Origin of the sequence: Candidatus Kinetoplastibacterium oncopeltii TCC290E (genome assembly GCF_000340865.1) — a bacterium.
Taxonomy (GTDB): Bacteria; Pseudomonadota; Gammaproteobacteria; order Burkholderiales; family Burkholderiaceae_B; genus Kinetoplastidibacterium; species Kinetoplastidibacterium stringomonadis.
The window spans coordinates 461373-576715 of record NC_020299.1 but is presented as its reverse complement, the minus strand read 5'-3'; the positions used below and the strand labels follow the sequence as shown (position 1 = coordinate 576715).

The window sequence follows — 115343 nt, the reverse complement described above, 5'->3', positions numbered from 1 at the left end:
CTAGCCTAGCATCTTGGTATCTGCCTATTAGAGCAATTATTGGGAAATTCATATATTATTTTTCGTTAATTTCAAATATTACTTAAAGTCATACTACATCTTTAAATATAATTTATATGTAAATATCTTAGTAAGTATTACAAATCATATATTCTATTTTAGCATTTTTTAAAATAGTGCTAACTTATATATAGATATATGTGATTTTGTTTTCTTATTTTTTTAAATTATCAATAAATAATTGCCTATTGTCATTTATTTATGTTGCTATGGATATTACTTTTTAATTAACACAATAATAAGTACCGTTTAACCAATTAAATATAATTATTAGCAATGGAGAATTTTATGATTTTTAATTTTTTTTCTAATACGAAAGCTAATAGTGAAAAAATATTAATAAGTAGTAGTAATTCGAAATTAAAAAATATAGATAATAAAAATAATATAGGTATTTTATTAATAAATTTAGGCACTCCTAAGACATTCTCTATATCTGATATTCGCCGTTATCTGAGAGAATTTCTATCTGATAACAGGGTTATTGAAATATCCAAGTATTTTTGGATCCCTGTTTTATACTGTTTTATATCATTATTAAGACCATTCAAGTTGAGAAAGCTTTATAAAAATATATGGACTAAAGATGGGTCGCCAATGCTTGTTAATAGTCATAATCAGGTTATAACTCTTAAAGAAATCATGAGAAAAAGTGGCTTTCATGTTGAAATTGAACTTGGCATGAGATACGGTGATCCTTCCATAAAAAATGCTATTAACTCACTAGTTTGTAATAAAAATTGTTCAAGAATATTAATAATTCCTTTATACCCACAGTACTCTTCTAGTACCACAGGTAGTTCTATAAGCTTTGTTACTAATCACTTAACAAAATTTAGAGATATACCTGAGTTTCGTTTTTTAAAAAGATTTAATATTGATGATTTTTATATAGATTCTTTAGTTGATAGTATTAATAATTTTTGGAATAAAAATGGTAAGCCAGAAAAATTAATTGTTAGTTTTCATGGAATACCTTTTAGTTCCATAGAGCTTGGAGATCCTTACTATCAAGACTGTTTAGAAACATATTTAAAGTTAAAGAAAACTTTGAATATTGATGAAGGTCAAATAGAGATGGCTTTCCAGAGCCGTTTTGGTTATTTAAGATGGCTTAGTCCTTATACCTCAGATAGATTACATAGCTTAGCTAAAGAAGGATTTCTAAGGGTTGATGTTATATGTCCAGGTTTTATTGTTGATTGTTTAGAAACTCTTGAGGAGGTTGATTATGATTATCGACGATTATTTATAGATTCTGGCGGCAAAGAATTTAATATGATTCCTTCTCTAAATGATAATCCATTTTGGATAAACAAATTATCAGATATGATAAAGTTAAGTTTGCAGAATTGGTAATAGTTTATTTATATGACTATTTGTTTATATAATATGCTTTATTTTAATTATTTTTAAATAAGATTATTAAGGAGTTTACAATGACAGATATAAAGATTCCTGAGGAAATAATTTCCGAAGAAACTAAGGAGATTCAATCAGAAGATAATTTGTTGTCAGAAAACACGCTTAACGATTTCAAAGATCTTAGTAAAAAGTTAGAAGATGCTAATATCACGATAAAAGAACAAAACGAGAAAATATTACGTATTTATGCCGAAATTGAAAATATTAAAAGGCGCTCTAATGATGATATTGCTAAGGTAAGAAAATTTGGAATTGAATCATTTGCTGAAGGACTAGTACCAGTAAAGGATAGTTTAGAGGCTGCATTATTGCAGTCAACTCAGACTATAGAATCATTGACAGAAGGGGTAAAAATAACTTTAAAGCAACTTGATGCTGTTTTTGAGAGGAATTTTCTAAAAGAGATTAATCCATTAGAAGGCGACAAGTTCGATCCTAAGATACACCAAGCTATATCATCTATCAAATCTGAAAAACAAGCCAACACTATAGTTGAATTGTTACAGAAAGGATATGTTATTTCAGATAGGGTTTTAAGGCCAGCTTTAGTTGTTGTGTCTGCAGGCAACGCAGATATTGAATAATATAAACATTTTCAACATATAATTTATTTATTTAATAATTCAATGTTTGTTATTGGTCTTGAAAAGTATATGTTAGACCCCAATATCATGTTAAAGAGACATTATTTATATTATATAATTTATTAAGGCAAATATATTATGGGAAAGACTATTGGTATCGATCTTGGTACTACAAATAGCTGTGTTGCTGTTATGGATGGTAGCCAGATCAGAATTATAGAAAATTCTGAAGGGGCTCGGACAACCCCTTCTATAGTAGCATATATGGAAGATGGAGAAGTTCTAGTTGGTACTTCTGCAAAAAGACAAGCCGTTACTAATTCTAAAAATACTATTTATGCTAGTAAGCGTCTAATTGGTCGTAAATTTTCTGAAAAAGAGGTACAGAAAGATATAGATCTTATGCCTTACTCTATAGTTAAGGCTGATAATGACGATGCTTGGATAGATGTCAGAGGTAACAAAATAGCTCCTCCGCAAGTATCTGCTGAAATATTGCGCAAAATGAAAAAAACAGCAGAAGATTATTTAGGTGAAGAGGTAACAGATGCTGTTATAACAGTACCAGCATATTTCAACGATAGTCAAAGACAGGCAACAAAAGATGCAGGAAGGATAGCTGGACTTAATGTTAAGAGAATTATAAATGAACCAACTGCAGCAGCATTGGCTTTTGGTTTAGATAAATCAGAAAAATCTGATAGAAAAATAGTGGTATATGATCTTGGTGGTGGTACTTTTGATGTTTCTGTTATTGAGATAGCTGAGATAGATGGTGATAAACAGTTCGAAGTTCTATCTACTAACGGAGATACCTTTTTAGGTGGTGAAGATTTTGATCAACGAATCATACAATACATAATAAGCGAATTCAAAAAAGATCAAGGTTTAGATTTATCAAAAGATGTTCTTGCTTTACAGAGGTTGAAAGAAGCTGCCGAAAAATGCAAAATAGAGTTGTCTTCATCACAACAGACAGAGATCAATTTACCTTATATAACTGCAGATTCCTCTGGTCCTAAGCATTTAAATATGAAAGTTTCTCGTTCAAAGTTAGAGTCCTTAGTGGAGGATTTGATAATCAGAACAATAGAACCTTGTAAAACAGCGATTAAGGATGCTGGCATATCAACATCAGATATAGATGATGTGATCTTGGTGGGTGGTATGACACGCATGCCTAAGGTTCAAGATAAAGTTAAGGAATTTTTTGGTAAAGATCCTAGAAAAGATGTTAATCCTGATGAAGCAGTTGCTGCTGGAGCTGCTATACAAGGAGCTGTACTATCTGGAGAACGCAAAGATGTTCTGTTACTCGATGTCACGCCATTATCTCTTGGCATAGAGACTCTTGGCGGAGTCATGACAAAAATGATACAGAAGAATACAACAATTCCAACAAGATTTTCTCAGGTTTTTTCCACGGCTGAAGATAATCAACCTTCTGTTACGATAAAAGTTTATCAAGGAGAGAGAGAAATAGCATCTGGTAATAAAGCTCTAGGTGAATTCAATTTGGAAGGTATTCCTCCATCCTCAAGAGGAATACCACAAATAGAAGTAACTTTTGATATTGACGCTAACGGTATTTTGCATGTTTCTGCAAAAGACAAGGGTACTGGCAAAGAAAATAAAATCACAATAAAAGCTAATTCTGGATTATCTGAGCAAGAAATTCAAAAAATGATCAAAGAGGCAGAGATAAATGCAGAGGAAGATCATCGTATTGCTGAATTAGCCCTAGTGAGAAATCAGGCTGACAGCTTAATACACTCCACCAGAAAAGCATTAGATGAGCATAGTGATAAATTGGATTCTTCAGATAAAGATAATATAAATAATGCTATTAAAGAGTTAGAATCTGCTTTAAATGATTCTGACAAAGCTATTATTGATTCTAAAATATCTGCTCTGGCAACAGCTTCTCAAAAACTTAGCGAAAAAATGTATTCTAGTATGCAAAATGAAACTCAAAATAAGACGTCTTCAGACGATAATGATAAATCACCTAACAATGAAGATGTTGTTGACGCAGATTTTAAAGAAGTAAAACGAGATCAATAGTATTTTGTGAATGACTTCGGCCGCCCGATAGTTAATTTTTGATTGTCGGGCTTTTTATTTTTTAATTAATTTCTAAATATTTCTTATATGAGAGATATTATAAATATATATGGCAAAAAAAGATTTTTATGATGTTTTAGGTGTGACAAGAGACGCATCTGACCAGGATATAAAAAAGGCGTACAGAAAGTTAGCCATGAAATATCATCCTGACCGCAACCCAAATAATAAAGAAGCTGAAGAGAACTTTAAGGAACTTAAAGAGGCATATGAAGTTTTAGAAGATAAAGAAAAACGTGCTGCTTATGATCGTTTTGGTCACTCATGGTCAGAACAGCAAAATATGAATCATGCTTATAGCAACAGTGGTGGATTTGCTGATGCATTTGGTGATATTTTTGGTGATATTTTTGGTTCCTCTGGAATGAGAGGCAACGATGGCAGTAGAAATAGAGGAGCAGACCTTAAATACAAGCTTGATATTACTTTAGAACAAGCATCTGCAGGATTTAATACAGATATTAATATTCCAAGTTGGGATGTCTGTGGAAAATGTAACGGAAAACGTGTCAAAGAAGGCTCTAGCATTAAGAAATGTAGAACATGCAATGGTAATGGCTCTATACGTATGCAGCAAGGTTTTTTTAGCGTGCAGCAGACATGTAATGTTTGTCATGGTAGCGGTGAGGAAATTAAAGATCCTTGCTCTATTTGTAGAGGTGTAGGCAGGGTAAGATGTAACAAAACTTTGCAAGTTTCGATTCCTGTTGGGATTGATGATGGAATGAGGATACGTCTTTCTGGAAATGGTGACATTGGAATTAATGGTGGGGAGTCTGGTGATTTATATGTTGAAATACATATAAAGCCGCACAAGATCTTTAAAAGAGATGGCGATGACCTACATTGTGAATTGACAATACCTTTCACTTGTGCTGCTTTAGGTGGAACAATACAAGTTCCAACTTTAAACGGTAAAGCAGAAATCTCAATACCTGATGGCACTCAATCTGGCAAGACTTTCAGACTAAAAGGAAAAGGAATACGTAATGTCCGTTCCTCCCATTATGGTGATTTATATTGCCATGTTGCTGTAGAGATTCCTGTTAAACTAAAAGATGAACAGAAAAATATTCTTCGTCAATTTGAGCAATCTCTAAGAGATGAGGGAGGGCATCATTCTCCGCAAAGCAAATCTTGGACCGACAGAGTAAAAGAATTCTTTAGTTAGCATATAACTATGATTTTGATACCATTTCTTTAATTCGCATTAAATATTTGTTTGAATCTAGTTTTATCCCATAATTCTGGCTATCTTTTATCGTCAATTTTAGGCATTTTATTATTTTATGAGCTGCAGTATGTGGATTGTTACTAATAACTAATTTGTTATAAGCTGCTTTTATACCACAAGGTTGATCTATAAGTAATTGTTCTGATACTGCTAAGTGCATTGATAAATGAAGAAATGGATTTGACTCTAAGCAACTGGAATTATAAATATTTTTTATAGATTCTTTGTTGCTGAGGTCAGCATGAAATTGCGGGTGTTCTAAAATCCATGTTGCTGTTGCTTCCTCTATTGGAGTCATGATTTTTGATAATTTTTGTTTATTCCATACTTCTATGAAAAAAGACCTAGCTTGCTCTAACGATGGATTGAACATAATTTCATTAATATTTTTAATAGTTTATAGAGAAGATATTCTATTTAATAAAAATTTGTTAAAACTGGTATTTTAAGTTCTTAAATGGTATACACTTCTGTAAATTGTTACAAATTATTTTTATAATATAAATTTTATATTATAAAAATAATCCAATAATATACAATATTATTACAATAGGATTAATTATCAAAATTGTATATTATAAGTTTGATGATTAATAATATTGTTATACGCGGAGTGTTTATATGAGTAATTCCAATACCCAGAAACTTTCTGTCATGACCTTAACCGCTATGGTAGTTGGTTCTATGATTGGTGCTGGTATTTTTTCTTTGCCTCAAAACTTTGCTCAAGTTACTGGTGTGTTTGGTGCTTTGATAGCCTGGACTATTTCAGGGCTTGGGATGTTGATGTTAGCGTTTGTATTTCAGTCTTTATCTTGCAGAAAACCAAATATAGACTCTGGTGTTCATGCTTATGCTCAGGCTGGATTTGGTGATTATTTGGGATTTTCTTCCGCGTTAGGATATTGGGCTGGTACTTGCTTGGGCAATGTGACCTATTTATTAATAATAAATTCAACAATAGGTTCTGTTTTTTCTATTTTTGGAGATGGTACTACGTTAGCAGCTGTTATCCTGTCTTCTAGTATACTATGGTCATTCCATTTTTTAGTGTTAAGAGGAATAAAAGAAGCTGATTTTATTAACAATATAGTTACTATATCTAAACTTATTCCAATAGTTATATTTATCGTTTTAGTATGTTTTGGTTTTAAATCGGAAATTTTTATTAATAATATGTGGGGTGGAGGGACCTTTAGTTTGAGCGGTGTTTTTGAACAGGTCCGTGGTACAATGTTAATAACTGTGTTTGTATTCCTAGGTATAGAAGGAGCAAGTGTATATTCTCGCTATGCTAAAAACAGAAAAGATGTCGGTGTAGCTACTTTATTAGGTTTTCTTGGTGTTTTGTTGTTACTAGTGTTAATAACCATATTATCATATGGAGTTATGGATAGGTCAGAGCTAGCCTCATTACGTAATCCATCAATGGCTGGTGTATTACAAGCTGTTGTCGGAGAATGGGGAGCTATTCTTATAGGAATAGGTCTCTTGGTCGCTGTTTTAGGTGCTTATCTTTCCTGGTCTCTTCTTGCAGCTGAAGTTTTATATACAGCTGCAGTATCAGGAACCATGCCTTCTTTTTTGAAGAAAGAAAATGAAAATAGTGTCCCATCAGCATCACTATGGATGACAAATATAACTATACAGGTTTTTTTGATAGTTACGATGCTTGCAAGAGAAGCTTTTACTTTAGCTATAGAATTAACAAGTTCTATGAATCTAATACCATATTTATTAGTAGCTGCTTACGGTCTTAAACTAGCAACTACGGGAGAGTCATATAGTATTTCAGAAAAAAAACAGAGAACATTCGACTTATTTTGTGGTTTTATGGCTACTGTCTTCGCTACATGGTTGCTATATGCAGGTGGTCTAAAGTATTTACTATTATCTTCTGTTTTGTATGGTCCAGGAACGGCTTTATTTGTAATGACAAAATCAGAACAATCTAAAATAGTTTTTAGCAAATCAGAATGGCTAATTTTCCTTATAGCTATGATTGGTGCTATTGTAGCCATATACTATTTAATCACCGGTTATATCGTTATATAGACCAACCATAAAAGCTAAGGTTAATAAAATTTTTCTAATTTTCTATATTAACCTTAGAGAATACATTCATTATTACCACTCCTAATACAATTAAAACTATCCCAGCTATAGCTGGAGTGTCTAATGTTTGTTTAAAGAAAAATACACCTATTAACGATACAAGTATAATTCCAACACCGCACCAAATAGCGTAAGCTATGCCTACAGGTATTTCTTCTAATGTCAATGATAGGAAATATGTGGATACTATGTAGAAAAAACATGTGAATAATGATGGCCATAGTCGAGTAAAACCAATGGAATTCTTTAAAGCTACTGTTGCAAATAGTTCAGTTATTATTGCTATAGTTAGGTATGTGAATTTCATTATATTAGCTTTCATTTTTGATTTTACGTAAAAGCACAATCAAAGCTCCAGATCCGCCATTACGTTCTGCTGCTTCAGAAAATGCTCGAATTTCTGTTGTCTGTACTAACCAAGAGCGCACTTTACCCTTTAATATCGGTCCATTTTCTGGGGAAGATCCATACCCTTTGCCATGAATAATACAGATACATCTAACATTGTTTTCTATACAGCGCCCAATAAAATTTATAAAAGCCGATCTAGCACTTTCTATGCATAGACTATGCAAATCAAGACTTGCTTCTATTCTCCACTTCCCGAACTTTAAGAATTTTACTATATTTGGATTCAAATTAGGTCTGACGTAAGCTCTACCACTATCAAACAAAAGATGATCTACAGACAACTCATCAGATAATTCGCCGTTAATTATATCATAATTATAAATACAAGTATTTTTATGATTATATTGCAATTGATTATTATTTTTGATCTTAAATTCGTCTTGTATTTTTGTTTCTATAAATACATTATGTTTTCTTGTTTTAGTTGCTTCAATAACATCCAATTTTTTATGAAATTTATAATAATTTTGAGCAATAGATAGTTTTATATATTTAGCCTTCATTTTTCTCAAGCCATCTTTGAGCATCTAGAGCAGCCATACATCCAGTCCCAGAGCTAGTGATTGCTTGCCTATATATGCTATCTTGCACATCTCCTGCTGCAAATATTCCTTCAATTGATGTCATTGTTTGAAAGTTTTTGTCATTCTTTTGAGTAATTATGTAACCTTCTTCTGTTTTCATTAAATTATTAAATATATTTGTATTAGGGTTATATCCTATAGCAATGAATACTCCATCTGTTTCGATATTTTCTAATGAGTTATTTTTAGAGCCAGACAGTACTACATTTGTAACTTTATCCTTATTTCCCTCTATTTTGCTAATAGTATAAAATGTTTTAACTGAAATCATATTCTTAGAAACTTTGTCCTTAATTCGATCAAGTAGTATGGGCTCAGCTCTGAATTTATCATGTCTATGTACTAGTGTTACACTACTGCATATATTAGATAAAAATAATGCATCTTCTATAGCTGTGTTTCCACCTCCAACAATAACTACATTTTTACCTTTATAGAACATCCCATCACAAGTTGCACAATAAGATATTCCCTTTCCTAAAAATTCTTCCTCAGATTTAAGGCCTAATTTTTTTGGAGATGATCCGGTAGCTATAATAACTGATTCGCATATGTAATCAGTACCACTATCTCCATTTAGTAAAAATGGTCTTTTTGATAGATCAGCATTTATAATATTGTCTGGAATTATTTCTGTATTGAATTTCTCTACATTATTTAAAAAAAGACCCATAAGATCAGATCCACTGATATTATTATATTCTGTTGGCCAATTTTCTATTTCTGTGGTGCTCATTAATTGACCACCTTGATTTAGTCCTGTAATAATGATAGGGTCAAGATTAGCTCGAGCTGCATACAATGCAGCTGTGTATCCAGCAGGTCCAGACCCAATTATTAATATTTTGGTTTTTTTAGTTTTGCTCATAAAATATCCCTTTATGCTAATCCAACATATATCAAATTAATTTTATCAACATGTTTCGTATATTTAATTTTATCTCTAAGAAAATACGTATTCTAAATAATATTAGATTACCATTTTTTATAAAAAATTCTGCATTATTTTGTGAAGCGGCATTAATATTTCTTGTATTTTCATTATCATGGTTAATGCTAAGCTTATTCTCTTGGGATTCTAATGATAATTTTGTTCTTCATGGTCAGGTTTTACACAATTCAATAAATAATAACGGTGGTTTTGTTGGTGCTTATGTGTCAGAGATATTTTTTCATCTGTTTGGCTTCTCATCTTTCTGGTTTGTTTATTTATTGTTCGGATGGATACTTGTTATTTATTCTAGACTTTCTAGTTATTTTAGAAACAATGATCAATTATCTAGTTTTTTCGAAATTTGTTTTTATTTTGAAAGCATAATAGGCTTTTTATTATTGCTTTCAGGAACATTAGGAATGGAGTCAATATTTTCTAATTTTATAGAGAATAATATTGATCAAAGATTTTCGGAAATCTGTAGATCTGGCTGTATTATAGGTAACTATTTATCCGACTACTTAGTATTTTTAATAGGAATGGCTGGATCTATTCTTCTTTTAACAGTTATGATTCTAACTGGTTTTAGTTTATTTTTTTGTTTTTCCTGGTTATTATTTTTTGAAAAAGTTGGTTTTTTTATTGAAGATTTCATCAAAAAATCTAAATATATATCTATATATATATTTAGGTATACAAGCAAAATTATTCAACAATATATCAATTATTTATATGAATTTTTTCATAAAAAAAGAAGTGTAAATAAGAATGAAACAAGATTAAACAGCGATAAAAATATTTCAAATAAAATAATCAATAAAAATGATATTGTCATGCACGACAAGTTTGTCAATATTGCAAAAATTGAAATTAAGGATCAAGAAAACAAAGTACAGGATCAAGAAAACAAAGTACAGGATCAAGAAAACAAAGTACAGGATCAAGAAAACAAATTGCCATCATTAACGTTATTAAATTCATTGAAACATAAGGATATAAATGTTTCATCTGAGGATATAAGTTTAGTATCTAAATTAATAGAAGGAAAATTAGCAGATTTTGGTGTAACTGTAAGAGTAGTGTCAGCAAAAGCTGGTCCTGTTATTACTAGATACGAAATCGAACCGGCAATTGGAGTCAAAGGAAGTCAGATAGTTGGTTTGGCTAGAGATTTAGCGAGAGCACTAAGTGTTGCTAGTATCAGAGTTGTTGAAACTATACCTGGTAAAAATCTGATGGGATTAGAATTGCCTAACATAAATCGTCAATCTGTATATTTGTCAGAAATAATTAGTTCTTCTGTATATAATTTAGCAAGATCTACTTTAACTATGGCTTTGGGTAAAGATATTGCTGGAAATCCAGTAACAGCTGATTTAGCTAGAATGCCTCATCTTTTAGTTGCAGGCACTACTGGATCAGGTAAATCAGTTGGTATAAATGCCATGTTGATATCTTTACTATATAAATATGATTCTTCTATTATTAGATTAATTTTAATAGATCCTAAAATGTTGGAAATGAGTGTTTATGAAGGTATACCACATCTTTTGACTAATGTTGTTACTGACATGAAAAAAGCAGCAAACGCCTTGCGTTGGTGTGTTAACGAGATGGATAAAAGATATTGTTTAATGAGTAAAATGGGTGTTCGCAATATTTCTGGTTATAACGAAAAAATAAAAGAAGCTTCTTTATCTAATGAATTTATTTATAATCCTTTATCAATTAATAAGGATGATCCAGAGCCACTGCAGCTAATGCCTTCTATAATTGTTGTTATAGATGAGTTAGCTGATCTTATGATGACGTCTGGAAAAAAAATAGAAGAGTTAATAGCAAGACTTGCTCAGAAGGCAAGAGCAGCTGGTATACATTTAATTTTAGCCACACAGCGTCCTAGTGTCGATGTTATTACTGGCCTGATAAAAGCTAATATACCAACACGGATAGCATTCCAAGTTTCATCAAAAATAGATTCGCGTACAATTTTAGACCAAGCCGGCGCAGAAAATTTATTAGGTCAAGGTGACATGTTGTACCTGCCTCCAGGAGTCGGTTTTCCAGTACGTATACATGGAGCATTTGTAAGTGATGATGAAGTGCATAGGGTAGTTGAATCATTGAAGTCTAACGGAGAGGCTAATTATATAGAAGAGATTTTAGATTATGGAGAATCATCAACAAATTCTGATGGAATAAATTCTGTAACAGGGATAGAAGGATTCGAAAACGATCCTATGTATGACAAAGCTTGTGATATAGTATTGAAAAATCGTAGAGCATCTATTTCTTTGGTGCAACGTCATTTAAGAATTGGTTATAATAGAGCTGCGCGCTTATTAGAGCAAATGGAAAAAGCTGGAATTGTTTCTTCTATGCATTCTAATGGTAATCGTGAGATTTTAGTAAACTTGTCAGATCAGAGAAATGAATAATTTAATTAAACTTTTATATGTTTTTGCTATAGTTTTCTGTTGTCAAGCAAGATCTGAAAATACTGATAATAGATTAGATTTTCTAAAAGAAGTAAGAAGTTTTTCATGTGAATTTAAGCAGTCTATAGTTGATCCTAAAGGTATTGTAAAGTCTTATAATAATGGTTTTTTAAGATTCAAAAAACCAGGTAAATTTCGGTGGGAAATTGTAAATAATAGTAGGCAGTTAGTTGTATCAGATGGTAAAAATATATATCAATATGACTCTGATTTATGTCAGGCAATATCAAAAAATATCTATGAAACATCATTAGCTTTTTTTATGGACATGTTATCTTCTGACAATTTAGATAAGTTTGTTGATATTAAATATTCTTATAATCGTGATGATATGTATTGGCTATCAGTTACAACTAATGATTTGAGTAGTGGCTTTAGAGTAATAGATTTTGGATTTGATGATAGATTTATATCTAAGATTCATTTGCTTGATGTTTTTGATCAAAAGTTTGTAATTGAATTATCAAATATTTTAATTAATAATGAATTGCCGGAAGATTTGTTCGAATTTATTCTCCCTTCAAATGTTGATTTAGTTGAAATGTAAATTATCTTTATAAATCTTAAAATGATTAGTTTTAACAATTAGCATAATAATTGTATTTTTGATTAAAAATTCTAGATTATGTTATTAGTTAATGATTTTTTACGAATAAATAAAACAATAAGAGTTGATATAAATATTAATAAATTACATTATATGATTTTTAATATTTAATATGGTATATGCAAGATTATTAATCTATTATATTTATATATAAAATACATAATTTGATAGTTTTCATCAAAATTTATTTCTTAAAAATTTGAAAAATTCTGTATTAATCATAATAGTAGCTTCTACTAATAATACTTTTTTAAGATTAACCACGCTTTAACAATTTATGTTTTAAATAAATTTAGTAACAATAATTTATTTCTATTGTTCAAAATTTTTTTAAAGATTTGATAAAGAACGTATTCAAGGTAGGTAAGATATAGATGCTGCTTTGCATTGATTAACTATTTCATCTTCAGTATCATATCTTTCTAGGTATTTAACTAACATTGCTAAAGCAGATACTAAAGCAATTTACTTTATTGTAGTAAATTGCATAAATTATATCAATAATCACGGAAGTGATAATTTGCATTAGCAAATGATTTTGTTTATATGTCTTTTGGTATCATATCGAATTCTGTATATAATGATTTTAGTTTAGCGTGTAAATATGTTTAGACTGATTCTGAGAGCTGTATAAACATGCTTACGAAATTCTTCAAAAAACTATAGATTTATATAGATAGTATAATTATGCACAAGAATGTTCGAATGCTTATGTTCCTTCAGAACAAAACTATCATAGATAGGATCAAGGAGCAATTTTATTTCCCAAATAGCTATGTTTAGAGCAAAAGATAAAAAAATATCTTTCTTTAAGGTTTTAAACATAGGAAATGATAGCAAAAAAATGTTGCTAGGATTGTTTTTTTAATTTTTTTATATTTATAGAGCAAAATGTTAGATACTAGTCTTTTACGTAAAGAATTAGAGCGGATAGCAGGTTTATTAAAAACACGTGGATTCTCTCTAGATATTAAAAAGTTTGAATATTTAGATAATTGTCGTAAAAATATTCAACAAGAAACTGAAATGTTGCAATCCAAAAGAAATTATTTAGCAAAACAGGTTGGTCGGTTAAAAGCTAAGGGACTAGACGTTGAGGATCTAATATCTGAGTCTCAGGCTATACCAGCTGCCCTTAAAAATCTTGAACATAAACTATCGTCGTTGAGTGATGATATAAATGATTTTTTATATGCTATACCTAATATTCCTCATTCCAGTGTTCCTATTGGATTAGATTCTACAAACAATATAGAGATACGTAGATGGTTTCCTGAAGGAATGTCTATAAATAGTGAACCAAAACCTTTTGATTTCGTTCCTAAAGACCATGTTACTTTAGGAGAGTCAATTGGTTTAGATCTTGACCTGGCTTCTCGTATGTCTGGTTCTCGTTTTTTATTCATGAAAGGCAAGATAGCTCTGTTGCATAGAGCGCTATCACAGTTTATGTTGGATTTGCATACTAAGAATCATGGCTATGAGGAATGTTATACTCCATATATAGTAAATGCTTCCACTCTTTTTGGAACTGGTCAATTGCCAAAATTTAAAGAAGATATGTTTGCAGTGAAGCAAGGTGGTTTAAAACATATCGAGCCATTAGAAAATGATAAATTTAATGAAGAACAACAATATCTTATATCAACATCAGAGATAACATTAGTTAGCTCGGTTTCTGGATCTATAGTATCTGTAGATAGTCTTCCTATTAAGTTAACTGCGCATACTCCATGTTTTAGATCTGAAGCTGGTAGTGGTGGACGCGATGTTAGAGGATTAATTCGTCAACATCAATTCGATAAAGTTGAATTGGTGCAAATAGTACATCCAGATTCTTCATACGAAGCTCTGGAGATAGTATTAAGTCATGCAGAGAGAACTTTGCAGCTTTTAAGTATACCATATAGAGTAATGTCTCTTTGTTCTGGAGACATAGGTTTTTGCTCCGCAAAAACTTATGATTTAGAAGTTTGGCTGCCTTCACAAAACAATTGGAGAGAAATTTCTTCTGTCTCAAATTGTGAAGCTTTTCAAGCAAGAAGAATGAAAGCTCGTTTTCGTGACAAAAATGGAAATATCAACTATCTTCACACTATAAACGGATCTGGTTTAGCCATTGGAAGAGCTTTAGTTGCCGTACTGGAAAATAATCAACAATCAGATGGTAGTATAGTAATACCAATTGTCCTACGACCATATATGGACGGGATGGAAGTTATTATTCCATCATAATATTAATATAACTGGCGGAGAGAGTGGGATTTGAACCCACGGTACACAAACAGTATACTCCTGATTTCGAGTCAGGTGCATTAGGCCACTCTGCCACCTCTCCAGAATTATTATATAAAAACTGTTCTATAGCTCTAATGTTTAGTTTACTCGATGATACTAATACGTTGTTTATATATAGTCAATCAGGTTTTTTTACAATTTTTGTCTTAAATCGCAAAATGTTATTTTTTATTTGTAATTATTTTATAGTAAAGATTAAATATTGTTTTTACTTTCTCTTTGTTTAGTCGAGATTACATCTGAGACAAAGAAAATTGCAAAATCATTTTTTTAAAAGAAATTTTTTTAGAGTTGAAATAATTAATTGAAAAATTATTGCTTGAATTATCTATTATTTTAAAAATAAATGTAAATTTAGCTTCGGTTATTTTTGATTATTATTATGCGAATTTTGATAAACTTTCAAAGCTTCCTGTATTGTTTATTTTTAATGGTAAAGTTTATATGTTATTCGATATATAATTTTGCTTAGTATGGCAATATAATTTATTTATAAAAATTGAGATTTTCATTATATATTAAATTTTATATTGTAAAAACTTATTTATAACCTGGAATAATTTTTTATTAAATTTGTCATGCAACAGTGCATACTTTAATGTTATAGATTTAAGTAAATTTAATGTGCAATTAGTGAATTACATGTTTCAAGAATACAAAATTGATAGGTGGAAAGTTATAAGCTTAAATGGAAAAATATTGAAATATTTAATTTCTAAGTATGTCATAGATAACATACCAGAGAATATCAATGCTTTAAAAAGCTCTTATAAATTCTATAAATATGATAGTAATATTTCTAACAATTAATATTTATTTTTTAGAAAAATCATCATAAGTAATAGTTTTTTGATAAATTATCTTATTCATTTTTTAGGAAATAGTTTATAATCTAGCCTGATGCAACGAATAGTTGCTGGTTTTTCATATATTCCTGTTTTTTATCATAAAACAGTGATTTGATTTATGGAATTTTGTATATCATTACAATAGTTGCTTTTGTTTATGTCATAAGCATTTGCCGAAGCTTTCATTTCGATCTTGTACGTCATTGACGGTTGTTCGGTGTTCCAAGATAAACTGATTTTTGTTTGTTATCCAGAAGTTGTTTAATGATCTTACGATTTTCATGAAAACATTCGGTATTTTAAGAAACAATTCCTATTTGGTTATCTTCGTTTAGAGGTATAAAAAATCTTTTGGAACAGAACTTGTATTGAAGGGAAAATAAATAATGGAAATGAATGGCGCTGATGTACTTGTACATTGTTTGGCCGAGCATGGAGTTGAACATGTTTTTGGTTATCCAGGTGGAGCAGTTTTGTATATTTACGATGCAATTTTTAAGCAAGATAAATTTCAGCATATTCTTGTAAGGCATGAGCAAGCTGCAGTGCATGCTGCTGATGCTTATTCTAGATCATCACAAAAAATTGGTGTCTGTATTGTTACTAGTGGCCCTGGAGCTACTAATGCTATCACAGGTATAGCAACAGCATATATGGATTCTATACCAATGATCATTATCAGTGGTCAAGTTTCTAGCGATGTAATCGGAGAAGATGCCTTTCAGGAGTGTGATACCATAGGAATTACACGTCCTTGCGTTAAACATAATTTCTTAGTTAGAGATGTAAAAAATCTTGCTGATACTGTGCGACGTGCTTTTTATATAGCAACAACTGGTAGACCAGGACCAGTTTTAATAGATATCCCTAAGAATGTTACTGCTGCTAAATGTAAGTATACAAATGCTAAAGAAGCAGTTGTAATGAGATCTTACGCTCCTGTGATCAAGGGACATCAAGGTCAAGTAAAAAAAGCTGCCCAGCTTCTTCTTTCAGCAGAACGTCCTATAGTATATGTTGGTGGAGGAGTTATTTTATCCGATGCTTCTAGTGAATTAAGGGACTTGTTAGTAAAGCTAGGAGCTCCTTGTGTCAATACTTTGATGGGTCTAGGATCTGTAGCTTTTGATGATCCACAATGCCTTGGCATGCCTGGCATGCACGGTTCTTATGAGGCTAATTTTGCTTTGCAGTATAGTGATGTCGTTCTTGCTGTTGGTACACGTTTTGATGATAGAGTTGTTAGTAATGTAAAACACTTCAACCAAACATCTAGGAAAATAATTCATATAGATATAGATCCATCTTCTATTTCTAAACGCGTTAAGGTCGACGTTCCTATAGTTGGTGATGTTAAGGATGTTTTAGTTGATATTAGCGAACAAATTGATTATTTAAGATCTGTTGATATTAAGCAAGCATCGACAAAAAAATGGTGGGATCAAATTAACGAATGGCGCAGCAAAAATAGCAAGCATTACTCCAACTCTGATAATGTTATTAAGCCACAATTTGTAATAGAGAAGTTATGGGAAGTAACTAATGGTAATGCCATTGTAACATCTGATGTTGGTCAACATCAGATGTGGACTGCTCAGTATTATGGTTTTCGCAACCCTAGACGATGGATAAACTCTGGAGGATTGGGAACTATGGGCGTAGGTCTTCCATATGCTATGGGTGTTCAAAAGGCTAATCCTAATGTCGATATAGCTGTTGTGACTGGAGAGGCATCTATTCAAATGAATATACAAGAGTTATCTACTTGCTTACAGTATAATTTAACTCCAAAAATAATTTGTCTTAATAATCGTTTTCTCGGGATGGTTCGCCAGTGGCAAGAAATTGATTATGGATCTAGGTATTCTCAATCTTATATGGAGTCTTTGCCAGATTTTGTTAAGCTTGCTGAATCTTACGGTCATGTAGGTGTTCGTATTGAAAAACCATCTGATATTGAGCCTGTATTGAGAGAAGCTTTTACTAAGCATAAAGATCGTTTAGTATTTATGGATTTTATTACTGATCGCACAGAAAATGTTTGGCCTATGGTAAAAGCTGGACGTGGGTTAACTGAAATGCTGCTTGGTCCTGAAGATTTATAGAGGATGATTGTATATGAAACATGTTATTTCTGTACTTATGGAAAATGAGCCAGGTGCATTATCCCGTGTAGTTGGTTTGTTTTCTGCTCGTGGTTACAATATTGAATCACTTACTGTTGCTCCTACTGAGGATTCTACACTATCACGTTTGACTGTTGTTACCATTGGTTCTGATGATATCATCGAGCAGATAACTAAACACTTGAACAGATTGGTAGATGTTGTTAAGGTAGTTGATTTTAAGGATGGAGCTCATATTGAAAGGGAGTTGCTTCTCATAAAAGTGCGTGCAGTTGGTAAAGAGCGTGAAGAAATAAAAAGAATGATTGATATTTTTCGTGGTCACATTATCGATGTCACTTACAAATCATATACAATTGAGCTAACTGGCACACAGGGTAAAATACAAGCTTTTATAGATAGTTTAGATCGTAGTGCTATTTTAGAGACGGTGCGTACTGGTCTATCTGGAATAGGTCGTGGGGAAAGAATCCTAAAAGTATAGCTTTTTAAGTAATATTTGATGGATTTATTATTAAAATGACGGAGTGTTTTTTTATGAAAGTTTTTTATGATAAAGATTGTGATCTATCATTGTTGAAAGGTAAGAATGTAGCCATATTGGGCTATGGTTCTCAAGGGCATGCACATGCCTTAAATCTACATGATTCAGGTATTAATGTAGTTGTTGGTTTACGTAAAAATGGTTCTTCTTGGAATAAAGCATTAAATGCTGGTTTACAGGTTAAAGAAATAGTTGATGCTGTGAGATCAGCAGATATAGTTATGATGTTGCTTCCAGATGAAAATATAGCTTCTGTTTATAATGATGTTGTACATGCTAATATTAAGAACGGTGCTGTATTAGCTTTTGCTCATGGTTTTAATGTTCATTATGGTCAAGTTATCCCTCGTAATGATATAGATGTTATAATGGTTGCTCCTAAAGCACCTGGACATACTGTTCGTGGAACTTATAGAAATGGTGGTGGAGTCCCTCATTTAATTGCTGTTTACCAAGACAAGTCAGGTGTTGCTCGCGATATGGCATTAGCTTATGCAAGTGCTAATGGCGGTGGAAGAGCCGGTATAATAGAAACAACATTCCGTGAAGAGACAGAGACTGATTTATTTGGTGAGCAAGCTGTTCTATGTGGTGGCACAGTAGAGTTAATAAAAGCTGGGTTTAGCACATTAGTAGAAGCTGGATATGCTCCAGAAATGGCCTATTTTGAATGCCTCCATGAGCTCAAGCTCATTGTAGATTTGATTTATGAAGGTGGCATAGCTAACATGAATTATTCTGTTTCTAACAATGCGGAATTTGGTGAATATGAGATTGGTCCTAAGGTAGTCACTGATGATACACGCGAAGCTATGCGTCAATGCTTAATTGATATACAAACAGGAGAATATGCTAAAAAATTCATTCTGGAAAATCAAGCTGGTGCACCAACATTGATATCACGTCGTCGTATTAATTCAGAGTCTCAAATTGAACAAGTTGGTGCAAAATTGAGATCAATGATGCCTTGGATTACAGCTAATAAGTTAGTTGACAAGACTAAGAACTAGAATTCAATTCTGTTTTTCGTTTTTTCGGCACATGTCCCGCATTCCGGATATGTGCCGTTTTATTTTAAATAGTATTAATTTTTGTAGTTTTTCTAGCTATAATAGTAATTGTAATAATTTTTATAGTTTTGCTAATTTTATTTCTTATTTTTTAAATTATTTAAACTTACTGTTATAAATCTTTATAATAAATCATAGATTTCAGATTATTTTATAGTTTGTTGTTTGATAAATTGTATATAATGAAAAACTAGTATTATTTTTATTTCAATCACTTTAAAACACCTCGGTTTTAAAGCAAGTTCATCGAAGAGGCATAAATGTCTGTATCAGATATAAAAAAGAGCGATATAGTAGCTCAATTCCAGCGCAGTAATGGTGATACTGGATCTCCAGAAGTTCAGGTTGCTCTGTTAACCGCTCGTATTAACGAGTTGACCCATCATTTCAAAAAACACATTAAAGATCATCATTCGCGCCGTGGTTTATTGAAAATGGTTAGTAGAAGAAGGAAACTGTTGGTTTATTTGAAAGATCGTAATCCTGATTCATACCGTTCATTAATAGACAAATTAGGTTTGCGTAAATAATTATTGATATTATAGTACTGTGGTTAGTTTTTCTAACCACATTTTTTTTAAGGAATATTTGTCATGTTTAATAAAGTGACTAAAACATTCCAATATGGACAACATAAAGTTACTATTGAGACTGGTGAGATAGCTCGACAAGCATCTGGATCTGTATTGGTTTCAATGGGTGAGACTGTAATTCTAGCTACGGTTGTTGCTAGTAGAGAAGTTAAGGATGGACAGAATTTTTTTCCATTAACTGTGGACTATATTGAAAAATCTTATGCTGCTGGAAAAATTCCAGGAGGTTTCTTTAAAAGAGAAGGAAAGCCATCAGAAAAGGAAATATTGATTTCAAGATTGATTGACAGACCGCTAAGACCTTTATTTCCTGATGGTTTTTATAATGATGTACACGTTGTTGTGCATGTTTTATCGGTAGACCCTGATATAGATCCAGATATTCCTTCTATAATAGGATCTTCTGCTGCCTTATGTATTTCCGGAGTTCCTTTCCACGGTCCTGTTGGAGCTGCTCGCGTAGGAATCATAGATGATGTTTATGTCTTAAATCCTACTAAGAGTCAGATAAAATCTTCTAAATTGGATCTAATAGTAGCTGGAACTGCAGATGCTGTTTTAATGGTAGAGTCAAGTGCAAATGAACTTTCAGAGGATTCTATTTTAGAAGCCATTATGTTTGGGCATAAAAATATGCAAATTGTTATTGATAACATTAATGATCTTGTTTCGATAGCAGGTAAAAATAATATAAAGTGGAAACAGACTGTAAAAGATAGCGATTTAATTAACTATATCTCAAAAATTTCTCTAGAAAAATTATCATTTGCTTATAGTCATCGTGAAAAACAAGAAAGACATTTAAAACTAGAAGAAATAAGGTCCTCGGTTAAGGACTCTGTTAAGAACGAATATGTTAACTCTAAGCGTATTGTTCCAAGCGATACAGAAATAAACGGATTGTTGTTTGATCTTGAATCAAAGATTGTGAGAGAAAAAATACTAAATGGTGAGCCAAGGATTGATGGTAGAGATACTCGCACTGTTCGTCCTATAGATATAAAATTAGGGATCTTACCTCGTGCTCATGGTAGTGCATTATTTACTAGGGGAGAAACACAAGCTCTTGTTGTTGTTGCATTAGGCACAAAACAAGATGAGCAGATAGTAGAATCTTTGAATGAAGAATATCGTGACAGATTTATATTTCACTATAACATGCCACCTTTTGCAACAGGAGAGATTGGTAGAATAGGTATTCCTAAAAGACGAGAAATAGGACACGGTTACTTAGCAAAGAGAGCTTTGTCCTCTTTGCTACCTGAGCCCAAAGAATTTCAGTACACAATAAGATTGGTTTCCGAAATAACAGAATCTAATGGATCCTCATCAATGGCTTCAGTATGCGGTGGATCTTTAGCCATGATGGATGCAGGAGTACCTTTCAGTAGTCATGTTGCTGGAGTGGCGATGGGTCTGATACTGGAAGATAGTAAGTTTGCTATATTAACCGATATACTTGGAGATGAAGATCATCTTGGTGATATGGATTTTAAAGTAGCAGGTACAGTAAATGGTATAACTGCTTTACAAATGGATATTAAAATTCATGGTATCACTAAGGATATTATGAAAATAGCTCTAGATCAGGCTAAGGATGGCAGACTTCATATTTTAAGTAAAATGAAAGATAGTATAAATGGTTCGCGTGATGAGCTTTCTTCTTTTTCTCCAAAAGTGTTAAATGTCCGTATTAATCCAGATAAAATCAGAGATGTAATAGGTAAGGGTGGAGCAACAATACGTTCTATAACTGAAGAAACTTCTACACAAATCGATATTTCTGATGAAGGATTAGTTACTATATCGGGTGCTAATGATCATGATGTTCAAGAAGCTCAAAAAAGAGTATCTGAGCTAACGACAGAAGTAGAAACAGGTGGTATTTACGAAGGTAAAGTTAATCGCATACTAGATTTTGGGGCTATAATACAATTATTCCCTGGACGAGATGGTCTTTTACATATTTCAGAAATAGCAAATCATCGCATTCAAAATATCAATGAAGTATTGTCTATTGGCCAAAAAATAAAAGTCAAAGTAATAGAGTCTGATGATAAAGGAAGACTTAGGCTATCAGCAAAATCATTAAACGACATTGATTAATGTTGGTGCACCCAGCCGGAGTCGAACCGGCATGCCTTGCGGCGAGGGATTTTAAGTCCCTTGCGTCTACCAATTTCGCCATGGGTGCAACGCAAAAACATATAAAACAATATTTTGTGTATTGTTATAAGTTTTTTAAATATATCACTGCTTTATAATATATCCAAGAAAATTTAATGCATATACAAAAAATATTGTTTTTTTTATATAAATAAGCTGTTATATAACAACATTACGTAATTATATTATATAATATAAACCTAGGAAGTTTGGCAGAGTGGTCGATTGCACTGGTCTTGAAAACCAGAGATCTGAGAGGATCCCAGGGTTCGAATCCCTGAGCTTCCGCCAATTAATGTTTCATTGTTGAATTATCTTCTGTTTTGGCGCTGATAATCCTCAGTGCTGTTCTTATAAGCTTATTTTTTCTAAAATGAAAGCAATAGAGATTACTAAATTTGGTGGACCTGAGGTTCTTTCTATAGTTGATCGTTCTATACCAGAAATTAAGAGTGGCGAGGTACTAATTAAAGTAGCTGCTGCTGGTATTAATAGACCAGATATCTTTCAGCGCCAAGGACTTTATAAACCTCCTTATGGGGCTTCTGATATTCCAGGACTTGAAGTTTCTGGTGAAATTGTAAGTGGCGATGCTAAACTTGCTGGTCTCTCTATCGGAGATAAAGTATGTGCTTTGATATCTGGTGGTGGTTATGCCCAGTATTGTGTTGCTAATGTCGAGCATTGTTTGCCTATCCCTATTAATGTTAGTTCAGAAGATTCTGCTGGTTTACCTGAAGCATTGTTTACTTCTTGGAGCAATTTAGTAGATAAAGGAAATATAAAAGAAGGTGAATCCTTGCTTATACATGGTGGATCTAGTGGTGTAGGTGTTATGGCAATACAATTAGCTAATTCATTAGGTTGTGATGTATATGCAACTGCTGGCAGTCCTAGAAAAGTTAGTTTTGTTGAGTCCATAGGCGCAATAAAATGTATCAATTACAGGTCAGAAGATTTCGTATCTGAGATAAATAAAATAACTGAAGGTAATGGTGTCAATATAATTCTGGACATGGTCTCTGGAAGCTATTTCGATCGTAATCTAAGCATCCTATCTAAAGGAGGTAGATTACTAATTATTGCATTACTAGGTGGGGTTTTTAGTACTATAAATTCTGGATATATTTTAAAGAAAAATCTTCTTATAACTGGTTCTATGTTAAGGACTGAATCTATTTTATTTAAACATATGATTGCTAGATCATTGCGTAAATTTGTCTGGCCTTTATTATCTAGTGGAGAAATAAAACCAATTACTTATTCATATATTCCATTTGAAGAAGTAATTGAGGCTCATAGATTAATGGAGTCTGGAGAGCATATCGGCAAGATAATTTTAGTTATGTAACATATTTCTGTTAACTCTATAGACTAATATTTTATTTATGACAATTAAAAAATCCAATCGTCTTGTTTTAGGTAACTGGAAAATGAATGGCAATATCTTAGATAATGCTATTTTACTTAATGGATTAAAAAATGTAGATTATTCACTACATTGTGATTTTGGTGTTCTAGTTCCTTTCCCTTATTTATCACAAACTCTCTCAATTTTACATGGCACTAAAATTTCTTGGGGAGCACAAAATCTCAGTATACATAGTTCTGGCGCGTATACTGGAGAAGTTTCTGCTACTATGTTAAAAGAGTTTGGATGTGATTTAGTATTAGTAGGTCATTCAGAGCGTAGGATTTTATATAAAGAGACTAATTCTGATATTGCAAAGAAAGCTTTTGCTGCTTTATCTGTAGGGATTACACCAGTGGTTTGTTTTGGAGAAACTCTTGATGAATTCAAGGCTAAACAAACGTTTAATATAATTGAAAATCAGGTTTCCAGCATACTTGAATTAGGTTGTGAAATAGTATCTAGAATGATATTTTCTTATGAGCCTGTTTGGGCTATTGGTTCAGGATCAGCAGCTAGCCCCGAATATGTACAAGATATACATTTCTTTATAAGGGGAATGCTAGATCAAATAGGAGCTAGTGGTATCAAAATATTGTATGGTGGTAGTGTCAAATCAAGTAATGCTGCAAGTTTTTTTGTTATGCCTGATATAGATGGAGCGTTAGTAGGTAATGCCTCCTTAATAATTGATGATTTTTTAAGTATTACAAAATTATAGTTTTTGAATCTGGAGTTATGGATGTCTTTTTTTTATTTGTTTATCATTCTTTTACAGATTTTATCTGCATTCGCCGTTGTATTGTTCATTTTACTTCAAAATGGAAACGGATCTGATATTGGCAGTTCATTTGGATCGGGTTCAGCATTTAGTGTTTTTGGCTCTTCTGGTTCAGCAAATTTTTTGTCCAAGAGTACTAAGTGGTTTGCAATAATATTTTTTGTTAGTACACTTAGCCTATCATATTTAAATAACAAGTCTTCTACCGATACTGTCAACTCTAGTGTAATGGAGAGCGTAGATAATAATGCTATATTAGAAAATATAGATGATTTTTTAGGGAAAATTGATTTAAAATAATCATATTAATAATGAAAATTTGATTATTGACTGCATTTGATTGTGATAGAATTCATAAAATCTATTTATTAAGCCGACGTGGTGGAATTGGTAGACACGCTATCTTGAGGGGGTAGTGGCGAAAGCCTTGCGAGTTCGATTCTCGCCGTCGGCACCAGAAATGATTGAATAACAATGTAAATACATCTTTTATTCAGTATATTATTTGTTGTTTTGTTGTTTTTTTGTAAAGAGTTTAGAATCTATAAATTTGTAATTTGCATTATTTCGTATAGACTGACTAAGGTTGGCTAGTTTTTAATTAACTTGGTCTGTACATTGTGAGTGAAAGTTTATAGTGTTTCATGATGTTGTGTTATTGCAACACACTTCGTGTTGCTCTTTGATTTTTGTGTTGCACATTTTGGCCAGTCTAGCTAAATTTTGATGCAATATCTCTGAATTCAACTATTGGATTTGAGATTTGTGTTGTGTGTAATTATGTGTCGCTCTCGTCACTCAAATTATTGGAGATTTTTTATATGAAAAAAACTCTGCTCGCTGCTGCTTTAGTCACTAGTTTTGCTAGTGTTGCTCAGGCAGAAACATCTGTGAACTTATACGGAACAGTTGATACAGGCATAAATGTAAATTCTGTTGAGGTCCGTGATTTTCGTGGAGTAAGGCATGAGATTAGTCGTGTAGGGCCTGTATCAGGAGCCCAAAGTGGATCTCATTGGGGTTTGAAAGGTTCTGAAGATTTATCATCTGGACTTCGTGCTGAATTTGTTTTGGAAGGTGGTTTTAATTCTGGAAATGGTGATGGTCTGCAAACACGTCGTGTATTCGGAAGACAAGCCACAGTTGGTTTAGCTAGTGATTCCTGGGGTCGAGTTGATTTAGGACGTCAGACAAATATATCTAGCAAATATTTTTCTAGCATAGATCCTTTCCATTCTGGATTTGAGCAAGCTAGTATGGGCATGGGTATAGGTCCTACGAATGCTCTTCGCTATGATAATATGTTTATGTATCAAACTCCTTCCTATAATGGGTTTGATTTTGGTGTTGGTTATTCTTTCTGTGTAGATACCAGAATTGCTGATACCAACTGTGTTACAGTTAACAATGCATTTTCTGCAGAAGAAGCTTCTAATTGGAGAACTGCGGAGAACGATAGAGCTATAACTGCTGGCGTACGTTATAGCAATGGTCCTTTGACTGCTGCTTTTTCCTATGATGGTGTAAATGGTTCTAAGAGACGTGTAGCTCGTGATACTTACTTCGATGTAAGTCCTCGCTCTTATGTACTAGGTGGATCATATGATTTTGAAGTTGCCAAAGTTTCTATGGCATATGCAAGAACTATAGATGGATGGATGGGTGCTCTTAATGTAGCTGGGTACCGTGATTTAATTGGATTAAGCCGTCTAGTTACAGAGTTTGCTAATGGTTTTTGTGCTAATTCATATATGATTGGATTGAGTGCTCCTATAGGTAGCTCTAGCAATGTATTCGGTTCTTGGCAGTGTGTAGCCGCTAATCCAAAACCAAACGGTGCAAGGTTAACTGGAGATAATGATACTATGAATGTATATAGTATTGGTTATACTTATGATCTTTCTAAACGTACCAATCTTTATGCTTATGGATCTTATGCTTCAGACTATGCATTTTTGTATAGTGCAAAAAGTAAAGTCGTAGGTGTAGGTTTGCGTCATCGTTTTTAGTTTGTATGAACTAATATTTGATTAAAACAAAGACCACCCAAAGGGTGGTCTTTGTTTTATAGTTATTTGATCTATAATTTTATCTTTTTGGAAAATATAAGATTGTAAATGTTACAATCTTAAGACTCAATGACTAAAAGTGATTTTTATGAACTTACAACAATATTTTTCGGTTTTGCTGTTCATTTTGGTATCTATAGTTATAGGTCTTGGTTTACTCTTTGTTGGTTATCTTTTAAGTCCTAAAAAATATACTGAGGAAAAATCATCTCCATATGAGTGTGGTTTTGAGAATTTCGGAGATGCAAGGATGCAATTTGATATACGATATTATTTGGTTGCTATTCTTTTCATTTTATTTGATCTGGAAATTGCTTTCCTATTTCCATGGGCTATAGTGCAGGATTTAATAGGAACTGAAGGATTTATAGCTGTAATGTTGTTTCTATTTATATTGTTTGTAGGTTTTTTTTATGAATGGAAAAAAGGTGCTATAGAGTGGGAATAATTTTAAAATAGTGCAATTGCTTAGAGATTATTATAGCTATGGAAGAAGGTATTTTAAAGAAAGGTTTTATAACTACTAGCGCAGATAAGGTGTTGAAATGGGCTAATACTAGTTCAATTTGGCCTATGACCTTTGGCTTGGCATGTTGTGCTGTTGAAATGATGCATGCTAGTGCTGCCCGTTATGATTTAGATCAGTTTGGTACATTTTATAGACCAAGTCCTCGTCAATCTGATTTGATGATAGTTGCTGGTACTCTATGTAATAAAATGGCTCCAGCTCTCAGAAAGGTCTATGATCAGATGCCTGAGCCGAAATGGGTTATTTCCATGGGATCATGCGCTAATGGTGGCGGTTATTATCATTATTCTTATTCTGTGGTTAGAGGATGTGATAGAATAGTCCCTGTTGATGTATACGTACCTGGATGTCCTCCGACTGCGGAGGCTTTGATTTATGGTATTTTGCAACTGCAAAATAAGATTAAATCAGGAAACAAGATTGATAGATAGCTTCCTAATTATATTTTAGGTCATTCTTAATTATTGAGAGTATGTTTGATAATATGAATAAAATGGATTCTCTTAAGAGCTCTTTGACAGAGATTTTTAATGATCGTATTAATTTAGTTTTTGAGAATGATGAATTAACTATGAATATCCTCGATGAGGATTGGTTATCTATTTGTAATATTCTGAAAAATGATGATAAATTCTGTTTTGATTCATGTATAGATTTATGTGGAATTGATTATCTTTCTTGGGGAAAATCTAATTTGAATGATACTTACAGTGTTATCCCTAGGGAAAGTAATAAACGATTTGCTGTGGTTGCTCATCTTTTATCTATAAAAAATAATTTACGTTTACGAATTAGAACTTGGGCTTCTAGTGATGAGTATCCTATTGTACAATCATTAGTTAGTTGTTGGCCAGGTTTTTTATGGTTTGAGCGCGAAGCGTTCGATTTGTTTGGCATTGTTTTTAATGGAAACCCTGATTTGCGTAGGATATTAACAGATTATGGTTTCATAGGTCATCCTTTTAGGAAAGATTTTCCATTATCAGGAAATGTCGAGATGCGTTATGACAATGATAAAAAGAAGATTATATATCAAGGGTTGACTATAGAATCAAGAGAGATAGTACCTAGGATTATTCGTGAAGACTCGTATTATAATGAGTGATATAAAAATATAATGGATATTAAAACTTATACATTGAACTTTGGTCCTCAGCATCCTGCTGCACATGGTGTTTTGCGTTTAATTCTAGAGTTAGATGGCGAGGTCGTATGCCGAGCTGATCCTCATATAGGATTATTGCATAGAGCGACTGAAAAACTAATAGAAAGCAAGACATATATTCAAGGCTTGCCTTATATGGATAGGCTTGATTACGTGTCTATGATGTGTAATGAGCATGCTTACGTTATGGCGATAGAGAAGATGTTGGGTATAGAGGTTCCTTTGAGAGCTAAGTACATTCGTGTAATGTTTGATGAAATTACTAGAGTTTTAAATCATTTAATGTCATTAGGTTCTCATGCACTTGATGTTGGAGCTATGGCTGTATTTCTTTATGCTTTCCGAGAAAGAGAGGATTTAATGGATTGTTACGAAGCTGTGTCAGGAGCAAGAATGCATGCAGCTTACTACAGACCTGGTGGAGTTTATAGAGATTTGCCTGATAATATGCCTAAATATAAAAAATCATCAAAAAAAGTGCGTAGCGATAAAGATTTTATTTATATGAATAAAAATAGAGAAGGATCTTTGCTTGATTTTATAGAAGATTTTACAGTTAGATTTCCTAAATGTATTGATGAATATGAGACTTTATTGACAGATAATCGCATATGGAAGCAGCGCCTTGTAGGTATAGGAGTTGTAAGTCCTGAGAGAGCTAAAGAATTAGGATTTTCAGGACCTATGTTGCGTGGATCGGGAGTTGAGTGGGACATAAGAAAAAATCAGCCGTACGAAGTATATTCTGATTTAGATTTTAATGTGCCTATAGGTATAAACGGTGACTGTTACGATCGTTATTTAGTAAGGGTTGCTGAAATGAGAGAGAGCAACAAGATTATAAGTCAGTGTGTTCAGTGGCTTAACAATAATCCAGGACCAGTAATAACAAGTAATTGTAAGTTTTCTCCACCTAAACGAGCGAGAATAAAAGCCGGAATGGAAGAATTAATTCATCATTTTAAATTCTTTAGTGAAGGTTTCCATTTGCCTGTCGGTGAAGTGTATTCAAGTGTAGAACACCCTAAAGGTGAGTTTGGAATATATATTCTATCAGATGGCGCTAACAAACCCTATAGAGTTAAAATTCGAGCTCCAGGATTCTCTCATTTACAATCGTTAGAAGAAATGTCCAGTGGTCACATGCTTGCTGATGTTGTTACTATTATTGGTACTCAGGATATTGTGTTTGGCGAAATAGATCGTTAATTCTAATATTTTTTATCTTTATTAAATAAATATACAGCTTATGTTGCTTTCAGAAGAATCCTATCAGAAAATTGACTTGGAATTATATAAATATCCAGAAAATAAACGTCAATCATCATTAATAGCAGCTCTAGCTATAGCTCAAGAAGAGACCTCTTATTTGTCTCCAGAAATTATAGAAGAAGTGGCAAAATACATAGGAATACCTCCTATTGTTGCTCAAGAGGTGGCTACTTTCTATAATATGTTTAACATAAAACATAAATGTAGAAACAAAATTTCAATCTGTACAAATTTACCATGTGCTCTTCGTGGTAGTGTATTAATAGCAAATTATTTAAAAAATAAGCTTGGTATAGACTTTCATGAAACTACTTCTGATCTAAATTTCACTTTATTAGAAAGTGAATGCGCAGGAGCTTGTGGTGATGCTCCTGTTATATTAATAAATAATAAGCATATGTGTATAAAAATGACAGAAGAGAAAGTTGATCTTCTTATAGATACTCTTAAAAAAGAATCTGGAGCGTAATTTTTATGATTGCATCTGATTTTCTAAAAAACTTTGATAATGGTTTGACTCCCTACTTAGGAAAGGATGCTTCAAGCTCTACCTGTTTACATGAAAGACATATTTCTCCTAAAATTTTTAATGGAATTAATGGAAAAAATTGGAGATTACATGACTATATGAATAGAGGTGGTTACAAAGCTCTCGAAAAAATTTTAAAAAACAAAATATCTCCGGTTGATGTTATAAGTGAAATAAAATCTTCTGGATTACGAGGTCGTGGTGGAGCTGGTTTCCCTACTGGCCTGAAATGGAGTTTCATGACTCCTAGTAATCATGATCAAAAATATCTAGTTTGTAATTCTGACGAGGGAGAACCTGGTACTTTTAAGGATCGTGATATATTGAGGTTTAATCCTCATATAGTCATAGAAGGCATGATAATAGCGGCTTATGCTATGAAAATAAGTGTTGGTTACAACTACATACACGGTGAGATTTTTGACGTATATAAGCGTTTTGAGATTGCTATCAATGAGGCTAGGGAAGCTGGTTTTCTTGGTGAAAATATATTAAATCAAGATTTCAGTTTTCAGTTATATGCTGCTCATGGTTATGGTGCTTATATATGTGGGGAAGAAACAGCTTTACTAGAATCTCTAGAGGGAAAGAAAGGTCAACCTCGTTTCAAACCTCCATTTCCTGCTAACAATGGTTTATATGGTAAACCTACTACTATAAATAATACAGAAACATTTGCAGCTGTTCCCTGGATAATATTAAATGGTAGTGATAAATATTTAGAAATAGGAAAACCAAATAATAATGGAACTAAGATATTCTCTATTAGTGGAGATGTTAAATTTCCTGGAAATTACGAAGTACCACTAGGCACACCTTTTTTAAAAATTTTAGAGTTAGCTGGTGGGGTTAGAAATGGCAATAGATTGAAAGCTGTTATTCCTGGCGGATCTAGTTCACCAGTACTTCCTGCTGATATTATAATGAATTTGGATATGGACTATGATTCTCTTTCTAAGGCTGGATCAATGTTAGGATCTGGTGCAATAATTGTATTAGATGATACACGCTGCATGGTCAAATCTTTACTAAGATTATCTTACTTTTATTATGAAGAAAGCTGTGGGCAGTGCACTCCTTGTAGGGAAGGCACAGGTTGGCTTTATAGAGTATTAAATCGTATAGAGAATAGCAAAGGTAATTTAGAAGATATAGAGTTACTTGATTCAATTGCTAATAATATAATGGGTCGCACTATTTGTGCTTTAGGTGATGCAGCTGCTATGCCTGTAATTAGTTTTTTAAAACATTTTAATCCTGAATTTAAGCATCATATTGAACATAAATCATGTTTGGTGTCAAAATATTTGTAGGTTATGGAAAAACAAATGGTTGATATAATTATTGATGGTAAAAAAGTAAGTGTTCCAAAAGGTAGTAAATTAATACAAGCTACACAAAGTGTAGGTTGTTATGTGCCGCATTTTTGCTATCACAAAAAATTATCAATTGCAGCTAATTGTCGTATGTGTTTGGTAGAAGTAGAAAAATCTCCTAAGGCTTTACCAGCATGTGCTACCGTTGTTTCCGATGGAATGGTTGTTCATACCAATTCGAAGAAAGTAAAGGAAGCACAAAAATCAGTTATGGAGTTTTTATTGATTAATCATCCCCTTGATTGTCCAGTATGTGACAAGGGTGGTGAATGTCAATTGCAAGATTTAGCAGTTGGTTATGGAGCCACACAATCAAGATATAATGAAGGGAAAAGGGTTGTTTTTCAAAAGAATCTAGGACCATTGATATCTGCTTCAGAAATGAGTAGATGTATACATTGTACAAGATGTATTCGTTTTGGAGAAGAAATTGCTGGTGTAGTTGAGCTTGGAATGATAAATCGTGGAGAAAAATCAGAAATAACATCTTTTCTCGGTCGCTCTGTAGAATCAGAATTGTCTGGAAATATGATAGATATTTGTCCTGTAGGCGCTTTAACATCTAAACCATTTAGATTTTCTGCAAGGAATTGGGAGTTAGCACGTCGTAAATCAATTAGTCCGCATGATAGTTTTGGAACTAATCTAATTATGCAGATAAAAAGAGATAAGGTTATACGTGTTGTTCCTTTTGAGGTTGAAAATATTAATGAATGCTGGATCAGTGATAGGGATCGTTTCTCATATGATGGTTTGAATAGCAAAGATAGATTGTCGGTTCCTATGGTCAAGGATGACAGTGGAAAATGGCAAGAGGTCTCTTGGCAAGATGCTATATACAAAGTATCTCGAGAATTGATCAGGATTAAGGAGTCTTATGGCCCTCATGAGATTGGTGCTATGACTTCTGAGTATTCTACATTAGAAGAATACTTCTTGTTTGGAAAAATGTTACGGGTTCTTGGTTCTAATAATACTGACTTTAGGCTCAGGCAAACAGACTCTAATTTCGATAATTATTTAGATGGAGTTCCTTGGCTTGGTTTGTCTTTGAAGGAAATAGAAGAATTAGATGTTGTGGTTGTAATAGGATCCTTTCTAAGGAAAGATCATCCTTTATTTGCTCAGAGGCTTCGTCAGATTTCTAAGAATGGGGCCAAGATTTTTATTATAGATAATTATGCCTCTGATCAATTAATGAATATCAGTGGCAGAATTAGTGTTAAGCCTTCTGCCTTGACAAAGACTATAGCAAAATTGTATGTAGCAATTTCCAAAATCCAAGGAAAAGAAATACCTAAAGAGTTTGTTAGCTTAAAAGATTCAAATATAGAGAATGAAATTGAAATTATAGCAAATAGTCTTTCTCATGGCGGTAAAAATGCTATATTTTTAGGTAATACCATTGTTTCTATGCCAGATGCTTCTACTGCATTTGCAAACTCATATGGGGTTTCAGTTTTAGCAGGAGCAAAATTGGGTTTTTTAACATATGGAGCCAATGTATTGGGTGGTTATCTTGCTGATTTTATACCTAAGGATGGTGGTAAAAACGTTTCACAGATGTTCCAAAGGCCTCTTAAATCATATTTAATAATGCATTTTGATCCATTGTTAGATACAGACAATGGAGCTTTATCCATAAAGTCTTTATCTGAAGCTGAGTTTAATGTAGCTTTTGTATCATACGCTTCTCAGGCAAAGGAATGGGCCAATGTAATGTTGCCAATATCTCCATTTACTGAGACATCAGGCTCATTCATTAATTCTCAAGGTATTCTTCAAAGTTTTAAAAGTGTTGTCTCCCCATTAGGGCTAACTAAGCCAGCATGGAAAGTGATTTGTTCATTATCAGCAGTTTTAGGTTTTCCAGGATTTAAATATGAAAGTTTTGATTCTTTAAGTAAATCTATATTGAATGAAAATTTCAGGGATAAATTATCAAATTCTACAAGTTCAAGCATGGGCCTAGGTAATATAAAACAAGGGTTTGAAAGAGTTGCTGATCTTCCTATTTATAGATCTGACTGTTTAGTTAGGCATTCAGTACCTTTGCAAGAAACATCTTCATCCAAGAAACCATTTCTTAGAATAAATAAAAAATCTATGAACTTGTTGCGTTTAAATGAAAATGAAGAAGTTGTTGTTTCGAGTGATTCTGGTAAATTAAAGATAAAAATATTAGTTGATGATTGTGTTCCAGACAATGTAATGCATGTTTCTACTGGGTTTGAGTATACTTCTCCATTAGGTAGTTCTTTTTGTACTCTTAATGTGGAGCGTTTGTAATGTCAAATCTATTATGGTTCTTGGAACATAAAAAAATTGAATTTTTTAGTGATAATTTATTTATGGTTTTAAGCATTCTTATCAAGATAATATGCATAGTTCTACCGCTTATTCTTTGCGTTGCATACCTCACATATTGGGAAAGGAAGATGATTGGTGCCATGCACGTGCGCTTAGGTCCTACACGTGTTGGTTTTAATGGTCTTTTGCAACCATTTGCTGACGTAATAAAGTTAATTACCAAAGAAATAGTTATACCTTCTCAATCTAACAAGGTTTTGTTTCTCATTTCTCCAATTATAACTTTGATGCCAGCTTTAGCTGCCTGGGCTGTTATTCCCTTTGGTCCGGAAATTGTTTTAGCAAATGTTAATGCTGGTCTTTTATATGTTATGGCTATTACTTCAATAGGTGTTTATGGTGTCGTAATAGCAGGGTGGGCTTCGAATTCTAAATATGCTTTGTTAGGCTCATTACGAGCATCGGCACAAATGATATCTTATGAGCTTGCTGTAAGTTTTATAATGGTTGTCATTTTAATGGTTTCTAAAAGCTTAAATATGAGCGATATAGTCCTCTCTCAGAATAAAGGTTGGTTTTTTGATAATGGATTTGCTTTTTTATCTTGGAACTGGTTACCTTTGTTCCCTTTATTCGTGATATATGTTATATCTGCTGTGGCTGAAACAAATAGACACCCATTTGATGTTGTTGAAGGTGAATCTGAGATTGTTGCCGGGCATATGGTAGAATATTCAGGCGTTGCTTTTGCAATATTTTTTCTTGCAGAATATGCAAATATGATTCTTTTATCTAGTCTTGCCTCCATAATGTTTTTAGGAGGATGGTTACCACCATTAAATTTTGTACCATTTACATTCATACCAGGATGGATTTGGTTATCTCTGAAAACCTTTTTTATTGTTTCTTTATTTATTTGGTTTAGATCTACTTTTCCTAGATATAGATATGATCAGATAATGAGGTTGGGTTGGAAGATATTTATACCAGTTACTGGTCTTTGGTTAGTTTTAGTTGCTGTATGGATGAGAACTCCTTGGAATATTTGGTATTAATTTATTATATTTTTAGAGTAATTATATGACATCTATAAAGAGATTTTTCAGTAGTTTTTTGCTGTATGAATTTTTAAAAGGTATGCTTCTCACAGGTAAATATTTTTTTAGGCGTAAGGTTACTTTAATATATCCTTATGAAAAAACTCCTATGTCTCCACGCTTTAGAGGACTGCATGCATTGAGACGTTATGACGATGGTGAAGAACGTTGTATAGCATGCAAATTGTGTGAGGCTGTTTGTCCTGCTATGGCCATTAATATAGAATCTGAGCAACGAGCTGATGGTTCACGTCGTACTACTAGATATGATATAGATTTAACAAAATGTATTTTTTGTGGTTTTTGTGAAGAAAGTTGCCCTGTAGACTCAATCGTTGAGACTCATATTCATGAGTATCATGGAGAAAAGCAAGGTGATTTATATTTCACAAAAGATATATTGTTGGCTATAGGCGATAAATACGAATCTGATATAGCTGCTAGAATAGCTAAAGATGCTCCTTATCGTTAATTTCTTTTGGATTTTAAGATGACTTTTACTACATTCCTTTTTTATTTGTTATCTTCTATAACGCTAATATCATCACTGTGTGTTATTTTTGCTAGTAACCCTGTGATTTCTGTACTGTATTTAATATTGGTTTTTGTAAATGTCGCAATGTTATGGATGATGTTGGGAGCAGAGTTTCTTTCTTTATTGCTCATACTAGTCTATGTTGGTGCTGTGATGGTTTTATTCTTATTCGTCGTTATGATGATAGATAGTAGTTTTAAAAATAGCCAGAAAGAAAATATATTTAAACCTTATGTTTCTTTTGGTATTTTTATAGGTCTTTTAACTATAGTTGAAATATCTGTAGTTTTTTATTGTAAATGGGGAAATTGTAATTCTGATATTTATCAAAGTATAGGCACTACTATGGATATAGGATTATCAATTTATAAAGATTATATTTTTGCAGTAGAAATGTGTGCTTTAATATTACTAGTAGGCATGATTTCTGCAATTGTCTTGAATTTAAGGAACAGAGAAGATAGAAAAGTGCAGAATAATACAAATGCAGCATTATTAGCTGACCATAGAAACCGATTGGTATTTGCTAATTTTTCTAAAAAAAATGATAATTCTTCATTCTATAAAACTGTTCTAAAAGATGGGGACGATAAGTGATAACAATATCTCATTATTTAATATTAAGCTCGTGTATTTTCTCAATTGGTCTTATTGGTATATTTATTAATAGGCACAACATAATTGTCATGTTAATGTCAATTGAGCTAATATTGTTGTCAGCTAATTTAAATTTTGTTGTTTTTTCAGAATGTAATCAAAATATCTCCGGTCAGGTTTTTGTTTTTTTTGTTATGACGGTTGCTGCTGCAGAATCAGCGATAGGTTTGGCTATTTTGGTTTTATTGTTTAGGAATTTAGACTCAATGAATGTTAATAAAATTAGTCAGTTAAAAGGATAGTGAAGATGAATAGTTATAATCCTTATAACTTATGTATGATAGTAGTTTTCTCTCCTCTCATTGGATCTTTGATATCAGGCTTATTTGGATCTAGTTTTTTATACAATAATCCTATTATTAGTCGCTCAGCAGCTAGTTTTGTTTCAATATTTTGCATATTGATTTCTTTTTTATCAGCAATATTTCTAATGTGTAATGTTATACACCATAAATGTTCTTATGATATTACTTTATATACCTGGAGTACAGTTGATACATTAAGTTTAGATATTGGGTTTTTAATAGATTTTCTTTCGTCTGTAATGATTTTGGTAGTAACATCTGTATCTTTAATGGTTCATATATATACAATAGGTTACATGTCTGATGATTCTGGATATCAAAGATTCTTTTCATATTTATCGCTATTTACTTTCGCAATGTTAATGTTGGTAATGTCGAATAACATGTTGCAATTATTTTTTGGATGGGAAGCTGTAGGTCTAGTTTCTTATTTATTAATAGGATTTTGGTATACTAAAGAAAGTGCAGTAACAGCAAACATGAAAGCTTTTATAGTCAACAGAGTCGGTGATTTTGGTTTTATACTGGGTATAGGTTTATTAGTTGTTAGTACTGGAAGTATAAGTTATCAAGATATTCTGAGTAATTTAGACTCTATTCAAGAACAACACGTACCAGGAGGTGGTGTTTTACAAAAACTAGATCTGATACCGATAGCTTGTTTATGTCTTTTTATTGGAGCGATGGGCAAATCAGCCCAGGTTCCATTACATGCATGGTTGCCAGATTCTATGGAAGGGCCAACTCCAATTTCTGCTCTTATACATGCCGCTACTATGGTTACTGCTGGTATATTTATGGTAGTAAGATTTTCTGGATTGTTTGAATTATCATCTTTTGTATTGTCATTTATTATAATTGTAGGTTCCATAGGAGCTTTATTTTTGGGTATTCTTGGAATTATTCAGACTGATATAAAGCGTGTAATAGCGTATTCTACACTTTCTCAGTTAGGTTATATGACGGTAGCTTTGGGAGTTTCAGCATACTCAGTAGCCATATTTCATTTAGTTACTCATGCTTTTTTTAAAGCATTACTTTTTTTAGGTGCTGGATCGGTTATTATTGGTACTCATCACAATCAAGATATAAGGATCATGGGTGGCATATATAAATACATGCCTATAACATGGATAACTTTTTTGTTGGCTACTCTTTCTTTAGTTGGGTTTCCTTTTTTCTCAGGTTTTTACTCTAAAGAATTGATAATAGACTCTGTAAAATATTCTACTATGTTTGGATCTGGATTTGCTTATTTTTCAGTTTTGACAGGTGTTTTTGTTACTTCATTATACTCCTTTCGTTTATATTTTTTAGTTTTTCACGGAAAAGAGAGATTCAGGGAAAGATCTGATTTTAATGGAAATCCGCATGATCCTGGTTATTCTATTTTACTTCCACTTGTTTTTTTAGCAGTTCCTTCAGTTTTATTAGGCTTATTAGTTGTTGATAATTTTGTTTTTGGTAAATTTTTCGATTCTATAATAACAGTTATGCCTATGCATGATACTTTTTACCATGTTTCAAAAGATTGGAGTGGATGGCTGCATTTTGCTCAACATTCATTCTACAGTGTTCCTTTTTTACTTGTCATATCTGGAGCTTTTGTCTCTTGGTACTGTTATATTATTAATGATAAAATAACAAATACTATTAAGTCTAAATTTTTGTTTATAGTCAATATTCTTGATAATAAATTTTATTTTGATGTTATATACTCTGTAATTGCTAAAACTTGTTTTAGATTTGGTTCTTTTTTATGGAAATATTGTGATCAAATATTAATTGATAAAATTTTAGTTAATGGTAGTGCTAACGTTGTAAATTTTATGTCTAGGATAAGCCAGAATTTTCAATCTGGTTTTATTTATCATTATGTCGTTTCTATGATTATAGGTATTATTTCCATGGTAACGATTTTTGTATTCATTTTTTAATATAATAATGTCTATCTATATATATAATTCTTGTCTTAGTCTAGCAGTATTCTTGCCTATATTATTTGGTTTTTTTATCTTGATTTTTGGCAACGATAGTAAAGCTTATTATGTTAAAGCTATTTCTTTGTTAATAGCTATAGTTTGCTTTTTACTAACCTGTTATATTTATAATTTTTTTGACCCGAGCGATATTAACACTCAGTTTGAAGAAAACCATAAATGGATAGGTAGTCTTGATATAAATTACCATATTGGGATAGATGGGATATCTCTACTGTTTTTACTTCTAACTTCTTTTATTACTGTTATTGTAGTATTAGCTGGCTGGGAATCTATAAGAAATAGAGTTTCCGAATATATGGCAGCTTTTTTGATATTATCTGGTTTAATGAATGGTGTTTTTGTTTCTTTAGATGCTATTCTGTTTTATGTTTTTTTTGAATCAACTCTTATCCCCATGTATATAATAATAGGTGTATGGGGTGGTTATAACCGTTTTTATGCTGCTTTTAAGTTTTTTCTTTATACGTTGTTAGGATCACTGTTGATGTTCATAGCTTTTATTTATTTGCATAAAATATCAGGCTCCTTTGATATTTTAATTTGGCAAAAGATAAAAATTAGTTATACAGAGCAGTTTTTAATATTTATAGCATTTATGGCTGCTTTCGCTGTTAAAATACCAATGTGGCCATTTCATACTTGGTTGCCAGATGCTCACGTAGAGGCACCTACAGGTGGATCCATCATTTTAGCTGCTATTATGCTAAAGTTAGGAGCTTATGGATTTTTACGACTATCTTTGCCAATCTTACCTGATGCTTCTATCAGTTTATCTGGATTAATGGTTACTTTATCTTTGATAGCTATCATATACATAGGATTTATTGCTATAGTTCAAGATGATATGAAAAAACTTGTAGCTTATTCCTCAATAGCTCATATGGGTTTCGTTACTTTGGGGATGTTTATTTTTAATATAGTAGGTCTTGAAGGTGCTATATTACAAATGATATCACATGGTTTTATATCAGCAGCTATGTTTTTTTCTATAGGAGTGTTGTATGACAGAGCACACTCTAGGGCTATTTCTGATTATAGTGGTTTGGTTAGCGTCATGCCACGTTTCATAGTATTTTTTGTTTTTTTCTCTATGGCTAATTGTGGATTACCAGCTACTAGTGGTTTTGTTGGTGAATTCTTAGTAATAATAGGTAGTGTGGAATATAGTTTTCCAGTTGCTATTTTAGCTGCAACATCTCTTATTCTGAGTGCTTCTTATTCTTTATGGATGCTTAAGCGTATTGCTTTTGGTAAACTTAGAGTTAATATCGATGTCAATAAAGATAATTCTATTGACATCGACAAAAGAGAGTTTTTCATTCTCGGTATACTTACTCTAGTAGTTTTATTTATGGGTATATATCCTAAGCCATTTACAGATGTTATTAATTTACCAGCTAAATGTTTGTTAGAACATTTAGCAATTACAAAACTTTAGATAGATGAAAATATATGCAAGATACTAATTTTTTCTTAATAGCTCCAGAAATAACATTGCTTTTTTTAAGTTTAGTTATTTTAGTTCTTGATATGTTTAGTGTTGATAAGAATAGATTTTTAACTTTCATTGCAAGTTTATTAACTCTTATTATCATAAGTACAATATCTATTGTTCAATTTAAACATAGTTCATCAGGAACAGTCTTTGGTACTTTATTGATAATAGATTGTTTTTCTCATTTTTTAAAAATTATATCGTCTTTCATTATATTCTTGATTCTTGTCTATAGTAAATCTTACTTGATAGAATTCAATATGATAAAAAATGGCGGTGAATTTTATGTGTTGTTGTTACTATCTCTTCTTGGTCAAATGGTAATGATTTCTTCTGGTAATTTTATATCTCTTTACCTTGGAATAGAACTGATGTCTTTACCACTATACGCTATGATAGCTATACGTAGAGATATAGTAATTAATATCGAAGCTTCAATTAAGTATTTTGTTTTAGGATCGGTTGCATCTGGAGTTTTTTTGTATGGGGTATCTATTATATACGGGGTCACAAACTCATTGGATTTTCCTGTTATAACATCTGTTAATTTAAACGACATTGTAAACATTAAGGTACTAATACTAGGTTTTATGCTTTTAGTATCCGGTTTAGTTTTTAAATTTGGTATAGTTCCATTTCACATGTGGCTTCCTGATGTTTATCAGGGTTCTCCTACAGTAGTTACATTATTTCTTGGAACTGTTCCCAAAATTGCTATTTTTGCTGTTCTATCTAGATTATTTGTAAATTCATTAGAATGTTTTGATTTTGTTGATTGGAATTCTTTATTAGTTTCTTTTTCTTTATTATCTTTATGTATAGGTAATATTACAGCTATTATGCAGAAAGACCTAAAGAGAATGTTAGCATACTCAGCAATATCCCATATGGGGTTTGTACTTTTAGGTTTAATCAGCAAAGATAATTGTTTCTCAAATAGCGTCACATACTCTTCATCAATGTACTATATTATAATATATGCTTTGAATACATTAGCTATTTTTGGCTCTATTCTGTTATTATCCAAAGGTAAAGAATGCATATATATCAATGATTTGATAGGGTTAAAAAAACACAATTCTTTGGTAGCTTTTGTAGTGTTGGTAACTATGCTTTCATTAGCTGGAATACCTCCATTTATAGGTTTTTATGCAAAATTATCTATATTCAATGTTTTAATAAATTCAGGTTATATTTTTGTATCATTGATAGCTATATTTTTTTCATTAATTGGTGCTTTTTATTACTTAAGAGTTATAAAAGTTTCTTATTTTGATAACTCTGAAATTAATTATAATTATTTAATCAAACCAGACAATAGTAGTAATAATAATGATTTCGCTTTATATTTTTTATTGCTTAATTTGTTATTAATAATTGTTCTAAGTATATTTCCAGATCTACTTTTAAATTTTTGTATAGATGTAGCAAACAAATCTTTTTAATAAAAAAATATTTTGAATTATTTATTGTTTTAAGCTTTTAATTATTTTTAATATTTCGTTTGTTCTATCTTTTATATTTGGTATACATAAATTTATAAATATTTTATTCTCTTGTTGAAATTTAAGAGCTTTTGAATTTTTGTATATTTCTATCAATTTAGTAGGATCAATATTTGATCTTTCATTAAATTTAATTATTATTTTTTTGTCAGACATATCAATTTCTATTATGCCAGAAGACTGAGCTGTTATTCTAATCCTATGTATTAGAATAAGATTTTCTGCTTGAACAGGTAGCTTTCCAAATCTATCTATCAATTCATTTTTAATAATTATTAAATCATCTATAGATGATGCATGAGATAAACGTTTATAAATTTCCAATCTCGATGGTATATCAGAACAATATTTATCTGGTAATAGTGCTGCCTCATGTATATTTACTTCACAGTAATGTGAATTTTTACTAGTAATTTCATAATTATAACCGTTCTTAATAGCATCGATAGAGCTTTTCAATATTTCATTATACATAGAATAACCAATTTCATGTATATGATTTCCAGATTGAGATTCTCCTAATATTTCTCCTGCTCCTCGTATCTCTAAGTCATGCATCGCTAAATAAAATCCTGAGCCTAAGTCTTCCATTGCTTGTATTGCTTCTAATCTTTTCTTTGCTTGGCTAGTTATTGATTCTTCATCTTGAATTAATAAATAAGCATAAGCTTGATGATAAGATCGGCCAACTCTACCTCTAAGTTGGTGTAGTTGAGCCAAACCAAAATTGTTTGCATGGTCAATGATTATAGTATTAGCATTTGGAATATCTATTCCTGTTTCTATAATTGTTGTACACAATAATATATCATAATGACTCTTATAGAATTCCTTCATTACACCTTCAAGATCTCTTTCATGCATTTGACCATGTGCGATTGCAATTTTTGCTTCAGGCATTATGTCTTTTATAGATTGCCTTTTATTTTCAATAGTACTTACTTCATTATGTAAAAAATATATCTGCCCACCACGCCTAAGCTCTCGTGTCATAGCTTCTTTTATGACATTTTTATTATATTTACGTACAAATGTTTTTATAGGTAATCTTTTTTTAGGAGCTGTCGATATTATAGAAAAATCTCTTATCCCCTCTAAAGACATTCCTAATGTTCTTGGTATAGGTGTCGCACTTAGTGTTAGTACATCAACATTCGGTTTTATTTTTCTTAATAATTCTTTTTGTCTTACACCAAAGCGGTGTTCTTCATCTATTATAACAAGCCCTAAATTTTTAAATTTTACATCTTTAGATAAAACTTTATGTGTTCCTATAACTATGTCAATATTGCCATTGTTTATATCGTAAATATTCTGTGAAATCTCTTTTTTTGTTTTAAATCTAGATAATTCTGCTATACGCACAGGCCAGTTCTCAAATCTATTTATAAATGTTTGAGTATGTTGCTCTGAAAGTAAAGTTGTCGGACATAGAATAGATACTTGCTTATTGTTTGATATTGCTATGAATGCGGCTCTTAATGCTATCTCTGTTTTACCAAAACCAACATCTCCACAGATTAATCTGTCCATCGATCTTTCAGAGATCATATCATTTATAACATCATTAATAGCATTTGTTTGATCTATAGTTTCTTCAAAACCAAATTCATCTGAAAATCTTATATATTCCTCCGAGGGCATTTTAAAACCAAATCCATGTTTATTAATATTACGTTGCGTATATAAATCCAGTAATTCTGTAGCTGTATCATAAATTTGTTTTGTAGCTTTTTTATATTTTTTCTCCCATTGATCAGATCCTAGTTGATGCAATGGTGCTGATTCTATATCAGTTCCTATATATTTAGAAATAACATGCATATGAGCAATTGGTACGTACAAAGAAGCTTTATTAGCATATTCTATTTGCAGAAGCTCCATATCTATTCCATTAGTCTGCATACGTATTAAGCCATTATATCTTCCTATACCATGTTGATTATGTACAATAGGATCTCCTATATTAATTTCTGAAATATCTTTAACTACTGTTTCTATATTCTGAGATTTTTGGTTATTTCTTTTTTTGGCATATTTATTATAGTTTTCGTTATGGAAGCTATTTTCGGCGATAATAAGCAAATTATCTGGTAGGAACTTGAAGCTTGTATTTATTTGTGCAAATATTAATCCACATTTTTCATCATTATTGATAAATTCCTGGACTGAAGATGGATAACTTGCTATAAAATTAGTATCTGAATTAATCCTATTTTTTAATAAATTTATTTTTTTTTCTGAATTTATAAATATAAGTATTTTCCATTTACTATTAAAATTCATAATTTCGATTATTTTATCTAACCAATTTACTTGTGAACTGAAATTATTTGTACTTTCTAAATTTTCAAAATGATTATTTTTTGATGTTTTTAGTGATAAATGTTTAAAATTTTTAGCTTCTTTATAAAATGATTCTTTATTTAAGAAAAGATTATCTGGAGAAATAACAGGTCTCTCTATATCATGTTTTAAAAAGTTATATCTTTCGTTTATGTCTAAATGATATTTAGTTATAATTAAATCTATATTATCTGGGGTTATGCAGATACAATCATCTGGTAGATATTCAAAAATAGTAGCAGTTTTTTCAAAAAAAAATGGAAGGTAGTATTCTACACCATGGAATGTGGATCCTTTCCCTATTTCTCTATATATTGAATATTTAGATGGATCTCCATCAAAATATTCCCTAAATTTATTTCTGAATAGTTTTATTGCTTGATCATCCAATGGAAATTCTTTTCCTGGTAATATTTCTATATTTTCAATCAAGCCAGTACTACATTGTGTTTCGGGATCGAATGATCTTATTGATTCTATAATATTATCATACAGATCTATTCTGTATGGTGTAGTAGAGCCCATAGGGAAAAGATCTATAATGCTACCTCTTATACAAAATTCTGCAAAATTTCTAACTTGCGTTACATGTTTATAATTTGCAATCTCTAATTGTTTTTTGAGATTTTGTTCATTTATTACATCATTTTTACTAAAATTAAAGCTATATGCAGCTATAAATTCTGGTGGAGAGATCTTGTGTATGGCCGTTGTAGTAGATATAGTTAACACATCTATATTTTTATTTAATAAGTCATACAGGATTTTCATCCTATCAGATATAATTCTATTATTTGGAGAAAATTCATCATAGGGTAATATTTCCCAATCTGGCATTGTAGCCACACGTAAATCTGGGGAAAATGATTTTATGTCAGATGATATTTGTTTTGCTTCTATAAAGTTACTTGTAAAGATTGTGGTTAATTTTTTACTGTTAATAGCTAAATTAGATATCAACATAGGTGTTCCAGAACCGAATGGTCTTTCATAATAATATTTGCTACCTTTCTTCAACATTTTTAATAAGTTTTCAGTTATGGTAGACAGATAAGATTTATCTAAAAAATTAATATGTTTTGACATCTTAGTTCTTAATATTATCAAGATATTTTAAAATAAAATGGAAAATTCTTTAATTGCTATAATTCCAGCAGCAGGAGCAGGAACTAGGGCATGTAAAAATTCGGCTCATGAGTTGCCTAAACAATACCGTAATATTGCTGGTAAGCCAATGCTAATTCACAGCATTATGTCTTTATTAGCTGATTCTAGAATTAGACAAATAATAGTATCTGTTTCTCCACAAGATACTTTGGCAGAAAAACTATTGTCAGGATTATCAAAAGTTACAGTAAGGAAATATGGCGGTTCTACTCGTTTTGAAACTGTGAGAAATACAGTTAATAGTATAGATGTTTTTAATAATGATTGGGTCATAATACATGATGCTGCACGTCCTGGTTTACCTATTTCATGTTTAAGTTCTCTCATAGATAAGTGTTTATCAACAAGTAATATTGTTGGAGGATTATTAGCTATACCAGTGTCTAATACTATAAAAAAAAGCATAGAAAATGTAGTTGATTTTACTGTAGAAAGACATAATTTATGGTTGGCTCAAACCCCACAGATGTTTAGAATTTCTTCTTTATGTAAGGCTTTAAACAAAATATCAGATAGTGGTTTATTTACAACGGATGAATCTTCTGCATTGGAATTTATAGGGTTGAAACCAATCATAGTTAGAGGATCTTTATATAACATGAAAGTTACTTGGCCAGAAGATTTTGATATAATGGAAAAAATAATATGAATTACCCGTTTTATGTAGGTCAGGGATTTGATATACACCAGTTAATTTTTGGTTATCAATTAAAAATAGGTGGTGTTAATATTCCTTATAGTCACGGACTGATCGGACATTCCGATGCAGATGTTTTAATACATGCAATAATAGATGCCCTTTTAGGGGCCGCTAGATTAGGTGATATAGGTAGCAATTTCCCTGATGATAATATTCAATATAAAGATATAGATAGCAGAATAATTTTAAGAGAAACTGCTAAAAAAATAAATTCCAATGGATTTAAAGTTGTGAATTTAGATACGACAATACATGCACAATCTCCTAGACTATCGAATTATATAAATTCTATGATAAATAACATATCACAAGATCTAGAAGTTGATGCTAGATATATAAATATTAAGGCAAAAACCAATGAGAATTTAGGACATATAGGGAGAAAAGAAGGTATATCAGCTAACGCTATTGTTCTTTTAGCTAATAATAATTTTAATAATGAAAATGCATAAATAAGATAAAACCGATGTTTATATATGTTTAGCATCAGTTTTATCTATTATTTTTAATAAAAGAAATATATCTATTAACAATTTTAATTATATGTAAATAGATATGAGAAATCTATAATGTTTCACCATCAATTTTACGGTTGCATGGACATAGTTCTCCGGTTTGGAAACTGTCCAATAATCTCAAAACTTCTTCTGGATTTCTACCAACACTAAGATTATTTACAGATACATGTTGTATAACATTATCTGGATCTACTATAAAAGTTGCTCTTAAAGCTACACCTGCATTTTCATCGCGCACTCCTAGTTGGTCAATTAAAGACCCAGATGTATCGCCAAACTGATAGTGTTTTAGTTTACTTAATCCAGGATGTTCTCTGCGCCAGGCAAGTTTAACGAACTCATTATCTACAGATCCACCCATAAGAATTGCATCTCTATCTTCAAACTCTTTTGATAGTTTATCGAAACCAATAATCTCTGTAGGACATACAAAAGTAAAATCCTTTGGATAAAAGTAAATTACTTTCCATTTTCCAGGAAAAGAACTCTCTGTAATCTCTTCAAATGCAGAAACTCCATTCTCTTCATGGTTATTGAATCCTGGTTTTACTCCTGTAATTCTAAAAGATTCTAACTTTTCACCAACTGTTTTCATATTAAATCCTTATTTGAAGTAACTATTTCAAAATTAAATACACTGCGTTAATAAGGCTAATGTATTTTTACATACTAACAATGTTCAATGAACGTAACAACAAGTATATTTTAAAGATTAATTACTTTATTATGTATAATTATTAGTACTAGGAATTTTTTGATTATCATAATCTGATTTCAGTAGTTAACTTGTGGTAGATTTTGTTATATGGATAAAAAAAGTATCAATTTATTAGCCTTTGAGACATCATCCTGTTACTCAGGAGTAGCTCTATTAATATTTAGCAGAACAGGTTCTGTTCTCGAGTATTCTTGTTTTGAATTTGAGGACTCAAAATTATATTCTGAGTTGCTTTTAATTAAATCTAGTTTTTTATTATCTAAATACCATCTTAGAACCTACGATTTAGATGTTGTAGCATTTGGATCAGGTCCAGGAAAATTTACTGGACTAAGAATTTCATGTAGCCAAGCTAAAGGCATAGGATTATCTTTGAATATACCAGTAATTCCAGTTGGGTCTTCGTATGCTTTAGCCAATAATTTAAGTTCTAATATCAGAAATAACAGAATAGTTGTAGTTGCTACAGATGCTCGTATGGGTGAGTTATATGTATCAGCATATTCATTCAAAAAACATCATTCTAATAACGACGAATGTATCTGTACAGTATTGCAATCACCTATATTGATATCTAATTCTAGCTTGTCTAATTGGATAAAACATAAATCTATTATATGGAAAGCTAATATTTATTCAGAAACAGATTATTTATTAGCAGGAGATGCATGGAAAGCATATTCTTTCTTAGAGATTCCAGATGGATGGATAAATTCTGAAACCTATTATCCTGGAGTAAAAGATGTTGCATATTTAGCAAGAAATGATTTTTTAAATAATAAAATTGTATCACCCGATATTGTTAGTCCTTTATATGTTAGAAATAAGATAGCATTTACTTCATTAGAAATATCACAAGGTATGGGTGGTGGTAACCCGAAGGTGGGAATTTTTGATTATCTAGAGCCATTAGACATGCTCATGAGTGATATTGATGAAGTCTCAAAATTAGAACAAAAGATACAGATATCACCTTGGACATTAGGTAATTTTAAAGATTCGATTGAATCTGGTTATAAGTCTTACCTTATTAGAAATAATGAAGGCATTATATTATGTTTTTGTGTAGCCATGGTAGCTCCAGATGCTGTTCATATATTAAGAATTGGAGTAGATAGTGATTTTCGTTGTAAGGGATTAGGGTCAAAATTATTAAATTTATGTTTTAAAATCTGTAACAATTACTCATTAAAAAATATTTTATTAGAGGTAGATGAATCAAATGCAATAGCAATTAATTTTTATAAGAAACACGGCTTTTATACTATAGGCAATCGCAAAGGTTATTATTTATCAAAAAATGGTAAAGTTAACAGTGCTTTAGTAATGAAAAAAAATATCTAAATATAGTAAACAATCTTATAGTATATGTCTTTAAATAAATTTCAATGTTTACTTTTAGAAGAGATGGGTATAGAAGAATCTATTTATTCTAAATTCACCGATAAAAAAACAAATATTAACAAAATATCTCTTTTGGACGATAACTATAAGAGCGAACATTTAAGTAATATTGTAGTTAATGAAATTGGTAAAAAGAATATTGATAATAGAAAAGATTTAATAGATAAGCCAGACTCATTTGCTAATATATTAAAATTAAAAATTAAAAATTGTAAAAAATGTGTTCTATGTAATAACAGGAAAAATGTTGTATTCGGAACAGGTGTTTTAATTAATGTTAATTGTATGGTAATAGGTGAAGCCCCTGGTGAATATGAAGATATTGAAGGTAAGCCTTTTGTAGGCAAATCGGGCAAATTACTGGATATGATGCTTGATTCTATCAATATAAGTCGACTTTCTAATGCATTTATTTCTAATATTGTAAAATGCCGTCCTCCAGGAAATCGAAATCCTAGGCCAGAAGAGATAGATTCTTGTCTTCCTTATTTAATGGATCAAATAGACATTATCAATCCTAAAACGATATTAGCTTTAGGTAAGTTTGCGGCTAATACACTTCTATGTAGCGATGAAAGCATAAAAAATATGAGAGGTAAGATTCATAACTTTCAATCTAGAAAATCTAATATACCAGTTGTTGTGAGCTACCATCCAGCTTATCTATTAAGGAAACCTGAAGAAAAACCGTTATCTTGGAATGACCTTAGGTTGATATCTTCTTTGATTGAAAAATAATAAATTCTAGTCTGTATTACATATTTCTATATGAAATGTTTCTATGATTCCAGTATGTAAATAAAGACATAGATATTATAACTAATAGACTATATATAACTATAATAGTATCTATTTTTACTTGCATCCAGGAGAGTAATGTATAAATACTAACCATTAATAATACATTTAATTGTTCGTTAAAATTTTGTACAGCAATGGAGTTTCCTGCTGATAAAAGTATCCTGCCTCTATGCTGTAGTATAGCATTTAGTGGAACAACAAAAAAACCAGATAGTGTACCAATTGCTAGAAGCAATATATAAGCATGTGATAATTTATTTATTAAAGGCATCAATAACATTATTAATCCTATAATTATACCTATTGGCAAAACATATAGTGCTTTTTTTAATATCACAATTTTAGCGACTATTATAGCTCCTATTATAGTTCCTATAGCTACTGTTCCTATTAAGGCATAAGTTTGATCTAAGGAGTATTCTAAATGTTGTTGACTCCATTCAATTACAATTATCTGCAAGCTAGCACTTACCCCCCAGAATATTGTAGTTACAGAAAGTGATATTTTTCCTATTTTATCTTTCCATAAAGTAGATACATTTTTATAAAAATTGATAGTTAGGTTATTAAAATTAATACTTGATTCCGGATATTTGATATTAGTTTTTGTAATTAATATATTAAATATTGCAGATAGCAAATATATTAATAATATAACTAAAATAGCTGCTTCTGATTTACTTGTAGCAAATTTAAATACAGAATGATTTAGTAATAAATAGTATGATATTTTAGATGATAAAAGATAACTTCCTAGACATGTACCTAGTATTATCGACAAAACTGTAAGACCTTCTATCCAACTATTACCTTTCACCAATGATTCTGGATCCAATATTTCAGTAACAATACCGTATTTTGCTGGTGAGTAGATAGCAGCACCAATACCAACTAACCCATATGAAATAATTATTATAAAACAATTTATAGAATTCAGATTACTCAAAAAGTTGCAAAAAAGCATTATAAAACAACCAGATAATTTGATAAAATTTGCAACTAGCATGACTTGACCTTTAGGGAATCTATCTGATAATGTTCCGGCAAATGGTGCAAGTACAACATAGGCAAGAGCGAAAAACCATTTCATAAATGGAATTGCCCACTCAGGTCCAGAATTTTCTAAAATCATTGATATGGCAGCAATAAACAGAGCATTATCTGCAAGTGATGATAATGCTTGTGCTGCCATTATAATGTAAAATTGATTTTTCAAAAATGGACTCCTTTAGCCATTACTTTAGAATTATTCATTAAATAATTATATCAATTTTATAATTGATATATAAGTTTGTAGAAATGCAAAGCTATAATAGCTTTTAGCTAGTTTATTTGTTAAAAGATACTTCATTTATGTGAAAATGCATATATATAATTCAGCATATTATATCGATTAATGGGTATTTTTTTTAAACACTATTGTTTAGTATTATTGAAAAATTCATATTACAAGATTAATTATTGCTACAATACATTATATCTTCCTTACTTTTTTAGTGATATATTTGATTTGTGAGCAATGAAAATATATTGTTTTATTAAATCAATACTATAAAATACAAAGATGAGAAATAATTTTTTAAAATATATTATCAATATAATAGGTAAAATAAAATCTATTATTTTTTATATTAAATCCAGATTGTATGCTGATAAAACTTCTTCTTTGTCATCAAAAAATTGCAAATTTAATACTTTAAATATTAGTGGTGATCATGATTTTCACGATCTTGACCCTTTCATAGAAGTAATGATTCTAGTAAATTTCAAACCAAGTGTTCAAGGTACGGAATTATCTTATCATTTAGAAGATTTTAAAAATATAGGTAGTAATTTCATAAGAATTATTTTTGAAGATAGCGTCGGGAAAAGAAGTGAGGTTTTACATGATAATAATAATTATGTATCCGCTAGTGTTTTTGTTACGTTAGCTAATCGTAGTGGTCCTATAGATTCTGAGCAGTGGCATAAAATAGTAAGTATTTCTAGGAAATTAGCTAATGATTTTAATGCTATGATAATAGTTCCTGATAAACAAATAGTGATAGATAAAGCAAAAAATTTAGATATTCTATGTGCATCTTTAGACGCACAAATAAAATTTGGAATATTAACTGATAGTTTTTTTTCAAAAGAAGAATTGACAGAAATTATCTGCAATTTTGACTTCTACAAATCCAATGATAAATACATATTAAAGTCTGATCGAATTCGAATATATTTATCAGATGATGCATTATATTCTAATGGTAAAAATAATGATTGTTGTAGATTAAGTATTGTAATGGATGTTCCATGTTCTATACAAGATGAGAATATTCTAGATATTTTTTTTGATTTATCAAATAAAATTGCAATAAAGCTAAATGCTAAATTAATTGATATTAATGGTTTCATTTTGAATCACGATTCAAAAGAACTTATCAGTAATCAGTTAAAAAGAATATTTAAAAGATTAGATGATTGTGGTTTTAAATCAGGAAGTTATAGGTCTAAAAGAGTTTTCAAATAATGTTTCAGGATATTGAGTTATTAAAATATAAAATAGAAAGTTTACGCAGGACTATAGAAGAACATAACGTACACTATTATTGCTACGACAGTCCTATAATTAGTGATTTAGAGTATGATAACTTAATGTGCGAGCTATTAAATCTTGAATCTACTTATCCAGATTTGATAACAAAATATTCCCCTACTCAGAGGGTGGGCTCTAGCCCTCTTGCATCGTTTGATAAAATTGAACATTCTGTTCCTATGTTATCACTTTCCAACGCATTTACATCAGAAGATGTTGATTTGTTCAATAAAAGAGTCATTTCTTTATTGAGAAAGAAAATTGAGATTAAAAATGATATTGAGTATTTTTGTGATCTAAAATTAGATGGCCTTGCTGTGAATATTAGATATGAAGATGGTGTTTTAGCTTATGGATCTACAAGAGGTGATGGTTATATTGGAGAGGATGTTACTTCCAATATACGTGCTATAAAATCTATCCCATTAAGACTGGTTGGAGATGTACCTAAAGTTTTGGATATAAGGGGAGAAGTCCTAATGTATAAAAAGGATTTCGAAAATCTTAATAATAATAATATAAAAAATGGAGAAAGGGTTTTTGTAAATCCTCGTAATGCTGCTGCTGGAAGTTTGAGAAATCTTGACTCAAAGATAAGTGCTATGCGCAAATTAAGATTTTTTGCTTATGGCTGGGGAAATATTACTGATAACAATCATCCTAATAAAATAATAAAATTAAATCATAAAACTCATGAATCAGTACTTGATTGGTTTGTTTCATTAGGATTGCCGGTAAATAAAAGATATCATAAGGTTGTATCAGGAATTGATGGCATATTAGATTACTATAAATCAATAGTTAAGAATCGTAATTTTTTACCTTATGGTATAGATGGCGTAGTTTATAAAGTGAATTCTTTGAATAAGCAAAATATTCTTGGATATTCTTCAAGAGCACCCAGATTTGCCCTAGCTCACAAATTTTTAGCAGAAGAGGCGGTAACTCAGCTTGTAGCTATAGATATTCAGGTTGGTAGAACCGGCGCTATAACTCCTGTCGCTCGTCTTAATCCTATTTTTGTAGGTGGAGTTACTGTTTCTAATGCAACGTTGCATAACGAAAATGAAATAAGACGTAAGGATATACGTATAGGAGATTTTGTTATAATTAGAAGAGCTGGCGATGTAATTCCAGAAGTCGTTTCTACTGTTGCAGAATTGAGGCCTAAAGATACTATACAATTTCATATGTTAGATCGTTGTCCTGTTTGTGATTCTGCGATTAAAAGAATCGAAAATGAAGTAACATATCGCTGTACAGGTGGTTTGTGTTGTCCTGCGCAGTTAAAACAAGGCTTGCATCATGCTCTAAGCCGTAAGGCTTTTAATATTATTGGTTTTGGAAAAAAATTAGTTGATAAGTTGGTTGATATAGGGTGTATAAGATCTTTGGTCGATGTTTTTAGATTGACTTTTTCTGATTTAATGAATGTAGAATTAGTAGCAGAAAAATCTGCTACTAATTTATTAAAATCTATTGATAGTGCACGTAAACCAAGTTTAAGTAGCTTTTTATTTGCAATGGGTATAAAGCATGTAGGAGAGGCAACTGCTGTTGATATATCTAAAAGATTTCGTACAATCGAGAATATTATATTTGCTAGTTTTGAGGATTTTTTATCAGTTAAAGATATAGGATATAAGACTGCTTACTCTATAAGACTATTCTTTTCTGAAAAACATAATCTTGACGTGATTAGCTCATTAAAATCTATAGATGTATATCCACTACCTGAAAAACAGACAAAATCTAATTGCAAACTAGAAGGGAAATTGTTTGCAATAACAGGTAAATTACCAAATATATCAAGAGAAGAAATGATAAAATACATAGAAAGCAACGGTGGAAAAGTAACAAATCATATATCTAAAAAAATTAATTATTTAATAGCAGGTGAAAGTTTCGGAAAGAAATTAGAATTTGCAGAAAATAATGGAATACAAGTAATAGATCAAGAAGCATTCATCAAGCTAATTGATCTATAGTTTTTAATTTTTTATGTATTGACCTTTGATTTATTTCTTAACTCTTTCTGATATTCTGATATAAGTTTTTGTTTTAAGATCTCTTCGATTTGTGGCTTAACCTGATCCAGATCAGGGAATTCTACTGTCCTTATATCATTAAGTTGTATTATGTGCCATCCAAATTGAGTTTTAACTGGTTTTTGAACAATCTCTCCAATACTGAGATCTTTAATTGAATCAGAGAAAGACTTCACATAGTTTTCTAATGATCCCCATCCTAGGTCTCCACCATTTATAGCACTAGCAGTATCTTTAGAGTTTTCTTTTGCTATATTTTTGAATTTATTAACATCTAATTTAATAATGCCAAGTAATTCATTAGCTCTGTTTTCTGTATCCACTAGTATGTGACTCAACTTAAATTCTCTTTTTATAGATTGTTCTTTTTTTAATCTATCATATTCATTTTTTACGCTAGATTCCGATATGGGATGTTTATTTATATATTCATTTAAAAAAGTTCTAACTATAATGCTATTTTTAGCTAAATCTATCTCAGCTTGCACATCTTTCCTTTTAGGAATATCTGATTTTTCTGCTTCTTTTATTAATATTTGTCTGTTTATCAATTCCTGTTTTACTTGTTCTCTAAGTTGATCAGATTCTTGGGCTCCTTGAGCAACCAATAATTCTATAAATTGATCTACGCTATTTTGAGTAATTGGTACTCCATCAACTGTTGCTATATTTTTAGAGAATGCGGAAGTTATTGACAACATAAATAACATTATTATTAACTTTTTCATTAGGATCCTTTTATATTTTATGGTTTAGTATTTATAGCAAGAGCATGAATAGGAAATGGTATTAAATCTTTTAAGCATTTATACACAAGCTTATGTTGTTCTATAGTAGATAAATTTATAAATTTATCTGACATTATTTTTATAGTGTAATGTCCAGCTGAATTATTATTATGGTTTTCATGTAGGCTAGAATCATCTCTTATATCAATATATGTTGGCTCTAAGTGAGATAACCTAACTTTTATTAGTTCTATAATTTTATCTGATTTGATATTATTCATCGTCATTATTTATATATTTTTTAAAAAATATGAATTGTATTGTAATAAGCACCGTAAATAATACAGGGAATCCTATTATTTTGAATACTACCCATTCCTTTTCACTAAAAAAACCGGAAAACGCTATAAATATGTTTATAAAACCCATTATGATAAAAAAACATATAAAAGATTTATTTATATAGCTCCATATTTTTTTAGGAAGTATAATTTTATTATTTAAAGTAGTGTATATAATATCTCTTTTTAAAATTAATCTATAAAATAGTATAATAAGCCCAATTATCCAGTAAACTATAGTTGGTTTAGCTTTTATAAAAACGTCATTCTCAAGAAAAATAGTAGTACTGCCAAGTATTATGATTATTAAATTGCTTATTACCTTTATTTTATTCGTTTTTATTTGGAAAAATTTTATATAAGCCAGTTGAAATATGCATGACAGTACAATTACCTTTGTAGATATGTATATATCATTTGTATACATGTAGGTAGAGAAAAATAGAGCTATTGGTAATATATCAGATGTAATTCTTTTCATTTAGTTTTGTTTCTAGTTTGATATTTCATCAGGACATTAATTAAATATTTTTATAATATTCACATAAATCATTTATTGGACAATGACTGCATTTAGGGTTACGTTTTACACATATATATCTCCCGAATAGGACTAGCATATGATGGGCTTTGTGTAAATACCTGTTAGGTATGTTTCTAATAAGTTTATTTTCAACATCAATAAGTTTTTTGCCTTTTGCTATACCAGTTCTATTTGATACTCTAAAAACGTGTGTATCAACAGCTATGGTTGGTTGATTAAATGCAACATTTAAAACGACATTAGCAGTTTTTCTTCCGACACCTGGTAAGGATTCTAATCCTTCTCTAGTATTTGGTACTTTGTTACAAAATTTATTAATTATTAAATCGCAAGTTTTTAAAATATTATGAGCTTTAATATGATACAGTCCTACGTTTCTTATGAGATTTTCCATTTTTAGTATTCCAAGACTTAGCATTAACTCTGGAGTCCCATAATCAGAAAATAATATTCTTGTAGAATAATTAACAGATTCATCCTTAGATTGTGCAGAAAGAATCACAGCTATTAATAGTTGGAAATCTGTGTAATATTTAAGTTCAGTCTTGGGTGTAGGATTGATTCGTTCTAAACGATCAAAAATTTTTTCACATGCATCATTATTATTCATAAAATAATTATAATTTTATTCAGTTCTCATATTTCTTGCTTTATTTAATATTCTTTCAATCAACAATTTCTTTTTATCTAATTCATGAAAATCAATATCATTTTCTTTAGTGTTTCTATAATTATCACTCATTAAACTATGTTTATTAATTGATTTATCGTATGTCCTTTTCTTTGTGTCTTCATAGCGTTCGCGTGCTATTTTTGCATCTTCTTTGTTCCAGGTTCTGCCTGAAGATTTCATTTTGATACAATCAACTGGACATACTGATAAACACAATTCACATCCAGTACACCAGTCTTGTACTATAGAATGCATTAGTTTGTTAGATCCAATTATAGCGCTTACAGGACATGATTTTATACATAATGTGCATCCTATACATTCACTTTCTTCTATATAAGCAACCATTAGTTTTTCAAATTTCTCATCAGGATTTTCATCGATTTTTTTTAATTTTAATTTATAAGAAATTTCTTTTGAAACAGTATTTCCACCTGGATTACATAAATTTATATTAGCTTTTTTATTAACTATTGCATTTGCATAAGACATACAGTCTGCATAACCACATTTTCTACATTGAGTTTGTGGTAAAGAATCATCTATTATACTAATTAATTCCTTAGTTGACATGTTTCCCTACATAAGATCTTTTGATAATTTTAAATTAAAATAATCATTACCAATAATTTTCCATAACTAGATTTTTTGAATCATCAGAATTTTTAGTTGCAAATCCTCTTTCGATCAATATTCTACGAACATCTAATAACATTGCTGGATTTCCACAAAGCATAACACTAGAGGACTTGCAATCCAATATTTCTTCAGCTTTTTTTTCTAAAATTCCATTTTCTATAATTATAGGCAAACGTTCATGCAGTATATTGTGTGTATTTTCTTTTGTTGTTATTGGTACGTAATTTAATATATTTCCAATAATAGATTGTTTTTCTTTTATTTTATTTATTATTGTTTGATAAGTTAATTCTTCTGTTTTTCTAACGCTATGTACAAGTATAATTTTTTTAAAATAATCCCAAGTTTTATTGTCTTTTAATATAGAAATATAAGCAGATATTCCTGTGCCAGTTGCTATTAACCATAAGTTATCGTTGCTTTTTTGAAATTGGTCTACTGTTAAAAAACCAAAAGATTGTTTTCTAACAAATACGGTCTGATCAATATCTAATTTAGATAGGATCTTGCTAAATTGTCCGTTAGGCACAATAACATAATAAAATTCTAGGTCCCCTTCATTAGGGGAACTAACCATTGAATAAGCTCTCCATATTATGTTTTTTTCTTTGTTATCATGATTTTCAATTTCAAACCCAATGCGTGTGAATTGTCCTGCTTTGAAGAAAAAATTTTTATCTTTAGTCAACGTAATGGAAAATAGTTTTCCAGGAACCCATTCATTTATATTTTTTATTTTTTGAATGGAGTAACTATGATTATTATTTAATAAATTTACTATCATATAGATTACGCCTATTTTTTTAAAAGTTTAAGTTTATCTGATATTCCATTCCATTTGTCGGCATCGTAATATGGTTCTTTAGATCTTGATATACTATTAAATTTCTTTGATAACTCACTATTTATTGATATAAATATTTTTTGGTCTTCTGGCAAGTCTTCTTCGTACAAAATGGCATTAGCAGGACATTCGGAAACACATACCGCACAATCAATACATTCATCTGGATCTATTACTAAAAAATTTTCTCCTTCTCGAAAACAGTCAACTGGGCATACATCAACACAGTCTGTATATTTGCAGTTTATACAGTTTTCAGTAACAACATGAGTCATCCTATAACCTTTCCTTGATAGAATATACAATAAAAAAAGATAATAATGTATCATTAAAAACTTATTTGTTTTTATATTTTTATTTATTACTTTTATAAATTTGAAATTACATTGTTTTTTTTGCTGGAAAAGTTTATTTCATATGATAATAGATTCTTTGCTTGATACAGATCTGTATAAATTTACTATGATGCAAGTTGTTTTGCATCATTTCCCTTCTGCGGAGGTTGTTTATCGTTTTAAATGTCGCAGTATTGGAGTAAATTTGTCTTCTCATATTGAAGAAATACAAGAGGAAATAAGTCATTTATGTACTTTAAGATTTACTGATGATGAACTAAATTATTTAGAGAAATTTAGATTTATAAAGAGTGATTTTATAGATTTCTTAAGATTATTTTACCTGCCAAAGAGATGCGTTTCTATATCAAATGGTAGTAATAATGGAGAGATAAATATTACTGTAAATGGTCCTTGGTTACATACCATACTATTTGAAATATTTATATTAGCTATAGTAAATGAGGTTTACTTTCGTAATAAAGACATTAGTCTAGAAGAGGGTAGGAAACGCTTAATGTCAAAGATTGATTTAGTTTCGAAAGATAATAATCTAATAAATTTTAGAATTGCTGAATATGGAACCAGGCGTAGATTTTCCAAATTATGGCATAACGAAGTTGTTTCTACAATGAAACAGTATATGGGTAAAAATTTTATTGGTACAAGTAACGTTATGTTAGCAAAACGTTATGATGTTTCTCCATTAGGAACTATGGGTCATGAATATTTACAAGCTTGTCAAGCTCTCGGTCCTAGGCTTAGAGATTCGCAGGTTTTTGCTTTTGATATATGGGCAAAAGAGTATAGAGGTGACCTAGGAATTGTTTTATCAGATGTATACGGAATGGAAGCTTTTTTAAGAGATTTCGATACTTATTTTTGTAAATTATTTGACGGAGTTCGTCATGATTCAGGTGATCCATTTCTTTGGGGAGATCGTTTGCTAGATCATTATTCAAAAAATCGAGTAGACTGTAGGAATAAAACTTTGGTTTTTTCGGATTCGTTAACGTTTCCATTAGCTATAAGATTATTACATTATTTCTCAGGTAGATGTAGGGTTACTTTTGGAATAGGTACTAATTTAACTAATGACATGGGCAATAATCCTTTGCAAATAGTAATGAAAATGGTTCGTTGTAATGATCAGCCAGTAGCAAAAGTTTCAGATTCTTCTGAGAAAATAATATGTGAAGATCCAGAATATCTATCTTATCTAAGAAAGGTTTTCAATTTGCCATTAATTTAGAAAATTATATTATGATGTAATACACAAATAGATACTAAGTTTTTACGCTATATGTAAATATTTTTGGATATTTAATGTTATCTCTAACAATATCAAAAATTATTTCAATTGACAGTTAATTGTTAGTCATGGCTTCTAGCTATTTTTATGTAAAAAAAACAGTGATTTCGATAAAATATCCGATAGTTATCTACCGATTGTTTTAAATTTTAGTGGTGGTCTAGCAATGACTATAGAAGATTCATCAATTATTAATGTTGACAGGAATTTATATATTCCTGTTTCACCATATACTGCTATTTACGATATTCCAGTAAAATATATAAAAAACAATATAGGTTTTTTAAGTTTTTTTAGTGTTAGCAATAACAAAATTGTGTCAACATATAGATCTAGCAGCATTAAATATTTCATCAACCACAATGGAATTATAAAAAGCATGTTGTTAGCTATGACATTAGAGTTAAGAACTATACTGTCTAGATTATTATGGAGGCTACAGACTTTCAGTTATCTAGTTTCAAAACCAAGATATAAGATAATTTATGATATAGAAGATATGATTTTTAAGATGCTATATCCTGATCAATATGAGGAAATCGCTCTGTTATTTGATTCACAAAAAATAGAGCGCAAACTATATATAGAGAATACTTTGAGTAAAATCAAACATGTTCTTAATAGATATGGGATTAAATCAGAAATTAATGGTAGATTAAAACATATATACAGCATATGGAATAAGATGCGTATAAAAAATATCGATTTCGCAAAGTTATACGATTTAAGTGCAGTTAGGATTGTAGTTGATGATATCAAAACGTGTTATATAGTTCTTGATATTATACATAAGTTATGGAACCACATACCTGAAGAATTTGATGATTATATATCCAAACCAAAAGCAAATGGTTATCAATCATTACATACTGTTGTAATAGATAAGGATAATTATTTAATAGAGATTCAAATAAGAACTTATAATATGCATAATTTTGCAGAACATGGTTTAGCAGCTCATTGGTACTATAAAAAATTTAGAAATATCAGTAATATTTACCCGTGAGTTTTTTTACAAGACATTGGTTAAAATTATTAATATTGTTCGGTACAATATGTAAATATTGAAATATATGTGAACATTTTGATTAAATATTAGGTTATAATCAGCTATTGCTAGATATTTTATTAGTATTTGTTTATTGACGTTAACGGAGAATATTTTTCGTGAGTTATAACTATCCTGATAGTTCTGGACATTTTGGTCCATATGGTGGCGTTTTTGTAGCTGAAACTCTTATACATGCATTGAGTGATCTTCGTCTTTCTTATGATAAGTATAGGTTTGATGATCATTTTAAAAATGAATTTGAAAGTGAGTTGAAGCATTTCGTTGGTAGACCTAGTCCTGTCTATCATGCTAGACGTTTATCAGAGTCTATTGGTGGAGCTCAAATATGGTTCAAACGCGAAGATCTAAATCATACTGGTGCTCACAAGGTTAATAATTGTGTTGGACAGGCTTTATTAGCACAGAGAATGGGCAAGCGTCGTATAATAGCAGAAACTGGTGCTGGCCAACATGGAGTAGCAACAGCTGCAGTAGCAGCTAGATATGGCATGGAATGTGTCGTTTATATGGGTAGTGAGGATATACGAAGACAAGCTTCTAATGTTTATCGCATGAAATTATTTGGTGCTAGTGTAATACCTGTCACATCAGGATCCTGTACTCTGAAAGATGCTCTAAATGAAGCTATGCGTGATTGGGTTTCAACTATAGATAACACTTTTTATATTATTGGTACTGTTGCAGGTCCAGATCCTTATCCTCGTATGGTTAGAGATTTTCAAGCTATAATAGGAAAGGAATGTTTGTTTCAAATGCCAGAGTGTGCTGGCAAACAGCCAGATTATGTTGTTGCTGCTGTTGGTGGTGGATCTAATGCTATAGGTATATTTTATCCATATATCCCTTATGAAAATATTAATTTAATAGGAGTGGAAGCTGCCGGATATGGAATTGATACAGGCAAACATTCTGCTTCTCTAAGTGCTGGCAAGATCGGTGTTTTGCATGGTAATCGAACATATGTAATTCAAGATAAGAATGGTCAAATTCAAGAAACTCACTCTGTTTCAGCAGGATTAGACTATCCAGGAGTTGGACCGGAGCATGCTTGGTTGAAAGAAACAGGCAGAGCCGAATACGTAAGTATAAAGGATGATGAAGCAATACAGGCTTTCCATGATTGTTGTTTGATAGAAGGTATAATGCCTGCTTTAGAATCTTCTCATGCTATTGCTCATGCTATGAAAATAGCGCCAGGCCTATCTAAAGATTCTATCGTTTTAGTAAATTTATCAGGACGTGGAGATAAGGATATGCATACTGTTGCTGAACGTTCTGGTATCATTTTATAAATTATACAAATATGAAAATAAATCGAATTAAGCACGCATTCTCTAAAGTTAAAGATAGTGGTCGTAAGGCTGCTTTGATTCCTTATATAACTGTTGGTGACCCGTCAGTTAATATAACAGTACCATTGATGCATGCTTTAGTTAATTCTGGTGCAGATATTATTGAGCTAGGTATACCATTTTCAGATCCCATGGCAGATGGCCCAATTATACAAAGATCTTCAGAGAGAGCAATATCCAGAAATATTGGTATAATAGATGTATTAAATCTTGTCGAAAAATTCCGTATTAATGATAATGAAACCCCAGTTGTATTGATGGGGTATGAAAATCCTATTGAATGCATAGGTCAGGAGAATTTTGTTAATTTGGCTAAGAAAAGTGGTATTGATGGTGTTCTTGTTGTCGATTCTCCACCTGAAGAGTCAGTTTATTTTTCTGAATTACTAAAGAAAAATAATATGCACCAAATTTTTTTATTGTCTCCTACATCGACAGAGGATAGAATTAGATATATTTCTAAAATAGCTAGTGGTTACATATATTATGTTTCCCTTAAAGGTGTTACTGGATCTGGTAGTTTAAATGTAAATGACGTTAATAAACGTTTAGAAATAATTCGCAAATATGTACAGATACCAGTTGGTGTCGGTTTTGGAGTCAAAGATTCTGAAACAGCAAAAAAAATTGCTGTTTCAGCTGATGCTATAGTTATTGGTAGTAGAATTATAGAATTAATGGAACAAGCATTCAATGATGCAAACGATATAGAAAAAGATGCTTGCGCTATAGAAGCGGCAGTGAACTTTATATCTACAATTAGTAATGAGTTGAGATAATACTGTTTAGTTTATTATTAATTTGTTCTTTAGAAGATCTCAAATGAGTTGGCTTGGTAAGCTTTTACCACGAATAAATAAATCTAATGATAGTGGCACTAGACGTGTTCCTGAGGGGCTATGGGTTAAGTGCAGCTCTTGTGAGTCTGTTTTATATAGTGATGATTTAGTTGATAGTCTGCAAGTTTGTCCAAAATGTAATTATCATATGAGAATCTGTGCTAGAACTCGTATTAATTACATGTTGGATGTTGAGAACAGAGTTGAAATATCTTCTAGAATTAGATCCATTGATATATTGAAATTTAAAGACAAAAGAAAATATAGTGATAGGCTCAATGAGGCTACTAAATCTACTGGAGAATCTGATGCTATTGTTATTTTTAGTGGTCTTATGTTCGATATACCTGTTGTTTTGGCTTGTTTTGAATTCCAATTTATGGGTGGATCTATGGGATCTGTTGTCGGAGAGAGATTTAAAGATGCTGTTCAGTATTCTATAAACAATAACATGCCTTTTATATGCATATCAGCTTCTGGTGGTGCTCGCATGCAGGAAAGTCTATTTTCCTTGATGCAAATGGCCAAAACCAATGCTATGTTGACATTACTTTCATCATCAAAATTGCCATTTATCAGTATATTAACTGACCCTACCATGGGTGGCGTATCAGCTAGTTTTGCTTTTATGGGAGATGTTATAATTGCGGAACCAAAAGCCTTAATAGGTTTTGCAGGACCGAGGGTAATAGAGCAAACAGTTCGTGAGAAACTACCTGATGGATTCCAGAAGTCTGAATTTTTGCTTCAGAAAGGAGCGATAGATATGGTTGTTGATAGGAGAAACCTAAAAAGAAAGGTTGCTGATATCATATCTCTTTTAATGCCCAAGCGTAAATAATTAGTCATTATTTCATTTAAAAAACCCATCCATTATTATAATGGATGGGAACTATTTTTTATTTCTTCGTTTCTACTTGTATTAAAGGTTTTCTATTATTTTCTTTATTACAATTACTTAAATCGCTTACATATGTTTTTCTTCCTAATTTTGCGGATATGTTACTTGCCTCTATATTTCCATGAATATCATTAGTTTTTGTTTCAACCATTTTTAAGATGCCTAAGTTTATTCCTTGACTATCAGATGTCTTTGTTTTATCTTCCAAAGAAATGTTGCCTTCTGCATTATTTAATGTGAAATTTGTTAACTTTGATTTCAATAATTGATTGTCATCATCTATCTTTTTCGAAATACTAATTTCGGGGATAGGATTCATTTTATTTTTTTCTAAATCTATATCTTGAGCTTTACTGCTATCTACATTTAGATTTGAAGAAAAGGAATGATCTATCTTATCCGTAGCTTTTATTAAAGAATTATCAAAATCACGATTCTTTTTATTATGACGTCTACGGTTAACGTACTTACGTTCACTTTTCTCTGATATAGGACTAACATTTGTTAAATTTGCAATATCAATATCCTGTGTGATTTGCTTTGATAATTTTTCTTCATTTTGCACAATAGATTGATCATTCAAAATATTCCGTTTGTTTTTTATAGAATCTTTTTTATTATTAATAGTTGAATTTATATTTTTATCTTCATTGACAGTATCCAATTGCTTATTAGCATAAACTGTTTGTGATTCTGTTTTGTTATTTACATCGTTAATTTCATTATTTAATGGTTGTTTCCTATTTTGTGAAATTTTATTTTGTTGTTTATTCTTATATTTATACTTTCTATCAACCTTTAGAATTCTACTGTTTTCTGTATTGGATATACCTTCAATATTATTATCACTATTTTTTGTATTTTTTCTCCACAGCCAAGATAATATTATTTTAAATATATTATTTTTCTTGACTTTATTTATATCTTTTTTAATTATTGGCATAGGAGCAGGTTGAGAAGGAGTAGCTGTTTTTACTATTGCTTCTGGACGAATTTTTTCTTCCGTCTCTGAGTTATTAAATATAATATTATTAATAGGTGCATCGATCATTCTAAAGCTCGTTTTATTTTCTTCAAGCTTTTGATCATCTTGTTTTAGTCTTTCAATATTATAATTGGGTGTTTCCAAATATTTATTTGGTATTAATATCAATTTGATTTTTTGTTGACTTTCTATATTGTTTATATCATTACGCTTCTCATTAAGCAGATAAGTAGCAACATCTACTGGAACTTGTGCATGTATAATATAAGTTCCTTCTTTCATTGCTTCTTCTTGAATTAACCTTAGTATTTGTAAGGCGCTTGACTCTGTATCTCTAATTACACCAGTTCCCGTGCATCTTGGACATATTTTATGAGAAGCTTCATTCAATGCTGGACGTAATCTTTGACGAGATAGCTCTATCAAGCCAAATTTTGATATCTTGCCCATTTGTACTCTAGCTCTATCCACTCTTAAAGATTCTCTCAACCTTTGTTCTACTGATCTTTGATTTTTTGCATCATCCATATCAATAAAATCTATAACAATAAGTCCTCCGAGATCACGTAGTCTTAATTGTCTAGCTACTTCGTCAGCTGCTTCCTGATTAGTTAGAAGGGCTGTTTCCTCAATATCAGAACCTCTTGTAGATTTTGCTGAATTGACATCTATAGCAACCAATGCTTCAGTATGATCAATAACTATTGATCCTCCAGATGGTAGTTGTATCATACGAGAATAAGCAGTTTCTATTTGATGTTCTATTTGAAATCTTGAGAATAGTGGCACATCAGACTGATAATGCTTTACACGTTGTATATTATCAGGCATGACTATACTCATAAATGCAGTTACTTGTTTTACTATATCGTCATTGTCTATTAGAATTTCGCTAATGTTAGGGGAAAAGTAATCACGGATTGCTCTTATTACTAAACTAGACTCTAGGTATATAAGTATTGGAGATTGATTTTCTGATGATGCTTTATCTATTGCATTCCATAATTGTAATAAATAGGATAAATCCCACTGAAGCTCGTTTGAAGTTCGTCCAATACCAGCGGTGCGAGCTATAATGCTCATGCCTTCAGGAACACTTAATTGCTCCATGGTTTCTCGTAATTCTTGTCGTTCTTCTCCTTCTATTCTACGGGATACTCCACCACCTCTTGGGTTATTTGGCATAAGAACTAGATATCTTCCTGCTAGAGAAATGAAAGTGGTAAGTGCAGCTCCTTTGTTGCCACGCTCTTCCTTTTCTACTTGTACTATTAGTTCTAAGCCTTCCGTTATAACATCTTGTATCCTAGCTCCTTTGATATCAATACCTTCTTTGAAATAATTTTTAGTTATTTCTTTAAAAGGAAGGAATCCATGTTTATCCTCACCATAATTGATAAAGCATGCCTCTAAACCAGGTTCTACTCTTGTAATAGTTCCTTTATATATGTTGCCTTTACGTTGTTCTCGTCCAGCTGTTTCTATATCAATATCTATAAGTTTTTGCCCATCAACAATTGCAACGCGAAGTTCTTCTTGGTGCGTTGCATTAAATAACATTCTTTTCATTATTGGTATTCTCCATTACCATATGCCAAAACCGGCTTTTAATTTTTATTTAATCTGATCTTTGCATTAAATATTTCTAAGTAGGTATTTTCTGTGTACAGGCAGATTCAATTTACAAGCTACATCCAATCTTTTTAATATGTTGTTTTAGGTGTACATGTATTAATTAGTCACTTTAAAATAATAGTTACTAGTAACCATTTTAAATAAATACTATATTATAATCTGCCTTAAAATCTATAAGCATGTTTTAGATCAGAAAAACTAACTGCTAGCTATCTTATTCCTACTAAAAGATATAGCTAGAATTTATAGCAAATCTAAGAATTAGGTTGACACGTCGCAAAATTTCAATATCATTTATTACTTTTGAAATTTTAATCAATTTACACAATTTATTGTGCCTGTTATATTAATAAGCTAAATAACTAATTCATTAGATTATGTTGATTATATGTCGCTTTCTGATATGAGAAAAGAAACTTTATTAACTATGTCGGTTCTATTGTGAAAAATTTAACTATTACAGAAGATCTTTATGGACAAAGACTTGATAATTTTCTATTAAAAGTCTGTAAAGGTGTGCCTAAAAGCCATATTTATAAAATGATAAGAACTAAATATGTAAAGGTAAATAATAAAAAAGTTGACATAAATTATAGATTACAACTATCAGATATTGTCTCTATTTTTCAACTTAAGGTTTCTAGTGTTAGCGAAAAAAATACTAAAATCATTCCGAGGAAATTCTCAACAATTTATGAAGATGAATACTTATTAGTTATAGATAAGCCATCTGGTGTAGCTGTGCACGGTGGAAGTGGAATATCATTTGGTGTTATAGAGCAAGTAAGAGAATTTTATAAAAATAATAATTTTTTAGAATTAGTTCATAGGTTAGATCGTGATACATCAGGTTTACTTATTATAGCAAAAAAGCGAAGTACGCTTCTAGCCATGCATTCTATGCTAAGAGCTAGATTAATTGATAAAAAATATATTGCTTTAGTTAACGGAAAATGGCTAAATCAGCGCCAGCATATTAAATCTTGCTTGTCTAAATGGATCACGAAAACTGGAGAAAGACGTGTTATGGTTGATCCAAATGGTCAAGAAGCTCATTCTGCAGTAAACTTAATAAGAAACTATAATGATAATTATAGTTTAGTTGAGGTTGAGCTGTATAGTGGTAGAACTCACCAAATACGAGTTCATCTGTCTTCTATCGGTTTTCCTATAATAGGCGATACAAAATATGGTGTTGATTTATCAGATTGTGATGAAAAAATAAAGGAAATAAATCTTAAGAGGTTATTCCTTCATGCCCATAGTTTGACCTTCGTTCATCCAAATACTGGTAAAAATACTAAGATAATATCAGAATTACCAATTGAGTGTAGTACTTTTATATCAAAATTAAGTAGCATTAATTATTAAAAGATTGTTTTTTAAATTTTGCCAGAAATAGAAATATTGTTGGCTTTTTGTATATAAAATCCGTTTTTTTACTTTTCCATTCAAAAACTGACAATGTTTTAATATATTCACATTCTGATGTGATAGAAGAAGCTATGCATAACAAGGTATCTTGATTCAAATCATCTAAGAGTGCTTTAAATAAACTCATATTGCGATAAGGAGTTTCTATCATAATTTGAGTTTGGTTTATATTATTAGATTCTTTTTCCCAAGAAATTATTTTTCTTTTAAGCTCATCTGATTTTATAGGGGGATATCCTCTGAAAGCAAAGTTTTGACCATTTAAACCGCTAGCCATTAGACTTAAAAAAATTGATGATGGACCTGTCCATGGTTTTATATTTATACCCATAGATTGAGCTATTAAAACAACATTTGATCCAGGATCTGCTATTGCAGGACAACCTGATTCTGATATCAATCCAATATCTTTACATTCCTCAAAGCAAGATAGCCATTCACTTATTTGATTTTTAGTAGTATTGCTTGAAAGTTGATATATTTTTATATTATTTAATTGGTACAGTGATCCTATATCTTTTAAAAAAGATCTTGCTGATTTAGCGTTTTCTGCTATATATACTTTAATTTTTCTAGCTTGTTTTAGAGCTTCTTCCGGCATCCAGAATCCGGGATTAGAATCTCCTATTCTAACTGGTATAAGGTGTAATGTAGCTATCATTATTATTGATTACATAGATATAATATTAAATTTTATAAGAAAATCTGTAAGTTTAATTAGGGGCAACCCTAATATTGAAGTTGGATCATCACCTTTTATATGTTCTACCAAAGTTATGCCTAGCTTTTCCATTTTAACGCTTCCTGCTGTATCGTACGGTTCTTCTTTTTGTAAGTAATAATCTATTGTAGCATCATTTAGAATTCTAAATTTACATTCAGTTATAACTACTGAAGATAATGTATCAATGCCATTTGTTATTGATATTGCACTAATAAACAACACCTTTTCTCCAGATATTAGCTGTAGTTGTTTTTTCGCATTATCAAAACTACCAGATTTACCGATATGTCTACCTTTGCATGAACATACTTGGTCAGATCCTATTACTGTATATCCTGGATTTGATTCTGATACATGTTTTGCCTTGCTTATAGCAAGTCTTAAAGCTGTTTCTTCAGGGCTTTCTTTTTGTAAAGTACTCTCATCTATATTAGGAGATATACTGATAAATGGAATATGTAATCTTGATAATAGCTCTCTGCGATATATAGAACTAGAAGCTAAAATTAATTTTATTGGTGTTTCGTTGTTCATAATGACCTTGCTGTTTAATGATGTGTTAGAATCACAAATGATAACTTTACGAATAATCTATAAGTTCATGTTCCATTGTATATCTAATTTTTTAGTACATTATTCTTTTTGCATATTCATGTATTCTCATATTAGTTACAAAAATCATTTAATGCATATAGTCTCAATTATACTTTTTAATTACAGTATTTGTTTATTGGTTTTTTAATATTTTATTTAATTTGTAGGTATTTATTTAATTACAGTTAATTATTATAATACTTTGTCTTTATTATGTTAGATATTTTTAAGGAGTTATAATGGCAGTTCAGCAAAATAAAAAATCTTCTTCTAGAAGAGGAAAGCATCGTTCTCATGATTTCTTATCATTGCCTTCTACGGCGATAGAATCTAAAACAGGAGAGATCCATCTTCGTCATCATGTAAGCCCTACTGGGTTCTATCGAGGAAAAAAAGTTATAAATTTAAAAAATGATGATTAAATTAATTGTATTTTAATAATTATATTTTTCACTAAGTTAAAGCCAATGCGCATTGCTATTGATTGTATGGGCGGAGATGTAGGCTTGTCAGTTACGGTACCAGCCTCTATTAGATTTGCTAATGATTATGAAGACGTTGATGTAATATTAGTTGGTATTGAGCCTCTAATTAAATCAGCAATTAATCTTATTGATGAAGTGCCTTCTAGTAGAGTACATATAGTCAATGCAGATGAAATCGTTACAATGGATGACCCAATTGACATAGCACTTAGAAGAAAGAAAAAATCATCTATGTATGTTGCTGTTCAAAACGTCAAAGAAGGTAATGCAGATGCTTGTATTTCTGCTGGAAATACTGGCGCCTGGATGGCAATATCACGATATATCTTAAAAACCTTAGATGGTATCGATCGTCCAGCTATTGCTGCTTATCTTCCTACAAATAAAGGTGGGTCTACAACTATGCTGGATCTTGGAGCAAATGTAGATTGTTCTGCTAAGAATTTATTACAGTTTGCCATAATGGGGACAGCATTGTTACAGGCAGTTGAGTATGTTAAAAATCCTAGTGTTGGGCTTTTAAATATTGGATCTGAGATAATAAAGGGTAACGAAGTTGTTAAAGAAGCTGGTAATATTCTATTATCTAGTCCTCTAAATTTTTATGGAAATGTTGAAGGAAATGAAATATTTAGCGGAAAAGTCAATGTTGTAGTTTGTGATGGATTTGTAGGAAATATTGTATTAAAGTCAGCAGAAGGTATTGCTAAAATGTTCTCAGGAGCAGTTAGAGAAGAATTTCGACGTGATTATTTTTCATTTTTTTCTGGTTTGGTTTCTAGCCCAGTATTAAAAAGATTAAAAAATAGATTAGATAATAGGAGATATAATGGAGCATCTCTATTAGGACTGAGGGGCATTGTTTTTAAAAGTCATGGTTCAGCTGATATTGAATCTTTCTATTTCGCTTTGCAACGTGCTCGTGAAGCAGTTATGAATAATCTTTTAGAAAAAACAATAGATAAGCTATCTCAAATTAATCAACTCCTTAGGTCATTTAATAGTTGACCTATTCAACTTCTAGGAAGTTTTATGATATATACCAGAATTGTTGGTTCTGGTTCTTTTTTGCCAAGGACAGTTGTTTCTAACAATGATCTAGCTAATGATCTATTATATAGAGGCATACATACTTCTGATGACTGGATTGTACAGCGTACAGGTATTAAACAACGATATTTGGCTGAATCTGATATTGATACAAGCTATATGGCTGTTGAATCAGCTAAAATGGCATTAATTGATTCTGGTATTGATGCATCTGATATTGACTTAATAATAGTTGCAACGTCTACTCCTGATTGTATATTTCCAAGCACAGCATGTATCGTTCAGTCGAAGTTAAATGCAAAGCATGCTGCTGCCTTCGACTTGCAGGCAGCTTGTAGCGGATTTGTATATGCTTTATCAACTGCTGATAGTTTCATTTGTTCTGGAAAAGCTAAAAATGTCCTTATTATTGGATCTGAAAAATTTTCTCGTATTTTAGATTGGAACGATCGTAGCACATGTGTTCTTTTTGGAGATGGAGCAGGTGCTTTTGTACTTACTGCGTCTTCTGATTATGGTATATTGTCGTCTTGTATATCTTCAGATGGGTCAATGTCAGATATATTAAGTGTTTCTGGGCATTTCGAAAATGGTAATATAAATGGCTATCCGTTTATAAAGATGGATGGTCAATCAGTTTTTAAGAACGCTGTACGTGTATTGGAAGAATCAGCAAGAGAAGTGTGTGATAAGGCATGTGTTGATATAAAAGATATAAATTGGTTTATTCCTCATCAAGCTAATATAAGAATTATAAAAATGTTGGGGCGTAGATTAGGTGTAGAGGATGATAAGCTTGTAATAACTGTAGACAAACATGCTAATACTTCATCTGCTAGTATACCTCTTGCTTTTAATGTTGCAAAACTAGATGGTAGAATCAAAAATGGTGATCTTGTTCTTATTCAAGGTGTTGGTGGCGGATTTACCTGGGGATCATCCTTGGTTCGCATATAAGATAATTTGAAAAAAATTAATTTACGAAATTGATATGAAAGTTGCTTTTGTTTTTCCAGGTCAAGGTTCCCAGTTTTTAAGAATGTTAGATTCTTGGGATAATGATACGATAAATAGTGTTATGCTAGAGGCATCTAGTATCTTAAAACAAGATTTTAAAAATTTGATATCAAAAGGTCCTATAGAAACTCTAAATCTTACTGTTAATACACAGCCAATAATGTTAGCTGTGTGCTTAGCATTTTTTTTTGTATGGAGAGAATCAGGTGGTAGGAATCCTGATATCATGGCAGGCCATAGCTTAGGTGAATACACAGCATTAGCCGCTTCTGAAGCAGTTTCTTTTAGTGATAGTTTGCGTCTAGTTCGTTATAGAGCAGAATTAATGCAATCTGTTATTCCAGTTGGAGAAGGAACTATGGCTGCAATTATTGGTGTAGATCAATATGACATGAGGCTAATATGTAATAAATATAGCAGCGATGGTAATATTGTAAATATAGCTAATTACAATTCTCCTCTACAAGTTGTTATCTCAGGACATAGAAATGCTGTCATTAAAGCATGTGAAGAGGCAAAAATTTTGGGTGCGAAACGTACTATTATTTTACCTGTTTCAGCACCATTTCATTCAACAATATTAAAATCAATATCAAAAGATTTATTTAATTTTCTTTCTTGTATTGATATAAATACACCGAAAATAGATGTTGTAAACAATGTGGATGTTAAAGTAGAAAAAGATCCTATTTTGATTCGTGATGCATTAATTCGTCAATCTTGGAATCCAGTACGTTGGGTCGAAATTGTTCAATATATTAAGAATATTGGCATAACTCATATTGTGGAATTTGGTCCAGGTAGTGTTTTGTCTAACTTAATTAAACGTATAGATCCAGAATTAGTAACAATTTCTATTAAAGATTATAATTCGCTAAAAGAAGCGCTTGTACTTATTAATTAATTGATTTGAGATTTACTTATGGAATTGAAAGGGAAAAATGTTTTTATAACTGGTGCGACAAGAGGTATAGGTAGAGCCATTGCAAAAGAATTAGCTTATAGGGGTGCAAGTGTAGTAGGAACAGCAACAACTGAATCTGGAGTAGAAACAATCAATGATGAATTAGGTGCCATAGGAGTAAAGGGTATAATTTTTGATGTGAATAACATTGATAATTGTAAGATATCGTTAAATGATCTTACAAATAATGGTTTTAATATCGATATTTTGGTAAACAACGCTGGTATAACAAGAGATATTCTTCTTGCGAGAATGAAAGATGAAGATTGGAATAATGTTATTGATACTAATCTTAATTCTATTTTTCGTATTACTAAGTTTGTTTTGCATAATATGATTAAAAAAAGATGGGGTCGTATAATTAATATTACTTCAGTTATTGGCTCTATAGGTAATGTTGGTCAAACTAATTACGCAGCTTCAAAAGCCGCTGTTTCTGGTTTTTCAAAATCCTTAGCTAAGGAGATAGGTAGCCGTGGGATAACAGTAAATTGTGTATCACCTGGTTTTATAGATACAAGCATGACTAGAGATATAAGTAAAGAAAAAATTGATATGTTAGTAAAACAGATACCATCTGGTCGCCTTGGTTCTGAGGATGATGTAGCATATGCTGTATCGTTTTTGGCTAGTTCTAGAGCCAGTTATATAAATGGTACTACATTACATGTTAATGGAGGGATGTACATGTGAAATATTATTCATATATTTAGGGTTTTTTATAGAATTGATTGTCATAAGACTTTTATATTTTTATTAAGTAATATTTTTTGTAATTTTGTTATTGTAATTTGGGGATATGCATGGATAGCATTGAGCAGCGTGTTAGAAAGATTGTATCTGAGCAACTAGGTGTTAGTGAGAATGATATAAGCAACAATTCATCTTTTATAGATGATCTTGGAGCAGACTCTCTTGATATGGTTGAATTGGTTATGGCATTGGAAGATGGATTTGAGACAGAAATACCGGATGAAGATGCTGAGAAAATCACAACAGTTCAACAGGCCATAGATTATATTTCTGCTAATAAGTGATATTGTAGCTTTTTTGCTCTAGATAACTTATAAATTAAAAAGCTAATTCTCAGTATGCTTAGCATTATTTTGTAAGTCTATCTTAAACAACCGTTTTTTCTAGTTAAGGAGTGTCAGTTGAAACGGCGAGTGGTTATTACTGGTCTTGGTATAGTTTCACCTGTTGGTAGTAGTTTAAATACTGCATGGAATAATATTGTCAACGGTGTTTCTGGAGTTGGATTAATCACTAAATTTAATCCTTCTGATCTTTCTGTTCGTATAGCTGGAGAAGTTACTGATTTTGATATCTCTAGCTATATTCCAGCTAGAGATGCTCGCCATATGGATACTTTTATTCACTATGGCGTAGCTGCTAGTATACAGGCTTGGAAAGATTGTGGTTTAGAATTGAACGATAATAATGCTAATAGAATTGGTGTTATAGTAGGGTCAGGTATAGGTGGTCTTCAGAAAATAGAAGAGACACAGGCTGAAGTTTTAGAAAAGGGTTTGCGTAGAATATCCCCATTTTTTGTACCTGCATCTCTTATTAACTTAATATCTGGACATGTTTCCATACTTTATGGATTCAAAGGTCCTAGTTACGCTGTTGTATCTGCTTGTACTACGGGATTGCATTGTATAGGAGATGCTTCTCGTTTAATAGAATATGGTGATGCCGATGTCATGTTGGCAGGAGGAGCAGAATCAACAGTTTCTCCTCTTGGCATAGGTGGTTTTGCTGCTATGCGTGCTCTATCTGTACGTAATGATGATCCTGAAACAGCTTCTAGACCTTGGGATAGAGATAGAGATGGATTTGTCTTAGGTGAAGGAGCAGGGGTTATTGTTTTAGAAGAGTATGAACATGCAAAACGTCGTGATGCTAGAATTTATGGAGAGTTAGTAGGATATGGAATGAGTTCTGATGCTTTTCATATCACTTCTCCTAATAAAGAAGGGGCTTCTTTTGGTATGTTAATGGCATTGAAAAATGGAAATATTAATTATGATCAAGTTGATTATGTTAATGCTCATGGAACTTCTACCATTGTAGGAGATAAAAATGAAACAAGCGCTTTAAAAAAGGTTTTTAAAGATCATGCTTATAGTTTAGTAATTAATTCAACTAAATCAATGACTGGTCATTTATTGGGAGCGGCTGGGGGAATTGAAGCTATATTTACAGCTATGGCCGTTTATAAACAAGTGTCTCCTCCGACCATAAATGTATTTAATCAAGATGATGAATGTGATTTAGATTATTGTGTAAAAAACGCTAGAGATATGAAGATTAATATTGCTATTTCTAATTCGTTTGGTTTTGGTGGTACTAATGGAACTATTGTTATTCGAAAGATCTAAATGTTCTGTTTTTATATGGATTTGATAATATGTAATTCGCAAACTAATTATTTATATTTAGTTTTTAAAAGTTGGTTGATCGAAGGATACTTGTAATTTTAAAAGCTTATGCTTTTTTGGGTTAATTATATATTTTCTTACGTGTTATATTTTAAAATGAGGATTTATAAATGTTGGAAATCAAAGTATCTAAGTTTTTCAGCTCTAGTATATTTTTGTCAACGTTAATTGTAATAAAATTGTGTGCAATATCTTGTTATATTTCTGCTTGCGCACAATCTACAGTTGGTTTAACAAATCATAATTATTTAAATTTGCCAGATTTTACGAGTATTGTTGAAAAAGTAGAATCATCTGTTGTTAATATACGTACCATGACAAATATAACAAGCAGAGAAAGCAACAATGGCTTTAATAATAATGATCCTTATGATTTTTTTAGATGGTTTTTTGGCCCGCAATTACAACAACCTATTCCTATTTATCCTCCACAAACTAACGAAGAGAAAATAATTCCAAGAGGTATGGGATCTGGTTTTTTTATTTCTAATGACGGATACATATTGACCAATAATCACGTTATTATGGACTCAACAGAAATAATAGTTACTCTTGATGACGGGAAAGAGTTTATAGCTAAAATTGTTGGTACAGATGATCGTACAGATATAGCTTTGTTAAAAATAGAAAGTAATAATACTAAACCTGTGTCAATAGGAAAAGTTGACTTGATTCGAAAAGGACAATGGGTTTTAGCCATAGGTTCACCATTTGGATTGGATTCTACTGTTACTGCTGGTATAGTAAGTGCTATAGGTAGAGATACTGGTTATTATTTATCATTTATACAAGCTGATGTTGCCGTTAATCCTGGAAATTCTGGTGGTCCTTTACTTAATTTGAATGGGGAAGTAATTGGCGTCAATTCTCAGATAATATCACGTAGTGGTGGATTCATGGGTATTTCTCTTTCTATACCAATAGATGAAGCAATGCGCGTTGCAGAACAATTGCAGTCATCAGGTAAGGTTATACGTGGACGAATCGGAGTCCATATAGGAGAAATAAGCAGGGAAGTTGCTGATGCACTTGGTCTAATAAAACCTTACGGTGCTCTGGTCAGTTATGTAGAAGATGGAAGCCCAGCAGATATTGCAGGTGTTTTAGCTGGTGATGTTATCTTGAGTTTTAATAATGAGAACATAAAAAAATATACAGATTTACCTCGTATAGTTGGTCAGACAAAACCAGGTAGCAAATCTACTTTAGGTGTATTTCGTCATGGAAAGAGAATAATTTTAGATATTAAAATAGGAGAGGTTCAATCAGATACTACTTATATTGCTGAAAATAGTAATGGATTGGATAAAGATTCTGTTGTTTTTGACATTATTGGTCTAAAAGTCTCAAATATACCTGATGATATTTGCTCAAATTTGCGTATAAATGGTGGGGTATTAGTAAAAGGATCATTTGGTAATGCAGCTTCTTGTGGTTTAAGACAAGGAGACATAATTCTTGCCATTAATGAGTATTGTGTAAACGGTGTTAAAGATTTTGGAAAGTATCTTAATACGCTTAATAAAAATAAGTCTATAGCTTTACTAGTAAGACGCGGTGAGCAAACTCAATGGATTCCTATAAAGTTTAAATAGCCTTATATATTATTAATTAACTATTTAAGATCATATATAACTATAATATTAAAAGTATTTGATTTATGAAACATATTCGTAATTTTTCCATTATTGCTCACATAGATCATGGCAAATCGACTTTAGCTGATCGCTTAATACAGAAATGTGGTGGTCTAGTAGAAAGAGAAATGTCTAATCAGATCTTAGATTCTATGGACATAGAAAGGGAGAGAGGGATAACAATTAAGGCACAAACTGTCTGTCTTAATTATGTTGCAAAAGATGGGATTACTTATAAATTAAATATGATAGATACACCAGGTCATGTAGATTTCTCATATGAAGTAAGTCGTTCTCTTTCTGCATGTGAAGGAGCATTATTAGTTGTAGATGCATCCCAAGGTGTAGAAGCTCAGACTGTTGCTAATTGTTATATGGCTATTGATTTAGGTGTTGAGGTTTTTCCTGTATTAAATAAAATTGATTTACCGCAATCTGATCCAGACAGTGTTAAAAAAGAGATTGAGGATTTTATAGGAATAGATTCTAAAAATGCTATTTCCATAAGTGCAAAAACTGGAGTAGGAATAGATGATATTTTGGAGTTGATAGTTAAAGACATACCTTCTCCTAAAGGATCATTTGATAAACCTTTACAGGCATTAATCATAGACTCTTGGTTTGATAGTTATATAGGAGTAGTTGCTTTAGTTAGAATTATAAATGGAGTTTTAAAACCAAAAGATAAAATTCTATTCATGTCAACTAATTCTGCTTATATATGTGAACAGACTGGTATATTCACTCCTAAGATAGAATTAAAAAATTATCTATCAGCTGGAGACGTTGGATTTGTTGTTTCTGGAATTAGAGACCTTCAGCATGCTAGAGTTGGAGATACTATTACTACATATATAAATCCATCAACAGAGCCTTTACCTGGATTTAAGGAAGTTCAGTCTCAAGTTTTTGCTGGTATTTATCCAGTTGAAAATTCTGAATATGAGCAGTTACATGTATCTTTAGATAAGTTGAAACTAAATGATGCTTCTCTGATATTTGAGCCAGAAGCTTCTGAAGCATTAGGTTTTGGTTTTCGCTGTGGTTTCCTAGGTTTATTACATATGGAAATTATACAGGAAAGACTAGAACGCGAATTTAATATGAATATAATTACTACTGCTCCATCTGTGGTATATCAGGTTGTAAGGAAAAATGGTTCTATAGAAATGATAGGTAGTCCTTCTCACATGCCAATATCTGGATCTTTGGAAGAAATTCGTGAGCCAATAGTAAATGTTAAGCTATTTATGCCTAAAGACTATGTTGGTGTCGTTATGACTTTATGTAATAGTAAACGTGGGGTTCAGGTAGACATGGTTTACTATGGTCGTCAGGTAAATATAACTTATGAGATGCCATTAGCTGAAATTGTTTTAGATTTTTTTGATCGTTTAAAGTCTATATCTCACGGTTATGCCTCCATGGATTATGAATTTCTAGAGTACCGTACTGCTGATGTAGTAAAAGTTGATGTGATTATAAATAGTAATAAAATTGATGCTTTATCTATGATAGTTCATCGTGAAAATTCACGCTTACGTGCTCGTAATATTGTAGTACGTATGAGATCTGTTATACCTAGACAAATGTATGATGTTGTTATTCAAGCTGCTATAGGATCAGACATTATAGCAAGAGAAAATGTTAAAGCATTAAGAAAGAATGTATTAGCTAAATGTTATGGTGGCGATATAAGCAGAAAGAAAAAATTATTAGAAAAACAGAAAGCTGGAAAGAAAAGGATGAAGAATGTAGGTAATATAGAAATACCACAAGATGCTTTTCTGGCTGTTTTAAAAGTTGATGATAAATAAAATTTATTAATTTTTATGAGTCGACTATTCAATTTATTTTTATTTATTTTATTATTAGCAACTGGCATATTATGGTTGATTGATGTTTTCTATTTACGAAGAAGGGAAAATATTAAAAAAAACACAGTTGGTTTTTTTTATAATAAATTATTTATAATAATAAATTATTCTATAAATATTTTTCCTATTTTATTAATAGTTTTCTCTTTTAGATCTTTTATTTTTGAGCCTTTTCGCATTCCTTCTGAGTCTATGCTACCTACTTTACAGCCAGGTGATCTTATTATAGTAAATAAACATAGCTATAATATTAAATTACCATTAATAAATCGCGATATTTTATCTTTATCTAAACCTAGAAGAGGGGATGTGATTGTATTTCATTATCCTTATTCTAAAAAAGTTGACTATATAAAACGTATAATAGGTTTGCCTGGAGATAGGATATCTTATCAAAATAAAAGACTATCAATTAATGATGTTGAAATAAAGAATAATAATGATGGTTTTTATTATGATCATAACTCTATGCATTTTATTAATAAATATAATGAGTCATTAGACAATGTCGTTTATAAAATTTTATCAAACAAGGGATACAATAACAGTATTAATCCATATTTTGATTTCCCTTTCCTTGAAAATTTTAAATATTGTAAAGATAGCTTTAGTTGTATAGTTCCTGATGATAATTATTTTGTTATGGGTGATAATAGGGATAACAGCTTTGACAGTCGATATTGGGGATTTGTTCCGTATCACAATATAGTTGGTAAGGCCTTTTTTATATGGATGAATTTTAATGATATTAGTCGTATAGGTTATTTAAATTAATTATTATGTCTTTTTTTGAATTGGAACGTAGTTTAGATTATAAATTTAGCAATATTAATTTATTGGAATTGGCTCTTACTCATAGGAGTAACGGTTCTCCTCATAACGAAAGGTTGGAATTTCTTGGTGACTCAGTACTTAATTTTGCAATTACTATTTTTTTATTTGAGAAATATGCAGATATTGATGAGGGAGGATTGTCTCGTTTAAGAGCAAGTCTAGTCCAGCAAAATTCTTTAGCTATAATAGCTAGTGATTTAAATTTATCAAAATATTTGAAATTAGGGGAAGGTGAGTTAAAAAGTGGTGGTTGTAATAGACCATCAATATTAGCTGATTGTCTTGAAGCTGTATTTGGTGCCATTTTTAAGGATTCTAGTTTCAATGAAGTACAAATTGTTATTGAGAAACAATTTGTTAAGCTTTTGAATAATCTAGATCTAAAAACAATGTGTAAAGATGCAAAAAGTTTATTGCAAGAGTTATTACAGTCTAGAAAGATATCTTTGCCTCGTTATTTGATAGTTAATATAAACGGAGCTGCACATAATCAACGTTTTGAAATTGAATGTGTTATATCTGAATTAAATATAAAGACAAAATCTGTAGGTGATACACGTCGTTCTGCTGAACAATCAGCTGCTAAGCTGGCTATAGATATATTAACATCATCTAATTCAAATTATTTGAATGATGATAATATATCTAACTATAAAAATATAAAGGTATAGTGTTTAACACTTATAATGAAAAATTCCATAGAAGAATATAAATCTGGATTTGTTGCTATTATTGGTTGTCCAAATGTAGGTAAATCTACTCTGAATAACGCTTTGGTTGGAGAAAAAATTTCTATAGTTTCCAAAAAAGCTCAAACTACTCGTCATAAAATTAATGGGGTTCTAACTAAAGACAATGAGCAATTTGTTTTTGTTGACACTCCTGGATTTCAAACAAAACATGTTAGTACCATGAATAGCATGATGAATAGATTAGTTAGTAAAGTTCTAGTAGATGTCGATGTAGTAATACATGTTATTGAAGCATGTAAATGGACAAAGGAAGATAATAATTTATTGGAATTAATTCCAGAAGAAAAAAGTGTATTGCTTGTTATTAATAAAATTGATTTATTGAAAGATAAGAATTTATTATTACCATTTATTGATCGTGTAATTAAATACTATCCTTATATGTCATTTATACCGATCAGTGCTTCTAAAAAATATCAAATTGAATCTTTATTATATGATGTTGCTAAATATTTGCCATATAATCAAAAAATTTTCGATGATGATGTTCTCACTGACAGGCCTGCTAAATTCTTTGTTTCTGAAATAATAAGAGAAAAAATTTTTAGGCTTGTAGGTGATGAGATACCATATAAATGTGCTGTGATTATAGAAAAATGGGATGAGAAGCTAAATTTTATATGTATATATGCTTGTATAATAGTAGAACGTAGTACGCATAAAGCAATATTATTGGGATCTCATGGCTTACATATGAAACGCATTGCAACAGAATCTCGGCAAGACATAGTGAGTTTTTTAGATAAAAAAGTCTATTTAGAAATATATATAAAGGTATGTAGTAACTGGTCCAATAAAAAAGAATATTTGGAAAATATAGGCTATGAATAGGTCGAGTTCTAGTTTTATAGAGGACGAAGGTTATATCTTACAAAGCATTCCATGGAGAGAAACTTCATTAATCATAAAAGTATTCTCTCGCGACCATGGTTATGTTTCTATTGTAGCAAAGGGCGCTAAGCGTCCATATTCTCAATTAAGGCCAGTTTTATTATCTTTCCAACATTTAATGTTGGCGTGGAGTAATAATAGGTCTGATATAAAAACACTAGTAAGAGCTGATTTAGGGGATATTTTACTAATACCTGGAGATTCTTTAATGTGTGCTTGGTATATGAATGAATTAATTCTATATTCATTAGCTGGAGAAGATGCTCATCCAGTATTATTTGATGCTTATAGTAAATCTTTGGAATGTTTATGTAACAAATCTAATTATAAAGCTAACATTCTAAGAAGATTCGAATGGATTTTATTAAAAGAGATAGGTTATGGAATCGATCAAACCGAACCTGATTTCAACAATCAAGAACTTGAGCCTATTTTACGTTTACATTTGAGAAAAAGAATGGAGACTATGCTAGGAGGTAGAGAACTACTAACAAAGAAAATCCTGCTAAATCTCCATTATTACTAATTAAATTATTCTCTATTGTTATTATTCATGAATCCAATAATTATTAATAAGTTGCTAAAAACGTTATATATATCTAAGTATATAGCTAAAGTTGCAGATATATAATTGGTCTCTCCATTGTTAACAACTCTTTGAATATCAATTAGAATAAAAGATGAAAATATTATAATTGAAACCATAGAAATGGTTAAAGTAAGAGCACTAATATGCATAAATATATTAGCTACTGCTGCTATTAAAATTACAACTGTACCTATAGAAACCCATTTAGCAAAGTTAGATAAATCGCGCTTTGTAGTATTTGCTAAAAAATTCATAACGCTAAATATTATGGCCGTTCCTCCAAAAGACATAGCTATTATTTTAGTGCCATTATGCATTCCTATTATTATTCCCAATAATCGAGAAAGCATTATGCCCATAAAAAAAGTAAAAGCTAGTAAAAAGAATACACCGAAAATATTATTTTTATTTTTTTCTATGCAGGACATCAAAGAAAAAGCACCAATAAAAAATACTATCGTTGATAAACCTGGATTCGACAACATGCCAGAGTTTATTCCAGACACCATTCCGATAATAGCACCCAATACTGTTGGTATCAAAGAAACAGCTAGTAACCAGTAAGTATTACGCAAGACATTATTGCGTATAATTTCACCATTTTGATCTATAACTACATTATTTGCTCTAAATTGAGATGATCGATAATTGTTCATTTTTAACCTCTAATTATTATTAGTTAATATATTTCACATTGAGGATTCTGTTGTTTAAAATATAAAATACAACTGAACCAACGCTTAGCGCTAGCGTTGGTGTATTGGTTACAATAATCATCTAATAAAAATACTCTACTGATTGATTGCATAATTCAAGCATATATCTCTATTTATGGATATTCAACATCATTAAAATGGCAACCAGTCAACATATGGCCATCTTTCTTATAAGAACGCCATCTAGACCGAGCTTCATAGCGTTCTTGCTCATTTTCGGAAACTATTTCCACAACGCTTTCAAATTCATTATAACATAAAGGAATTATGTTTGACATATTAATTAATAGCATTTCCTTACTTTTCATATTTTTTGTTTTAGATATATTATTAGTTATAATCATAAATTCTTCTTTACAATAGTTATCTATTTTATAAAATGAATGAGGTATGAAAGACAGATCTTTGAAAGTCCAAAGCATTATATCTAGCTTACACAATATTTGATACTCATTGGAATATACAACTATATTTCTATGTAATGTGTAATATTTATTTATTATCTGACAAACTGCATTCATTCTATTAGATACTCCGAAAATAAAATTAATTTGCATTGTCTATATCTATCAAAAACTTTGTGATTAATGAAATAGGTCTTCCTGTAGCTCCTTTATTATTTTTTTTCCATGCTGTTCCTGCTATATCAAGATGTGCCCATTTATATGATTCTGCAAATTCTGATAAAAAACATCCAGCGGTTATTGCTCCAGCAGATGGCCCTCCTGTATTTGATAAATCAGCAAAATTTGATTTTAATAAGCCTAAGTAAGAACTATTTATAGGCATTCTCCAAACTAGATCTTTAGAAGATTGTCCAGCATTTATAATTTTACGTGCTAACTCATCATTATTTGAGAATAATCCAGTGTAAATACTTCCGAGAGCAACAACACAAGCTCCAGTTAATGTTGCTATATCAATTACAATCTCTGGATTAAATTTTTTAGCATAAGTTAATGCATCGCACAGGATCAATCTTCCTTCCGCATCGGTATTTATGATTTCTATGGTTTTACCAGACATGCTTGTTATTACATCACCAGGTTTATTAGAATTTCCACTTGGCATATTTTCACAGGTTGGTATCAGACCTATTATATTGCGATCTATATTTAATTTTGCTATAGCTTTAAATATTCCTAACACACTGGAAGCTCCGCACATATCATATTTCATTTCATGCATAGAATTTGATGGTTTTAATGAGATTCCACCAGAATCGAATGTAATGCCTTTTCCTATTATTACTATAGGAGATTTGTTATTTTTTTCATTATTATTATATTTTATTTCTATAAATTTTAATGGTTCTTTTGAGCCTTTAGCTACTGATATAAATGCTCCCATTCCTAGTCCTTGTACTTGATCATGATCCATGATATTTACTTCAATAGATTCGAATTCATCAGCTAATTTTTTAGCTGTATCTGCTAGGTAAGACGGTGTACATATATTGCTAGGCAAGTCTGAAAGTTTTCTAGAAAGTGATATTCCATTCGCTACGCATTTACCCTCATGTGCACCGTTTTTTATTTTTTTTTGATCATATTCATTAGTTATAATAGTTAATTGATTGATTATTTGTATTTTTTTATCAAAATCACTTATTCTTTTTATGTATCTATATGTAGTATTTTCAATTGATATAACAGCATTTCTTGCCGCACTCTCTTTATCAATGTTTTCTTCTAAACGTGTTATCAAAGCTGAACAATATTCTTTAATATTGTGAGAAATGCATGTTTTTGCTAATGATTTTTCTGCTGCTATGTAATTGTTAATATCAAATTTTGATTTTTCTCCCAAACCTACTAAGATTATTCTTTTTGCTAATACATTATTTATATTATATAAAACTATAGTTTTTCCTATATTTGTTTGAAAATCATTTCTGATAATTTCTATACTAAGACTATTGTTAATATTCTTAATTAATTCAGAACTGTTTATTAAATTCTCGTCAGAGAACACACCAATACCCAAAACTTCGGTTTTTATTTCATGTATTTTATTGATATTGTTTGATATGATAATTTCCATGTGAAATCTCATCCTTATGATAATATATTGTTTAAATAGTATCCAACCGTTTTATGAAAAATGAAATCATTAATCTTTTTTCTAAGTTATTTTTAGTATTAGCTATAATATGGATAGGTTTTTTTGGGTTGTTTGTCTAATTAGCAACTTTCAAATAACATCTTTAAAAAAATTTTGTGTATATTTTTGATATCTTTAATCACAGTATTTTTTGTATTATACAGGTTGATATGTTCATTGCTTTATTTTTCACTGTAACTTGAAGAGTAAAATAATTATATTATTGTTCAACAGATCGTAGTTGAAAAATTGTTTTAGCTATTTAACCGAAATCATTTGAAATGTCTATAATTATTCTAATTATATCTCTTTATGCTTACAGTAAGATTGATGCCATTAGCAACATGTGAGTACTTATAACAAAATAAAGAAAATATATATAAAACATTTATTATATATTCATATACTTTATTAAAAATAATTTTGTTTTTTGAAAAAAATATAATAAAAATAGCTTGTTTTTTAGTAGATTATTTATTAATAACTTTTAAAAAGATAGTTACATATCTTTCATAGTGACAGAAGTAGTAAATTTTTAATTGATAAAAACAACAATAGTTTTCTTGTGGTATATCAGCTAAATAGCTTCGACATACCTTACAATATAAACAGAATAAATTCTCTTTTATATCATTTTGATAATTTCAATAATAAAATCAATGAAAAAACCAAGTTATTGAAATATGGTTCTGTAATTGAGTTAATAATTATTAATAACTTAGCATATATGTCTGATATAGTTTTAAGATTCTTCAATTTTATGATTTTTCTAAATTTAGCTTTTTATAAATATAATTAGGATTTTCAAATATAGAAATTGATATTTGATGAAATTACTTCTATTGTCATAGACATGCTTATTATATAAGTTTGACAAATTTAGTAAGGTCTTAGGTTATTTATCGTAATATTAGATTACTTTTTTATTTGTTTATGCCTTATATACTAATAAAGTCTGTTAATTTTTTTCTAATGACTAAAATATTAGATTTAAATTCATATACGATAAGAAATATAATTTTCTTATAGAAATTATTTTATTATTCTATGTGCGGCTGTAAATTTTCTAGACCAGTATGTTTTTTTGAGGCTACTTATCTCCACATTTTTTCCTGTTCTAGGTGAGTGTATGAAAAAATCTTCACATAGATATATGCCAACGTGTGAATATTTATTTTTATTTATGTTAAAGAATAGTAGGTCACCAGTTTGTAATTTATTTTTGTTCACTGGTGTGCTTATTGCTGCTATTTTTTTAGATGTTCTTGGTAGATTTATGTTCAATGCTTTTTTTGCGCAATGATGAATTAAGCCACTGCAATCGAATCCATCAATTGGATTTCTTCCACCAAAATTATAAGGTTTACCTAAATTATTTAATGCTTCATTTACAAATGAATAGAATTTTTTATTTTTCTTTTTAATGCCAGATCTTTTAAGACTATTTTTTACGGTAGAATGTAGCTCTTTCTGATCTAGAATTCTATTTCTATAAGTTTTAGTTTTGTTGCGTTCATTTAATGATGTACATCCAGTAGATGTAAATAACAAAAAAACTACCATTATAATCAATAAAATATTTATGATAAGTGTATTTATTTTTATATCTGATTTTAGATCACTATCTTTCGTTTTTATAATTCTCATGTTGAGTGTTAACTTTGTTGAAGGATTAATTGCCTCATTTTTTATTTAAGTTAGTGTTAGTAACACTTGTAAATATATTATTTTTATATTTAATCATAGATTAAAATGTCTATTTTGTTAATAACTAATATTAACTTTCAAATTTTATTTCACAAAAGGATGTTTATGAAAACTAAATATTTTCTTACAGCAGAAGATGTAAAATTAATAATAAAATCTTCTGAATCATATTCACTAGATAAAAGATTAAATGTATCTATATCAGTAGTAGATGATGGAGGTCATTTATTAGGCATGTTACGTCTTGATGGTGCACCATCAATATCATCATATATATCATTATCTAAGGCAAAAACTTCAGCTTTAGGTAGAAGAGAATCATTAGTTTATGAAGAAATAATAAATTCTGGACGATTTTCATTTCTATCGGCTCCGTTGCTAGAAGGAATGCTGGAAGGTGGAGTACCAATTGTTATAGAAAATAATATTATCGGTGCTGTCGGGGTGTCTGGAGCAAAATCAAGTGAAGATGCGGATGTGGCTAAGGCAGGCATATCCGCGCTCAAATTAATCTAGTAAATGTTAAAATATTAGTATTTATAAAAACTTAAAAAATAATTAATCGGAGATAGCATTATGTCTAATGCGATCCAGTCATTCTTGACAGAGAACAAAGTATTAAATACAAATTATAATGTGTCAGGAGAATCAATTTCTAGCTATGAATCTTACAAGAAATTATGTTTAGAAGTAGAAAATAATTTTGATGAATTTTGGAGTGGCTATGCCACTGATCTTTTATCTTGGTCCAAAATTTTTACTAAAGTATTAGATGATTCTAATAAACCACATTATAAATGGTTTGTAGATGGTTCAATGAATGTAACAGTTAACTGTTTGGATATTCACTTAACAAATGGCAATGCTAATAAAATTGCAATCATATTTGAATCTGATGATGGTGAAGTATTAAAAATTACTTATAAAGACTTGCTTAAAAGAGTTTGTAAATTTGCCAATGGGCTAAAAAACTTAGGTTATAAAATTGGAGATAAATGCATAATATACATGCCTATGTCAATTGAAGTTATAGTAGCTATGCATGCCTGCGCCAGGCTTGGAATTATTCATTCTGTGGTGTTTGGTGGTTTTTCATCTAAAAGTTTGCATGAGCGTATATTAGATATTGGAGCCTCTTTAATCATTACATCTGATTATCAAAAAAGAGGTGGAAAAAAAATACCATTAAAAGCAGCTGTGGATGCTGCCATTATTTCAGGAAATTGTGAGAGTATAAAAAATGTTATTGTCTATAAACGTGCTGGTGATGACATAAATTGGTTAAGTAGTCGTGATTTGTGGATGGATGATTTAGAAAAAAATCAATTAGATTATTGTGAGCCGGTTTTTGTAAATTCGGAGCATCCTTTATTTGTTTTATATACATCAGGATCAACCGGAAAACCTAAAGGGATACAACATTCTTCCGCAGGATATTTGCTATGGGCCAAGATGACAATGCGATGGACATTTGACATTCGTGGAGATGATGTTTTTTGGTGTACAGCTGATGTAGGATGGATAACTGGACATACTTACATCGCTTATGGTCCTTTATCCATGGGATTAACTCAGGTGATATTTGAAGGAATACCAACTTATCCTAATTCTGCTAGATTTTGGAAAATGATTGAAAGACATAAAGTAAGTATTTTTTACACTGCTCCGACAGCCATACGTTCTTTGATAAAATCGTCAGATAATGATCGAAGTGTTCATCCAGATAATTTTGATCTTAGTAGTTTGCGTATACTGGGTTCAGTTGGTGAGCCTATTAGTCCTGATACGTGGAGATGGTATTATAAAAACGTTGGTAACGAAAATTGTCCAATTGCTGATACTTGGTGGCAAACAGAAACTGGAGGTCACATGATAACACCATTGCCTTGTTTGAATTATTTAAAACCAGGTTCCTGTTCATTACCTCTTCCTGGGATATGTGCTGCTGTAGTAGATGAATCAGGAGAAGATGTTCCTAATTCTACTGGAGGATTTTTAGTCATTAAAAAACCATGGCCTGGTATGATACGTAATATATGGGGAAATACAGATCGTTTTATAACCAGTTATTTTCCAGAAGAGCTTCATGGCTATTATCTTGCAGGGGATGGGGCACAGCGTGATAATGATGGATATTTCTGGATTATGGGAAGGATTGATGATGTCCTAAATGTTTCAGGACACCGTCTAGGTACAATGGAAATTGAGTCTGCTTTAGTATCTCACAGTAAAGTTTCAGAGGCAGCTGTTATAGGACGATCTGATGATACTACCGGCGAAGCTGTAGTTGCTTTTATAGTCATGAAAGGAGAAAGGCCTTATAATGATGAAGCTATTAATATAGCAAAAGAACTACGTAATTGGATTGCTTGTGAAATAGGACCAATAGCTAAACCAAAAGACATAATATTTGGCGATAGCTTGCCTAAGACAAGATCAGGTAAAATTATGAGAAGATTACTAAGAGCTATAGCTAATGGAGAAAATATTAATCAAGATACATCAACAATAGAAAATATGTCTATCTTTGATAATTTCTCTATTACTTTTTAGAGCTACATGCCATTATAAATAGGGCCACTGCCTCCTTGAGGTGGTGTCCATGATATATTTTGAGTAACATCTTTTATATCACAAGTCTTACAATGTAGACAGTTATCTGAGTTGATATGTAATTTATATTTCCCATTTTCATCCTTAATAAATTTATAGACACCTGCAGGACAATATCTGGATTCTGGTCCAGCATAATTTCTTAAATTTATGAGCATAGGTATTTCTGTATTATTAATTTTCAGATGTATTGGTTCATTTTTTTCATAATGGATATTTGATAAGAAGATTGAACTTTCTATATCAAATGTTATTTTATTATCTGGATCTTGATAAACTATTTTATCTATTGAATTGGCTGGATTAAGAAAAGAATTATCTGATTTTTTGGAATGTAAGTTCCAAAAAAAATGTCCAGCGAGTATCTTTTGTTCCAATAAAGTCATTAATAATGAAATTAATTTATGTTTACTGCTCCATTGCTTGAAGTTTCTAGATTTTTTTAATTCAGCATGAAGTGATGATTCTTTAAATTTTTTACTATAAATAACTAATTCATTATTTTTTATAATTGAATCTTTCAGCATACTTTCCATAATTGACTCAGCAGCAATTATTCCACTTTTTACTGCAGTATGTATACCTTTCAAACGAGATGAATTTAAAAATCCAGCATCACATCCTATTAATATACCTCCTTTAAAATATAATTTAGGCAAAGATAAAAGTCCTCCCATCGTAATAGATTTAGCTCCATATGATAATCTTTTCCCATTTTTTAAAATATTATGTATTAAATTATGAATCTTATAGCTCTGAAATTCTTTGAATGGAGATAACCAAGGATTGCTATAATTCAGGTCTATAATCATACCCAAAGAGACTAAATCATTATTCATGTTATATAGAAAAGCACCACCATTCGCTTTATTATATAGTGGCCAACCAATCGTATGTATTACCAGTCCTGGTCTTGATTTATTATGATCTATTTTCCATAATTCCTTTATCCCAATAGCATATTTTTGTTGATTTTTTCCTTTACTAAGGTTAAAGTGCTCGATAACTTTTTTACCTAAATTTCCTCTTGATCCTTCTGCTAACACGGTATGCTTAGATAATATATTTAATCCTGGTTGAAAATAATTAGTTTTTTTTCCTTCTCTATCTAAACCAAAACTTCCAGTTTTTATTCCACAAACCTCATCTTTAGAGTTATATAATAAATCTATTGCTGCAAAACCAGTAAAAATATCAACACCTAGTGTTTTTGCTTCTTTCCCCATCCATTCAACTAAATGCCCGAGCCTGGTTATATAACAACCATCGTTTTTTAAGCAATCAGGTAAAAGAAAACTAGGTATATTAAAATATTTATTTTGTCTTAAATATAAAAATTTTTCCTCTTTCACTATTGTAAATAACCCTGATTCCTCGATTGCCAAATTTGGAAGCAATTCTTTAATTGATGTTATATCTACAATTGCTCCAGATAAGATATGACTGCCTAATGATGAGCTTTTTTCTATTATGCAAATACTTATATCAATTTTTTTAGCCATAGCCAACTGTTTCAGTTTAATGCTAGTCGATATACCAGAAGGACCAGCTCCTACTATGATTACATCGTAATATACAGATTCTTCTTGATTCATATATTTCCTGTATTTTTTATATAATGGCCACGTGATGTCATATAAAATTTAACATGATATATTACTTTTATAATTCACTACTGATATATGAAATATAACTAATTATGAATTTCTATTTTGTAAATATTAATAATTTTATGACAATATTTAATAAACTAAAAAAATATAAAATTCATAATATTTCCACATTCTATGTTATCTTGGTCAATATATATGTATATAAAATAAAGATTACTATAAAATCCCTCAAAGATATTATTATAATGTGTTTTCGATATCAGCAATTTTTATTACTGATAATTTTCTATTCATTAGCACTAGTTTAGTAATTGGTGCACTATTATTTCAATTTACAATTAAAATGCGATGATTAAGTATATATTTATTACCGGTGGAGTAGTTTCTTCTCTAGGGAAAGGAGTCACTGCTGCTTCTTTAGCCGCTATTTTGGAGTCAAGAGGTCTTAGCGTGACTATGTTGAAACTAGATCCATATATCAATGTAGATCCTGGTACTATGAGCCCATTTCAACATGGAGAAGTTTTTGTTACAGAAGATGGAGCAGAGACAGATTTAGATTTAGGTCACTACGAACGTTTTATATCTACTAAAATGACTAGATTTAATAATTTCACTACAGGTCAAATTTATGATTCTGTAATTAAAAAAGAACGTCGTGGTGATTATCTTGGAAATACTGTACAAGTTATTCCACATATTACTAACGAAATACAAGAGTTTATTTATAGAGGTGCCAACAACAGTTTCGATGGTAAAGCAGATATTGCAATCGTAGAAATAGGTGGCACTGTAGGTGATATAGAATCCTTGCCATTCTTAGAAGCAGTAAGACAAATGAGTTTATCATTAGGCAGGAGTAATTTTATTTTTATGCATCTTACTTTAGTTCCTTCAGTATCTTCATTCAGCGAGCTAAAAACAAAACCAACACAGCATTCTGTACAAAAGTTACGTGAGATAGGAATATTACCTGATGTTATATTGTGTAGAGCTAGCCGTCGTATTTCTAACGAAGAGAGGGCTAAAATATCAATGTTTTCAAATTTACCAATGGAATCAGTAATATCGGTCTGGAATGTTGATTCAATATATAAAGTACCTTCTGTTCTACAAGAACAAGGAGTAGATGATATAGTTTGTAGTACTATGTCTATTAATCCAGCACCAGCTGATCTGTCTGTTTGGAAAAAATTGATAGATCGTATTGAAAATCCTAAATGTAGTATAGATATTGGTATGATTGGCAAATATATGGATTTTACTGAATCATATAAATCTTTAATTGAGGCATTGGCACATGCTGGCATACATACAAATTCTAGGGTTAATATTAAATATATAAACTCAGAAGATATAGAAAAAAATGGAATAGATTTATTAAAAAATTTAGATGGAATTCTTGTTCCTGGTGGATTTGGTAATAGAGGCATAGAAGGTAAAATTTCAGCAATTAATTACGCTAGAGAAAATAAAATACCTTTTTTAGGTATATGTTTAGGCATGCAGCTTGCTGTTGTAGAATTTGCTCGCAATGTAGCTGGTCTAAAAAATGCAAATAGTACAGAATTTGATAATTGCACAGAATTTCCTGTTATAGCTTTAATTAATGAATGGAAGGATATTAGTGGGCATTTAGAAAAGCGTAGTATTAATTCCGATAAAGGTGGAACTCTCAGAAAGGGAGCGCAAAATATATTAGTGAAAAAAGATACAAAAACTTATAGTATATATGGTGAAAGTCTTTATGAAAGACATCGTCATAGGTATGAAGTTAATAATAATTATTTAGAATCCCTAATTGATGCTGGACTTGTTATAAGTGCAAGTACTCCATCAGAGCATTTAACAGAAGTTATCGAGTTGAATGATCATCCATGGTTTATAGGTGTACAATTTCATCCAGAATTCACTTCTACTCCACGCTATGGTCATCCACTATTTATAGATTATATTAAGGCTATTATAAGTAAAAAATTTATTAAAATTATCTAATATTTGTTTAATTCTATTAAATTAATTGACGTAAAGTCATTATCAAAATCTTTGTTAGAAATAGATAATTTTGTTAAAAAATGAGCATATTGAACCTGAAAAATAATATAAGTATTTATTATTGAATACTATGATGTTTGTTCTGTATATTTTCGTATTTTTACTGATGAAGTAATTTTATATCTTTTTATTGTTTTGGGATAATCTGTTATGAGTAAAATTGTTGATATTTTTGGTAGAGAGATACTTGATTCTCGTGGTAATCCAACTGTAGAGTGTGATATTGTTCTAGAAACTGGAGCTATTGGTAGAGCATCAGTTCCGTCAGGAGCTTCCACTGGTACACGTGAAGCTATTGAGCTTAGGGATGGTGATCTTAATCGTTATTTTGGCAAAGGTGTTCTAAAAGCTGTTGATAATATCAATACTGAAATAGCAGAGTCATTGATAGGTCTTGAAGCTTATGATCAATCTTATATAGACCATATAATGATAGAGTTAGATGGTACTGATGATAAAAGGAGATTAGGGGCAAATGCTATTTTGGCCGTAAGTATGGCAGTTGCTCGTGCTGCTTCTGATGATGCAGGTTTGCCTCTTTATAGGTATCTAGGAGGTAGTAGTTTGATGAGTATGCCAGTTCCAATGATGAATGTAATTAATGGCGGAGCCCATGCTAACAATAACTTAGATATACAGGAATTTATGATATTACCTGTCGGTGCTAAAAGCTTCAAAGATGCATTGCGTTGGGGATCTGAAGTTTTTCATACATTAAAAAAAATAATTAGTAATCAAGGTATGTCTATAGCTGTTGGAGATGAGGGTGGATTTGCACCTAATATACGTAATCATGAAGAAGCTATAAAACTTATTTTAGAATCTATTAGTGAGGCCGGATATGAACCAGGAAAACATATTTGTCTTGGCCTTGATTGTGCAAGCTCTGAGTTTTATAAAAATGGTTCTTATATATTACAAGGTGAAGGTAACGTTTCTCTAAGTTCTAATGAATTTTCTGACTTTCTTGCTTCTTTATGTGATAAATATCCCATTATATCTATTGAAGATGGTATGGCTGAAAATGACTTGGATGGTTGGAAAATTCTTACAGATAAATTGGGCAATGACATTCAATTAGTAGGAGACGATTTATTTGTAACTAATACTAATATCTTGAAAGAAGGTATAAATAATGGCATAGCTAATTCCATTCTTATAAAAATTAATCAGATAGGAACTATAACAGAAACTTTTTCTGCTATAGATATGGCTAAACGTTATGGTTATACTTCTATTGTTTCTCATCGTTCTGGTGAAACCGAAGATTCTACTATTGCAGACATAGCTGTCGCCTCGAACTCCATGCAGATAAAAACTGGGTCACTGTCAAGATCTGATCGTATGGCCAAATATAATCAACTATTGAGAATAGAAGAGGAATTAGGAGATATGGCTAACTATCCTGGGAAAGACGCATTCTACAATATAATCTAAGTTATATAAAATTATATAAAAAATCAACAAAAGCTATAGCTTTTCTTTTCTATAGCTTTTTTCTACAATTTCAAATTGAAACAGCCGACAGTCTAGTTTTCCATTAAACAATGGTATTTTTCTTTTTGGTTTTAGCCTTAACTTTTTAGGCAAGTCTAAATCACTAGATATGATATTAACTTTCCAATCAAAAAAATATTGTTTTAATTGTCTTGAAAAATTTTGCCATAATTCAATATCATTATCATTTTTTATCCTTTCACCATATGGAGGGTTTGTAATAATATATCCATTTGTAATATTTAATTTTTCCATGTAACTTGAATCTTTTTTAATAAATCTCATATTACTGACATGTAATCCAGATGTCTTTAAATTATTAATAGATGCTTCTATAGCTTCTTTATCTATATCAAATCCTATTATTTCTGTTTCTATATTTTTTTTGATATTAGAGATTGATTCTTTTCGTAGTTCACTCCACTGGTTTTTATCATGAAGATTAATTTTCTCAAACCCAAATGATCTTAGAATTCCAGGTGGAGTATTTGATGCTATTGATGCTGCTTCTATGAGTAGAGTGCCACTTCCACAAAATGGATCTAGTAAGGAATTCTTAGGATTCCACTCAGATAAAGCTATTACGCCTGATGCTAGATTTTCCTTTAATGGAGTTTCTCCTTTTTTTAATCTCCATCCTCTTTTAAATAGAGATTCTCCAGAAGTATCCAGGTAAATAGTCACAGAATTTTTCTCAATAAATAAATGTATCCTTATATCAGGATTTACGGTATTGATATCAGGTCTTTTAGAAAAAATTTTCCTAAATCTGTCACAAACACCATCTTTAACTAATAAATTGCAATACGATTGACTATTAAAATTACTATTTATCGAAGAAGTATCAACCCTTATTGAGTATTCTGGTCTAAACCATTTTTCCCATTCTACATTATGCGATATTTCCAGAATTTCTTTTTCATTATTTATAAATGATGAATGTGCTACTTGCAGAAGCACTCTATTAGCAAGTCTAGATTTTAGATTTATAGACTCTATATCTTTCCAAGATGCTTTAACATAACAGCCAGATTTATTATTTTGAATAACTTCTATGTCAAATGACTTTAGTTCTTCACCTAGTTTCAACTCTAATCCTTTTGGACAAGGAATAAAAACATTAAACATTTCATTTTTATTAATTTTAATATTTCTGCTATTATTTTTCATTTAAATTAGTCATTCGGTAATTAACAATCATTTATTAATCGTAATACATATTAATAGTTTAGATAACTTGTTTTATAGCTGTTAAGAAGATTTCCGTTTTTTTACAGAATATAGCGCTAGGTTAAATTATGATTTCTTATAATTTTTCCTAGCGCTATACGCTATATTCTCTTAATTAGAAAACCTAATTCTCTTGTTGAGCATCTACTACTGCTAGAGCAGTCATATTTACTATCCTTCTTACCGTAGTACTGTTTGTCAATATATGTACAGGTTTATTAGATCCAAGAAGTATTGGCCCCATAGCTATACCTTTGCTTCCTATCATCTTTAGAAGATTGTATGCAATATTACCAGAATCAAGATTAGGCATAATCAACAAATTAGCCGTATCTTTAAGGCTACTATCAGGGTAAGAAGCTTTTCTGATTTTATTTGACAGAGCAGAATCTGCATGCATCTCGCCATCCACTTCAAGATCTGGTGCAATTCTTTTTATTATTTTTACAGCTTCCGACATTTTTTTTGAGGACTCAGTAATTCTGCTACCAAAATCAGAATGAGAGAGCAATGCTATTTTTGGCACAAATCCAAACCTCAACATTTCATTAGCTGATTGAATGGTTATATTTGCGATTTCTTGAGCATTAGGATTCTCATTAACATGAGTATCAGCAATAAACAAAGTTTGCTCAGGAAGCATTAAAACATTTAGAGCAGCGAATGTTTGATTTTCTTTCTTTCCTATAACTTCACTAATATATTTAAGCTGATTATCATATTTACTAGTAATACCACAAATAAGTGCATCTGCTTCTCCTCTTTGTAGGAGCATTGAACCTATTAGAGTGTTGTGCTTTCTAAGCATGGATTTTGCAATTTTTGGTGTTACTCCATCTCTGCATTTTAATTTATAATAATGTTTCCAATTCTTATCTAAAAGATTCTCATCTTCCGGGTCAATTAGTTGAATATCTTTTCCTATTTGAATTCTTAGACCAGCTTTTTTTATATGTTCTTGTACTACAGAATTACGACCTATCAGTATTGGGTATGCTAGTTTTTCATCAACAACAGTCTGTATTGCTCTTAAAACTATCTCTTCCTCTCCATCTGTGTATATTACTCTTTTAGGTTCCTGTTTTGCTTGAACAAATAAAGGATCCATAAGTTGACCTGAATGATAAACATATGAATTCAATTTTTGTCTATAAGCTTCTAGGTTTTTAATAGGTCTTGTGGCTACACCAGATTTTTGTGCTGCGCTAGCTACAGCTGGTGCAACATGAGATATTAGTCTTCTATCAAAAGGTTTTGGTATAATATAATTTGGCCCAAAGCTTAGATCTTCTCCTGCATAAGCTGATGAAACTTCATCATTTTGTTCTATTTTTGCAAGATCAGCAATAGCAGTAACACAAGCAAGTTTCATTTCTTCTGTAATGGATGTAGCACCACAATCTAATGCTCCACGGAATATGAATGGAAAGCATAATACATTGTTAACTTGATTTGGAAAATCTGAGCGGCCAGTTGCAATTATACAATCAGGTCTTACAGATTTAGCTAATGATGGTAATATTTCAGGTTCTGGATTAGCTAATGCTAAAATTAGAGGATTTGGAGCCATAGTTTTTACCATTTCTGGGGTCAAAACCTTAGCAGCAGAGCATCCTAAGAAAACATCAGCATCCTTTACTACATCAGATAGAGTCCTTGAATTAGTCTTTTGTGCATATCGACGTTTATTTGTTTCCATGTTTTCATCACGTCCTTCCCATATAACTCCCCGTGAATCAACAACAAATATATTTTCTACTTTAACTCCCAATTTAACTAATAAGTCTAAACAAGCAATAGCGGCTGCACCAGCTCCAGAGCACGCTAATTTTACTTTGCTTATATCTTTTTTTACTACTTCAAGACCATTAAGAATAGCAGCTGATGATATTATAGCTGTACCGTGTTGATCATCATGAAAAACCGGTATCTTCATCCTTTCTCGTAGCTTTTTTTCTATATAAAAACATTCAGGTGCCTTTATGTCTTCTAAATTTACTCCACCTATAGTTGGCTCTAATGCAGCTATTATATCTATTATTTTATCAGGATCATTCTCAGCAAGTTCTATATCAAATACATCAACACCAGCAAATTTTTTCAATAAGCAACCTTTACCCTCCATTACTGGTTTAGATGCTAAAGGTCCTATATTGCCCAATCCAAGCACTGCAGTCCCGTTTGTTATAACAGCTACTAGATTAGACCTTGAAGTGTATTTAGAAGCAGCAGAATCACCTTCATGAACTATTGCCATACAAGCAGCAGCTACTCCAGGTGAGTAAGCCAAAGAAAGGTCATCTTGATTATTTAATGGTTTTGTTGGAGTAACAGATATTTTTCCTGGAGTAGGGAATTCATGGTAGTCTAATGCGCGTTGATTTAAAGTATCATCCATGGTTTTATATTAATTGGAAATGTTATAGCAAAGAATATTCTTCCACTATGTTAGTGGATCATTTGAGTTTTTGTGATTTTCACTTTATTTTTATATACTCAAAGTAATATTCACAGTTGAGGTACACTACCACAAAATTTAAAATTAATTCATATTTATGTACTAAATATTCAACATTCTTTGTTTTTTTTGTAATAAAGTCAATTAACAAAAATTGTTGTGATTGATATCAAATAAGAATCTGAATTCTAATAAAGTCTTTATTGTTTTTCTATTGCTAGCTACTTATTACATATAATATTAATTGTTTATTGAAATATTGAGTGAAGTTTACACTGTATTTATTTTAGTATTTTTCAACTGTTAAATGGTAACTTATTGCAATTTAAACTTTTATCATTATAAAAAAATGTTGTGTATAGGTATTATTTTATATATCTACAATAGTGTTGTATTATGGCAAGATACTTTTAATTTTGGAGAGTTGTAATACAATATGTATTAAGGGCCAATATGGCTTATATTTTAAGTTTTTTGCACGTGCCTTCTGCCCATTGCTATCCGCTGAACGGGAAGTCCGTGTCGCGGAAGGTTTTATCCCCTGCATCGTGTCGGCGAAATGCTCGAAAAGGTGAAGCGAATTATGTCTTCGAATAAAGAATCACTATCAACATCTTATTTATCTGGCGGAAATGCGCCGTATATAGAGGAGCTCTATGAGGCTTATCTTGACAACCCAGGATCTGTAGATGATAACTGGCGTCAGTATTTTGATAAATTACAACACTCCCCAGCAGTAGATGGTAGTGACAACACTAGAGATCAGGCTCATGCTCCAATAGTTGAGTCTTTTGCTCAAAGAGCAAAGACAAACTCTTTTGTTAAATCACAATCTGCACCTGATTTGTCTATTGCATCAAAACAGGTTTTTGTACAATCAATAATAGCTGCTTATAGAATCTTAGGTCCAAATTGGGCTGATCTAGATCCGTTAAAGAGAAGAGAACGTCTGGAAATACCAGAGCTAAATCCTTCTTTTTATGGATTATCAGAGGCTGATCTAGATCAGACTTATTCTGCAAGTAATACTTATTTTACAACATCAAGCACGATGACATTACGCGAAATTATTAAAGCTTTGCGTGATACTTATTGTGGAACTATTGGTGTAGAATTTATGCATATTTCTGATCCGGCTTCTAAAAGATGGATTCAGGAGCGCATGGAATCAAGCCATGGTAAAGATCTTTTAAGCTCTGATAATAAAAGACATATCTTAAAACAATTAACTGAAGCAGAAGGTCTTGAGAGATTTTTACATACTAAATATGTAGGACAGAAAAGATTTTCATTAGAAGGAGGCGAAAGTTTTATAGCTTCCATGGATTCTGTTGTTATGCATTCATCATTATTGGGCATTCAAGAGATTATAGTGGGAATGGCTCATCGAGGCAGATTGAATGTTCTTATAAATATTCTTGGTAAGACTCCAAGTGATTTATTTGCAGAGTTTGAAGGTAAACATTCTCAAGCTTTAAGCGATGGCGATGTTAAATATCATAATGGTTTTTCTAGTGATCTATCAACAGACAATGGACCTGTACATCTTTCGTTAGCTTTTAATCCTTCTCACTTAGAAATAGTAAATCCTGTTGTAGAAGGTAGTACTAGGGCTAGACAGGAAAGACGCCACGATAGCAAAGGTAAACAAGTATTGCCAGTTCTTGTTCATGGTGATTCTGCTTTTGCTGGTCAAGGTGTTGTGATGGAGACCTTAAATCTAGCTCAAACTAGAGGTTATGGTACTGGTGGCACATTGCATATTGTTATAAACAATCAAATCGGATTTACCACTTCAGATCCCAGAGATGCACGTTCTACTATTTACTGTACAGATGTAGTAAAAATGATAGAAGCTCCAGTTTTTCATGTAAATGGAGATGATCCTGAAGCAGTAGTTTTTGTCACAAAATTAGCTTTAGACTATAGAATGAAATTTGGTCGTGACGTTGTTGTAGACATAGTATGCTTTCGTAAGCTTGGTCATAATGAACAAGATACCCCTGCGCTGACTCAACCTCTTATGTATAAAAGTATAACTAATCATCCAGGTACTAGAAAGTTATATGCAGATAAACTTGTAGCACAGAATATATTGACTGAAGAAGAGCCTGACGAATTAGTAAGAGAGTATAGAAAATTATTAGAAGATGGTCACAAAACCACAGAGCCTGTTCTTACAGATTATAAAAGTAAATATTCAATAGATTGGGCTCCTTTCCTAAATTCTAAATGGACTGATTATGCTGATACAGCGGTTCCTATTTCTGAGTTAAAACGCATAGGGGATATTATAACTAAAGTCCCAGATGGATTTAATCCACATCCTTTAGTTACTAAAGTCTTAAATGATAGAAGAAATATGGCCAATGGTGATTTAAATTCAGATTTTGGTATGGGAGAGCATTTAGCTTATGCTACTTTGTTAGCTTCTGGTTACTCTATACGTATAACCGGACAAGATTCTGGTCGTGGTACATTTACTCATAGACACGCTGTATTACATGATCAAAAGAGAGAGCGTTGGGATGATGGTACATACATTCCATTACAGAATGTATCGGATACGCAGGCAAAATTTACGGTAATAGATTCTGTATTATCCGAAGAAGCTGTTTTAGGATTTGAATATGGGTTTTCTTCTTCAGAGCCAAATACCTTGACAATATGGGAAGCTCAGTTCGGTGATTTCGCTAATGGAGCACAAGTAGTAATAGATCAGTTTATAAGTTCTGGTGAAGCCAAATGGGGTCGTCAATCAGGATTAGCAATGATGTTGCCTCATGGATATGAAGGACAAGGTCCTGAACATTCTTCTGGTAGAATTGAAAGATTTCTGCAGTTATGTGCTGATAATAACATACAGGTTATACAACCAACTACTGGTTCCCAAATATTCCATGTATTGCGTCGTCAGATGATAAGACAGTTTCGCAAGCCATTAATCATATTTACACCAAAGTCTTTGTTGCGTAATAAAGATGCAGCTTCTCCATTATCTGATTTTGCTGATGGTGTGTTTAAAATGGTTATTGGAGAAACAAATGAATCGATAAATGCAAAATCGGTTAAACGAATCTTAGCCTGTTCAGGTAAAGTTTATTACGACTTATTACATGCGCGCCGTGATCGTTCAATTAATAATGTTGCAATTATCCGTATTGAACAGTTGTATCCTTTTGCTCATAAATCATTTGAGTCTGAGTTGCAAAAATATCCAAATGCAACAGAAGTCATATGGGTTCAGGACGAGCCACAAAATCAAGGTCCTTGGTCATATATTCAACATCATTTATATGAGAATATGTCATCTGGCCAAAAATTGGGCTATGCCGGACGTAATGCTTCTGCTTCTCCTGCTGTTGGTTATATGGCAAAACACCAAGAGCAACAAAAAGCTTTAATAGAACAAGCTTTTGCTCAAAAATTTAAGATTATGTTGGTTAAGTAGACAGATTATTTTATAGATATTTATTAAATTACGGAATTTATCATTATGGCTATTCAAGAAGTAGTTGTGCCGCAGTTGTCTGAGTCTGTCTCAGAAGCGACGATGTTGTCCTGGAAAAAGTCAGTTGGTGCTTTTGTAGAATCTGGTGATATTTTAATTGAAATTGAAACAGATAAAGTTATTCTAGAAGTCCCAGCTCCTTCATCAGGTGTTTTAGTAGAGATAGTTATGGGTGATAATAGCACAGTTGTTTCTGGCGAATTGATCGCAAAGATAGACACCGATGCAAAACCATCTGCTAACGATTTAAAACTAAATAACCAGGCTAAAAATATTGACAGTGTTGAAAAGAATCAAAATAAAGATTTAAAAGGTGTTGCATCTCCAGCTGCTTCAAAGATTTTATCAGAGAAAGGTTTAGAGCCTTCTTTAGTAAAGGGAACTGGACGTGATGGTCGTATAACAAAATCTGATGCTTTATCATCTGATCAGAAGGTACAAGTAAAGTCAGAGGAATTTACACCATCATCACTATCATTAGATGGACGTCCTGAGCAACGTGTACCTATGAGCAGATTACGTGCTCGTATTGCTGAACGCTTAATACAGTCTCAACAAGAAAATGCTATTCTGACTACATTTAATGAAGTCAATATGCAAGCTGTTATAGATATTAGAAAGCAATATAAAGATAAGTTTGAGAAAGAACACGGTGTTAAGCTTGGATTTATGTCTTTCTTCGTTAAAGCTGCTGTTTCCGCATTAAAGAAGTATCCTTTAATAAATGCTTCTATCGATGGTAAAGATATAATATATCATGGTTATTTTGATATAGGTATAGCCGTAGGCAGTCCTAGAGGACTTGTAGTTCCTATACTTCGTAATGCAGATCAATTATCTATTGCTGATATAGAAAAATCTATTGTTGATTTCGGCAAAAGAGCAGCTGATGGTAAACTTGGCATAGAAGAAATGATGGGTGGTACTTTCTCTATATCAAATGGTGGAGTGTTTGGATCTATGCTATCTACTCCTATAATAAACCCTCCACAATCTGCTATCTTAGGTGTACATGCTACTAAAGAACGTGCAGTAGTAGAAAATGGTCAAATTGTTATTCGTCCAATAAATTATTTGGCTTTGTCTTATGACCATAGAATAATAGATGGAAGGGAAGCTGTTTTAGGATTAGTAGCTATTAAAGATGCTTTAGAAGATCCTCAACGTCTTTTATTAGATTTATAATAGTTATTAATAAATAACTCGATCAGTCATTATACTTTACAATGACTGATCTTCGTGTTTTTATTTAATTTAATAAGCTTTTATTTCGAATCAAGTTTTGATATCGAAAATTAATATTTAATATTATTTTTTATATGTGAATTATGTCTAAACAATTTGATATGGTAGTCATAGGTGCCGGTCCTGCTGGTTATATTGCAGCTATTAGGGCTTCTCAATTAGGTATGTCAGTGGCATGTATAGATGCTTGGAGTAATAATTTAGGTGAAGCAGCTCCCGGTGGGACTTGTACAAATGTTGGGTGTATTCCTTCAAAAGCTTTGTTGCAATCATCAGAACATTTTGAACAAGCTAGTAAACATTTTAAAGATCATGGCATTGATGTTGGCAATTTGTCTTTAAATCTTAGCAAATTAATATCTCGAAAAGAAACTGTAGTTAAGCAAAATAATGAAGGTATTCTTTATTTATTTAAGAAAAATAATATTACTTTCTTTCATGGATTCGGATCTTTTTCTGGCCAAACAGAGGGTGGTTGGTGTATAAAAATTAATGACTCTGCTAATGCAAATATTATTGCTAAACATGTAGTAATAGCTACTGGTTCTTCAGCCAGAGAATTTCCAGGTTTGCCTTTTGATGAAAAATTAGTTTTATCAAACGACGGTGCTTTAAGGATAAACCATGTTCCTAAGAAATTAGGAGTCATAGGTGGTGGGGTTATAGGATTAGAAATGGGTAGTGTCTGGCGCAGATTGGGTTCCAGTGTTACCGTACTAGAAGCTATGCCTAATTTTTTAATGTCTGCTGATTCTCAAATAGCTAAAGAAGCTATGAAGATTTTTACGAAGCAAGGATTAGATATCCAAGTTGGTGTTAATATAGATAGCATTAAGGTTATTGATGATTATATAACTATCAGTTATAAAGATAACAAAGATGAACATAAAGAATTAACTGTAGATAAACTTATAGTTTCTATTGGTCGCGTACCTTATACTGATAAGCTTAATTCTTCTTTAGTTGGATTAAAAGTTGATGATAAAGGTTTTATCAGTGTAGATGCTGATTGTAGGACCAATCTTCCTAATGTCTGGGCTATAGGTGATGTAGTAAGAGGTCCTATGCTTGCACATAAAGCTGAAGAAGAAGGTGTTGCCGTTGCTGAAAGAATAGCTGGCCAACATGGACATGTAAATTTTGATACTATACCTTCTGTCATATATACGTCGCCTGAGATTGCATGGGTTGGTAAAAATGAACAGCAGCTTAAGCAAGATGGTCGTGATTTCAGAGTAGGTACATTTCCATTTCTAGCTAATGGAAGAGCAAGAGCTTTGGGAGATACTACAGGTTTTGTTAAGGTTATTGCTGATACTAGCACTGATGAAGTTTTAGGAGTTCATATAATAGGTCCTATGGCTTCTGAGCTTATATCTGAGGCAGTAACAATAATGGAATTCAGAGGTTCTTCTGAGGATATAGCAAGAATTTGTCATGCTCATCCAACGCTTTCAGAGTCTTTAAAAGAAGCAGCCTTAGCAGTTGATAAGCGTTCTTTAAATTTTTGATATAAAGTCGATGATGCATTAGTGATTATTTTTTATTTTCCTAATGCATTATTGATAATATTCTTAAATAAAGTAGCTATCATATTTAATTCATTCATTTATTTATCATAATATATTATAAAATTGCTTCATGAATAATCGTGTTGTAACTGGTATCACTACATCAGGCACCCCTCATCTAGGTAATTATGCTGGAGCTATTCGTCCAGCGATACAAGCTAGTCTTGAGCCTGATGCTCATTCATTTTTTTTTCTTGCTGACTATCATGCATTAATTAAGAATCAAAATCCGTCAAGATTATTGAGCTCTAGGTTAGAAATAGCAGCAACTTGGTTGTCTGCTGGGTTGGATACAGATCGTGCTATATTTTACAGACAATCTGATATACCAGAAGTCATAGAGCTTTCTTGGATATTAACTTGTGTTACATCTAAGGGACTTATGAATAGAGCTCATGCTTATAAAGCCATTACAAGTCAAAATATTACAAAAGAAATAGATATTGATGATGGTGTCACGATGGGGTTATTTTCTTATCCTATATTAATGGCTGCAGACATATTAATTTTTAAAGCAAATAAAGTTCCTGTTGGTTATGATCAAATTCAACATTTAGAAATGGCTAGAGATATAGCTCAAAGATTTAATTATATATACAAGAATAATTTTTTTGTGCTACCAGAAGCTGTCATTTCTAGAAATGTTGCTACTTTACCTGGGCTTGATGGTCGTAAAATGTCTAAAAGTTATAATAATACTATCCCTATTTTTGATGATGAATCAAAGACTTTGCGTTCATCTATAATGAAAATAGTTACTGATTCTAGTCAGTTGAATGAACCGAAGAATGCGGATGAAAGTCATGTATATTTATTATATCGTGCATTTTCAAATGAAGCTGAATCTGACGACTTTAAACTGAAATTAAATAATGGATTAGCTTGGGGAGAAGCAAAGAAAATTTTATATGATAAAATAGAACATGAATTAGCGCCTATGCGAGAAAAGTATAAAAAACTTATTAAGCAGCCAGAACATATAGAAAAGGTTTTGGTTGATGGATCTTTTAAGGCTCGTAAAATAATAAAACCTATTATAGAGGAAATAAGAGAAATAATAGGAATTAGGAATCTAAAAAAATCTTCTTTGAATAATAAAAAAAAATCACTTGAATTTAAGGATAGAAAAACTCGTTTTTTAATTTTTAAAGACTTAGAAGATAAATTTAAATTTCGTATCATTTCGAGTGATGGCAATGATATTATCAAATCTGAATTATTATTTAACGATCCTAAAGAAATCACATCGTTATTAAAAAAAATTAAAATAAATCTTATAGAAAATACTAATAATGTTGATTTTGACTATATTTCATTCTTTAAATTGTATTCCATAGATATTTATGATAAAGATAAAAAGTCCGAGTCTACTATTTTTTTGTCGAAAATTATTAACTTATTAGATTCTATAAAAATATGACTAAATTTAATTCATTTTTTGATAAGCAGCGATTTAATATGTCTATACATTATTTAGATTTCGTCATATAGTGGGGTTCTATAAGCTCATTGAAGTCTTGTAGAGCATCTATTTTATATTTTACTAAAAATGTTTTTCTATTCTTTGTAAAATCAAAAATTGATTTTCGATATTAGACTGTATAAGTCATCTTACACAATTATTGGATTTTTTAAGTAGTGAAATTTTCGACAAAGATAATATATAAGGTCGATCAGTGGATCCTGATAAATAATTTCTATATCAAATTTCCTAATTATTTTTTATATAGCATTTTGCAACTATTTATTTTTTCAACAATTCAAATAATTTTTTTATATTATAATTTTTAACATCTTCATTAAATTTTATACATATACAACTCACAAATACATATTTTTATTATTTCTAATACTAGAAGTAGAAATTTAAATTTTAAAGAAAATTTATAAAGCAAACTTTTTTAATCATAATCGTTTTATATAAAAGCATATGTCATTAGCTGATAGCAAGTCATTTTACAAACAAATTAAAGTTCCTGAGTTTTATAAAAAAGACAGACTAGATAAAGTTTTATCATCCTTGATGCCAGAGCATTCAAGAGAAAGATTAAAAAATTGGATAAAAGATAGTTGTGTTTACGTTAACGGAGCTACAGCAAAAGTTCGTCAGATAGTTAACCCTAATGATATTATTTGTGTGAATGAGCAGCCTTCTCCTGAATCAATGTCATTTATACCAGAAGATATAAAAATTAATATTGTAGATGAGAATCAAGATTGGATCATAGTAAATAAATCACATGGACTAGTAACTCATCCTGGATCTGGTAATTGGAGTGGTACGCTTTTAAATGCTATTTTGTACAAATATCCAGAATTATCAATCGTTCCCAGGGCTGGTATCGTACATAGGCTAGATAAAAATACTTCTGGGCTTATGGTTGTTGCTCGAAATGAAATTTCACAAACTCATTTCATACGAAATATGCAATCACGTAAAATACTGAGAATATACGTGGCAATTGTACATGGACATTTACCAAAATTTAAAACAATAAATATGGATATTGGTAGGGATCCAATAAACAGAACTAAGATGGGTGTAAATAATCCAATAGCTGCTAAAAATGCAGTTACACACTGCACTCCTGTGAAAATAGGAATGCTCAATGGATCCTATAAGGTTACTCAAGTAATTTGTAAATTAGAGACTGGAAGAACTCATCAAATAAGAGTTCACTTATCTAGTATAGGACATCCATTAGTAGGTGATTTTTTGTATGGAGGAAAAAATATCTTAGGAGTAGATCGTCAAATGCTACATGCTTGTTTTTTATCTTTTCCTGATATGAATGATAACGTTCATAGTTTCTTTATAAAACCTCCAGAAGATATTTTAAATACTTTACAGAATATAAACACTACTAATTAATGGTGGAGCCGGGGGGATTTGAACCCCCGTCCGTCAATTTTCCAATGACATTTCTACATGTGTATTCAATTTATTTAATTTAACCCTAAAATTAGCCAATTGACAGGCCTTTAGTAAGGCGATTCACTTTTATATTCAATTTGTGTATCGTGAAAATATCACAAACATATTTCTTGTATATGACGCTGCTATGATACAAGTATCATCTGACCCAAGAAAAAAAGCAGTGCAGCGGTTATAGCACTAGGCTGCTAACTTAAAACGCGAATTGTTGGCGTTTATATTTTTTCCAGTGGATTAGCGAGCTAACTGGTGCTCGACATGCAATGACCTATCTTCTAATCAACGTCGAATCCTAATCGGCCCCAATCCTTCTATTATATTACCTATTATTGCACTATATCAATAGAAATTAATTAATTTAATTTTTCTAAATTTTTTTAAAAGACATAAAGTAATTTACACTGACATTGTTTGATAAGAAAAATTCGCCGTTAATTGGATTATATGATAATCCAATTAATTCCATAAGTTCGAGATTAAACTTTCTTGAATATTTTATGAGTTCACAAGGTTTTATAAATAACTTATAACTATGTGTACCAATAGGCAGCAATTTTAGTATATACTCAGCCCCAACAATACTAAATAAAAATGATTTCAGATTTCTGTTTATTGTTGAGAAAAAAACAGTACCACCATCCTTAACCAAATTAGAACAAGATTTTATTATAGAGACTGGATCTGGAACATGTTCTAGCATTTCCATACATACCACTATATCATATTTTTTTTGTTCTGATATTGAGAGATCCTCTGCAGATATATTTCTATAGGTGATGTCAAGCAAGTTTCTCGAACTGTGGAAATTAGCTATTTCAATTAAATCATCAGCTAAATCTATTCCAGTAACATTAGCTCCTAGTGCTGCCAAACTTTCTGAAAGAATACCTCCACCACAGCCAAGATCTAATATGCTTTTATTTTTTATATTAAGGCATGAACTCAATATCCAATCCAATCGCAAGGTATTTATTTTATGAAGAGATTTCATGCTTCCACTTTTATCCCACCATTCTTCAGAAATTTTATTAAACTTTTCAATTTCAGAATGATAGAAGTTAGCTTCTTTCAAAGTCTTAAGTTCCTATTTATTTAAAATTTTAAGCAGTATTTAATAATGTTACTAATTACTGCTTAAATAAAGTTTAGTTTTTTCTGTTTTTTTCTGAGATTATCTCAATGTCTACTCTGCGATTTTTGGATCTTCCTTCCGGAGTATCGTTAGAAGCAATTGGGATTTTTGATCCAAAAGAATTAATTTCTAATAATTTAGAATCTATACCATTGTTTGCTAAATATTTTTCTGCCTCTATAGCTCTACGTTCAGACAGTCTTTTATTATATGACTCATTACCAGTAGAATCTGAATGTCCAATTGTGGTTATTTTATTTACATTATTTTTATTACTCTTATAATAATCGATAGTTTCATTTAGCAAAATACGGCTTTCTGTTTTAATATTCGAGCTATCAAAATCAAAAAATATACTTTTTTTAATTACAATTTTGTTAGATTTAATCTTGTTAGTAGACAGCTCAGAAAAATTTTCTTGTGAATTTATTATATTGTTTTTCCAGCACAGTTCATTTGTTCCATTTTTTATTACATTCCCATATTGTCCATGCCAACAGTTTTCTGTTTCTAGTGCATAAGAATTACCTGAGTAAGCAATGGTAGCTAAGGCAATAAACATAGCAAACTTAGATGATTTATTCATGTTTTTCCTCTTTTTTTACTATTATTAATAATAAAATCAATTTTTATTCAATGGCTAACGAATAAATACAAAATCATTAATCGAGTATAACAATTTAAACGAATTGTTTGTAGTTTTTAACATCAATTAAAAAAAATGCACAAATAATATTGTTTATGTTGTGCTAGAAAGATACAAAATTGCAAGATAATTTTTCATTCTTTATAAAGAAAATAGATTCGCTATCAGCTAGTCATAGATGATGAGCAAAATTGATAATTTCCCTAATCATTTTACATTTGAGTCGTTAGAATGTAAACTTTTAATTTGTGAAGAATTGTAAACAATTTTGTATATTTATTAATAAGTTTTCCTCCTAGGTGTGGTTTTAACTATGAATTCCTTTGCTGTGGAAATGCTTCCAGTTTCTCTGGAAGAGGAGATGCGTCGTAGTTACCTCGATTATGCAATGAGCGTAATAGTTGGACGTGCATTACCAGATGTCCGTGATGGTCTAAAGCCTGTTCATAGACGTGTTCTTTTTGCTATGCATGAGCTTAGCAATGATTGGAATCGTCCTTACAAAAAATCTGCTCGTATTGTCGGCGATGTTATAGGTAAGTACCATCCACATGGTGATCAATCAGTATATGATGCCATTGTTAGAATGGCTCAAGATTTTTCTATGCGTTATATTCTTGTAGACGGTCAAGGAAACTTTGGATCTGTTGACGGTGATAGTGCAGCTGCTATGAGATATACGGAGATTCGTCTATCTAAGATTTCTCATGAGTTATTATCAGATATCGATAGCGAAACAGTGAATTTTGGTCCAAATTATGATAATAGCGAAAAAGAACCATTAATATTACCATCTAGAATTCCTAATCTTTTAGTAAACGGCAGTTCTGGTATTGCTGTAGGAATGGCTACTAATATCCCTCCGCATAACTTAAGAGAAGTTATTAACGGATGTTTATTTTGTTTAAGTAATCCTGATTGCTCTATAGATGAAATTATTGATTTAATACCAGCTCCAGATTTTCCGACAGGAGGAATAATTCACGGTCTATCTGGCGTAAGGGATGGTTATAAAACAGGTAGAGGTCGTGTTGTAATAAGGGCAAAAGTTCATTTTGAAGAAAGTAAAGAAAACAAATCAAGGATAGTAGTTGATGAAATACCTTATCAAGTCAACAAAAAAAGTTTACAGGAAAAAATAGCAGAATTAGTTAATTCAAAAAAAATAGAAGGTATAGTCGATATAAGAGATGAGTCTGATAAAGATGGCATGCGTCTAGTTATTGACTTACGTAGAGGAGAATCTCCAGAAGTTATATTGAACAATCTATATAAGAATACTCAATTACAAGATTCAATAGGAATGAATTTAGTAGCTTTGGTTGATGGTCAGCCCAAATTACTCAATCTAAAGCAAATTATTAGTTACTTTTTACAACATCGTAGAGAGGTTGTTACTAGAAGAACGTTCTTTAGGCTCAATAAAGCAAAAATTAGGGGACATATTTTAGAAGGTCTTGCTGTAGCATTGGAAAACATAGACGAGTTTATCTCGATAATAAAATCAGCCACTACTCCTAGTATAGCTCGTCAAAATCTTATGATACGTCCTTGGTCTTCATCTCTCGTAAACGAGATATTGCTTAAAGTAGATGTTTCGTCAAGACATATTTATAGACCGGATGGCGTGAGCTATATTTCTGGATTTAATAATAGTGAATTATATTCACTAAGTGAATTGCAAGCTCAAGAAATTCTTAATATGAGGCTTCAACGCTTAACTGGTCTTGAACAGGGCAAGATTCTAGATGAATATAAAGAAGTTATGGACACAATAGCTAATTTATTGGATATATTAGCAAAACCAGATCGTGTTACTCAAATTATAAACAATGAGTTGGAGCTAGTTAGAGATGAGTTCTCTTCAATAAAAGAAGACCATAGAAATTCTCAAATAGAAGTTGATGCTATCGAATTAAATACTGAGGATTTAATAACACCAGCAGATATGGTAGTTACTTTAACACATAATGGTTATCTAAAAAGTCAACCTTTGTCAGAGTATAGGTCGCAAAAAAGGGGTGGTCATGGAAAACAGGCTACTATTATTAAAGAAAATGACTGGATTGATTACTTATTTATAGCTAATACTCATGATTATCTCTTATTTTTTTCAGATCTTGGAAGAGTATACTGGATGAAAGTTTGGGAAACTCCGCAAGGAACAAGGGGGTCAAGGGGTAAGCCAGTTGTTAATATGTTCCCATTAAATGACAATGAGAAAATTACTGTAGTGCTACCGGTTAGAGAATTCACCGAAGATTTATATATTTTTATGGCAACTGCTAGGGGTATTGTTAAAAAGACTAAACTATCTGATTTTTCAAATCCTAGAAAAAATGGGATCATAGCAGTTGTCCTTGGTGATGGGGATTATTTAATTGGTGCTGAGCTTACTGATGGTAAGCATGATGTCATGTTATTTTCTGATTCAGGTAAAGCTGTTCGTTTTTATGAAAATGATGTCCGTTCCACTGGGCGTAATTCACGCGGAGTGCGTGGAATGAATATGGATTCCAACTATAGAGTCATATCTTTGTTAGTGGCAAATGATGAAAGCAAGAGCGTTCTTGTGGCTACAGAAAATGGATTTGGCAAAAGAACATCTATTAAGAAATATACTCGTCATAACAGAGGAGCAAAGGGAATGATCTCAATACAAACAAGTTCCCGTAACGGCAAAATGGTTGGTGCCATATTAGTAAAACCCGATGATGAAATTATGCTAATAACCAATTGTGGTGTATTAGTAAGGACAAGAGTATCGGAAATTAGACAGATGGGGCGTGTGACTCAAGGTGTGAAGTTAATGAATGTTGATGGTAGTCTTTTATCAGGTGTTCGTCGGGTTGTTGAATCTGATGTTATAGATGAATCATTGGATATCTAATTATAAGTAACGTTCATATTTGTTATAGCAAATAATCAAATTAAGGGGTAATGGATTTGGCACGTTTCTGGAATTTTTCTGCCGGGCCTTCAATGCTACCAGATCCTGTGCTAAATCAAATATCTATTGATATATTAGACTGGAATTCTACTGGAATATCTGTAGCTGATATTAATCATCGAAGTAAGCATTTTGAAATTATATATAATGAAGCAGAAAGTTATTTGCGTTCATTGTTAGAATTGTCTTCTGATTATTGCATATTATTTATGCAAGGTGGAGGCCAGGGTGCTAATGCAATAGTTCCAATGAATATGATTGGAAGAAATAGAGCTAATAAGGCTGATTTTATTATTTCAGGATACTGGTCATCAAAATCATATCTTGAGGCTTGTAGATACGGTGATGTGTCGGTAATTGCGGATAATAGTTATATAACAAAAATCGATGATCATGATTATGATCCTTATACATGGTTTCCAGCAAATGAGTCTATAAAGACCAGATACGGTTCTTCCTATTTGCAATTTTGTAGTAATGAAACAATAAACGGAGTAGAGTTTGTAGATTGGAGCGGTATTGCAAATAATATAAATAGTGATGCTGTACTGGTTGTTGATGCATCTTCAAACCTTTTAACAAGAAAATTGGATATAAATTGTACAGGTGTGGTTTTTGCATGTGCTCAGAAAAATGCAGGTATATCAGGTGTTACTATCTTTATCGTGAGGAAGGATTTAATTGGTAAAGCATTACATATATGTCCTTCAATATTTGATTATATGAATATATTTAATGAACACTCTCGGTACAATACTCCTCCAGTATTCGCTATTTATGTTACTGGGTTAGTACTTAAATGGTTGAAAATGAATGGTGGAATAAAAAGAATGGAGTATAGCAACTTAGAAAAGTCACAATTATTATATAATTTTATAGATTCAACATCTTTCTATATTAATAAAATACATTCAAGTGTACGCTCTAGAGTTAATATACCATTCTTTTTAAGTAATAATCTTCTTACCGATATATTCATAGAAAAAGCAGAAAATCTTGGATTAATGAATATAAGAGGACACAGGAGCTTAGGTGGTTTACGAGCATCTATTTATAATGCTATGCCTATTGATGGTGTAATGGCTTTAATTAATTATATGAGAGATTTTGAGTGTTATTATGGATAATATATTGTTGTATAAATTGGCTCCATTAAGAGATAAGATAGATGAGCTGGATGAGCATATATTAGATTTGCTAAATAAAAGATCTGAAGTGGTAGTGGAAATAGGAAAAATCAAACACCAATTACATATAAACAGCCCTGTTTTACGACCAGAGAGGGAATCTCAGGTAATAGATAAACTAAAAAAAATTAATAAAGGTCCTTTCCAGAATAAGTCTATAGAGTCAGTATGGATTGAGATTATGTCAGCATGCCGTAATCTGGAAAAACCAATGACTATATCATACCTGGGACCTAAAGGTTCATTCTCTGAACAAGCTGTTTTCGAGCATTTTGGTCATACTATTGATTGTTTTCCTTGCTCATCATTCGATGATGTTGTGCATGCTGTTGAAACAGGAAATGCTGACGCATGCATTATTCCTATAGAAAATTCTATCGAGGGAGCTGTAAATCGAAGTTTAGATCTATTACTTAGCACAAATTTAAAAATTATGGGAGAGCGTTCTCTTATTATCAATCATTGCTTATTAACTAAAAATGGCAACATGAATGGTATTGAAAAAATTATGGCTCACCCCCAAGCATTGGCACAATGCCAGATGTGGTTAAATAAAAACTACCCTGGATTAGTTAGAATAGCAGCATCTAGCAACTCTGAAGCTGCCAGTATAGCATCCAGAGATTATAAAATTGCTGCTATAGCAGGAGAAGCTGCATCTAAAGCATGGGAGCTATCTATTGTTTCATACAAGATACAAGATGATGCCAACAATCGAACTCGTTTCGTATCTTTGGGTAATATTGAACCATTGCCAAGTTATAGAGATAAGACTAGTCTTATCCTTTCTGTCCCTAATAGAGCATGTGCAGTTTATGAGATGATAGAACCATTTGCTTCTAATTCTGTTTCCATGACTCGCTTCGAATCAAGACCTGCACGCACAGGCCAATGGGAATACTATTTTTATATAGATATATTAGGACATAAAGATGAGCCTAATGTGTCAAAAGCCTTAGAAAAATTAAAATCAAGCGTAGCATTTTTTAAATTATTAGGATCTTATCCTGCACAGTGAGTTCCAAAATGGATAGCAAGAAATCATTATATTTACCTGATTACATTAAAGCAATATCTCCGTATCAAGCCGGTAAACCTATAGAAGAGTTAGCTCGTGAATTTGATATAGATATCAAAAACATTGTGAAATTAGCTTCAAATGAAAATCCTTTAGGAGTATCAAGAAGAGTTACCAATGTTATTGAAAAATATTCAAGTGGAATTTTTCGTTATCCAGACTCAAATGGTTTTAATTTGAAAGATATTTTAGCAAAAAAATATAATGTTCCATTTGAAAGTATTACTTTAGGCAACGGATCTAATGATATATTAGAGATGATATCTATGACTTTTTTAGATCGCAATTCCTCTGCCATTTATTCAGAATATTCTTTTGCTGTATATAAATTAGCTACTCAAGCTAGGGGTGCTAGACATATTATTGTCCCATCAGTGAATTACGGTAATAATCTAGATGCTATGTTTAATTCTATAGAACCTGATACTAGATTGATTTTTATTGCTAATCCTAACAATCCAACAGGGACTTTTGTTGATAAAGAAAAAATTATAAATTTTTTGGATAATGTTTGGGAAAAATACGGTAAAAGTGTTTTAGTGATTTTAGATGAAGCATATAGCGAATATCTTGATGATGATCTTTATTTTGATAGTTTTAGTTTAATAAAACATTACCCTAATTTAATAGTATGTCGTACTTTTTCTAAAGCATATGGTCTTGCTGGTCTACGTGTTGGTTTTTCTGTTGCAGATAAAGATATTACTGATTTTTTAAATAGAATTAGACAACCATTTAATGTTAATTCATTAGCTCAGATCGCTGCTATTGCCTCTTTGGAGGATGATGAATTTCTTAAAAAAAGTCGCTTATTAAATAAAGTGGAAAAGAAAAAAATATACAAAGCCTTTGAAATACTAGGTCTGGAGTATATTAAAAGTTATGGAAATTTTGTTTTGGTTCGTGTAGGTGATGCTAGATCTATTAACTATAGTTTATTGAGGCTTGGTGTGATTGTTCGTCCAGTAGATTCATATGATCTGCCAGAATGGCTGCGCGTAACGATTGGATTACCTGAAGATAATGATTTTTTTATAAAAGCTTTGAGCGAGATTCTTAAATAGTGATGAGTAATTCTAATAACGACAAAGAAACATTATGCTACGCAAAGTCTTTTTCCACTATAACTGTAGTCGGCGTCGGTCTTATAGGTGGTTCTTTTGCATTAGCAGCTAGAAAATCCGGTTTCGCAAAACATATCATTGGTGTTGGTCGTAATAAGAGTTCATTGATTAGGGCTTGTGATTTAGGAATAATTGATGATTTTATGACCATTGATGAGGCTACAAAACAATCAGATTTTATATTATTGTCTACACCTGTAGGTTTTTTATCTGATTTATTAAAATCAATAAAGCCTTTTTTAGGGGATAATACTGTAATAACCGACGTCGGTAGTACTAAATTAGAAGTAATAAATATAGCTATATCCATTTTAGGAAAACAGATTAGTCAATTCGTACCTGGTCATCCAATTGCAGGCTTGGAAAAAAGCGGTCCAGAAGCTGCTATAGATAATTTATTTGTTGGCCAAAATGTAATTCTTACTCCCATGTATAATAATACTAAGAAGGACATTGAGTTAATTTCTCGAGCTTGGGAATTATGCGGCTCAAATGTTATTCTTATGAGTGCCAAGGCTCATGATCATTTGCTAGCATCTATTAGCCATATTCCTCATTTTTTATCTTCTATGTATATGGCTCAAGTTGCTAGCTCCGAAGATTCTGATTTAAGGTTAAGAATAGCTGGCAGTGGTTTCAGAGATTTTACACGTATTTCTGCAAGCTCTGTAGAAATGTGGTTAGATATTTTCTTCTCTAATAAAATATTTATTAAAGAAGAATTATCTGCAATTAGTAAGATTATAAATCAGGCCGAGGAAGCTATTGATTGTAATGACAGAGATTCTTTAAGAATTATATTGGAAAGAGCAGCACAAGCCCGTCGCAGTTGGAATAAGGATAACTTTAATGAATAAGACGACTTTGCAACCTTATTTGTATTTAAATAGATATTGTGGTGCCAAAGGTGATGTGATTTTACCTGGCTCAAAAAGTATTT

At 31.2% G+C, this 115343-nt stretch carries 99 protein-coding genes, 4 tRNA genes and 1 other RNA gene (2 of these 104 cut by a window edge); 74 read left to right on the top strand and 30 right to left on the bottom strand.

The genetic code is table 11. The features are described 5' to 3' along the window. Positions 1 to 52, bottom strand: partial view of an NAD kinase gene (locus CONE_RS02645; RefSeq protein WP_015397201.1) — the beginning only. 848 nt of this gene lie to the left of the window's left edge; the window shows 52 of its 900 coding nt (coding positions 1-52); its start codon is at positions 50 to 52; the stop codon falls past the left edge of the window. A 296-nt stretch (positions 53 to 348) separates the two neighbouring features. Here CONE_RS02645 and hemH point away from each other — a divergent pair, with 296 nt between their 5' ends. The 4 genes from hemH (at position 349) to dnaJ (ending at position 5364) form a co-directional block, all read left to right on the top strand. Next, complete coding sequence (gene hemH, locus CONE_RS02640; protein WP_235043352.1) at positions 349 to 1419, top strand: ferrochelatase; 1071 nt, start codon at positions 349 to 351, stop codon at positions 1417 to 1419. An 80-nt stretch (positions 1420 to 1499) separates the two neighbouring features. After that, positions 1500 to 2069 (top strand): nucleotide exchange factor GrpE, encoded by a 570-nt coding sequence (grpE, locus tag CONE_RS02635; RefSeq protein WP_015397199.1) that lies wholly within the window; start codon positions 1500 to 1502, stop codon positions 2067 to 2069. A gap of 138 nt (positions 2070 to 2207) precedes the next feature. After that, the gene (gene dnaK, locus CONE_RS02630) at positions 2208 to 4133 is read left to right on the top strand and encodes a molecular chaperone DnaK (protein WP_015397198.1); all 1926 of its coding nucleotides are present in this window, start codon (positions 2208 to 2210) and stop codon (positions 4131 to 4133) included. A 109-nt stretch (positions 4134 to 4242) separates the two neighbouring features. Then, positions 4243 to 5364 (top strand): molecular chaperone DnaJ, encoded by a 1122-nt coding sequence (gene dnaJ, locus CONE_RS02625; RefSeq protein ID WP_015397197.1) that lies wholly within the window; start codon positions 4243 to 4245, stop codon positions 5362 to 5364. A gap of 7 nt (positions 5365 to 5371) precedes the next feature. Here the strand turns inward: dnaJ and CONE_RS02620 are convergent, their stop codons facing one another. After that, the gene (locus CONE_RS02620) at positions 5372 to 5800 is read right to left on the bottom strand and encodes a DUF1841 family protein (RefSeq protein ID WP_015397196.1); all 429 of its coding nucleotides are present in this window, start codon (positions 5798 to 5800) and stop codon (positions 5372 to 5374) included. Positions 5801 to 6048: 248 nt separating this feature from the next. Between CONE_RS02620 and CONE_RS02615 the strand changes: the two genes are divergently transcribed. Next, positions 6049 to 7482, top strand: a complete 1434-nt coding sequence (locus CONE_RS02615) for a basic amino acid/polyamine antiporter (protein ID WP_015397195.1) — start codon at positions 6049 to 6051, stop codon at positions 7480 to 7482. A 34-nt stretch (positions 7483 to 7516) separates the two neighbouring features. On the opposite strand, the gene CONE_RS02610 is transcribed toward CONE_RS02615, so the two are convergent. The 3 genes from CONE_RS02610 to trxB are packed head-to-tail and all read right to left on the bottom strand — an operon-like array spanning position 7517 to position 9405. After that, positions 7517 to 7849, bottom strand: a complete 333-nt coding sequence (locus CONE_RS02610) for a DMT family transporter (RefSeq protein WP_015397194.1) — start codon at positions 7847 to 7849, stop codon at positions 7517 to 7519. Positions 7850 to 7853: 4 nt separating this feature from the next. Then, positions 7854 to 8480: a Smr/MutS family protein gene (locus CONE_RS02605; RefSeq protein ID WP_235043351.1), complete on the bottom strand. Its 627-nt coding sequence runs from the start codon at positions 8478 to 8480 to the stop codon at positions 7854 to 7856. After that, entirely contained in the window at positions 8446 to 9405 is a 960-nt protein-coding gene (trxB, locus tag CONE_RS02600) for a thioredoxin-disulfide reductase (RefSeq protein ID WP_015397192.1), read from the bottom strand. Before trxB ends, CONE_RS02605 begins: the two co-directional genes overlap by 35 nt. Before the next feature lie 50 nt (positions 9406 to 9455). Between trxB and CONE_RS02595 the strand changes: the two genes are divergently transcribed. The 3 genes from CONE_RS02595 to serS all read left to right on the top strand — a co-directional run bounded on the left by CONE_RS02595 (position 9456) and on the right by serS (position 14811). After that, entirely contained in the window at positions 9456 to 11909 is a 2454-nt protein-coding gene (locus CONE_RS02595; RefSeq protein WP_015397191.1) for a DNA translocase FtsK, read from the top strand. Continuing rightward, positions 11902 to 12516, top strand: a complete 615-nt coding sequence (gene lolA / locus CONE_RS02590) for an outer membrane lipoprotein periplasmic chaperone LolA (RefSeq protein WP_015397190.1) — start codon at positions 11902 to 11904, stop codon at positions 12514 to 12516. The genes CONE_RS02595 and lolA overlap by 8 nt, the downstream gene beginning before the upstream one ends. Positions 12517 to 13467: 951 nt before the next feature. Continuing rightward, positions 13468 to 14811, top strand: a complete 1344-nt coding sequence (gene serS / locus CONE_RS02585) for a serine--tRNA ligase (RefSeq protein ID WP_015397189.1) — start codon at positions 13468 to 13470, stop codon at positions 14809 to 14811. 12 nt (positions 14812 to 14823) lie between these two features. On the opposite strand, the gene CONE_RS02580 is transcribed toward serS, so the two are convergent. Then, positions 14824 to 14914, bottom strand: a tRNA-Ser gene (locus tag CONE_RS02580). A gap of 602 nt (positions 14915 to 15516) precedes the next feature. On the opposite strand from CONE_RS02580, the gene CONE_RS03830 reads away from it, so the two are divergent. The 6 genes from CONE_RS03830 to pnp all read left to right on the top strand — a co-directional run bounded on the left by CONE_RS03830 (position 15517) and on the right by pnp (position 22161). Next, positions 15517 to 15684, top strand: a complete 168-nt coding sequence (locus tag CONE_RS03830) for a hypothetical protein (RefSeq protein WP_235043350.1) — start codon at positions 15517 to 15519, stop codon at positions 15682 to 15684. A 424-nt stretch (positions 15685 to 16108) separates the two neighbouring features. Then, complete coding sequence (gene ilvB / locus CONE_RS02570; RefSeq protein ID WP_015397188.1) at positions 16109 to 17827, top strand: biosynthetic-type acetolactate synthase large subunit; 1719 nt, start codon at positions 16109 to 16111, stop codon at positions 17825 to 17827. Positions 17828 to 17840: 13 nt separating this feature from the next. After that, positions 17841 to 18332: an acetolactate synthase small subunit gene (gene ilvN, locus CONE_RS02565; RefSeq protein ID WP_015397187.1), complete on the top strand. Its 492-nt coding sequence runs from the start codon at positions 17841 to 17843 to the stop codon at positions 18330 to 18332. Between the two features lie 53 nt (positions 18333 to 18385). After that, on the top strand, positions 18386 to 19402 hold the full coding sequence (gene ilvC / locus CONE_RS02560) for a ketol-acid reductoisomerase (RefSeq protein WP_015397186.1): 1017 nt from the start codon (positions 18386 to 18388) through the stop codon (positions 19400 to 19402). Positions 19403 to 19722: 320 nt separating this feature from the next. After that, positions 19723 to 19992: a 30S ribosomal protein S15 gene (gene rpsO, locus CONE_RS02555; RefSeq protein WP_015397185.1), complete on the top strand. Its 270-nt coding sequence runs from the start codon at positions 19723 to 19725 to the stop codon at positions 19990 to 19992. A 63-nt stretch (positions 19993 to 20055) separates the two neighbouring features. Then, positions 20056 to 22161 carry a polyribonucleotide nucleotidyltransferase gene (pnp, locus tag CONE_RS02550; RefSeq protein WP_015397184.1) on the top strand — a complete coding sequence of 702 codons (2106 nt, stop codon included), beginning with the start codon at positions 20056 to 20058 and terminating at the stop codon, positions 22159 to 22161. Positions 22162 to 22164: 3 nt separating this feature from the next. Here the strand turns inward: pnp and CONE_RS02545 are convergent. Further along, positions 22165 to 22249: transfer RNA gene (locus tag CONE_RS02545), tRNA-Leu, on the bottom strand. Between the two features lie 175 nt (positions 22250 to 22424). On the opposite strand from CONE_RS02545, the gene CONE_RS02540 reads away from it, so the two are divergent. From CONE_RS02540 to CONE_RS02445, 20 genes are all read left to right on the top strand, one after another. Continuing rightward, positions 22425 to 22512: transfer RNA gene (locus tag CONE_RS02540), tRNA-Ser, on the top strand. Positions 22513 to 22594: 82 nt separating this feature from the next. Next, entirely contained in the window at positions 22595 to 23572 is a 978-nt protein-coding gene (locus tag CONE_RS02535) for an NAD(P)H-quinone oxidoreductase (protein WP_015397183.1), read from the top strand. Between the two features lie 37 nt (positions 23573 to 23609). Continuing rightward, positions 23610 to 24353: a triose-phosphate isomerase gene (gene tpiA, locus CONE_RS02530; RefSeq protein WP_015397182.1), complete on the top strand. Its 744-nt coding sequence runs from the start codon at positions 23610 to 23612 to the stop codon at positions 24351 to 24353. 21 nt (positions 24354 to 24374) lie between these two features. After that, entirely contained in the window at positions 24375 to 24713 is a 339-nt protein-coding gene (secG, locus tag CONE_RS02525) for a preprotein translocase subunit SecG (protein WP_015397181.1), read from the top strand. Between the two features lie 72 nt (positions 24714 to 24785). After that, positions 24786 to 24870, top strand: a tRNA-Leu gene (locus CONE_RS02520). 364 nt (positions 24871 to 25234) lie between these two features. Then, positions 25235 to 26422: a porin gene (locus tag CONE_RS02515; RefSeq protein ID WP_015397180.1), complete on the top strand. Its 1188-nt coding sequence runs from the start codon at positions 25235 to 25237 to the stop codon at positions 26420 to 26422. A 148-nt stretch (positions 26423 to 26570) separates the two neighbouring features. Beyond that, on the top strand, positions 26571 to 26930 hold the full coding sequence (ndhC, locus tag CONE_RS02510; RefSeq protein WP_015397179.1) for an NADH-quinone oxidoreductase subunit A: 360 nt from the start codon (positions 26571 to 26573) through the stop codon (positions 26928 to 26930). Positions 26931 to 26968: 38 nt separating this feature from the next. Next, positions 26969 to 27442, top strand: a complete 474-nt coding sequence (locus CONE_RS02505; RefSeq protein ID WP_015397178.1) for a NuoB/complex I 20 kDa subunit family protein — start codon at positions 26969 to 26971, stop codon at positions 27440 to 27442. 41 nt (positions 27443 to 27483) lie between these two features. Continuing rightward, on the top strand, positions 27484 to 28116 hold the full coding sequence (locus CONE_RS02500) for an NADH-quinone oxidoreductase subunit C (protein ID WP_015397177.1): 633 nt from the start codon (positions 27484 to 27486) through the stop codon (positions 28114 to 28116). Between the two features lie 9 nt (positions 28117 to 28125). Beyond that, positions 28126 to 29385, top strand: a complete 1260-nt coding sequence (locus CONE_RS02495) for an NADH-quinone oxidoreductase subunit D (protein ID WP_041862207.1) — start codon at positions 28126 to 28128, stop codon at positions 29383 to 29385. A gap of 40 nt (positions 29386 to 29425) precedes the next feature. Then, positions 29426 to 29917: an NADH-quinone oxidoreductase subunit NuoE gene (gene nuoE / locus CONE_RS02490; RefSeq protein WP_015397175.1), complete on the top strand. Its 492-nt coding sequence runs from the start codon at positions 29426 to 29428 to the stop codon at positions 29915 to 29917. A gap of 5 nt (positions 29918 to 29922) precedes the next feature. Next, the gene (gene nuoF, locus CONE_RS02485) at positions 29923 to 31290 is read left to right on the top strand and encodes an NADH-quinone oxidoreductase subunit NuoF (RefSeq protein ID WP_015397174.1); all 1368 of its coding nucleotides are present in this window, start codon (positions 29923 to 29925) and stop codon (positions 31288 to 31290) included. 15 nt (positions 31291 to 31305) lie between these two features. Then, a complete protein-coding gene (gene nuoG, locus CONE_RS02480) occupies positions 31306 to 33642 on the top strand; it encodes an NADH-quinone oxidoreductase subunit NuoG (RefSeq protein WP_041862206.1) in 2337 nt (778 codons plus the stop codon). Positions 33643 to 33704: 62 nt separating this feature from the next. After that, complete coding sequence (gene nuoH / locus CONE_RS02475) at positions 33705 to 34718, top strand: NADH-quinone oxidoreductase subunit NuoH (RefSeq protein ID WP_407636597.1); 1014 nt, start codon at positions 33705 to 33707, stop codon at positions 34716 to 34718. A 25-nt stretch (positions 34719 to 34743) separates the two neighbouring features. Next, complete coding sequence (gene nuoI, locus CONE_RS02470) at positions 34744 to 35232, top strand: NADH-quinone oxidoreductase subunit NuoI (RefSeq protein WP_015397171.1); 489 nt, start codon at positions 34744 to 34746, stop codon at positions 35230 to 35232. A gap of 18 nt (positions 35233 to 35250) precedes the next feature. Then, complete coding sequence (locus CONE_RS02465) at positions 35251 to 35892, top strand: NADH-quinone oxidoreductase subunit J (RefSeq protein ID WP_015397170.1); 642 nt, start codon at positions 35251 to 35253, stop codon at positions 35890 to 35892. Next, positions 35889 to 36194, top strand: coding sequence for an NADH-quinone oxidoreductase subunit NuoK (gene nuoK / locus CONE_RS02460; RefSeq protein ID WP_015397169.1), 306 nt, complete (start codon positions 35889 to 35891; stop codon positions 36192 to 36194). The genes CONE_RS02465 and nuoK overlap by 4 nt, the downstream gene beginning before the upstream one ends. A 5-nt stretch (positions 36195 to 36199) precedes the next feature. Beyond that, positions 36200 to 38194 carry an NADH-quinone oxidoreductase subunit L gene (nuoL, locus tag CONE_RS02455; protein ID WP_041862205.1) on the top strand — a complete coding sequence of 665 codons (1995 nt, stop codon included), beginning with the start codon at positions 36200 to 36202 and terminating at the stop codon, positions 38192 to 38194. A gap of 7 nt (positions 38195 to 38201) precedes the next feature. Next, positions 38202 to 39698 carry an NADH-quinone oxidoreductase subunit M gene (locus CONE_RS02450; RefSeq protein ID WP_015397167.1) on the top strand — a complete coding sequence of 499 codons (1497 nt, stop codon included), beginning with the start codon at positions 38202 to 38204 and terminating at the stop codon, positions 39696 to 39698. Between the two features lie 14 nt (positions 39699 to 39712). Beyond that, positions 39713 to 41200 carry an NADH-quinone oxidoreductase subunit N gene (locus CONE_RS02445; protein ID WP_015397166.1) on the top strand — a complete coding sequence of 496 codons (1488 nt, stop codon included), beginning with the start codon at positions 39713 to 39715 and terminating at the stop codon, positions 41198 to 41200. A 21-nt stretch (positions 41201 to 41221) separates the two neighbouring features. On the opposite strand, the gene mfd is transcribed toward CONE_RS02445, so the two are convergent. Further along, entirely contained in the window at positions 41222 to 44692 is a 3471-nt protein-coding gene (gene mfd, locus CONE_RS02440) for a transcription-repair coupling factor (RefSeq protein WP_015397165.1), read from the bottom strand. Between the two features lie 37 nt (positions 44693 to 44729). On the opposite strand from mfd, the gene ispD reads away from it, so the two are divergent. Then, positions 44730 to 45422 (top strand): 2-C-methyl-D-erythritol 4-phosphate cytidylyltransferase, encoded by a 693-nt coding sequence (gene ispD / locus CONE_RS02435; protein WP_015397164.1) that lies wholly within the window; start codon positions 44730 to 44732, stop codon positions 45420 to 45422. Further along, positions 45419 to 45925 carry a 2-C-methyl-D-erythritol 2,4-cyclodiphosphate synthase gene (gene ispF / locus CONE_RS02430; RefSeq protein WP_015397163.1) on the top strand — a complete coding sequence of 169 codons (507 nt, stop codon included), beginning with the start codon at positions 45419 to 45421 and terminating at the stop codon, positions 45923 to 45925. The genes ispD and ispF overlap by 4 nt, the downstream gene beginning before the upstream one ends. Positions 45926 to 46037: 112 nt before the next feature. On the opposite strand, the gene CONE_RS02425 is transcribed toward ispF, so the two are convergent. Beyond that, positions 46038 to 46586, bottom strand: a complete 549-nt coding sequence (locus CONE_RS02425; RefSeq protein WP_015397162.1) for a peroxiredoxin — start codon at positions 46584 to 46586, stop codon at positions 46038 to 46040. A gap of 210 nt (positions 46587 to 46796) precedes the next feature. Here CONE_RS02425 and CONE_RS02420 point away from each other — a divergent pair, with 210 nt between their 5' ends. Together CONE_RS02420 and CONE_RS02415 are read left to right on the top strand one after the other, a co-directional pair. Further along, the gene (locus CONE_RS02420) at positions 46797 to 48053 is read left to right on the top strand and encodes a bifunctional tRNA (adenosine(37)-N6)-threonylcarbamoyltransferase complex dimerization subunit type 1 TsaB/ribosomal protein alanine acetyltransferase RimI (protein ID WP_015397161.1); all 1257 of its coding nucleotides are present in this window, start codon (positions 46797 to 46799) and stop codon (positions 48051 to 48053) included. Between the two features lie 24 nt (positions 48054 to 48077). Continuing rightward, the gene (locus tag CONE_RS02415; protein ID WP_015397160.1) at positions 48078 to 48851 is read left to right on the top strand and encodes a uracil-DNA glycosylase; all 774 of its coding nucleotides are present in this window, start codon (positions 48078 to 48080) and stop codon (positions 48849 to 48851) included. Between the two features lie 16 nt (positions 48852 to 48867). Here CONE_RS02415 and lplT read toward each other — a convergent pair whose 3' ends face one another. Then, on the bottom strand, positions 48868 to 50130 hold the full coding sequence (gene lplT / locus CONE_RS02410) for a lysophospholipid transporter LplT (RefSeq protein WP_015397159.1): 1263 nt from the start codon (positions 50128 to 50130) through the stop codon (positions 48868 to 48870). A gap of 348 nt (positions 50131 to 50478) precedes the next feature. Here lplT and CONE_RS02405 point away from each other — a divergent pair, with 348 nt between their 5' ends. Both CONE_RS02405 and ligA read left to right on the top strand, forming a co-directional pair. After that, a complete protein-coding gene (locus tag CONE_RS02405) occupies positions 50479 to 51426 on the top strand; it encodes a hypothetical protein (protein ID WP_015397158.1) in 948 nt (315 codons plus the stop codon). Further along, the gene (ligA, locus tag CONE_RS02400) at positions 51426 to 53480 is read left to right on the top strand and encodes an NAD-dependent DNA ligase LigA (protein ID WP_015397157.1); all 2055 of its coding nucleotides are present in this window, start codon (positions 51426 to 51428) and stop codon (positions 53478 to 53480) included. Before CONE_RS02405 ends, ligA begins: the two co-directional genes overlap by 1 nt. An 11-nt stretch (positions 53481 to 53491) precedes the next feature. On the opposite strand, the gene CONE_RS02395 is transcribed toward ligA, so the two are convergent. The 7 genes from CONE_RS02395 to fdxA are packed head-to-tail and all read right to left on the bottom strand — an operon-like array spanning position 53492 to position 57584. Continuing rightward, positions 53492 to 54268 carry a foldase protein PrsA gene (locus CONE_RS02395; RefSeq protein ID WP_015397156.1) on the bottom strand — a complete coding sequence of 259 codons (777 nt, stop codon included), beginning with the start codon at positions 54266 to 54268 and terminating at the stop codon, positions 53492 to 53494. Positions 54269 to 54285: 17 nt separating this feature from the next. After that, positions 54286 to 54549, bottom strand: a complete 264-nt coding sequence (locus tag CONE_RS02390) for a BolA family protein (protein WP_015397155.1) — start codon at positions 54547 to 54549, stop codon at positions 54286 to 54288. After that, positions 54542 to 55090, bottom strand: coding sequence for an inner membrane-spanning protein YciB (locus CONE_RS02385; protein ID WP_015397154.1), 549 nt, complete (start codon positions 55088 to 55090; stop codon positions 54542 to 54544). The genes CONE_RS02390 and CONE_RS02385 overlap by 8 nt, the downstream gene beginning before the upstream one ends. Before the next feature lie 40 nt (positions 55091 to 55130). Continuing rightward, positions 55131 to 55763, bottom strand: coding sequence for an endonuclease III (nth, locus tag CONE_RS02380; protein WP_015397153.1), 633 nt, complete (start codon positions 55761 to 55763; stop codon positions 55131 to 55133). Between the two features lie 15 nt (positions 55764 to 55778). After that, on the bottom strand, positions 55779 to 56399 hold the full coding sequence (locus tag CONE_RS02375) for an RnfABCDGE type electron transport complex subunit B (RefSeq protein ID WP_015397152.1): 621 nt from the start codon (positions 56397 to 56399) through the stop codon (positions 55779 to 55781). Between the two features lie 46 nt (positions 56400 to 56445). After that, positions 56446 to 57249 carry a ferredoxin--NADP reductase gene (locus CONE_RS02370; protein ID WP_015397151.1) on the bottom strand — a complete coding sequence of 268 codons (804 nt, stop codon included), beginning with the start codon at positions 57247 to 57249 and terminating at the stop codon, positions 56446 to 56448. Positions 57250 to 57260: 11 nt separating this feature from the next. Continuing rightward, positions 57261 to 57584: a ferredoxin FdxA gene (gene fdxA / locus CONE_RS02365; RefSeq protein ID WP_015397150.1), complete on the bottom strand. Its 324-nt coding sequence runs from the start codon at positions 57582 to 57584 to the stop codon at positions 57261 to 57263. A 142-nt stretch (positions 57585 to 57726) separates the two neighbouring features. Between fdxA and pncB the strand changes: the two genes are divergently transcribed. The 5 genes from pncB (at position 57727) to accD (ending at position 63060) form a co-directional block, all read left to right on the top strand. Continuing rightward, complete coding sequence (pncB, locus tag CONE_RS02360) at positions 57727 to 58896, top strand: nicotinate phosphoribosyltransferase (protein WP_015397149.1); 1170 nt, start codon at positions 57727 to 57729, stop codon at positions 58894 to 58896. A 226-nt stretch (positions 58897 to 59122) separates the two neighbouring features. Next, positions 59123 to 59962, top strand: a complete 840-nt coding sequence (locus CONE_RS02355; protein WP_015397148.1) for an HD domain-containing protein — start codon at positions 59123 to 59125, stop codon at positions 59960 to 59962. A gap of 161 nt (positions 59963 to 60123) precedes the next feature. After that, positions 60124 to 61320, top strand: a complete 1197-nt coding sequence (gene trpB, locus CONE_RS02350; RefSeq protein ID WP_015397147.1) for a tryptophan synthase subunit beta — start codon at positions 60124 to 60126, stop codon at positions 61318 to 61320. Positions 61321 to 61331: 11 nt separating this feature from the next. Next, positions 61332 to 62159 carry a tryptophan synthase subunit alpha gene (trpA, locus tag CONE_RS02345; protein ID WP_015397146.1) on the top strand — a complete coding sequence of 276 codons (828 nt, stop codon included), beginning with the start codon at positions 61332 to 61334 and terminating at the stop codon, positions 62157 to 62159. A 43-nt stretch (positions 62160 to 62202) separates the two neighbouring features. Beyond that, positions 62203 to 63060 (top strand): acetyl-CoA carboxylase, carboxyltransferase subunit beta, encoded by an 858-nt coding sequence (accD, locus tag CONE_RS02340; RefSeq protein ID WP_015397145.1) that lies wholly within the window; start codon positions 62203 to 62205, stop codon positions 63058 to 63060. A gap of 58 nt (positions 63061 to 63118) precedes the next feature. On the opposite strand, the gene CONE_RS02335 is transcribed toward accD, so the two are convergent. Beyond that, positions 63119 to 65674 (bottom strand): Rne/Rng family ribonuclease, encoded by a 2556-nt coding sequence (locus tag CONE_RS02335; RefSeq protein ID WP_015397144.1) that lies wholly within the window; start codon positions 65672 to 65674, stop codon positions 63119 to 63121. Positions 65675 to 66181: 507 nt separating this feature from the next. Here CONE_RS02335 and CONE_RS02330 point away from each other — a divergent pair. After that, complete coding sequence (locus CONE_RS02330) at positions 66182 to 67111, top strand: RluA family pseudouridine synthase (RefSeq protein ID WP_015397143.1); 930 nt, start codon at positions 66182 to 66184, stop codon at positions 67109 to 67111. On the opposite strand, the gene CONE_RS02325 is transcribed toward CONE_RS02330, so the two are convergent. Continuing rightward, positions 67101 to 67835: an SAM-dependent methyltransferase gene (locus CONE_RS02325; protein WP_015397142.1), complete on the bottom strand. Its 735-nt coding sequence runs from the start codon at positions 67833 to 67835 to the stop codon at positions 67101 to 67103. The genes CONE_RS02330 and CONE_RS02325 overlap by 11 nt on opposite strands. Before the next feature lie 9 nt (positions 67836 to 67844). Then, the gene (locus CONE_RS02320; protein WP_015397141.1) at positions 67845 to 68432 is read right to left on the bottom strand and encodes a Maf family nucleotide pyrophosphatase; all 588 of its coding nucleotides are present in this window, start codon (positions 68430 to 68432) and stop codon (positions 67845 to 67847) included. A gap of 299 nt (positions 68433 to 68731) precedes the next feature. Here CONE_RS02320 and rpmF point away from each other — a divergent pair, with 299 nt between their 5' ends. The 13 genes from rpmF to recO all read left to right on the top strand — a co-directional run bounded on the left by rpmF (position 68732) and on the right by recO (position 80969). Further along, the gene (rpmF, locus tag CONE_RS02315) at positions 68732 to 68914 is read left to right on the top strand and encodes a 50S ribosomal protein L32 (protein ID WP_015397139.1); all 183 of its coding nucleotides are present in this window, start codon (positions 68732 to 68734) and stop codon (positions 68912 to 68914) included. Positions 68915 to 68959: 45 nt separating this feature from the next. Next, entirely contained in the window at positions 68960 to 69985 is a 1026-nt protein-coding gene (gene plsX / locus CONE_RS02310; RefSeq protein ID WP_015397138.1) for a phosphate acyltransferase PlsX, read from the top strand. Between the two features lie 24 nt (positions 69986 to 70009). Next, positions 70010 to 70984 carry a beta-ketoacyl-ACP synthase III gene (locus tag CONE_RS02305; protein ID WP_015397137.1) on the top strand — a complete coding sequence of 325 codons (975 nt, stop codon included), beginning with the start codon at positions 70010 to 70012 and terminating at the stop codon, positions 70982 to 70984. Between the two features lie 34 nt (positions 70985 to 71018). Further along, positions 71019 to 71948 carry an ACP S-malonyltransferase gene (gene fabD / locus CONE_RS02300; protein WP_015397136.1) on the top strand — a complete coding sequence of 310 codons (930 nt, stop codon included), beginning with the start codon at positions 71019 to 71021 and terminating at the stop codon, positions 71946 to 71948. Between the two features lie 18 nt (positions 71949 to 71966). Beyond that, positions 71967 to 72701 carry a 3-oxoacyl-ACP reductase FabG gene (gene fabG / locus CONE_RS02295; protein WP_015397135.1) on the top strand — a complete coding sequence of 245 codons (735 nt, stop codon included), beginning with the start codon at positions 71967 to 71969 and terminating at the stop codon, positions 72699 to 72701. Between the two features lie 110 nt (positions 72702 to 72811). Then, a complete protein-coding gene (gene acpP, locus CONE_RS02290; protein ID WP_015397134.1) occupies positions 72812 to 73045 on the top strand; it encodes an acyl carrier protein in 234 nt (77 codons plus the stop codon). 117 nt (positions 73046 to 73162) lie between these two features. Further along, entirely contained in the window at positions 73163 to 74392 is a 1230-nt protein-coding gene (fabF, locus tag CONE_RS02285) for a beta-ketoacyl-ACP synthase II (protein WP_015397133.1), read from the top strand. A 170-nt stretch (positions 74393 to 74562) separates the two neighbouring features. Then, the gene (locus CONE_RS02280) at positions 74563 to 76047 is read left to right on the top strand and encodes a Do family serine endopeptidase (RefSeq protein ID WP_015397132.1); all 1485 of its coding nucleotides are present in this window, start codon (positions 74563 to 74565) and stop codon (positions 76045 to 76047) included. Between the two features lie 65 nt (positions 76048 to 76112). Beyond that, positions 76113 to 77906: a translation elongation factor 4 gene (lepA, locus tag CONE_RS02275; RefSeq protein ID WP_015397131.1), complete on the top strand. Its 1794-nt coding sequence runs from the start codon at positions 76113 to 76115 to the stop codon at positions 77904 to 77906. Positions 77907 to 77921: 15 nt separating this feature from the next. Further along, positions 77922 to 78740, top strand: coding sequence for a signal peptidase I (gene lepB, locus CONE_RS02270; protein WP_015397130.1), 819 nt, complete (start codon positions 77922 to 77924; stop codon positions 78738 to 78740). A 5-nt stretch (positions 78741 to 78745) separates the two neighbouring features. After that, positions 78746 to 79471 carry a ribonuclease III gene (rnc, locus tag CONE_RS02265; protein WP_015397129.1) on the top strand — a complete coding sequence of 242 codons (726 nt, stop codon included), beginning with the start codon at positions 78746 to 78748 and terminating at the stop codon, positions 79469 to 79471. A gap of 15 nt (positions 79472 to 79486) precedes the next feature. Then, on the top strand, positions 79487 to 80383 hold the full coding sequence (era, locus tag CONE_RS02260; protein WP_015397128.1) for a GTPase Era: 897 nt from the start codon (positions 79487 to 79489) through the stop codon (positions 80381 to 80383). Beyond that, entirely contained in the window at positions 80376 to 80969 is a 594-nt protein-coding gene (gene recO, locus CONE_RS02255) for a DNA repair protein RecO (protein ID WP_015397127.1), read from the top strand. Before era ends, recO begins: the two co-directional genes overlap by 8 nt. A 5-nt stretch (positions 80970 to 80974) precedes the next feature. Here recO and CONE_RS02250 read toward each other — a convergent pair whose 3' ends face one another. The 4 genes from CONE_RS02250 to CONE_RS02235 all read right to left on the bottom strand — a co-directional run bounded on the left by CONE_RS02250 (position 80975) and on the right by CONE_RS02235 (position 85498). After that, positions 80975 to 81688, bottom strand: coding sequence for a Bax inhibitor-1 family protein (locus CONE_RS02250; RefSeq protein WP_015397126.1), 714 nt, complete (start codon positions 81686 to 81688; stop codon positions 80975 to 80977). Positions 81689 to 81861: 173 nt separating this feature from the next. After that, positions 81862 to 82305, bottom strand: a complete 444-nt coding sequence (locus tag CONE_RS02245) for a DNA polymerase III subunit chi (RefSeq protein ID WP_015397125.1) — start codon at positions 82303 to 82305, stop codon at positions 81862 to 81864. Next, positions 82295 to 83791 carry a leucyl aminopeptidase gene (locus tag CONE_RS02240; RefSeq protein ID WP_041862204.1) on the bottom strand — a complete coding sequence of 499 codons (1497 nt, stop codon included), beginning with the start codon at positions 83789 to 83791 and terminating at the stop codon, positions 82295 to 82297. Before CONE_RS02240 ends, CONE_RS02245 begins: the two co-directional genes overlap by 11 nt. Before the next feature lie 1092 nt (positions 83792 to 84883). Further along, on the bottom strand, positions 84884 to 85498 hold the full coding sequence (locus CONE_RS02235) for a C40 family peptidase (RefSeq protein ID WP_015397123.1): 615 nt from the start codon (positions 85496 to 85498) through the stop codon (positions 84884 to 84886). Between the two features lie 165 nt (positions 85499 to 85663). Between CONE_RS02235 and CONE_RS02230 the strand changes: the two genes are divergently transcribed. Continuing rightward, a complete protein-coding gene (locus tag CONE_RS02230) occupies positions 85664 to 86074 on the top strand; it encodes a GlcG/HbpS family heme-binding protein (RefSeq protein ID WP_041862203.1) in 411 nt (136 codons plus the stop codon). A gap of 60 nt (positions 86075 to 86134) precedes the next feature. Next, entirely contained in the window at positions 86135 to 88111 is a 1977-nt protein-coding gene (gene acs / locus CONE_RS02225) for an acetate--CoA ligase (RefSeq protein ID WP_015397121.1), read from the top strand. A 2-nt stretch (positions 88112 to 88113) separates the two neighbouring features. Here acs and CONE_RS02220 read toward each other — a convergent pair whose 3' ends face one another. Then, positions 88114 to 89766: an electron transfer flavoprotein-ubiquinone oxidoreductase gene (locus CONE_RS02220; protein ID WP_015397120.1), complete on the bottom strand. Its 1653-nt coding sequence runs from the start codon at positions 89764 to 89766 to the stop codon at positions 88114 to 88116. A 366-nt stretch (positions 89767 to 90132) separates the two neighbouring features. Between CONE_RS02220 and pyrG the strand changes: the two genes are divergently transcribed. Then, a complete protein-coding gene (gene pyrG / locus CONE_RS02215) occupies positions 90133 to 91779 on the top strand; it encodes a CTP synthase (RefSeq protein WP_015397119.1) in 1647 nt (548 codons plus the stop codon). A gap of 210 nt (positions 91780 to 91989) precedes the next feature. After that, complete coding sequence (gene eno, locus CONE_RS02210; protein WP_015397118.1) at positions 91990 to 93276, top strand: phosphopyruvate hydratase; 1287 nt, start codon at positions 91990 to 91992, stop codon at positions 93274 to 93276. 33 nt (positions 93277 to 93309) lie between these two features. On the opposite strand, the gene CONE_RS02205 is transcribed toward eno, so the two are convergent. Both CONE_RS02205 and CONE_RS02200 read right to left on the bottom strand, forming a co-directional pair. Next, positions 93310 to 94506, bottom strand: a complete 1197-nt coding sequence (locus CONE_RS02205; protein WP_015397117.1) for a THUMP domain-containing class I SAM-dependent RNA methyltransferase — start codon at positions 94504 to 94506, stop codon at positions 93310 to 93312. Between the two features lie 184 nt (positions 94507 to 94690). Next, entirely contained in the window at positions 94691 to 96964 is a 2274-nt protein-coding gene (locus CONE_RS02200; protein WP_015397116.1) for an NADP-dependent malic enzyme, read from the bottom strand. Between the two features lie 643 nt (positions 96965 to 97607). On the opposite strand from CONE_RS02200, the gene CONE_RS02195 reads away from it, so the two are divergent. The 5 genes from CONE_RS02195 (at position 97608) to CONE_RS02175 (ending at position 106223) form a co-directional block, all read left to right on the top strand. Further along, on the top strand, positions 97608 to 100475 hold the full coding sequence (locus tag CONE_RS02195) for a 2-oxoglutarate dehydrogenase E1 component (RefSeq protein ID WP_015397115.1): 2868 nt from the start codon (positions 97608 to 97610) through the stop codon (positions 100473 to 100475). 45 nt (positions 100476 to 100520) lie between these two features. After that, positions 100521 to 101720 carry a 2-oxoglutarate dehydrogenase complex dihydrolipoyllysine-residue succinyltransferase gene (gene odhB, locus CONE_RS02190; protein WP_015397114.1) on the top strand — a complete coding sequence of 400 codons (1200 nt, stop codon included), beginning with the start codon at positions 100521 to 100523 and terminating at the stop codon, positions 101718 to 101720. Positions 101721 to 101863: 143 nt separating this feature from the next. After that, entirely contained in the window at positions 101864 to 103291 is a 1428-nt protein-coding gene (lpdA, locus tag CONE_RS02185) for a dihydrolipoyl dehydrogenase (protein WP_015397113.1), read from the top strand. A gap of 130 nt (positions 103292 to 103421) precedes the next feature. Beyond that, positions 103422 to 104771 (top strand): tryptophan--tRNA ligase, encoded by a 1350-nt coding sequence (locus CONE_RS02180; RefSeq protein ID WP_015397112.1) that lies wholly within the window; start codon positions 103422 to 103424, stop codon positions 104769 to 104771. A gap of 510 nt (positions 104772 to 105281) precedes the next feature. After that, positions 105282 to 106223 carry an RluA family pseudouridine synthase gene (locus CONE_RS02175; protein ID WP_015397111.1) on the top strand — a complete coding sequence of 314 codons (942 nt, stop codon included), beginning with the start codon at positions 105282 to 105284 and terminating at the stop codon, positions 106221 to 106223. Here CONE_RS02175 and ssrA read toward each other — a convergent pair. From ssrA to CONE_RS02165, 3 genes are all read right to left on the bottom strand, one after another. Further along, positions 106224 to 106590: a transfer-messenger RNA gene (gene ssrA, locus CONE_RS03785) on the bottom strand. A gap of 63 nt (positions 106591 to 106653) precedes the next feature. Further along, the gene (ubiG, locus tag CONE_RS02170) at positions 106654 to 107358 is read right to left on the bottom strand and encodes a bifunctional 2-polyprenyl-6-hydroxyphenol methylase/3-demethylubiquinol 3-O-methyltransferase UbiG (RefSeq protein ID WP_015397110.1); all 705 of its coding nucleotides are present in this window, start codon (positions 107356 to 107358) and stop codon (positions 106654 to 106656) included. A gap of 73 nt (positions 107359 to 107431) precedes the next feature. Next, a complete protein-coding gene (locus CONE_RS02165) occupies positions 107432 to 108004 on the bottom strand; it encodes an OmpA family protein (RefSeq protein WP_015397109.1) in 573 nt (190 codons plus the stop codon). Between the two features lie 373 nt (positions 108005 to 108377). Between CONE_RS02165 and gyrA the strand changes: the two genes are divergently transcribed. The 6 genes in view from gyrA to aroA are tightly spaced (at most 50 nt apart) and all read left to right on the top strand, a layout consistent with a single transcriptional unit that may run on beyond the window. Then, positions 108378 to 110954 (top strand): DNA gyrase subunit A, encoded by a 2577-nt coding sequence (gene gyrA, locus CONE_RS02160; protein WP_015397108.1) that lies wholly within the window; start codon positions 108378 to 108380, stop codon positions 110952 to 110954. A gap of 50 nt (positions 110955 to 111004) precedes the next feature. Beyond that, positions 111005 to 112141, top strand: a complete 1137-nt coding sequence (gene serC / locus CONE_RS02155) for a 3-phosphoserine/phosphohydroxythreonine transaminase (RefSeq protein ID WP_015397107.1) — start codon at positions 111005 to 111007, stop codon at positions 112139 to 112141. After that, positions 112134 to 113219, top strand: coding sequence for a prephenate dehydratase (pheA, locus tag CONE_RS02150; RefSeq protein ID WP_015397106.1), 1086 nt, complete (start codon positions 112134 to 112136; stop codon positions 113217 to 113219). The genes serC and pheA overlap by 8 nt, the downstream gene beginning before the upstream one ends. Positions 113220 to 113227: 8 nt before the next feature. Further along, a complete protein-coding gene (gene hisC, locus CONE_RS02145; protein WP_015397105.1) occupies positions 113228 to 114343 on the top strand; it encodes a histidinol-phosphate transaminase in 1116 nt (371 codons plus the stop codon). Positions 114344 to 114345: 2 nt separating this feature from the next. After that, positions 114346 to 115260: a prephenate dehydrogenase gene (locus tag CONE_RS02140; RefSeq protein ID WP_015397104.1), complete on the top strand. Its 915-nt coding sequence runs from the start codon at positions 114346 to 114348 to the stop codon at positions 115258 to 115260. Beyond that, positions 115253 to 115343 carry the beginning of a 3-phosphoshikimate 1-carboxyvinyltransferase gene (gene aroA / locus CONE_RS02135; RefSeq protein ID WP_015397103.1) on the top strand. Its footprint extends 1253 nt past the window's final position, so the window shows 91 of its 1344 coding nt (coding positions 1-91); the start codon lies at positions 115253 to 115255; its stop codon lies off the right edge, out of view. The genes CONE_RS02140 and aroA overlap by 8 nt, the downstream gene beginning before the upstream one ends.

Coding starts and splice junctions, on each gene's coding strand:
- CONE_RS02405 (WP_015397158.1), top strand. CDS start 50,479: ATGAGAAATAATTTTTTAAAATATATTATCAATATAATAGGTAAAATA.
- CONE_RS02280 (WP_015397132.1), top strand. CDS start 74,563: ATGTTGGAAATCAAAGTATCTAAGTTTTTCAGCTCTAGTATATTTTTG.
- CONE_RS02445 (WP_015397166.1), top strand. CDS start 39,713: ATGCAAGATACTAATTTTTTCTTAATAGCTCCAGAAATAACATTGCTT.
- CONE_RS02535 (WP_015397183.1), top strand. CDS start 22,595: ATGAAAGCAATAGAGATTACTAAATTTGGTGGACCTGAGGTTCTTTCT.
- CONE_RS02465 (WP_015397170.1), top strand. CDS start 35,251: ATGACTTTTACTACATTCCTTTTTTATTTGTTATCTTCTATAACGCTA.
- CONE_RS02195 (WP_015397115.1), top strand. CDS start 97,608: ATGTCTTCGAATAAAGAATCACTATCAACATCTTATTTATCTGGCGGA.
- ilvC (WP_015397186.1), top strand. CDS start 18,386: ATGAAAGTTTTTTATGATAAAGATTGTGATCTATCATTGTTGAAAGGT.
- nuoI (WP_015397171.1), top strand. CDS start 34,744: ATGACATCTATAAAGAGATTTTTCAGTAGTTTTTTGCTGTATGAATTT.
- CONE_RS02620 (WP_015397196.1), bottom strand. CDS start 5,800: ATGTTCAATCCATCGTTAGAGCAAGCTAGGTCTTTTTTCATAGAAGTA.
- accD (WP_015397145.1), top strand. CDS start 62,203: ATGAGTTGGCTTGGTAAGCTTTTACCACGAATAAATAAATCTAATGAT.
- CONE_RS02425 (WP_015397162.1), bottom strand. CDS start 46,586: ATGAAAACAGTTGGTGAAAAGTTAGAATCTTTTAGAATTACAGGAGTA.
- ndhC (WP_015397179.1), top strand. CDS start 26,571: ATGAACTTACAACAATATTTTTCGGTTTTGCTGTTCATTTTGGTATCT.
- dnaK (WP_015397198.1), top strand. CDS start 2,208: ATGGGAAAGACTATTGGTATCGATCTTGGTACTACAAATAGCTGTGTT.
- ispD (WP_015397164.1), top strand. CDS start 44,730: ATGGAAAATTCTTTAATTGCTATAATTCCAGCAGCAGGAGCAGGAACT.
- CONE_RS02240 (WP_041862204.1), bottom strand. CDS start 83,791: ATGGAAATTATCATATCAAACAATATCAATAAAATACATGAAATAAAA.
- CONE_RS02250 (WP_015397126.1), bottom strand. CDS start 81,688: ATGAACAATTATCGATCATCTCAATTTAGAGCAAATAATGTAGTTATA.
- recO (WP_015397127.1), top strand. CDS start 80,376: ATGAATAGGTCGAGTTCTAGTTTTATAGAGGACGAAGGTTATATCTTA.
- trxB (WP_015397192.1), bottom strand. CDS start 9,405: ATGAGCAAAACTAAAAAAACCAAAATATTAATAATTGGGTCTGGACCT.
- pheA (WP_015397106.1), top strand. CDS start 112,134: ATGGATAATATATTGTTGTATAAATTGGCTCCATTAAGAGATAAGATA.
- ilvB (WP_015397188.1), top strand. CDS start 16,109: ATGGAAATGAATGGCGCTGATGTACTTGTACATTGTTTGGCCGAGCAT.
- nuoE (WP_015397175.1), top strand. CDS start 29,426: ATGTTGCTTTCAGAAGAATCCTATCAGAAAATTGACTTGGAATTATAT.
- nuoH (WP_407636597.1), top strand. CDS start 33,705: ATGGTTTTAAGCATTCTTATCAAGATAATATGCATAGTTCTACCGCTT.
- fdxA (WP_015397150.1), bottom strand. CDS start 57,584: ATGACTCATGTTGTTACTGAAAACTGTATAAACTGCAAATATACAGAC.
- dnaJ (WP_015397197.1), top strand. CDS start 4,243: ATGGCAAAAAAAGATTTTTATGATGTTTTAGGTGTGACAAGAGACGCA.
- CONE_RS02420 (WP_015397161.1), top strand. CDS start 46,797: ATGGATAAAAAAAGTATCAATTTATTAGCCTTTGAGACATCATCCTGT.
- lepA (WP_015397131.1), top strand. CDS start 76,113: ATGAAACATATTCGTAATTTTTCCATTATTGCTCACATAGATCATGGC.
- CONE_RS02245 (WP_015397125.1), bottom strand. CDS start 82,305: ATGCAAATTAATTTTATTTTCGGAGTATCTAATAGAATGAATGCAGTT.
- CONE_RS02515 (WP_015397180.1), top strand. CDS start 25,235: ATGAAAAAAACTCTGCTCGCTGCTGCTTTAGTCACTAGTTTTGCTAGT.
- CONE_RS02230 (WP_041862203.1), top strand. CDS start 85,664: ATGAAAACTAAATATTTTCTTACAGCAGAAGATGTAAAATTAATAATA.
- CONE_RS02390 (WP_015397155.1), bottom strand. CDS start 54,549: ATGAATAATATCAAATCAGATAAAATTATAGAACTAATAAAAGTTAGG.
- mfd (WP_015397165.1), bottom strand. CDS start 44,692: ATGTCAAAACATATTAATTTTTTAGATAAATCTTATCTGTCTACCATA.
- fabG (WP_015397135.1), top strand. CDS start 71,967: ATGGAATTGAAAGGGAAAAATGTTTTTATAACTGGTGCGACAAGAGGT.
- lpdA (WP_015397113.1), top strand. CDS start 101,864: ATGTCTAAACAATTTGATATGGTAGTCATAGGTGCCGGTCCTGCTGGT.
- CONE_RS02450 (WP_015397167.1), top strand. CDS start 38,202: ATGTCTATCTATATATATAATTCTTGTCTTAGTCTAGCAGTATTCTTG.
- ilvN (WP_015397187.1), top strand. CDS start 17,841: ATGAAACATGTTATTTCTGTACTTATGGAAAATGAGCCAGGTGCATTA.
- secG (WP_015397181.1), top strand. CDS start 24,375: ATGTCTTTTTTTTATTTGTTTATCATTCTTTTACAGATTTTATCTGCA.
- CONE_RS02200 (WP_015397116.1), bottom strand. CDS start 96,964: ATGGATGATACTTTAAATCAACGCGCATTAGACTACCATGAATTCCCT.
- pncB (WP_015397149.1), top strand. CDS start 57,727: ATGATAATAGATTCTTTGCTTGATACAGATCTGTATAAATTTACTATG.
- CONE_RS02205 (WP_015397117.1), bottom strand. CDS start 94,506: ATGAAAAATAATAGCAGAAATATTAAAATTAATAAAAATGAAATGTTT.
- gyrA (WP_015397108.1), top strand. CDS start 108,378: ATGAATTCCTTTGCTGTGGAAATGCTTCCAGTTTCTCTGGAAGAGGAG.
- hemH (WP_235043352.1), top strand. CDS start 349: ATGATTTTTAATTTTTTTTCTAATACGAAAGCTAATAGTGAAAAAATA.
- era (WP_015397128.1), top strand. CDS start 79,487: ATGAAAAATTCCATAGAAGAATATAAATCTGGATTTGTTGCTATTATT.
- lolA (WP_015397190.1), top strand. CDS start 11,902: ATGAATAATTTAATTAAACTTTTATATGTTTTTGCTATAGTTTTCTGT.
- CONE_RS02415 (WP_015397160.1), top strand. CDS start 48,078: ATGTCTTTAAATAAATTTCAATGTTTACTTTTAGAAGAGATGGGTATA.
- rpsO (WP_015397185.1), top strand. CDS start 19,723: ATGTCTGTATCAGATATAAAAAAGAGCGATATAGTAGCTCAATTCCAG.
- grpE (WP_015397199.1), top strand. CDS start 1,500: ATGACAGATATAAAGATTCCTGAGGAAATAATTTCCGAAGAAACTAAG.
- rnc (WP_015397129.1), top strand. CDS start 78,746: ATGTCTTTTTTTGAATTGGAACGTAGTTTAGATTATAAATTTAGCAAT.
- CONE_RS02375 (WP_015397152.1), bottom strand. CDS start 56,399: ATGTCAACTAAGGAATTAATTAGTATAATAGATGATTCTTTACCACAA.
- pyrG (WP_015397119.1), top strand. CDS start 90,133: ATGATTAAGTATATATTTATTACCGGTGGAGTAGTTTCTTCTCTAGGG.
- CONE_RS02165 (WP_015397109.1), bottom strand. CDS start 108,004: ATGAATAAATCATCTAAGTTTGCTATGTTTATTGCCTTAGCTACCATT.
- acpP (WP_015397134.1), top strand. CDS start 72,812: ATGGATAGCATTGAGCAGCGTGTTAGAAAGATTGTATCTGAGCAACTA.
- CONE_RS02180 (WP_015397112.1), top strand. CDS start 103,422: ATGAATAATCGTGTTGTAACTGGTATCACTACATCAGGCACCCCTCAT.
- serS (WP_015397189.1), top strand. CDS start 13,468: ATGTTAGATACTAGTCTTTTACGTAAAGAATTAGAGCGGATAGCAGGT.
- CONE_RS02235 (WP_015397123.1), bottom strand. CDS start 85,498: ATGAGAATTATAAAAACGAAAGATAGTGATCTAAAATCAGATATAAAA.
- CONE_RS02610 (WP_015397194.1), bottom strand. CDS start 7,849: ATGAAATTCACATACCTAACTATAGCAATAATAACTGAACTATTTGCA.
- tpiA (WP_015397182.1), top strand. CDS start 23,610: ATGACAATTAAAAAATCCAATCGTCTTGTTTTAGGTAACTGGAAAATG.
- hisC (WP_015397105.1), top strand. CDS start 113,228: ATGGATAGCAAGAAATCATTATATTTACCTGATTACATTAAAGCAATA.
- CONE_RS02595 (WP_015397191.1), top strand. CDS start 9,456: ATGTTTCGTATATTTAATTTTATCTCTAAGAAAATACGTATTCTAAAT.
- nuoF (WP_015397174.1), top strand. CDS start 29,923: ATGATTGCATCTGATTTTCTAAAAAACTTTGATAATGGTTTGACTCCC.
- CONE_RS02305 (WP_015397137.1), top strand. CDS start 70,010: ATGATATATACCAGAATTGTTGGTTCTGGTTCTTTTTTGCCAAGGACA.
- rpmF (WP_015397139.1), top strand. CDS start 68,732: ATGGCAGTTCAGCAAAATAAAAAATCTTCTTCTAGAAGAGGAAAGCAT.
- CONE_RS02335 (WP_015397144.1), bottom strand. CDS start 65,674: ATGAAAAGAATGTTATTTAATGCAACGCACCAAGAAGAACTTCGCGTT.
- ispF (WP_015397163.1), top strand. CDS start 45,419: ATGAATTACCCGTTTTATGTAGGTCAGGGATTTGATATACACCAGTTA.
- CONE_RS02605 (WP_235043351.1), bottom strand. CDS start 8,480: ATGCTCAAAGATGGCTTGAGAAAAATGAAGGCTAAATATATAAAACTA.
- ligA (WP_015397157.1), top strand. CDS start 51,426: ATGTTTCAGGATATTGAGTTATTAAAATATAAAATAGAAAGTTTACGC.
- eno (WP_015397118.1), top strand. CDS start 91,990: ATGAGTAAAATTGTTGATATTTTTGGTAGAGAGATACTTGATTCTCGT.
- CONE_RS02500 (WP_015397177.1), top strand. CDS start 27,484: ATGTTTGATAATATGAATAAAATGGATTCTCTTAAGAGCTCTTTGACA.
- CONE_RS02175 (WP_015397111.1), top strand. CDS start 105,282: ATGTCATTAGCTGATAGCAAGTCATTTTACAAACAAATTAAAGTTCCT.
- CONE_RS02140 (WP_015397104.1), top strand. CDS start 114,346: ATGAGTAATTCTAATAACGACAAAGAAACATTATGCTACGCAAAGTCT.
- fabD (WP_015397136.1), top strand. CDS start 71,019: ATGAAAGTTGCTTTTGTTTTTCCAGGTCAAGGTTCCCAGTTTTTAAGA.
- trpA (WP_015397146.1), top strand. CDS start 61,332: ATGAAAATAAATCGAATTAAGCACGCATTCTCTAAAGTTAAAGATAGT.
- lepB (WP_015397130.1), top strand. CDS start 77,922: ATGAGTCGACTATTCAATTTATTTTTATTTATTTTATTATTAGCAACT.
- odhB (WP_015397114.1), top strand. CDS start 100,521: ATGGCTATTCAAGAAGTAGTTGTGCCGCAGTTGTCTGAGTCTGTCTCA.
- nuoG (WP_041862206.1), top strand. CDS start 31,306: ATGGTTGATATAATTATTGATGGTAAAAAAGTAAGTGTTCCAAAAGGT.
- acs (WP_015397121.1), top strand. CDS start 86,135: ATGTCTAATGCGATCCAGTCATTCTTGACAGAGAACAAAGTATTAAAT.
- CONE_RS02355 (WP_015397148.1), top strand. CDS start 59,123: ATGACTATAGAAGATTCATCAATTATTAATGTTGACAGGAATTTATAT.
- plsX (WP_015397138.1), top strand. CDS start 68,960: ATGCGCATTGCTATTGATTGTATGGGCGGAGATGTAGGCTTGTCAGTT.
- CONE_RS02395 (WP_015397156.1), bottom strand. CDS start 54,268: ATGAAAAAGTTAATAATAATGTTATTTATGTTGTCAATAACTTCCGCA.
- CONE_RS02320 (WP_015397141.1), bottom strand. CDS start 68,432: ATGAACAACGAAACACCAATAAAATTAATTTTAGCTTCTAGTTCTATA.
- CONE_RS02615 (WP_015397195.1), top strand. CDS start 6,049: ATGAGTAATTCCAATACCCAGAAACTTTCTGTCATGACCTTAACCGCT.
- CONE_RS02220 (WP_015397120.1), bottom strand. CDS start 89,766: ATGAATCAAGAAGAATCTGTATATTACGATGTAATCATAGTAGGAGCT.
- CONE_RS02370 (WP_015397151.1), bottom strand. CDS start 57,249: ATGATAGTAAATTTATTAAATAATAATCATAGTTACTCCATTCAAAAA.
- CONE_RS03830 (WP_235043350.1), top strand. CDS start 15,517: ATGTTTCAAGAATACAAAATTGATAGGTGGAAAGTTATAAGCTTAAAT.
- CONE_RS02505 (WP_015397178.1), top strand. CDS start 26,969: ATGGAAGAAGGTATTTTAAAGAAAGGTTTTATAACTACTAGCGCAGAT.
- pnp (WP_015397184.1), top strand. CDS start 20,056: ATGTTTAATAAAGTGACTAAAACATTCCAATATGGACAACATAAAGTT.
- CONE_RS02325 (WP_015397142.1), bottom strand. CDS start 67,835: ATGATAGCTACATTACACCTTATACCAGTTAGAATAGGAGATTCTAAT.
- serC (WP_015397107.1), top strand. CDS start 111,005: ATGGATTTGGCACGTTTCTGGAATTTTTCTGCCGGGCCTTCAATGCTA.
- nth (WP_015397153.1), bottom strand. CDS start 55,763: ATGAATAATAATGATGCATGTGAAAAAATTTTTGATCGTTTAGAACGA.
- CONE_RS02385 (WP_015397154.1), bottom strand. CDS start 55,090: ATGAAAAGAATTACATCTGATATATTACCAATAGCTCTATTTTTCTCT.
- nuoL (WP_041862205.1), top strand. CDS start 36,200: ATGAATAGTTATAATCCTTATAACTTATGTATGATAGTAGTTTTCTCT.